At 72.5% G+C, this 103,663-nt stretch carries 95 protein-coding genes, 2 tRNA genes and 1 pseudogene; 49 read left to right on the top strand and 49 right to left on the bottom strand.

The features are described 5' to 3' along the window. The first annotated feature begins 119 nt into the window (after nt 1-119). On the top strand, nt 120-1,607 hold the full coding sequence (locus AB9M23_RS17515; protein WP_372425867.1) for an FAD-binding oxidoreductase: 1,488 nt from the start codon (nt 120-122) through the stop codon (nt 1,605-1,607). Nucleotides 1,608-1,622: 15 nt separating this feature from the next. On the opposite strand, the gene AB9M23_RS17510 is transcribed toward AB9M23_RS17515, so the two are convergent. The 7 genes from AB9M23_RS17510 to AB9M23_RS17480 form a co-directional block, all read right to left on the bottom strand. Continuing rightward, complete coding sequence (locus tag AB9M23_RS17510) at nt 1,623-2,081, bottom strand: hypothetical protein (protein ID WP_372425866.1); 459 nt, start codon at nt 2,079-2,081, stop codon at nt 1,623-1,625. A gap of 49 nt (nt 2,082-2,130) precedes the next feature. Next, nucleotides 2,131-3,111: a hypothetical protein gene (locus AB9M23_RS17505; RefSeq protein WP_372425865.1), complete on the bottom strand. Its 981-nt coding sequence runs from the start codon at nt 3,109-3,111 to the stop codon at nt 2,131-2,133. 152 nt (nt 3,112-3,263) lie between these two features. Next, nucleotides 3,264-5,525 (bottom strand): ATP-binding cassette domain-containing protein, encoded by a 2,262-nt coding sequence (locus AB9M23_RS17500; RefSeq protein WP_372425864.1) that lies wholly within the window; start codon nt 5,523-5,525, stop codon nt 3,264-3,266. Continuing rightward, a complete protein-coding gene (locus AB9M23_RS17495; protein WP_372425863.1) occupies nt 5,522-7,663 on the bottom strand; it encodes a cysteine peptidase family C39 domain-containing protein in 2,142 nt (713 codons plus the stop codon). Before AB9M23_RS17495 ends, AB9M23_RS17500 begins: the two co-directional genes overlap by 4 nt. Then, nucleotides 7,660-8,949, bottom strand: a complete 1,290-nt coding sequence (locus AB9M23_RS17490) for an NHLP bacteriocin system secretion protein (RefSeq protein WP_372425862.1) — start codon at nt 8,947-8,949, stop codon at nt 7,660-7,662. Before AB9M23_RS17490 ends, AB9M23_RS17495 begins: the two co-directional genes overlap by 4 nt. A gap of 140 nt (nt 8,950-9,089) precedes the next feature. Further along, nucleotides 9,090-9,845: a histidine utilization transcriptional repressor HutC gene (gene hutC, locus AB9M23_RS17485; RefSeq protein ID WP_372425861.1), complete on the bottom strand. Its 756-nt coding sequence runs from the start codon at nt 9,843-9,845 to the stop codon at nt 9,090-9,092. Nucleotides 9,846-9,848: 3 nt separating this feature from the next. Further along, nucleotides 9,849-11,213, bottom strand: a complete 1,365-nt coding sequence (locus AB9M23_RS17480; RefSeq protein ID WP_372425860.1) for a formimidoylglutamate deiminase — start codon at nt 11,211-11,213, stop codon at nt 9,849-9,851. Nucleotides 11,214-11,405: 192 nt separating this feature from the next. Between AB9M23_RS17480 and AB9M23_RS17475 the strand changes: the two genes are divergently transcribed. From AB9M23_RS17475 to AB9M23_RS17460, 4 genes are all read left to right on the top strand, one after another. Continuing rightward, nucleotides 11,406-12,509: a TRAP transporter substrate-binding protein gene (locus AB9M23_RS17475; RefSeq protein WP_372425859.1), complete on the top strand. Its 1,104-nt coding sequence runs from the start codon at nt 11,406-11,408 to the stop codon at nt 12,507-12,509. 75 nt (nt 12,510-12,584) lie between these two features. After that, nucleotides 12,585-13,151: a TRAP transporter small permease subunit gene (locus AB9M23_RS17470; protein WP_372425858.1), complete on the top strand. Its 567-nt coding sequence runs from the start codon at nt 12,585-12,587 to the stop codon at nt 13,149-13,151. A 23-nt stretch (nt 13,152-13,174) separates the two neighbouring features. After that, nucleotides 13,175-14,710 carry a TRAP transporter large permease gene (locus tag AB9M23_RS17465; RefSeq protein ID WP_372425868.1) on the top strand — a complete coding sequence of 512 codons (1,536 nt, stop codon included), beginning with the start codon at nt 13,175-13,177 and terminating at the stop codon, nt 14,708-14,710. 147 nt (nt 14,711-14,857) lie between these two features. Beyond that, a complete protein-coding gene (locus AB9M23_RS17460) occupies nt 14,858-16,447 on the top strand; it encodes an MBL fold metallo-hydrolase RNA specificity domain-containing protein (RefSeq protein WP_372425857.1) in 1,590 nt (529 codons plus the stop codon). A gap of 52 nt (nt 16,448-16,499) precedes the next feature. On the opposite strand, the gene AB9M23_RS17455 is transcribed toward AB9M23_RS17460, so the two are convergent. Then, nucleotides 16,500-16,655 carry a hypothetical protein gene (locus AB9M23_RS17455; protein ID WP_372425856.1) on the bottom strand — a complete coding sequence of 52 codons (156 nt, stop codon included), beginning with the start codon at nt 16,653-16,655 and terminating at the stop codon, nt 16,500-16,502. Nucleotides 16,656-16,828: 173 nt separating this feature from the next. On the opposite strand from AB9M23_RS17455, the gene AB9M23_RS17450 reads away from it, so the two are divergent. The 4 genes from AB9M23_RS17450 to AB9M23_RS17435 all read left to right on the top strand — a co-directional run bounded on the left by AB9M23_RS17450 (nt 16,829) and on the right by AB9M23_RS17435 (nt 21,632). After that, the gene (locus AB9M23_RS17450; RefSeq protein ID WP_372425855.1) at nt 16,829-17,440 is read left to right on the top strand and encodes a hypothetical protein; all 612 of its coding nucleotides are present in this window, start codon (nt 16,829-16,831) and stop codon (nt 17,438-17,440) included. After that, nucleotides 17,437-18,729, top strand: coding sequence for an AAA family ATPase (locus AB9M23_RS17445; protein ID WP_372425854.1), 1,293 nt, complete (start codon nt 17,437-17,439; stop codon nt 18,727-18,729). Before AB9M23_RS17450 ends, AB9M23_RS17445 begins: the two co-directional genes overlap by 4 nt. A 486-nt stretch (nt 18,730-19,215) precedes the next feature. Continuing rightward, a complete protein-coding gene (locus AB9M23_RS17440) occupies nt 19,216-19,713 on the top strand; it encodes a hypothetical protein (protein ID WP_372425853.1) in 498 nt (165 codons plus the stop codon). After that, complete coding sequence (locus AB9M23_RS17435) at nt 19,710-21,632, top strand: phage terminase large subunit family protein (protein ID WP_372425852.1); 1,923 nt, start codon at nt 19,710-19,712, stop codon at nt 21,630-21,632. Before AB9M23_RS17440 ends, AB9M23_RS17435 begins: the two co-directional genes overlap by 4 nt. Nucleotides 21,633-21,653: 21 nt before the next feature. On the opposite strand, the gene AB9M23_RS17430 is transcribed toward AB9M23_RS17435, so the two are convergent. Next, complete coding sequence (locus AB9M23_RS17430) at nt 21,654-21,959, bottom strand: hypothetical protein (RefSeq protein WP_372425851.1); 306 nt, start codon at nt 21,957-21,959, stop codon at nt 21,654-21,656. A 29-nt stretch (nt 21,960-21,988) separates the two neighbouring features. Beyond that, entirely contained in the window at nt 21,989-22,186 is a 198-nt protein-coding gene (locus tag AB9M23_RS17425) for a YodC family protein (RefSeq protein WP_372425850.1), read from the bottom strand. Between the two features lie 314 nt (nt 22,187-22,500). Between AB9M23_RS17425 and AB9M23_RS17420 the strand changes: the two genes are divergently transcribed. The 11 genes and pseudogenes from AB9M23_RS17420 to AB9M23_RS17370 form a co-directional block, all read left to right on the top strand. Next, nucleotides 22,501-22,968, top strand: a complete 468-nt coding sequence (locus AB9M23_RS17420) for a hypothetical protein (RefSeq protein ID WP_372425849.1) — start codon at nt 22,501-22,503, stop codon at nt 22,966-22,968. Nucleotides 22,969-23,131: 163 nt separating this feature from the next. Beyond that, entirely contained in the window at nt 23,132-23,737 is a 606-nt protein-coding gene (locus AB9M23_RS17415; RefSeq protein ID WP_372425848.1) for a hypothetical protein, read from the top strand. Nucleotides 23,738-24,024: 287 nt separating this feature from the next. Beyond that, entirely contained in the window at nt 24,025-25,467 is a 1,443-nt protein-coding gene (locus AB9M23_RS17410) for a phage portal protein (RefSeq protein ID WP_372425847.1), read from the top strand. Next, a complete protein-coding gene (locus tag AB9M23_RS17405) occupies nt 25,464-25,739 on the top strand; it encodes a hypothetical protein (RefSeq protein WP_372425846.1) in 276 nt (91 codons plus the stop codon). Before AB9M23_RS17410 ends, AB9M23_RS17405 begins: the two co-directional genes overlap by 4 nt. Further along, on the top strand, nt 25,736-27,631 hold the full coding sequence (locus AB9M23_RS17400) for a prohead protease/major capsid protein fusion protein (RefSeq protein WP_372425845.1): 1,896 nt from the start codon (nt 25,736-25,738) through the stop codon (nt 27,629-27,631). The genes AB9M23_RS17405 and AB9M23_RS17400 overlap by 4 nt, the downstream gene beginning before the upstream one ends. Before the next feature lie 2 nt (nt 27,632-27,633). Further along, on the top strand, nt 27,634-27,846 hold the full coding sequence (locus AB9M23_RS17395) for a phage head-tail joining protein (protein ID WP_372425844.1): 213 nt from the start codon (nt 27,634-27,636) through the stop codon (nt 27,844-27,846). 2 nt (nt 27,847-27,848) lie between these two features. Then, a complete protein-coding gene (locus AB9M23_RS17390) occupies nt 27,849-28,247 on the top strand; it encodes a DUF2190 family protein (protein WP_372425843.1) in 399 nt (132 codons plus the stop codon). Between the two features lie 126 nt (nt 28,248-28,373). Further along, the gene (locus AB9M23_RS17385; RefSeq protein WP_372425842.1) at nt 28,374-30,854 is read left to right on the top strand and encodes a phage tail tape measure protein; all 2,481 of its coding nucleotides are present in this window, start codon (nt 28,374-28,376) and stop codon (nt 30,852-30,854) included. Further along, the gene (locus AB9M23_RS17380; RefSeq protein WP_372425841.1) at nt 30,854-31,228 is read left to right on the top strand and encodes a hypothetical protein; all 375 of its coding nucleotides are present in this window, start codon (nt 30,854-30,856) and stop codon (nt 31,226-31,228) included. The genes AB9M23_RS17385 and AB9M23_RS17380 overlap by 1 nt, the downstream gene beginning before the upstream one ends. A 2-nt stretch (nt 31,229-31,230) precedes the next feature. Beyond that, a complete protein-coding gene (locus AB9M23_RS17375) occupies nt 31,231-31,431 on the top strand; it encodes a hypothetical protein (protein ID WP_372425840.1) in 201 nt (66 codons plus the stop codon). A 328-nt stretch (nt 31,432-31,759) separates the two neighbouring features. Next, a pseudogene (locus tag AB9M23_RS17370) lies at nt 31,760-32,278 on the top strand (tyrosine-type recombinase/integrase); the annotation flags it as partial. 241 nt (nt 32,279-32,519) lie between these two features. Here AB9M23_RS17370 and AB9M23_RS17365 read toward each other — a convergent pair. From AB9M23_RS17365 to AB9M23_RS17355, 3 genes are all read right to left on the bottom strand, one after another. After that, nucleotides 32,520-32,593, bottom strand: a tRNA-Gln gene (locus AB9M23_RS17365). Between the two features lie 146 nt (nt 32,594-32,739). After that, the gene (locus AB9M23_RS17360; RefSeq protein WP_372425839.1) at nt 32,740-33,579 is read right to left on the bottom strand and encodes an aldo/keto reductase; all 840 of its coding nucleotides are present in this window, start codon (nt 33,577-33,579) and stop codon (nt 32,740-32,742) included. A 94-nt stretch (nt 33,580-33,673) separates the two neighbouring features. Further along, nucleotides 33,674-34,069, bottom strand: a complete 396-nt coding sequence (locus AB9M23_RS17355; RefSeq protein WP_372425838.1) for a hypothetical protein — start codon at nt 34,067-34,069, stop codon at nt 33,674-33,676. 315 nt (nt 34,070-34,384) lie between these two features. Here AB9M23_RS17355 and AB9M23_RS17350 point away from each other — a divergent pair, with 315 nt between their 5' ends. Then, complete coding sequence (locus tag AB9M23_RS17350; RefSeq protein WP_372425837.1) at nt 34,385-36,280, top strand: AsmA family protein; 1,896 nt, start codon at nt 34,385-34,387, stop codon at nt 36,278-36,280. Nucleotides 36,281-36,473: 193 nt separating this feature from the next. Here AB9M23_RS17350 and AB9M23_RS17345 read toward each other — a convergent pair whose 3' ends face one another. From AB9M23_RS17345 to AB9M23_RS17300, 10 genes are all read right to left on the bottom strand, one after another. Continuing rightward, the gene (locus AB9M23_RS17345; protein ID WP_372425836.1) at nt 36,474-38,213 is read right to left on the bottom strand and encodes an ABC transporter permease; all 1,740 of its coding nucleotides are present in this window, start codon (nt 38,211-38,213) and stop codon (nt 36,474-36,476) included. Further along, nucleotides 38,213-39,256: an extracellular solute-binding protein gene (locus AB9M23_RS17340; RefSeq protein WP_372425835.1), complete on the bottom strand. Its 1,044-nt coding sequence runs from the start codon at nt 39,254-39,256 to the stop codon at nt 38,213-38,215. The genes AB9M23_RS17345 and AB9M23_RS17340 overlap by 1 nt, the downstream gene beginning before the upstream one ends. 273 nt (nt 39,257-39,529) lie before the next feature. Further along, entirely contained in the window at nt 39,530-40,768 is a 1,239-nt protein-coding gene (locus tag AB9M23_RS17335; protein ID WP_372425834.1) for an NAD(P)/FAD-dependent oxidoreductase, read from the bottom strand. Nucleotides 40,769-40,866: 98 nt separating this feature from the next. Further along, complete coding sequence (locus AB9M23_RS17330) at nt 40,867-41,316, bottom strand: RidA family protein (protein ID WP_372425833.1); 450 nt, start codon at nt 41,314-41,316, stop codon at nt 40,867-40,869. Beyond that, nucleotides 41,313-41,774: an acyl-CoA thioesterase gene (locus AB9M23_RS17325; RefSeq protein WP_372425832.1), complete on the bottom strand. Its 462-nt coding sequence runs from the start codon at nt 41,772-41,774 to the stop codon at nt 41,313-41,315. Before AB9M23_RS17325 ends, AB9M23_RS17330 begins: the two co-directional genes overlap by 4 nt. Then, a complete protein-coding gene (locus AB9M23_RS17320; RefSeq protein ID WP_372425831.1) occupies nt 41,771-43,402 on the bottom strand; it encodes a benzoate-CoA ligase family protein in 1,632 nt (543 codons plus the stop codon). The genes AB9M23_RS17325 and AB9M23_RS17320 overlap by 4 nt, the downstream gene beginning before the upstream one ends. Before the next feature lie 310 nt (nt 43,403-43,712). Continuing rightward, entirely contained in the window at nt 43,713-44,873 is a 1,161-nt protein-coding gene (locus AB9M23_RS17315) for an acyl-CoA dehydrogenase family protein (protein WP_372425830.1), read from the bottom strand. Between the two features lie 13 nt (nt 44,874-44,886). Beyond that, nucleotides 44,887-45,717 (bottom strand): enoyl-CoA hydratase family protein, encoded by an 831-nt coding sequence (locus AB9M23_RS17310; RefSeq protein ID WP_372425829.1) that lies wholly within the window; start codon nt 45,715-45,717, stop codon nt 44,887-44,889. Continuing rightward, on the bottom strand, nt 45,714-46,304 hold the full coding sequence (locus AB9M23_RS17305; RefSeq protein WP_372425827.1) for a MarR family winged helix-turn-helix transcriptional regulator: 591 nt from the start codon (nt 46,302-46,304) through the stop codon (nt 45,714-45,716). Before AB9M23_RS17305 ends, AB9M23_RS17310 begins: the two co-directional genes overlap by 4 nt. Beyond that, nucleotides 46,304-47,098 (bottom strand): SDR family NAD(P)-dependent oxidoreductase, encoded by a 795-nt coding sequence (locus tag AB9M23_RS17300; RefSeq protein WP_372425826.1) that lies wholly within the window; start codon nt 47,096-47,098, stop codon nt 46,304-46,306. Before AB9M23_RS17300 ends, AB9M23_RS17305 begins: the two co-directional genes overlap by 1 nt. 362 nt (nt 47,099-47,460) lie before the next feature. On the opposite strand from AB9M23_RS17300, the gene AB9M23_RS17295 reads away from it, so the two are divergent. The 6 genes from AB9M23_RS17295 to AB9M23_RS17270 all read left to right on the top strand — a co-directional run bounded on the left by AB9M23_RS17295 (nt 47,461) and on the right by AB9M23_RS17270 (nt 52,891). Beyond that, on the top strand, nt 47,461-48,642 hold the full coding sequence (locus AB9M23_RS17295) for an ABC transporter substrate-binding protein (RefSeq protein WP_372425825.1): 1,182 nt from the start codon (nt 47,461-47,463) through the stop codon (nt 48,640-48,642). Between the two features lie 352 nt (nt 48,643-48,994). Next, on the top strand, nt 48,995-49,915 hold the full coding sequence (locus AB9M23_RS17290; RefSeq protein ID WP_372425823.1) for a branched-chain amino acid ABC transporter permease: 921 nt from the start codon (nt 48,995-48,997) through the stop codon (nt 49,913-49,915). A gap of 14 nt (nt 49,916-49,929) precedes the next feature. Beyond that, nucleotides 49,930-50,952: a branched-chain amino acid ABC transporter permease gene (locus AB9M23_RS17285; RefSeq protein ID WP_372425822.1), complete on the top strand. Its 1,023-nt coding sequence runs from the start codon at nt 49,930-49,932 to the stop codon at nt 50,950-50,952. Continuing rightward, nucleotides 50,949-51,698, top strand: coding sequence for an ABC transporter ATP-binding protein (locus AB9M23_RS17280; protein ID WP_372425821.1), 750 nt, complete (start codon nt 50,949-50,951; stop codon nt 51,696-51,698). The genes AB9M23_RS17285 and AB9M23_RS17280 overlap by 4 nt, the downstream gene beginning before the upstream one ends. Next, nucleotides 51,698-52,396, top strand: a complete 699-nt coding sequence (locus tag AB9M23_RS17275; RefSeq protein ID WP_372425820.1) for an ABC transporter ATP-binding protein — start codon at nt 51,698-51,700, stop codon at nt 52,394-52,396. Before AB9M23_RS17280 ends, AB9M23_RS17275 begins: the two co-directional genes overlap by 1 nt. A gap of 36 nt (nt 52,397-52,432) precedes the next feature. After that, nucleotides 52,433-52,891 carry a cupin domain-containing protein gene (locus tag AB9M23_RS17270; protein ID WP_372425819.1) on the top strand — a complete coding sequence of 153 codons (459 nt, stop codon included), beginning with the start codon at nt 52,433-52,435 and terminating at the stop codon, nt 52,889-52,891. 141 nt (nt 52,892-53,032) lie between these two features. On the opposite strand, the gene AB9M23_RS17265 is transcribed toward AB9M23_RS17270, so the two are convergent. After that, nucleotides 53,033-53,108, bottom strand: a tRNA-Ile gene (locus AB9M23_RS17265). A gap of 387 nt (nt 53,109-53,495) precedes the next feature. Here AB9M23_RS17265 and AB9M23_RS17260 point away from each other — a divergent pair. From AB9M23_RS17260 to AB9M23_RS17210, 11 genes are all read left to right on the top strand, one after another. Beyond that, complete coding sequence (locus AB9M23_RS17260) at nt 53,496-54,467, top strand: SGNH/GDSL hydrolase family protein (protein ID WP_372425818.1); 972 nt, start codon at nt 53,496-53,498, stop codon at nt 54,465-54,467. A gap of 250 nt (nt 54,468-54,717) precedes the next feature. Further along, nucleotides 54,718-56,940, top strand: a complete 2,223-nt coding sequence (locus tag AB9M23_RS17255; RefSeq protein WP_372425817.1) for an iron-containing redox enzyme family protein — start codon at nt 54,718-54,720, stop codon at nt 56,938-56,940. Further along, nucleotides 56,933-58,771, top strand: coding sequence for a carbamoyltransferase family protein (locus AB9M23_RS17250; protein ID WP_372425816.1), 1,839 nt, complete (start codon nt 56,933-56,935; stop codon nt 58,769-58,771). The genes AB9M23_RS17255 and AB9M23_RS17250 overlap by 8 nt, the downstream gene beginning before the upstream one ends. Nucleotides 58,772-58,812: 41 nt before the next feature. Then, nucleotides 58,813-58,992, top strand: coding sequence for a hypothetical protein (locus tag AB9M23_RS17245; RefSeq protein ID WP_372425815.1), 180 nt, complete (start codon nt 58,813-58,815; stop codon nt 58,990-58,992). 3 nt (nt 58,993-58,995) lie between these two features. Beyond that, nucleotides 58,996-60,381: an aspartate aminotransferase family protein gene (locus AB9M23_RS17240; RefSeq protein ID WP_372425814.1), complete on the top strand. Its 1,386-nt coding sequence runs from the start codon at nt 58,996-58,998 to the stop codon at nt 60,379-60,381. Between the two features lie 150 nt (nt 60,382-60,531). Continuing rightward, nucleotides 60,532-61,647 carry a hypothetical protein gene (locus AB9M23_RS17235; RefSeq protein WP_372425813.1) on the top strand — a complete coding sequence of 372 codons (1,116 nt, stop codon included), beginning with the start codon at nt 60,532-60,534 and terminating at the stop codon, nt 61,645-61,647. Nucleotides 61,648-61,693: 46 nt separating this feature from the next. Further along, a complete protein-coding gene (locus AB9M23_RS17230; RefSeq protein WP_372425812.1) occupies nt 61,694-62,314 on the top strand; it encodes a LysE family translocator in 621 nt (206 codons plus the stop codon). Between the two features lie 139 nt (nt 62,315-62,453). After that, complete coding sequence (locus AB9M23_RS17225) at nt 62,454-63,074, top strand: formyltransferase family protein (protein WP_372425811.1); 621 nt, start codon at nt 62,454-62,456, stop codon at nt 63,072-63,074. 75 nt (nt 63,075-63,149) lie between these two features. After that, complete coding sequence (locus AB9M23_RS17220) at nt 63,150-63,779, top strand: LysE family translocator (RefSeq protein WP_372425810.1); 630 nt, start codon at nt 63,150-63,152, stop codon at nt 63,777-63,779. A 51-nt stretch (nt 63,780-63,830) separates the two neighbouring features. Continuing rightward, the gene (locus AB9M23_RS17215) at nt 63,831-64,580 is read left to right on the top strand and encodes an AzlC family ABC transporter permease (RefSeq protein ID WP_372425809.1); all 750 of its coding nucleotides are present in this window, start codon (nt 63,831-63,833) and stop codon (nt 64,578-64,580) included. Beyond that, nucleotides 64,570-64,908 carry a branched-chain amino acid transporter permease gene (locus AB9M23_RS17210; protein ID WP_372425808.1) on the top strand — a complete coding sequence of 113 codons (339 nt, stop codon included), beginning with the start codon at nt 64,570-64,572 and terminating at the stop codon, nt 64,906-64,908. Before AB9M23_RS17215 ends, AB9M23_RS17210 begins: the two co-directional genes overlap by 11 nt. Before the next feature lie 31 nt (nt 64,909-64,939). Here the strand turns inward: AB9M23_RS17210 and AB9M23_RS17205 are convergent, their stop codons facing one another. Genes AB9M23_RS17205 through AB9M23_RS17195 form a run of 3 tightly spaced genes read right to left on the bottom strand, consistent with a single transcriptional unit; the run spans nt 64,940 to nt 66,814 of the window. Then, nucleotides 64,940-65,497 (bottom strand): biotin transporter BioY, encoded by a 558-nt coding sequence (locus AB9M23_RS17205; protein WP_372425807.1) that lies wholly within the window; start codon nt 65,495-65,497, stop codon nt 64,940-64,942. Then, nucleotides 65,484-66,140 carry an energy-coupling factor transporter transmembrane component T family protein gene (locus AB9M23_RS17200; RefSeq protein WP_372425806.1) on the bottom strand — a complete coding sequence of 219 codons (657 nt, stop codon included), beginning with the start codon at nt 66,138-66,140 and terminating at the stop codon, nt 65,484-65,486. Before AB9M23_RS17200 ends, AB9M23_RS17205 begins: the two co-directional genes overlap by 14 nt. Further along, the gene (locus AB9M23_RS17195) at nt 66,137-66,814 is read right to left on the bottom strand and encodes an energy-coupling factor ABC transporter ATP-binding protein (RefSeq protein ID WP_372425805.1); all 678 of its coding nucleotides are present in this window, start codon (nt 66,812-66,814) and stop codon (nt 66,137-66,139) included. The genes AB9M23_RS17200 and AB9M23_RS17195 overlap by 4 nt, the downstream gene beginning before the upstream one ends. Before the next feature lie 169 nt (nt 66,815-66,983). On the opposite strand from AB9M23_RS17195, the gene AB9M23_RS17190 reads away from it, so the two are divergent. After that, entirely contained in the window at nt 66,984-67,895 is a 912-nt protein-coding gene (locus tag AB9M23_RS17190; RefSeq protein WP_372425804.1) for an HAD-IIA family hydrolase, read from the top strand. 6 nt (nt 67,896-67,901) lie between these two features. Here AB9M23_RS17190 and AB9M23_RS17185 read toward each other — a convergent pair whose 3' ends face one another. The 5 genes from AB9M23_RS17185 to AB9M23_RS17165 all read right to left on the bottom strand — a co-directional run bounded on the left by AB9M23_RS17185 (nt 67,902) and on the right by AB9M23_RS17165 (nt 73,595). Next, nucleotides 67,902-68,405 (bottom strand): GNAT family N-acetyltransferase, encoded by a 504-nt coding sequence (locus AB9M23_RS17185; RefSeq protein ID WP_372425803.1) that lies wholly within the window; start codon nt 68,403-68,405, stop codon nt 67,902-67,904. 247 nt (nt 68,406-68,652) lie between these two features. Next, nucleotides 68,653-69,135: an NUDIX domain-containing protein gene (locus AB9M23_RS17180; protein ID WP_372425802.1), complete on the bottom strand. Its 483-nt coding sequence runs from the start codon at nt 69,133-69,135 to the stop codon at nt 68,653-68,655. 43 nt (nt 69,136-69,178) lie between these two features. Further along, nucleotides 69,179-71,857, bottom strand: a complete 2,679-nt coding sequence (locus AB9M23_RS17175; protein WP_372425801.1) for a glycogen/starch/alpha-glucan phosphorylase — start codon at nt 71,855-71,857, stop codon at nt 69,179-69,181. Nucleotides 71,858-72,163: 306 nt separating this feature from the next. Beyond that, nucleotides 72,164-72,880: a glutathione S-transferase family protein gene (locus AB9M23_RS17170; protein ID WP_372425800.1), complete on the bottom strand. Its 717-nt coding sequence runs from the start codon at nt 72,878-72,880 to the stop codon at nt 72,164-72,166. 10 nt (nt 72,881-72,890) lie between these two features. Continuing rightward, complete coding sequence (locus tag AB9M23_RS17165) at nt 72,891-73,595, bottom strand: glutathione binding-like protein (protein ID WP_372425799.1); 705 nt, start codon at nt 73,593-73,595, stop codon at nt 72,891-72,893. A 264-nt stretch (nt 73,596-73,859) separates the two neighbouring features. Between AB9M23_RS17165 and AB9M23_RS17160 the strand changes: the two genes are divergently transcribed. Together AB9M23_RS17160 and AB9M23_RS17155 are read left to right on the top strand one after the other, a co-directional pair. Next, nucleotides 73,860-74,339 (top strand): hypothetical protein, encoded by a 480-nt coding sequence (locus tag AB9M23_RS17160; RefSeq protein WP_372425798.1) that lies wholly within the window; start codon nt 73,860-73,862, stop codon nt 74,337-74,339. Further along, nucleotides 74,336-75,091 (top strand): hypothetical protein, encoded by a 756-nt coding sequence (locus tag AB9M23_RS17155; protein ID WP_372425797.1) that lies wholly within the window; start codon nt 74,336-74,338, stop codon nt 75,089-75,091. The genes AB9M23_RS17160 and AB9M23_RS17155 overlap by 4 nt, the downstream gene beginning before the upstream one ends. A gap of 7 nt (nt 75,092-75,098) precedes the next feature. Here the strand turns inward: AB9M23_RS17155 and glgA are convergent, their stop codons facing one another. Then, a complete protein-coding gene (glgA, locus tag AB9M23_RS17150; protein ID WP_372425796.1) occupies nt 75,099-76,613 on the bottom strand; it encodes a glycogen synthase GlgA in 1,515 nt (504 codons plus the stop codon). Nucleotides 76,614-76,924: 311 nt separating this feature from the next. On the opposite strand from glgA, the gene AB9M23_RS17145 reads away from it, so the two are divergent. Further along, complete coding sequence (locus tag AB9M23_RS17145) at nt 76,925-77,143, top strand: hypothetical protein (protein ID WP_372425795.1); 219 nt, start codon at nt 76,925-76,927, stop codon at nt 77,141-77,143. Here the strand turns inward: AB9M23_RS17145 and AB9M23_RS17140 are convergent. The 9 genes from AB9M23_RS17140 to AB9M23_RS17100 all read right to left on the bottom strand — a co-directional run bounded on the left by AB9M23_RS17140 (nt 77,106) and on the right by AB9M23_RS17100 (nt 86,319). After that, complete coding sequence (locus AB9M23_RS17140) at nt 77,106-78,194, bottom strand: phosphotransferase family protein (RefSeq protein ID WP_372425794.1); 1,089 nt, start codon at nt 78,192-78,194, stop codon at nt 77,106-77,108. The genes AB9M23_RS17145 and AB9M23_RS17140 overlap by 38 nt on opposite strands. Before the next feature lie 15 nt (nt 78,195-78,209). After that, a complete protein-coding gene (locus AB9M23_RS17135) occupies nt 78,210-80,180 on the bottom strand; it encodes a heavy metal translocating P-type ATPase (protein WP_372425793.1) in 1,971 nt (656 codons plus the stop codon). A gap of 97 nt (nt 80,181-80,277) precedes the next feature. Further along, nucleotides 80,278-81,858 (bottom strand): DegQ family serine endoprotease, encoded by a 1,581-nt coding sequence (locus AB9M23_RS17130; protein ID WP_372425792.1) that lies wholly within the window; start codon nt 81,856-81,858, stop codon nt 80,278-80,280. 161 nt (nt 81,859-82,019) lie between these two features. Further along, nucleotides 82,020-82,205: a DUF2065 domain-containing protein gene (locus AB9M23_RS17125; RefSeq protein WP_372425791.1), complete on the bottom strand. Its 186-nt coding sequence runs from the start codon at nt 82,203-82,205 to the stop codon at nt 82,020-82,022. Between the two features lie 62 nt (nt 82,206-82,267). Next, entirely contained in the window at nt 82,268-83,359 is a 1,092-nt protein-coding gene (gene hflC, locus AB9M23_RS17120) for a protease modulator HflC (RefSeq protein WP_372425790.1), read from the bottom strand. After that, nucleotides 83,356-84,495, bottom strand: coding sequence for an FtsH protease activity modulator HflK (gene hflK, locus AB9M23_RS17115; RefSeq protein WP_372425789.1), 1,140 nt, complete (start codon nt 84,493-84,495; stop codon nt 83,356-83,358). The genes hflC and hflK overlap by 4 nt, the downstream gene beginning before the upstream one ends. Nucleotides 84,496-84,653: 158 nt before the next feature. Then, complete coding sequence (locus tag AB9M23_RS17110; protein WP_372425788.1) at nt 84,654-85,178, bottom strand: dihydrofolate reductase; 525 nt, start codon at nt 85,176-85,178, stop codon at nt 84,654-84,656. Beyond that, nucleotides 85,175-85,675: a GNAT family N-acetyltransferase gene (locus tag AB9M23_RS17105; RefSeq protein WP_372425787.1), complete on the bottom strand. Its 501-nt coding sequence runs from the start codon at nt 85,673-85,675 to the stop codon at nt 85,175-85,177. The genes AB9M23_RS17110 and AB9M23_RS17105 overlap by 4 nt, the downstream gene beginning before the upstream one ends. Then, complete coding sequence (locus tag AB9M23_RS17100; RefSeq protein ID WP_372425786.1) at nt 85,672-86,319, bottom strand: NAD(P)-dependent oxidoreductase; 648 nt, start codon at nt 86,317-86,319, stop codon at nt 85,672-85,674. The genes AB9M23_RS17105 and AB9M23_RS17100 overlap by 4 nt, the downstream gene beginning before the upstream one ends. Nucleotides 86,320-86,532: 213 nt before the next feature. On the opposite strand from AB9M23_RS17100, the gene AB9M23_RS17095 reads away from it, so the two are divergent. Further along, nucleotides 86,533-88,062: an FAD-dependent oxidoreductase gene (locus tag AB9M23_RS17095; protein ID WP_372425785.1), complete on the top strand. Its 1,530-nt coding sequence runs from the start codon at nt 86,533-86,535 to the stop codon at nt 88,060-88,062. Nucleotides 88,063-88,082: 20 nt separating this feature from the next. Here AB9M23_RS17095 and AB9M23_RS17090 read toward each other — a convergent pair whose 3' ends face one another. The 3 genes from AB9M23_RS17090 to AB9M23_RS17080 all read right to left on the bottom strand — a co-directional run bounded on the left by AB9M23_RS17090 (nt 88,083) and on the right by AB9M23_RS17080 (nt 91,299). Next, nucleotides 88,083-89,027, bottom strand: a complete 945-nt coding sequence (locus tag AB9M23_RS17090) for a DUF6456 domain-containing protein (RefSeq protein WP_372425784.1) — start codon at nt 89,025-89,027, stop codon at nt 88,083-88,085. 221 nt (nt 89,028-89,248) lie between these two features. Beyond that, nucleotides 89,249-89,677, bottom strand: a complete 429-nt coding sequence (locus AB9M23_RS17085) for a Ros/MucR family transcriptional regulator (RefSeq protein WP_372425783.1) — start codon at nt 89,675-89,677, stop codon at nt 89,249-89,251. A gap of 311 nt (nt 89,678-89,988) precedes the next feature. Beyond that, entirely contained in the window at nt 89,989-91,299 is a 1,311-nt protein-coding gene (locus tag AB9M23_RS17080) for a Coenzyme F420 hydrogenase/dehydrogenase, beta subunit C-terminal domain (RefSeq protein ID WP_372425782.1), read from the bottom strand. A 481-nt stretch (nt 91,300-91,780) separates the two neighbouring features. Between AB9M23_RS17080 and AB9M23_RS17075 the strand changes: the two genes are divergently transcribed. The 6 genes from AB9M23_RS17075 (at nt 91,781) to AB9M23_RS17050 (ending at nt 98,135) form a co-directional block, all read left to right on the top strand. After that, on the top strand, nt 91,781-92,485 hold the full coding sequence (locus tag AB9M23_RS17075) for a Crp/Fnr family transcriptional regulator (protein WP_372425781.1): 705 nt from the start codon (nt 91,781-91,783) through the stop codon (nt 92,483-92,485). Nucleotides 92,486-92,737: 252 nt separating this feature from the next. Then, complete coding sequence (locus tag AB9M23_RS17070) at nt 92,738-93,172, top strand: BLUF domain-containing protein (RefSeq protein ID WP_372425780.1); 435 nt, start codon at nt 92,738-92,740, stop codon at nt 93,170-93,172. A 366-nt stretch (nt 93,173-93,538) separates the two neighbouring features. Further along, complete coding sequence (locus tag AB9M23_RS17065; protein ID WP_372425779.1) at nt 93,539-93,739, top strand: YgaP family membrane protein; 201 nt, start codon at nt 93,539-93,541, stop codon at nt 93,737-93,739. 171 nt (nt 93,740-93,910) lie between these two features. Next, nucleotides 93,911-96,253, top strand: a complete 2,343-nt coding sequence (locus AB9M23_RS17060; RefSeq protein ID WP_372425778.1) for a TIGR01459 family HAD-type hydrolase — start codon at nt 93,911-93,913, stop codon at nt 96,251-96,253. Further along, the gene (locus AB9M23_RS17055; RefSeq protein ID WP_372425777.1) at nt 96,247-97,389 is read left to right on the top strand and encodes a saccharopine dehydrogenase NADP-binding domain-containing protein; all 1,143 of its coding nucleotides are present in this window, start codon (nt 96,247-96,249) and stop codon (nt 97,387-97,389) included. The genes AB9M23_RS17060 and AB9M23_RS17055 overlap by 7 nt, the downstream gene beginning before the upstream one ends. Next, nucleotides 97,386-98,135 carry a class I SAM-dependent methyltransferase gene (locus AB9M23_RS17050; RefSeq protein WP_372425776.1) on the top strand — a complete coding sequence of 250 codons (750 nt, stop codon included), beginning with the start codon at nt 97,386-97,388 and terminating at the stop codon, nt 98,133-98,135. The genes AB9M23_RS17055 and AB9M23_RS17050 overlap by 4 nt, the downstream gene beginning before the upstream one ends. Nucleotides 98,136-98,919: 784 nt before the next feature. Here the strand turns inward: AB9M23_RS17050 and argS are convergent. The 4 genes from argS to AB9M23_RS17030 form a co-directional block, all read right to left on the bottom strand. After that, nucleotides 98,920-100,575: an arginine--tRNA ligase domain-containing protein gene (argS, locus tag AB9M23_RS17045; protein WP_372425775.1), complete on the bottom strand. Its 1,656-nt coding sequence runs from the start codon at nt 100,573-100,575 to the stop codon at nt 98,920-98,922. Nucleotides 100,576-100,621: 46 nt separating this feature from the next. Beyond that, nucleotides 100,622-101,518: a nucleotidyltransferase domain-containing protein gene (locus AB9M23_RS17040; protein WP_372425774.1), complete on the bottom strand. Its 897-nt coding sequence runs from the start codon at nt 101,516-101,518 to the stop codon at nt 100,622-100,624. Nucleotides 101,519-101,630: 112 nt separating this feature from the next. Beyond that, nucleotides 101,631-102,905, bottom strand: coding sequence for a transglutaminase domain-containing protein (locus AB9M23_RS17035; protein ID WP_372425773.1), 1,275 nt, complete (start codon nt 102,903-102,905; stop codon nt 101,631-101,633). Further along, complete coding sequence (locus AB9M23_RS17030) at nt 102,902-103,393, bottom strand: ArsR/SmtB family transcription factor (RefSeq protein WP_372425772.1); 492 nt, start codon at nt 103,391-103,393, stop codon at nt 102,902-102,904. The genes AB9M23_RS17035 and AB9M23_RS17030 overlap by 4 nt, the downstream gene beginning before the upstream one ends. Between the last annotated feature and the right edge of the window lie 270 nt (nt 103,394-103,663).

Raw genomic sequence — 103,663 nt, 5'->3', positions numbered from 1 at the left:
TCCGGGAGGCTCCACGCCGCTCACTCACACGGAAACCGGGCGCGGGGCAAGCGCGGCCGCTGGCGCCACCCGCGCTGCTCTGGCAGGCTGCGGGCGACGTGGCGGGCGGAGACGGGCGGATGGACGGCGACCTCGCGAGCTTCCTGGCGGCGGCGCGGGACCTGTGCGGTGCCGATCGCGTCCGCGGCGGCGAGGCGATCGCGGCCTCCTCGCAGCGCGCGACCTTTCCGTGGGCGGCCCGCGCGCGCGCGATCCTGCACGCCCCGGACACCGCGGTCGTCCCCGAGTTGCTCGCCGCGGCGACACGATCGCGCGTCCCGCTCCATCCGGTGAGTCGCGGGCGCTCCTGGGGGCTCGGCTCGCGGCTGCCGCCGCGGGACGCCGTCGTTCTCGACCTCGGGGACTGCGATCGCATCCTCGACCTCGACATGCGCCGTGGCACCGCACGGATCGAGCCCGGAGTGACCTTCGCGGCGCTGCAGGCGCGGCTGAAGCGCGAGGGCCTCGCCTTCCACGTCCCCAGTTTCGGTGGGCCGCCTGACGCGAGCGTGCTCGCCAACGCGCTGGAGCGCGGCGAGGGGGCGGGTGCGCAGGGGGATCGCTTCGGCGCACTCTGGGACCTCGACGTCGCGCTGGCGACGGGCGAGCGTATCGCCACCGGCGGCGATCGGCACGGTGACGCCGCGGCGATCCACGCCCGTCCGGCGGGTCCGCTGCTCGAGGGCCTCTTCTCGCAATCGGGCTTCGGCGTGGTGCTGTCGGGCCGCATCGCGCTCCAGCCGACGCTGCCCTGGGCCGCGAGCCTCGTCGCCGAGATCGGGCCGGCGGACGCGCTCGGACCCGCGCTCGCCACGCTCTGCCGCCTGATCGACGCGGGCCTCGTCGCACCGAGCGCGGCGGCCCTGTGGAACGGCGCCAAGCGCCGCGCCTCGCTGCCCGGTCGCCACGGTGCCGACGCCGCCGCGATCGCCCCCGACGACTGGGCGCTCTCGCTGATCCTGAGCGCGCCCCATCCCGAGCTGATGCGGCTCGCGCTCGCGCTCGTCGAGGGCGAACTCACGCCGGTGACGCGCGCGCGCAGCATGCAGTCGGACCGCGACGCGGCCGGCCGCCGGCTGGAGACGCCGCTCACCGGCTTCTCGGACGGGCGCAACGTGATCTCGGCCTATGCCGGCATGGCGAGCCCGCCCGATCTCCCGGGCGATCCGGACGCGGACGGCTGCGGCTTCCTCTGGCTGTGCCCGGTCGTGCCCCTCGACGGGCCGGCGGTCGCGACGCTCGAGGCGGACGTCGCGACGCTCGCCGCCGATCCCGCGCTCGCGCCGGCGATCGGCTTCCAGGCGGTGTCGGCGCGGGCGCTTCACGCCTACGTCTCCCTCGCCTGGGACCGCGACCGCCCCGGTGCCGACGACGCGGCGATGGCCGCGCACGATGCACTCCTCGCGCGCTTCCTCGAGCACGGCTTCCCGCCCTACCGCCTGGCGCTGCCCACCGGCGCTGCGCTCTCGGCGGCGCGAGGCGATACGCCCGCCGTGATCGCGCGCCTGCGAGCGGCGCTCGATCCGGCGGGCGTCCTGTCGCCCGGGAAGGTCCCGGGGATCGGCTGAACGCCCTCGGGGTCGTCAGTTCGTAGACGCGCTCGAAAGCCGCGCGGTGGCGGCGGCGGAGACATACGCGCTGGCGAGCGCCGCGTGCGGGGCGAGCCCGCCCTTCAGCGCGTCCGCGAAGGCCTGCTCGGCGGCGGCGAGCGCCTCGTCGGCGCCGGGCACGCCGGCGGTCGCCGCGCGCTTGATGCCCATCACGGCCGCGAAGGCGAGGCCGACGTCCCGCGTCTCGTCCAGCGTGCGGGAGAACACGTCGAGCATCAGCACGAGTTCGGCCTCGCCGATGGCGGAGGCGAGCGCGGTGCCCGTGTCCTCGCCGAGCGCGATGCGGGCCGACGCGCTCTCCTCGGCCTTCACGCCGAGGAGGGCGGCCTGGCCGTCGTCCCAACCGGAGACCATCGCGCCGGAGGCGGCGAGGCCCACCAGGGTGTCCTTGACTTTCGCCATCGTCGCGATGGCGGCATTACGATCGGTCATCATTCACTCCAGGTACGCATGAGCAACGGGCTGCGCGGGTCGGCGCGGCTCACCAATGGTGGAAGAAGTGCTTCACGGCGTGGCCGACCTTGTGGGCCTCGTGGGAGATGGCGTGGCCGATGTGCTGCGCCTCGTGGCCGATCGCGTGGCCGATGTGGTGCGCCTCGTGGGAAATGGCGTGCCCGATGTGGCTCGCCTCGTGGGCGATCGCCGGGCCGACGTGGTGGCTCATGAAGCTCCAGGCGTGCTCGAAGGGCCGGGTGTCGATGGAGGCGTGGAAGTCGAAGTGGATGCCGAGCCCGAGCGCGACGTCGCCGCCCAGCCCGAAATTCAGGTGGTGGTGGGCGTAGCCGGCATGCGCCTCGCCGCCGATGCCCACCTCGCCGACGTCGCCGCCGGCCTGACCGCCGGCCGAGCCGACGCCCTTGATCCCGGCCTCGCCGCCCGCATGGCCCTCGGCGCCCGCGCCCGCCATCGCCCCGTACTCGCCGCCCGCGCCGTAGGCGCCGTGGCCGTGCTGGACCGAGGCGTCGCCTTCGGCATGAGCGCCCGCCGTGGCGGAGCCGCCGGCGCTGTCGCCGACATGGGTGCCGTTCGCGTCGCCGATCGTGGAATGGACCTCGCCCGACGCGCCGACCGTGGCACCTGCGCTGACGCCGGCCGAGGTCTCGTTGTGATCGGAATGAACCGAGCCGGACGCGCCCGCGGCCGCCGAGACCGTGCCCTCGGCGCTCGCGTTGCCGATCGGCGAGTTCACGTGCGCCTCGCCGTGGGCGCTCGCCTCGACGCCCGCCGCGCCCGACGCGCCATTGTGGTCGACGTGGCCGGACACGCCGTCGCCGACATGGACCGAGCCGGAGGCGCCCGCCGTGTCGTTGCCGACGGAGCCCGAGGCCCCGGCATGGACGCCGGCGTCGGGATCGGTCCAGCCGCCGTCGCCGTCGGAGAACACCTTCACGCCACCCGCGACGCCCTTCAGGTCGTCGAGGCTGACCGCGCCGTCCAGATTGTCCAGTGAGATCTTGTTCATTCCGCTGCCCCTCTGTGCCAGGTCGAGCATGCGGAAAGCCTAGGAATTCCGACTTACCCCGAGATTAAGCCGGCGGGTCGTCTTGTCGAAAGTTCCCGCCGACCCTCGATATACTCGGGCTTTGAGAGAGCATGCTTAACGGAGAACCAAGCTCACCCCTCCAGCATCGCCCGCAGGCGCTGCTGGTCGGCGTGGACCCGGTTCCGGGGTACGCCCGCCTCCGCGGCGATCAACCGGGCGAACAGGCCGCCGGCACGCGCGAGGCCGGCCCAGTCCCCGCTCTCGACGATGCGCCCCTCGTCCATGACGAGGATGCGCCGGAACCGCCGCAGCGTGTCGAGACGGTGGGCGATGGCGATCACGCTCGCGCCCATGGCGTCGACGGCGGCGGCGACGTGCGCCTGCACGGCGGGATCGAGCGCGCTCGTCGCCTCGTCGAGGACGAGGAGGCGCGGGCGCCCGACGAAGGCACGGGCGAGGAGGATGCGTTGCACCTGCCCGCCGGAGAAGGCCGCGCCGGCGTCGCCGATCGGCGTGGCGAGGCCGAGCGGCAGCGCGGCGAGCGTCTCCCCGAGGCCCGCCTGCTCCAGCGCCCCCGCCGCGTCCCGCGGCGAGACGTCGAGGCCGGCGGCGACGTTGTCGAGGAGCGTGCCGGGGAAGAGCCTGCCGCTCTGGCCGACGATGCCGATCGTGCGGCGCAGCGCCTGCGCGTCGAGGCTCGCGAGATCGACGCCGTCGTAGAGCACGGCGCCCGCTTCGATCGGGATCAGGCCGAGCATCGCCTTCACCAGCGTCGACTTGCCGGAGCCGGACGGGCCGACGATGCCGACGTGCTCGCCCGGCGCGATCTCGAAGGAGACGTCCTCCAGCACGAGCGGCGCCGCGGGCGCGGGGCGTGCCGCGAGACCGCGTACCTCGATGCGCCCGCTCGGCTCGGGGAGAACCGCGCCCGCGCGCCGCGGCGGGGGCACCGCCTCCAGGAGCGGCGCGATCATCCGGCGCTGGAGCCCCAGCATAGTCGCCTCGCCGAAGGACCCGATCACCGCCGAGCCCGCCCCCGCGACGGCGCCCGCGGCGACGACGAAGGCGGCCGTCGTCGCCCCGTCGGCGAGGGCGCCGGCGATCGCGAGCGCGACGATGGCAGCGAGCACGATCGCGCCCTCGAAGGCGCTCTCGAGCGCGGTCGAGCCGACGCCGACCCGGTCGGCGCGCAGGAAGCGGTGGCGGAGCGACAGGAACCCGTCGGTCCAGCGCGCGAACACGCGCCCCTCGGCCGCGCCGGCGCGGACCGTGTCGACCTGGGCGAGCGCCTCGTAGGCGGTCGCCATCCAGCTCTGCGGGGCGACGAGCCCGTGCATGAGCGCCCGCGCGCGCCGGCGCGCGAGCCAGGCGCCGAGCGCGAGCCCGGCGGCGAAGACCAGCGCGACGAGCCCCGCGCCCGCTGGCGTCGCCTTCGCCAGGACGACGAGACTCGGCGTCGCGACCAGGATCGCGCTCGCCAGCGCGAGCACGAGACCCCAGACCCCACGGTGGAAGCTCTCCAGCGAGCGCGTCGAGAGCGCCGCGATCGGCGCCGGCGGGCGCGGGCGCCCGGCGAAAGCGTCCGCATCGGCGACGCGGGTGGCGCGGTCGATCGCTGCGATGCGCAGCATCAGCCCGACGCGCCCGTCGATGCGCAGCTTCGCGATCGCCGCGGCATAGCGCGTGCCGAGGCTCGCGACGAAGACGACCACCAGGAAGAGCCCGATCTGCGCGAGCAGCCCGTGCTCGCGCTCGGGAACCACGACCTCGATCAGCGGCCCCGTCACCAACGGCAGGAGCGCGGCGACCGCGCCGGCGGCGAGCGTCGCGCCGGCGAAGCCGAGGAGATCGCCGCGGGCCTGGGGAAGCCCGAAGCGCAGGAGGTCACGCACCCGAAGGCGCGCGTCCGGCAGCGCGGGGGTGAGGACGAAGGCCTCGCTCTCGTAGGCCGCGAGCGCCTGCGGGTTACAGGGGCGCGGGCGAAACCGGCTCTGCGCGTCCGCCAGCGTCGTGCGCCCTCCCCTGCGCTGGATGAGCGCCGGGGTGCCCTCGCCCACGCCCGCGCCTTCCCGCGGGAGCGCGAGGAGCGGCGCCACCGCCTCGCCCGCCGCGGCGTCCGCCAGCGGGACGGGACGCGCGACGAGTCCGCAGGTCGCGGCGATGCGGGCGATCGCCTCGCGGGGCACCTCGCCGGGGGCGGGCTTCGCGTGCGGCGGCAAGGTCACGCCGACGGCGCGGGCGGCGGCGGCGAGTGCCTCGCCGAGCGCGTCCGGGACGGTGGAGAGACGCACGGCGCCGGAGCCGAGCAGGGCCTCGATGCGGCCGGCGCTCGACGCGACGGCGTCGCCCGCCTCGTCGTCTGCCGGCACGCGGGCGGCGGAGAGAGCGGTCATGCGCTGGCCCTCGTCGGTTCGGGTGCGGCCGCGGCGGGGACGGCGGCCCGCTCGAAGACCTCGGAGAGGCCGCCGCGCCCGTCGAGCGCGATCACGCGGTCGCAGCGGGCGCGGGTGCCGGGGCGGTGGGTGACGCACAGGACGCAGGCGCCGGTCTCGCGCAGCGCGTCGAGCACCTCGCCTTCGCGAACCGGGTCGAGCGCGCTCGTGGTCTCGTCGAGAACGAGGATCTCGGGGCGTCGCACCAGGGCGCGTGCCAGCGCGAGGCGCTGCACCTCTCCCCCGCTGAGCGGCGGCGCCTCGGCGAAGAGCGGCGCCCGCAGGCCGCCCGCGCGGGCGATCAGCCGATCGACGCCGGCGATCTCGAGCGCGCGCACGATCGCCTCGTCCGCGATCGCGGGATCGAAGAGCGCGACGTTCTCGGCCAGCGTGCCCGTGAAGACGGCGCTCGTCTGGGGCACGTAGGCGAGACGCCGGCGCAGGTCCGCGCGGGGCACGTCCGCGAGGGGCACGCCCGCGATCAGCACGCGTCCCGCATGCGGTGCGACGAGCCCGGCTGCGATGCGCGCGAGCGTCGACTTGCCGGAGCCGGACGGACCGGTGAGCGCGACGAGGGTGCCCGGCGCGATGTCGAAGCGAATGCCCGCGAAGACGGGAGCGTGCGCGCCGTAGGCGAAGCCGACCCCCTCCAACGCCAGCGCGGGCGCTCCGGAGACGATCGCCGGGCGCGCCGGCGCGTCGGCCGCCATCAGCGGATCCGCGGGATGGCGTTCCAGATCCTCCAGCCGCACGAGGGCACCGGCGGCCTCCTGCAGGTCGCACAGGTCCCTGGCGAGGCCGGCGAGCGGCGCGGCGACGAGGCCCGCCAGCACCTGCAGCGCGAGGAGCGCGCCCAGCGTCATGTCGCCGGCCATCACCCGGTCCGCCCCGAGAACGAGGACGACGATCGCGAGGAGGAGCGGCGTCGCGGCCGGTCCGAGCGCGGCGATCGCCCGGACACGGCCGAGCCGCTGCTCGGCGTCGAGCGCCTCCTCCTCCGCCGCCATCCAGCGCCGCGCGAACAGCGCCTCGCGACCGGTCAGGCGGAAGGCCTCGAAGGCGGCGAACCCGCTCGCTCCGATGCCGCCGGCACGGGCGTCGAGCACGTGCTGCGCCCGGTTCGCCTCGGCGATGCGCTGGGCGAGCGTGGTGAGTACGGCGAGGCACGCCGCCGCGACACCGGCGACGACGAGGCCGACGACGACGTCGTGGAGCGCCACCAGGGCGAGGAGCCCAAGGAGCGTGAGGACGTTGGGCACCAGGCTCGCGAGCGGCCCCGCCACGGTGCCGCCGATCTCCGAGCCGATCCGCAGCCGGGCGACCAGCTCGCCCGCGTTGCGCTGGCCGAAGAAGGCGAGCGGCAGGGTCAGCATGCGCCGGAAGCCCTGCGCCGCCACCACCGTGCCGATCTTGGCCTTCAGGTTCGCCACGCTCCAGGCGCGCAGCGCGCCGAGGCCGGCCTGCGCCAGCGCGGCGACGAGGAGCGCGGCGAGCACGGCGGCCGTCCAGGCGACCCTCCCCTCCCCCACCACGTGATCGGTGAAGACCTGGATCGCGCCCGCGAGCGCGATCGCAGGCACGAGTCCGAGCAGGCCGCAGGCGAGCACGATCCACAGCCCGTCCCCCGAGCCGCGGGCGTGGCCGGCGAGCGTCGCGAGCAGCGAGGGCCGCGCGCCGCCCGTCTCGAAGCGTTCGCCCGGCGCGAGCGCGAGGACGAGCCCCGTGAAGGAGCGGTCCATCTCCGCGCGATCGACGACGCGACGCCCCAGCGCCGGGTCGAGCAGGACGTAGCCCGCGCGGGTCACCCGCTCGAGGACGACGAAATGGTTGAAGCGCCAGTGCAGGATCGCGGGCAGCGGCAGCTCGGCGAGCGTCTCCGGCTCGCGGGCGAGCGGCTTGACGTCGAGCCCGTAGACGCCGGCCGCGGCGACGAGCGCCGTGACGTCGACGCCGTCGCGGGACGTGCCGCAGGCCTCGCGCGCCTCCTCGAGGCCGACCACGCGCCCGTGCGCCTCCAGCACCATGGCGAGGCAGGCGGCCCCGCATTCGGCGGCCTCCATCTGGAGGATCGGGCGCATCCGGCTCGCGAGACGGCTCACGACGGCGCCCCCGACCAGGCGTCAGGCTTCATGCCGAGGAGCTTCTTCACCGCCGGGAGCGCCAGGGCGAGGAGCGGCGTGCGCTCGACGGTGACGTCGGCGGAGAGCGGCGTGCCCGGCCCGAGCGGCGCGGGGTCGACCCCCGCCGACGTCCAGGCATAGCCCCCGTCCGGCCGCGTCTCCAGCGCCACCGTGACCGCGAAGGGCGGGCCGGCGGCCCCGGCGGCAGCCGCGAGATCGGCGTCGCCGAGGAGCCGCTCCAGCGTCTCGCGCGCCACCGGCGTCTCGGAGACGCGGACGACCCGCGCGACGAGCCGGTCGCGGCTCGCCTCCGGCAGGGAGGACGGCGCGATCAGCGTGCGGTCGCCCGGCGCGAGCCGCTTGCCGTCGGCCATCGCGACGAAGACGAGCGCCTCCAGCGGCGCGTCGGCGGCGGCGGCGTCCAGGATCTCGACGAGGCGCGCGCCGGGAGAGACGAGCGCCCCGGGCGCGGCGTCGAGCGCCGACACACGGCCGAAGACGGGCGCGACGAGCGTCGCGTAGCGGTCGCGCTCGGCCTCGCGGGCGGCGAGATCGTCGCGGGCGCGCTCCACGGCGAGGCGATCGGCGAGCGCGTCCCGGGCCCGGCGCGACTGCGCCTCCTCGCGCTCCGTGTCGAGGGCGGTACGCGCCGCGCGGGCGTCGAGCAGCGCCTCCGCCGCCTCCTCCCGCGCGATGCGCGCCTCGATCAGCGACTGCCGGGTAGCGAAGCCCCGGCCCTCGAGCGCCGCGAGATCCTCGACGCGCGTCGTCAGCCAGGCGAGCTTCTCCTCGAGGCCGGCGATGCGCTCCTGCGCGCTCTCGGCACGACGCACCTGCGCGCGCGCCTCGGCCTCGTCGTCGAGGGCGCGCAGGCGCGCGTTCTCCCGCTCCTGGCGCTCGGCCTCGCCGAGGGCGCGGCGCGCGCTCTCGATGGCGATCTCCCGGTCGGGCATGGCGAGCGTCGCGAGCGGATCGCCCACGGCCACCGTGTCGCCGACGCCGACGTGGATGCGTGCGACGTAGCCGGCGGCGGGCGCCAGCACGGGCGAGACGAGGGCGCCCGTGGCGTCGACGAGGACGCCGTGACCCTTCACGCGGATCGGCACCTCCACGTGCGCACTCGCCACGACCCCGCCGACGAGGAGCACCGCGAGGCCGGCCGCCCCGAGGCGGACCACCGATCCCGTCACGCGCATCGTGCGCGGCAGGGCGTCGAGGCGATCCGCGGCGGCGACGGCCTGCGGCCGGAAGAAGCTCTTGGGCATGACGGCTCCCACGGGTGCGGAGCCGCATCCTTTCCCATCCCCGCTGACGGGCGGGTTAAGCGCGATCGCCGCCGCCGCCGCCGGATGCACACATGGTGAACGCGCGACGAACGGCGCCGGACGCCGGACGCCGCGGGCGCTCAACCGCTGCGCGGGCCGCTCGGCCCGAAGCGCGCCACGACCCGCTGGCGGGAGCCGAGGTGCCAGGTCCGCACGCTCGTGAGCGTGCGCCCGGCACGCCAGGTGCGTCGCTCGACCACGAGGAGCGCCTCGCCCTCGGGGACGTCGAGGCGCGCGGCGAGGCGCGCGTCGGCGGCCTCCGCATAGACGACGTTCTGCGCCTCCTGCCAGGGCACGCGCTGGAGCAGCCAGGTGCCCGGCGGCTCGCGGGCGAAATCCGCCGCCTCCGCCTCGGGAACCGCGTCGAGCGGGATGAGGCGCTCCTCGTAGGCGATCGGCACGCCGTCCGCGAAGTGCCGGGCGGCGAGCCGCAGCACGCGGGCGGCGGCGGGGAGCGCGAGATCCGCCCGCTCCGCCGCGGTCGCGCGCCCGACGACGCGCTCCATCAGCTCGAGCCCGTAGGCCTCGCCGCCGGCACGCACCTGCGCCGCGATGTCGGGGATCTCGAGCGCGCCCGAGCGCAGCGGCGTGCGGCGCACGAAGCTGCCGGCCCGGCGCCGGCGCTCGATGAAGCCCGCCTCGACGAGCGCCGCGAGCGCGCCGTTCACGGTCATGCGGGCGCAGCCGTACTGGACCGTCAGCTCCCGCTCGGTCGGCAGGCGATACCCCGGCGGCCATTCCCCCGAGAGGATCCGACGCTCGATGTCGGCGCGGATTCGCGCCTTGAGCGAGGCCGGCGAGGGCGAAGGGGTCGAAGGGGTCGACGGCGCGTCCACGCGTCAGGCCAGGGCGGCGAGGCGGGCGACGCGCGCGGCGTAGCGCGAAGCGACCCGCGCGCGGGCGCCGTGGCGTCCGTTCTCGACGACGCGCTCGCCGCCGACGAGCACGTCGCGCACGGCCGCGCGGCCCAGGCAGAACACCGCGGTGTCGAGCGTGCGGTCGCCCACGGGGCCGCCGAGGTCGGGATGGTCGAGGTCGAGCGTCACGACGTCCGCCCGCAGCCCCGGCGCCAGCGCACCGACGGGCAGCCCGAGCGCCTGCGCGCCGCCGGCGAGCGCGCCCTCCCACAGCCGCCGCCCGGTCGAGCGGCCGGCCTCCCCGGCGAGCACGTTGCGCGCCCTCCTCGTGAGACGCTGGCCGTACTCGAGCTGGCGCAGCTCGCCGAAGGCGGAGATCTCGACGTTCGAATCCGTGCCGACCCCGAAGCGCCCGCCCGCGCCGAGCACCTCGGCGGCGGGAAAGACGCCGTCCCCGAGATTGGCCTCGGTGATCGGGCACAGGCCCGCCACCGCGCCGCAGGCCGCGAGCCGCGCCTGCTCGGCGGCGTCGAGATGGGTCGCGTGGATCAGGCACCAGCGCGCGTCGACGGGGGCGTTGTCGAGGAGCCAGGCGAGCGGGCGCGCGCCCGACCAGGCGAGGCAGTCCTCGACCTCCTTCACCTGCTCGGCGACATGGATGTGGACCGGCCCCTCCGGGTTGGCGGAAAGCAGCGCCGCGAGGCTCTCGGGCGTGGTCGCGCGCAGCGAATGGGGCGCGATGCCGAGCCGCGCGTTCGGCAGGGCCGCGAGCGCGGGGCGCACGCCCTCGACGATGCGCATCAGCCCCTCGACGTCGTCGACGAAGCGGCGCTGCCCGTGCTCCGGCGGCGCCGCGCCGAAGCCGCCCTGGGCGTAGTGCACCGGCAGGAGCGTGAGCCCGATCCCCACCTCGGCCGCGGCGGCCACGACGCGCTGCGCGAGCTCGGAGCGCTCCGCGTACGGCCGCCCCTGCGGATCGTGGTGGAGATAGTGGAACTCCGCGACCGCCGTGAAGCCGCTCTCCAGCATCTCGAGGAAGGCGAAGGCCGCGATCGCCTCGACGTCGTCCGGGTCGAGGCCGCCGAGGAAGGCGTACATCACCTTCCGCCAGGTCCAGAAGCTGTCGTCCGTCGGCCCGCGCGTCTCCGACAGCCCCGCCATCGCGCGCTGGAAGGTATGCGAATGCAGGTTCGGCATGCCCGGCAGCGCGACGCCCCGGACGCGCTCGCGCCCGCCCGAATCGGCGCCGGGCGCGACGGCGCGGATCGTGCCGCCCTCGACGTCGACACCGACGTCGCGCGCCCATCCATCGGGCGTGAGGGCGTAGTCGAAGACGAGCGCACGCATGGATCGGTTCTCCCTGTCGCGCGCCGCCGGCCCGCTGGACAGGCGCGAACGGCGCTGCTTATGTATAGACATTACGGGCCTGCGGGTCGAGCGCGACGGGCAGCCGCGCGCGCGCCGCGAGACGCGAAGACTGCCGGGACACGGCAGCGGGAACGACGCCGATCAGCCGACGAGACAACGGGAGACGGAACGATGAAGAGACGCGATTTCCTCAGGAACGCCGGCCTCGCGGCCGCCGCGGGCACGGCCGCCGCCGGCCTCGCCGCCCCAGCGATCGCCCAGGGCGTGCGCCAGTGGAACATGGTCACGGCCTGGCCGAAGAACCTGCCCGGCCCCGGCGTCGCCGCGCAGATGCTGGCGGACCGCATCGAGGCGCTCTCGGGCGGGCGCATCGCGGTGCGGCTCTACGCGGCGGGCGAACTCGTGCCGGGCCGCGGCGTGTTCGACGCGGTCTCCGAGGGCACGGCGCAGCTCTACCACGCGGTGCCGGCCTACTGGGGCTCGAAGTCCCGCGGCATCGAGCTGTTCGGCTCCCAGCCCTTCGGTCTGACGGCGGACGAGCAGATCGGCTGGATGGTCCACGGTGGTGGCCAGGCGCTCTATGACGAGATGTACGCCCGCTTCGGCCTGAAGCCCTTCCTGTGCGGCAATTCCGGGCCGCAATTCGCGGGCTGGTTCCGCAGCGAGATCAACTCGGTCGACGACCTCCGTGGCCTGCGCTACCGCACCACCGGCATCGCCTCGGCGATGGCGTCGCGCATCGGCATGGCGGTGCAGGCGATGAGCGGGCCGGAGATGTTCCAGGCGATGCAGGCCGGCACGCTCGACGCCGGCGAGTTCATCGGCCCCTGGTCCGATTCCGCGCTGGGCATGTACCAGGTCGCCAAGAACTACTACTGGCCCGGCGTCGGCGAGCCCTCCTCCGCGGAGGAATGCGGCATCAACGCCGCCGCCTACGAGGAGCTGCCGGACGACCTGAAGCAGGCCGTCGCCTACGCCTGCGAGTCGCTCTACAACCCTGTGCTGACCGAGTACACGACCAAGCACGCCATGGCTCTGAAGGAGCTCGTCGAGACGCAGGACGTCGTCGTGCGCCAACTGCCGCAGGACGTGATGGTCGCCATGGGCAACGCCGCCGGCGAGGTGATCTCGGAGCTGCGCGAGGACGACGACGAGCTCGTGCGCCGCATCGTCGAGAGCTTCCTCGGCTACCGGAACCTGATGGCCGAGTACAAGACCTACTCCGACAACGGGCAGATGAACGCCCGCGCGCTGGAGTACTCCTATCCGAGCTGACGGCCCATCCGCGCCGCCTCCCCGTCGCCGGCGCGGGAGGTGGCGCCCCCTGCCCTTCTCGCCCCGGAGCGCTCGATGAGCCACGTCGCGCCGCGCCGCTCTCGTCTCGCCGCGCTCGTCCACGGCCTCGAGCGGATCAATGCCGCGCTCGGCCGGGCGGTCGGCATGCTCGTCCTGGCGATGGTGCTCCTGCAGTTCACCGTCGTCCTGCTGCGCTACCTGTTCGGCTTCAGCCACATGATGCTGCAGGAAGGCGTGCTCTACATGCACGCGGTCCTGTTCATGCTCGCCGCCGGCTACACGCTGCTGATCGACGGCCACGTCCGGGTCGACGTGTTCTACGGCCGCCTCCGCCCCCGCGGGAAGGCGTGGGTGGATCTTCTCGGCGGCCTCGTCCTGCTGATGCCCCCGCTCGTCGTGCTGGCCTACTATTCGTGGCCCAGCGTGCGCAACTCCTGGGCGGTTCTCGAAGGGGCGATCTCGGTCGGCGGCATTCCGGCCTCCTTCCTGCTGAAGACGCTGGTGCCCGCCTTCTGCGTCGTCGTCGGCCTCCAGGGCGTGGCGATGATCCTGCGCGCCGGCCATCTCGCGCTCACCGGCACCCCCCTGCCCGACCGCAGTGCCGCCGGAGCAGCCCGGTGATCGCGGACAACCTCGACCTCGTCATGTTCGCCGCCCTGTGCGGCGCGATCCTGATCGGCTTCCCGGTGGCCTTCACGCTGGCCGGGGTCGCGATCCTGTTCGCCTATCTCGGCCATGCGCTCGGCGCCTTCGACCTCGGGCTGCTGCGGGCGCTCGCCCAGCGCATCTTCGGGATCATCACCAACCAGACCCTCATCGCCATCCCGCTGTTCGTCGCGATGGGCGTGATCCTGGAGAAGTCGAAGCTCGCGGAGGACCTGCTCGTCGAGATGGGCCGGCTGTTCGGGGGCCTGCGCGGCGGGCTCGGCGTCTCCGTGATGGCGGTGGGGGCGCTCCTCGCGGCCTCGACCGGCATCGTCGGCGCGACCGTCGTCGCCATGGCGATGATCGCGCTTCCGGCGATGCTCGCCAACGGCTACGACCGCGCCTTCTCGGCCGGCACCGTCTGCACCGCCGGCACGCTCGGGCAGATCATCCCGCCCTCGACGATGCTGATCATCCTCTCGGAGGTGATGTCGTCGGCCTACCAGCAGGCGCAGTTCCGGATGGGCAAGTTCTCGGTCGAGACGATCAGCGTCGGCGAGACCTTCGCCGCCGCGCTCCTGCCGGGGCTGATGCTGTTCGTCCTCTATCTCGGCTACATCCTCCTGCGCGCGCAGTTCCAGCCGCGGATCGCCCCGGCCATGCCGCGCGCCACCGACCAGCCCTTCGATCTCGCGCGCTTCGCCACCGTGCTGCTGATGCCGATCGCACTCATCGTCGCCGTGCTCGGCTCGATCCTCGGCGGCGTCGCGACGCCGACGGAGGCCGCCGCGGTCGGCGCGGTGGGCGCGCTGCTGCTCGCCGCCATCCGCCTCTCGAAGCCCGGCGAGCGCGCGCCCTACCACGCGGCGATCGCCGCGATCGTCGCCATCGTGGTGCTCGCCTCGACGACGACGATCCGCCCCCAGCGCTCCGACGCGACCGCCCTCGATCTCGCGCTCGCCGGCGTCGCCGTCGTCCTGTGTCTCGTCGCGCTCGGCGGGATCGCGTCGGCGGTACGCCGCCTCGCCCGTGCCGGCGTGACGCGCGACATCGCCATGGGCGCGACCTCCGTCACGGCGATGATCTTCGCCACCCTCGTCGGCGCGACGATCTTCACCCTCGTCTTCCGCGGCCTCGGCGGGGACCTGCGCGTCGAGGGGCTGCTCGAGGCGATGCCCGGGGGGCCGACCGCCGCGCTGCTGTTCACGATGGCCGTGATCTTCCTGCTCGGCTTCTTCCTCGACTTCGTCGAGATTTCGGTGATCATCCTGCCGATCGTGGCGCCGGCGCTCCTGGTGATGGGCTTCGACCCGATCTGGCTCTCGGTCCTGATCGCCATCAACCTGCAGACCTCGTTCCTCACCCCGCCGTTCGGCTTCTCGCTGTTCTACCTGCGCGGGGCGGCGCCGCCCGAGATCCGGACGGGCGACATCTATCGCGGCGTCGCGCCCTACATCGGCCTCCAGGCACTGGGCGTCGCCCTCGTCTGGCTGTTCCCACAGGTCGCGACGACGCTGCCCGACCTGCTGTTCTGAGCGCGCCGGCGACGCGCGCAGGCATCACGCGCCCCGCATTCGGGCGAGAGCGTCACGCGATCGGTCCGGCGGGCGACGCCGGGCGCCCACACTTGACCGGCGTCGAATCCCGGCCGTCAATGTCGACGAACGTCACGGGAGCCCACCTTGCCCATCAGCGTCACCTTCCACGGCGCCGCCGGCGCCGTGACCGGCTCCTGCTTCCGGCTCGAGACGAGCCGCGCGCGCATCCTCGTCGATTGCGGGCTCTTCCAGGGCTCGAAGACGGAGAAGGAGCTGAACTACCGCGACTTCCCGTTCGAGCCGGCGCGGATCGACGCGCTCGTGCTCACGCACGCCCACATCGACCATTCGGGCCTCGTGCCCAAGCTCGTGAAGGCGGGGTTCTCCGGCCGCGTCCACGCGACGGAGGAGACGGCGGACCTCGCCTCGATCATGCTGCCGGATTCGGGCGCGATCCAGGAATCGGAGGTCGCCCGTCTCAACCGCCGCAACGCGCAGCGCGGACGCCCCGCGGTGACGCCGATCTACACGGCCGACGATGCCGCGCGTGCGCTCGCCCAGTTCACCGCGCAGGATTACGGCGATCTCGTCGAGATCGCACCGGGCATCCACCTGCGGTTCTGGAACGCGGGGCACCTCCTCGGCTCGGCGTCCGCTGAGATCCTGGTCGAGGACGGCGACGAGCGCCTCGCGCTCCTGTTCTCGGGAGACATCGGCCCGGACGACAAGCTCCTCCAGGCCGACCCGGACGGGCCGCGGGGGCTCGACTACGTCGTCTGCGAATCGACCTACGGCGACACGTCTCGTCCGCCGCTCGACCCCGCGCGACGCCGCGCCCGGCTCGTGGACGAGGTGCGCGAGGCGGTTCGCCCCGCCGGAGTGCTCCTGATCCCCTCCTTCGCCGTCGAGCGCACGCAGGAACTCCTCGTCGATCTCGTCGCCGCCATGGACGAGGGCGCGATCCCGCGCGCGCCGATCTTCATCGATTCCCCGCTCGCGACTCGCGCCAGCGCCGTGTTCGGCCGCCATGCGCAATCCATGCCCGAAGGCGCGGCGCTGGTCCGGGCGCTCGGGGCGCCGATGGTGCGCTTCACGCCGGGCGTGGAGGAGAGCAAGGCCATCGCCCGTATCGGCAGCTTCCACATCGTGCTCGCCGGCAGCGGCATGTGCGATGCCGGCCGCATCCGGCATCACCTGAAGGCGCGGCTGTGGCGCGACGACACGACCGTGCTGCTCCCGGGCTTCCAGGCGCAGGGCACGCTCGGGCGCATCCTCGCCGACGGGGCGACGCGGGTGCGGATCATGGGCGAGGAGGTGCGCGTGCGGGCGCGCATCCGCACGCTCGACGTCTATTCCGGCCACGCCGATGCCGACGGCCTCGCCGCCTGGCTCGCGGCGCGCGCGCCGATCCGCGAGGGTCTGTTCCTCGTGCACGGCGAGGAGGCCGCGCTCGCGGCACTCGCCCAGCGGGCGCGGACGCTCCTGCCGGGCACGCCGGTGCACGTGCCCGCGCTCGACGAGGATTTCGTGCTCACGCTGGAGGGCGCGGTCTCACGCCAGGAGGCGCCCGCGCCGCGCCTGCCGCGCGAGCGGCTCGGCCGCCTCGACTGGCACAACGATCTCGCACGATTGACCCTCGACATCTCGGCCGCGATGGAGGCGCGGGCGGACGAGCGCTCCCGGGCGGCACTCGTCCGGCGGCTGCGTCGCGCGCTGGAGGAGGATGGCGGCTGACCGGAGGCGCGACGCGGCGGCGGCGGCGGCGGCCTCGCCCTCGTGCGCCGCCTCACGTCCGCAGCACCACGCGCCCCTCGATCTCGCCGCGCTCCACCGCCGTGACGCCCGCGCCCACCGCGGCGACGACCCCCACACCCTCGTGGCCGGGGCCGGCCGCTCGGGCGTCGCCCCTCGCCGCCGAGCCGTGCGCTCGTGCCGCGGGCACGCCCGCGCGTCAGCCGAAACGCGGCGACGACGTCGCAGAGAACGTCGGTCCATCGGGCTTGGGGAAGAGATTGGCTGGGGGACCTGGATTCGAACCAGGACTAGCGGAGTCAGAGGCCCCTTTGAAGCCTTGATCTAATTGCGTTTTTTCGCCAACTCAGGGGAAAAACGGCCGTGAGTTTTCAAGGGGTTACGAGTGGTTTTCCAACCGCGCGACCCGGCCTCGCGACGCTTGTCCAGGAGGCGCGCGCCGAGCTGATCATGCGCGAAAGCGCGCATCTCTATGGCGCACGCTACGCGCGAGCGCACGGCCTCGACTGGCAGGCGATCGGGAATGAGGCCGGCATGCTCGCCGTGCTCCCGGCGCGCTACTACCCCCCGGGCCGGTTCGATCTCGACGACGACGGCGACCTGAGCGCGATCGTCGAGACCTTCGATCGTGACGGCGCGACCGTCTGCGATCTCGTCGCATGGCGGGTCGCCGATCCCGGCCGCCCCGCGTCCATGTTCGGCCGCGCTGCGCTTCTCGGCGCCTGGCACGCCTTCAACCCCGCGACCTACTACCGAGGCGGCCGGCTGACGATCTTCGCCTCGCCGCTCGCGTGGCTGCGCGCCGGCGGGCGCGGCGTCGCAATCATCCACCCCGAGGCGGCCGCCCGCACCTTGCTGGAGGCCCCCGGCGGATTCCTCGCGGACGAACCCCTTGCGACCGATCTCGCGCGCCTCATCGCCAGCGCAGCGCGCGAGGAACGGGACTGGCAACCCGAACAGAGGCATGCGTCATGAGCGACGACGATCTCTCGCGCGATCCCTCGGCAACCGAACCCGAGTGGGCGCGCCGCGCGCCCGACGCAATCGACGCATCGGCCGCCGAGGACGATGCGGAGGCGAGCCCGCGGCGGCTCCGGCTCGTCGTAGGCGGGCGCGCCGAGGGTGACCCGTCCCCCTTCGAGCGGCTGCGCGGACGGGCCCGGCGCGGCGGGAGCGCACCGCGCGCCGAGTTCGATCCGAACCCGCCGCCGTTCAGGCTCGAGCTGTTCCGAGACATCGATCCCGCCCCGCGCAAGGATTGGATGGTCGACGATCTTCTCGGCGCTGGCGAACTTTCGGTGTGGTTCGGCGCGCCGGGATGCGGGAAGTCCGCCGTCATCGGCGACGCGGCGTGCCACGTCGCCGCCGGCCTGGACTGGTTCGGGCGAAGGGTCCGCCGCTGCGGCGTACTCTACATCGCCGCCGAGCGTGCGAGCCTCGTCAAGCGCCGCATGGCCGCTTGGCGCAAGCATCACGGCCTCGACGATCTTCCCCTCGCCGTCGTGTCCGGGATGATCGATCTCGTCTCGGATCATCTCGACGCCGAGCGCATCGCCCTCGCCGCTCGCCAGCTCACCGCCGAGACGGGCATCCCGACCGGCTGGATCATCGTCGACACCAAGGCGCAGGTGATGGGCGGCGGCGACGAGAACTCGCCTCAGGACATGATGGGGCTCGTTCACGCGCTCGCCGCCATCCAGGCCGCGACAGGCGCGCACGTGACCGTCATCGATCACGTCCCGCACTACGACCCGAACCGCATGCGCGGACATGGTGCCTTGCTCGGCGCGGCGGACGCGACGTTCAAGGTTTCGAAGGATGGGGATCTCCGGTTCATCCAGGCGGACAAGTCGAACGACGGGCCGGACAACGTCCGCCTTTCGTTCTCCTTCGAAAGCATAGTCCTCTCGGTCGACGACGAGACCGGGAAGGAGACGACCGCCCCTGTCGTCGTGCCATCCGAGCGCCAGCCGGACACCGGACAGAGACCCGGACATGTCCGGCTGTCCGACTCCGAAGAGATCGCGTTGAGGCATCTCAAGGATGCACTCGCCGAGGCCGGCGAGAAGCCGCCGCCTACCGACCACATCCCGCGTAGCGTGACCGTCGTGAGGGTCGAGACATGGCGAAACCGTTGTTACAAAGGACAGATTTCCGGGAGCGACAAGCCGGAAGCGCGACAGAAGGCATTCAAGCGCGCCGCCGATGCGCTGCAACGCAAGGGTCGCATGGCGACGTGGGGGGAATGGGCATGGATCATCTGATGCGCCGAGCCGGACATGCCGGACATACCCCGGACATGTCCGTTTGTCCGGGTGACCGGACAGGGGGCCATCCTGACCGGACATCCCGGACATGTCCGGCGGGGGTTTCCCCCTTTAGGGGGAACCCCGCCATGTCCGGGCTGTCCGGGAGGCCGGACAGCCTCGACGCCCTCGCCCTTCGGGTGGAGAGGTTGAGCCCGTCGCACCGCGACCCCGAGCGGTTCTTCGAAGAGCGTTCCGAGATCGCCGAGGCCCTGCGCCGCGCCGCGGCGGCACAGCCGGGCTCGCCTCTGGCCTCGGCAGGCGAGGCGCCGCGCCCGCCTCGCGGGTCCCTCCCCCGGCGAGGCCACACGGGCGCGCTGCTCGCGAGATCTGGTTAGGCGGAGTGGATTTAATCGCTAAAGTACCCGCTTTAGATGGGCTCAACCAATGCAGCAAACGCATAGTCTCTTTGGAGAATCCGGTAATCAGAACGGCGCAGAGACCTTGTCCAAGAAAGGTTTCGCCGAGCTGATCGGCGTCTCTCAGGGCCGCGTTTCTCAGATGGTCAAGGCGGGCCTCCCCGTTCTTCCGAACGGGCGCATCAACGTCGCCGCCGGGCGCGCCTGGTGCGAGGAAAACACCGATCCGAACCGCCGCCGGGCGAACCTCGCCGGCGCGCCCGGACAGCCGGACATGTCCGGCCTTGTCCGGCTCCCCGCGGGCTCCGCTCGAGCGGCGCGCGACGCCGCCGAGGCGGACATCGCCCGCATGAAGGCCGAGCGGATGCGGGGCCGGCTCCTGGACCGTCGCACGACGCTGCGGACCGTCGAGAGCTACGCCCGCGCCGAGCGCGATTCCTGGCTCGGCTTCGTGCACCGCGTCGCCCCGCTCCTCGCCGCCGAGACCGGCGCCGAGATCTCGGCGGTCGCGGCGATCCTCGATCGCGAGATCCGCGACCACCTCGCGAACCTCGCCGCCAACCCGGTGGAGCTGCCGTCGTGACCGCGCGCCCTGCCCTCGCCGAGGCCGTCGCCGCCGGCGCGGACGACTCGTTCGGTCTCGCCGCCGAGACCGCGCAGCTCGTCGCCGCGGCGTGGCGCCGGGGCCTCACGCCCGAACGCCAGCTCACCGTCTCGGAATGGGCGGACGCGAACCGGCTGATGCCCTCGACGACCGCCGAGCCCGGCCCGTGGCGGACCGGGCGCGTCCCCTACCTGCGCGAGATCATGGACGCCCTGTCGACGTCGTCACCCGTCGACGAGGTGGTGTTCATGAAGGGAACGCAGGTCGGCGGCACCGAGTGCGCCCTCAACGCGGTCGGGTATTGGGTCGACCACTCGCCGGGCGTGATCCTGCTCGTCTGGCCATCGCTCGACATGGTGCGCAAGAACAGCCGCATCCGCATCGATCCGTTGCTCGAGGGCACGCCGGCGATCCGCAAGAAGATCGTCCCCGCCCGCGCGAAGGATCCGGGGAACACCGTCTCGCAGAAGGATTTCGACGGCGGGTCGCTCGTCATGACCGGCGCGAACTCGGCGACGGGCCTCCGGTCGCTCCCCGCGCGCTTCCTCGTCTGCGACGAGGTGGACGCCTTCCCGGCCGATGCGGACGGCGAGGGCGACCCCGTGACGCTCGCGAAGAAGCGCACCTCGACGTTCCGCGGCCGGCGCAAGGTCCTCCTGATCTCGACGCCGACCGAGAAGGGCGCCTCGCGCATCGAAGACGCCTACGACGCGAGCGACCGCCGGCGCTACTTCGTCCCGTGCCCCCACTGCGGCGAGATGCAGCCCCTCACCTGGGATGGCCTGCGCTGGCCGGAGGGCGAGCCCTCACGGGCGTTCTACGTCTGCCAGGCGTCCGCGTGCGGCGGGATCATGGAGGAGGGCCACAAGCCCGCCATGCTCGCCGGCGGCGAGTGGCGCGCGCTCGCGCCGGGCCGCGGAAAGGCGGCGGGTTTCCACCTCTCGGCGCTCTACTCGCCTTTCGAGAGCTGGGGCGAGTGCGTCAAGCAGCACCTCGAGGCGGGAAACGACGGCTTCAAGCGCAAGGTGTTCACCAACACCGTGCTCGCCGAGACTTACGAGGATCGCGCCGACGAGCCGCTCGAGGCCGCGGCCTTCATCGACCGCCTGGAGGACTTCGGCGAGCGCCTTCCCGAAGGTGTCGCGGTGCTCGTCGCGGGCGTCGACGTCCAGGGCGACCGACTCGCCCTCGAAATCGTCGGATGGGGGCGCGGCGAGGAGTCGTGGTCGGTGGAGTACACCGAGCTGTGGGGCGACCCGGCGCGGCCGGACGTCTGGCGGGATCTCGACCACGAGCTCGCGCGCACCTTCGATCATCCGCGCTACGGGCCGATGCCGATTCGCGCCGCGTGCGTCGACAGCGGCGGGCACCACACGCAGACCGTCTATGCCTTCAGCCGCGAGCGCCTGGAGCGCTCCGTATGGGCGATCAAGGGCCGCGGCGGGCCGGGCGTGCCCGTGTGGCCTACGCGGCCTCCCAAGCGCCGCGACGGCAAGTTCCGGCCGTTCATCATCGGCGTCGATGCGGCCAAGGAACTGATCATCGGCCGCTTGCGCCTCGAGGTGCCGGGCGCCGGCTTCTCGCACTTCCCAGCGGGTCGCGACCTGGAGTTCTTCCGCATGCTCACCGCCGAGAAGGTGACGAAGCGCTACCATCGCGGCTCGCCGATCCGGGAGTGGACGAAGGAGAAGAGCGCGCGCAACGAGGCGCTCGACTGCCGCGTCTACGCCTATGCGGCCCTGTGCGGCCTCACGGCCCGCGGCTTCCGCCTCGACGACGAGGCGCGCCGGATCGCCGGCATGCCGCTGCGCGAGCCCGCGGGGACATCGGCGCCGATCGCGGCGCCCGCGCGGCCGCGGGTGTCGCGATCGGCGTTCATGCAGCGCGGGCGGCGATGAGGGCGAGCCGTCGTTTCGGCTCTACAGCGGCTTGACGCGGGGCGGCAGCGGCTTGACGCGCGACGGGAGCTGCTTGAGACGGGTGCGCCGCGGCTCCGGAGGCTTCCGCCGGTCCAGCGCTTCGCGGCCGGCGGGGGTGATTCGGAGCTTGCGCCCGAGCGACAGCGGCCCGGTCACGTCCTCCGCCCATCCCTTGGCGATGATGCTCGCGCGCGTCCGCTCGCCGGCGCCGACGAGCCGTGCGGCGTCTTCCACGCCGCCCATGCCGTCCGCGAGGATGCGGAGCGCCTTGCGCTCCCATGCGGTGGGAATGCTCGCGTCGCTCATCGCTCCCCCAATCGTAGCCCGCGCGCTCCTCACGCTGATCGCCGGCGCCCCGCCACGGCCCCGATCGCACGCCTCTGGTAGGGCGTTAAAGTCTCCGGCACGAACTCGGCGTGGTTCCGCTTCATTCCTTCGAACCAGACGCACACGATCTTGGCGCCGACACTCTCAACGGTCATTCCAGGACCACCGGATTTCAGCTGAACTCTGTCTCCCACAGCGAACGTCATAACTTTTCTCCCCTGCAATGCCTTAGGCGTCGCTCAACGCTCGCCCTTTAAGCCCGCCTCGACAAGCCGGCGGATCGCTTCCGAGCGTGAGGGCGTGTCGGGCTGCGCAGCTGCCCATGCATCGACGCGCGCAGTGAGATCGGGCGATGCCCGGAAGCTCACCAGCGGATCACGTCCCGTGGCGGGACGCCCTCGTTTTTTTGGTCCGACCTGAATTGACTTCGACATAAATTGGTCGTACCACAATTGCGCGCCGGCGGGAAGTTCCAGCTTCCCACCGGCGCTGACCACAACCGATCGCATGGAGATCGTTCATGGCTTCCCAGACCGCTATCACAGCGGAGACCAACGCGCACGCGTGGCTCCGCGACTTCCTCGCCGGCCGCTCGCTTTACGAGGTCGAGCGCGTGAAGGAGTTCGCCGAGCGCGAGTTCCCGCGCCCGCTCGCCGAGACGACCCCGCTCGAGCGGATGACGGCTTTCGTCCGCAAGCTCGAATCGGCATCGCTGGCGCTCGAGGCGCAAGCCGCAGTCGTCAACGCGCTCCTCGAGGAAGCGCTCTCCAGCGAGGACTGGCAGGCCTTCACGATTCGCGACGCCCTCCCGGACGTCGTCGAGGGCGTCAACGTCCATGTGCTTGTGCCGAGCCTGGAGGACGCGCTCCGTTACGCCGTCCAGCACATGAACGAACTCGCCGCGGCGATGCAGAGCGGCTTCGACGACCATTTCGACGGCGAGCCGCCGCAGCCGCGGGCGGCCTCGACCGAGCCGCGGTCCGGCTGACGCCAGCGTGCCCCCGAAGTGAAGCGGAAGAGCGGCGGAAGCGTGACGTCTGGCGGTAAGCTGCCGACGCGACACAAAAAGATTGACTTCGTCGCTGACAATATGTCACCTTCCGCTTGACTCAACGCGCCGGCTCGCCCGGCCTCACAGCGGAGCCCCGATCATGGCGATCTCGCGAGCCGACTTCTTCGCCCTCACCGGCCTGAACACCGACACGCACACGGCCCTCAAGCGCCGCGGCCTCATCCCCGTCGAGAACCAGGCGGATCGTACCTACACTGCGTTCGAGGCGCTCGCCTTCAACCTGTCCGACCGGCTCGCCGCCGGGCCGGACGGGCACAACATGGGCCGCGGGATGGCGTGCGGCATCGTGCGGGACTGCGCGAAGCTGCTCATCGAGCGCGCCGACGATATCGATGCTACGGCGGCCCCCTTCATCGGGGGCGCCGCGCTGGAGGGTGGCGCCGAGAAGATCCTCGCGGGGCGGCTGATCCTCGGCGGGATGAAGGGTCATCGGCCGTTCGTCGGAACGCCTGCCGAGCTGGCCACCGAGTTCGCGTGCGAGTGGATCGTCGACGTCATGCTGACCGACGTGACCACGGCGCGCCTGGTGCTCCAGCGGCGGGCGGAGGGCGCGGGGGTAGATCTCGCGAGCCTGTGGCCCAATGCGGCGTCGGTGCCGAGCTTCGAAGAGATCGCCGCCGAGCGCCGGAAGTCCTGGGCCGAGGCGATGGAACGGGTGAACGCGCGCCGCCGCGGCGACGCGTGACCCCACACGCGCCGCCGGCGACGCGCCCGGCGGACTGCGGATGGAAGCGCGTTTTCGAGAAAGGCAGACGATCATGAAGACGAATTTCAAGTACTTGCGCGATGCGAGTCGCTTTTGCCACTTCTCGCGCGAAGTGCTCGGCGTTCAGCTGCCGAAGCTTTCCAAGTAAGAGCTGATGCGCCCCGGGCCCGACGATGACGACGATTATCGCGAGGGCCCGAACCCGCCGGCGCCTCCGATGCCCGATGCGCCGCGCGATCGCGTCCGCGAGCCCCAGGCCTGACGCCATGTCCCTCGTCGCCCGCCTCCTCTCCCTCTTCCCGGTCCGCGAGGTCCCCGCCCCGGCTCCGGCCGCGCCCGTCATCGTGCGGCGCGCGCCGGGCGGCGACGGCTTCGTGCGGTCGTTCGAGGGTGCGGCCGGCGGGCGGCGGTGGGACGGCTTCACCGAGATGCACTCGGCGCCGGCGGCGATCCTCGCCGCCCGGCCGATCCTCGCGCGCCGCGCCCGCGGCCTCGTCGCGAACAGCCCGCACGGCGCCGCGGGCGTCGAGGCCTGGGAAAGCGCGCTCGTCGGGACGGGCATCAAGTGCGTCTCCCCCGTCGCCGGCCTCGGCGAGGCTTTCGAGGCCTGGACCGACGATGCCGACGCGGACGGGTTGACGGACTTCTACGGGCTCCAGAAGCTCGTCTCGCGGTCCGTGGCGACCAACGGCGAGGCGCTCGTCGTCATCCTCCCCGGCATGCGCCTGCGCGTCCTGGACCCCGAGCAGCTCGACACGGCGGTGCTCGTCGGCCCCGGCGCCAACCGCGTCGTGCACGGCGTCGAGTTCGACGCCGCCGGCCGGCGCGTCGCCTATCACGTGCGCCTCGAGCCGCCGGGCTCCTGGTTCGCTCGCGTCGAGACCGTCCGCCTCCCCGCCGAGGACGTGCTGCACGTCTTCCGGCCGATCGTCCCCGGACAGGTCCGCGGCCTCACCTGGTTCGCCGCGGCGCTCCTGCGCTTCGCCGATTACGACCGAGCGACCGACGCGCAGCTGCAACGCCAGCTCGTCGCCGCGCTTCTCGCCGGCTTCATCGTGAGCCCCGACGGCGCCGGGGAAGAGCTTGCCGGGCGCGCCTCCGTCGAAGGCGGTCCGCCGTCCCTCGAGCCGGGGACGATGACGGTCCTCGACCCGGGACAGGACGTGCGTTTCAGCGAGGCCGCGCCGATCGGCGCCGAAGCGATCGAATTCCTTCGGATCACCGCGCGCGAGATCGCCGCGGCGATCGGCGTCCCCGCGCACGTCCTCACGGGCGACCTGACACAGGCGAACTATTCGAGCCTGCGCGCCGGCCTCGTCGAGTGGCGTCGCCGCGTCGAGGCGCTCCAGCACAGCATGATGGTCTTCCAGTTCTGCCGGCCCGTGTGGCGTCGGTGGGTGACCTGGAAGGCCCTCGCGGGTGATCCGCGCTTCGCCGGGTTCTTCCGGGACCCGGAAGCCTTCCTCGCCGCCCGGTGGATGACGCCGCGCTTCGATTGGGTCGACCCGAAGAAGGACGTCGAGGCCGAGCTGCTGGAGATCGGCGCCGGGCTCAAGTCCCGTCGCCAGGCGGTCGCCGCCCGTGGCTACGACGTCGAGGCGCTCGACGCCGAGATTGCCGCCGATCGCGAGCGCGAGGGCCGCATGGGGCTCGCCTTCGTCGCGGCGCCCTTGGCCGCGCCCGCGGCTCCCGAAGGGGGGGCGGAATGACCCATCCCCCGAACATCGGCCACATGCTCGACGAGGTGTTCGCCCGGCCGCACGACGCGACCCGCGGCGACGACGAGGCCGCGGCGATCGAAGCGCGCGACGTCCTCTCGCCGGCCTTCTGCGACTTCCGCGACGTCGTCTTGCGCCGCCGCGGGCGCGCCTCTCTCGAGGAGCTGCGCCGCGTCCGCACCGCCGTCCGGTGCCTCGACAAGCTCCTCGGCGACACGATCGCCGAGCGCGAGAACGCCCCTCCCCGGAGCCGAACCCGATGAACGCACCCGCCACCCTCTCTCGCGCGGGCGATCCCGACGCGATCGTCACGCGCCTGGCACCCGCCGAGGCGGGCTCGACCTGGAACGCCGAGACGCGACAGGTAGAGGCCGTGATCGCGACGAACGGTGCGGGCGTCCGGCGCTGGGACGAGCGCGGGACCTACGTCGAGCTTCTCGACCCCGCCGGCATGGAGGCGATCGACAGCGTCGTGCTGCTCGACGCGCACCGGCGCGAGAGCATGGCGCACGTGATCGGCCGGGCCGATCGGCTTCGCCCCACGCGCAGCGACGTGCGCGCCCGTCTCACGCTCTCCCCCCACAACACGACCGCGCAGACGCTGGCGAGCGAGCTCGGCGACGGCGCCCGGTTCGGCGTGTCCATCGGCTACGTCGTGCTCGCCTGGGCCGAGCAGACCGACCCGAAGACGGGCGCCCGGACGAAGACGGCGACCCGCTGGCAGCTGCGCGAAGTCTCCATCGTCCCCGTCCCCGCAGACCCGAAGGCCTCAACCAGGAGCGATCCCATGCCGCCCGAAGTCGACACCCCCGCCAACCCCGCACCGACGCCGCCGCCTCCCCCGCCGGCGACGCCTTCCGTCGAGCGCTCGGCGCCGCCGGCCCCGGCCGTCGTCGACCGCGCCGCGGTCAACCGCGAGATCCGTTCCATCGCCACCCTGTCCGGCCTCGGCCGCGATTGGGCGGATGCGCAGATCGATGCGGGCGCCGACGTCGAGGGCACCCGCGCCGCCGCCTTCGCCGAGATGCAGCGCCGCGGCGGCCCGGCCGAGTCCGTTCGCTCGGCGCCCCGCGTCGAGATGGGCACCGACTGGACGGACCCGGCGCACCGCGTGCGCGCCGCCGGCGAGGCCGTGTTCGCGCGCTACACGCCCGGCCACGCGCCGAGCGAGCCCGCCCGCCGCTTCATGGGGATGACGACACTGGATCTCGCGCGCGAGTGCCTCACGGCGCGCGGCACGCCGGTCTCGGGCCTCTCGGCGGCGACCATCGTCGAGCGCGCCTTGCACTCGACGTCGGACTTCCCCGCCATCCTCGGCGAGGGGATTGGGCGCACGATGCGCGAGGCCTACCGCGCCGCGCCGTCCGGCCTCAAGCAGACCGGCCGGCGCACCACCGCCCGCGACTTCAAGGCCAAGCACAGCCTCCAGCTGGACGGGCCGGCGCAGCTGGAGAAGGTCAACGAGCACGGCGAGTTCAAGTCCGGGACGCTGCGCGAGAGCGTGTCGTCGTACGCGCTGGAGACGCGGGGCCTGATCATCGGCGTGACCCGCCAGGCGATCGTCAACGACGACCTCGGCGCCTTCGCCGACATGGGCCGGCGCTTCGGCGTGACCGCGGCGGCGACCGAGGCCAAGATCCTGGTGCAACTGATCCTCGCCAACGCCGGCGCCGGCCCCACCATGTCGGACGGGAGTCCGCTGTTCCACGCCTCGCACGCCAACGTGTCGGCCGGCGCGGCGCTCGCCGTCGAGGCGCTCGGCGAGGCGCGCAAGGCCATGCGCAAGCAGACCGGCCTCGCCGGCGACCTCATCGACGTCGCCCCGCGCTTCCTCCTGGTTCCGCCGGACCTGGAGACCACGGGCGAGAAGGTCCTCACCCAGCTCGCGCCGACCCGTCCCGACGACGTCAACCCCTTCGCCGGCAAGCTCGTGCTCGTCGTCGAGCCCCGCTTCACCGACGCGGGGCGCTGGTACGTCGCCGCCGACCCGGCGACCGTCGACGGCCTGGAGTACGCGTACCTGGAGGGCGAGGAAGGCGTCGTCGTCGAGACGAAGGCCGGCTTCGAGGTGGACGGCGTCCAGATCAAGGGCCGCCTCGACTTCGGTGCGGGCTTCGTCGACTGGCGTTCCTGGCACATGAACCCCGGTGCCTGATCATGAGCGACGCCGCCGCCATCGCCGCCCGCCTGGAGACGCTGCGCGCCGCCCGCGCGAGCGCCGAGAAGCGGGTGCGCTTCTCCGACGAGGAAGTCGAGTACCGCTCGGATAGCGAGATGGCCGCGGCGATTTCCGACCTCGAGCGACAGCTCGCCAACGCCACCGGCCGGCGCGTGCGCGCCGTCCGCTTTTCCTACAGCAAGGGATTGTGACCATGCGCAACCACGTGCAGCCCGGCAACCTGATCACCGTCACGGCCCCGGCCGGCGGCGTCACGAGCGGCGCGGGCGTTCTCGTCGGCTCGCTCTTCGGCGTCGCGGCCACGACCGCGGCCGCCGGCGCGCCCGTCGAGATCGCCACGACGGGCGTCTACGACCTGCCCAAGGCGGGCGCCACGACCTTCACAGCCGGCGCGCCGGTCTACTGGAACGCCGCCGCCGGCGAGGCCGCCGCGCTCGCCGCCGGGCGTCCGCTCGTCGGCGTCGCGACCGAGGCCGCGGCGGACGGCGCCACGACGGCCCGCGTGCGCCTCAACGGCGTGTTCGGCGCCGCGCCGAGCGAGACCACCGCCGACCTCGAGAGCCGCCTCGCGGCCCTCGAGGCGGCCCCGTAAAACCGGGATCGGCGGGGACCTTCTCGACGGGCCGGGCGGCCCGGACAAGGCGCGGGAGGCCCCGCCGGGCTCGTCACCTCCCGCGCCACGCCCACCCTTTCAACGCCCGCGCACTGAGGCACTGGCATGGCGACCCTCGAATCCAATCTCGTCATCCGGCTGATGGACCGGCTCACCGGGCCGGCGCGCGGGGTGTCGGGCGCGATGGATCGGCTCCAGCGGGGCGCAGCGGGGCTGAACCGGGCGCTGATGCTGCCCAGCTTCGGCATGTTCTCCGGCGGGCTGATGGCGCAGGCGGCGGCGCTCGGCGGCGCATACGGGCTCGGGCGCGCCTTCATGGGCGCATCCAGGACGGCGGCGGATTTCGAGCAGGCGATGAACAAGGTGGGCGTCGTGACCGGCGCCACGTTCGAGCAGCTTCAATCCATGGAGGCCCAGGCGAAGGAACTCGGCCGCACGACGCAGTTCACCGCGTCGCAGGCCGCCGACGCCATGGGCTTCCTCGGCATGGCAGGGTTCAAGACCGACGAAATCCTCGCGGCAATGCCGGGAACACTGCAGCTCGCGGCCGCCGCGCAGATGGATCTCGGTTCCGCCGCCGACATCGTGTCGAACGTCCTGTCCGGCTACAATATGGAGGTGGACCAGCTCGGGCGCGCGAACGACGTGTTGGTGAAGGCGTTCACGTCGGCGAATACCGACCTGTCGCAGCTCGGCGAGGCGTTCAAATATGCCGGTCCGACCGCCACGGCGGCCGGCGTGCGGTTCGAGGAGGCCGCGGCGGCGCTCGGACTGATGGGCAACGCCGGCATCCAGGGCTCGATGGCCGGCACGTCGTTGCGCGGTGCGATCTCGAACATCCTCTCGCCCACCGCCGGGATGACCCGCGTGATGCGACGCGCGGGCCTCAACTTCACCAACGCGCAGGGCCGCCTGCTGCCGCTGGTAGACATCGTCCGCCAGCTCGAGCCCCATGCGGAGGACGCGGGCCTCTTCATGGAGCTGTTCGGCCAGCGTGCCGGCCCGGCCATGGCGGCGCTCGTCACGCAGGGAGCCGATGCGCTCCACGGGCTCGATCGCGATCTTCAGAATTCGGCAGGCACGGCCGACCGGGTCGCGGCCGCGCAGATGGAAGGCTTCAACGGCGCCATGCGCGGGCTCTCTTCGGCCGCCGAGGGCGTCGCGATCGCATTCGGGGAGATGGTCAACCCGAGCATCGAGCGCTTCATGGAGCGCATGACGGAACACCTCCAGTCGCTCACCGGCTTCCTGGAGAGTCTGGCGGGCCGCGTGACGATCTTCGATCGCATCAGCACCGCCTACCAGGCGCTGATGGTCGGGCTCGGCGACGGGCAGGGCGGTATCCTTGATGGGCTGCGCGAGCTGGGCGGTTGGCTCAACGAGGGCCTGTTCGGCAGCGCCGAGGCGTTCGAGAGCGACGCCATGCGCCTTGCGGAGACCTCGAACCTGTTTCGGCAGATCGGCCGGGACTTCCGCGCCTTCGGCGACGACCTGCTCGGTGGGAACTTCGGGGATGCGTTCGACCATCTCAACGACGCGTTCGCGAAGATGAGCGGCTGGGGCGCCGTCCTCACGATGTACGGCATGGCGGCCGGCACAAGCCTGCTCGCCGGGGCGATTACCGCGCTCGTCACGAGCAAGTTCTTCAAGGTCGCGGCCGTGGCGACGGCGATCGCGAAGCTCATCGAGATCTCGCGCGAGGCCGAAAGTCTCGGCGATGTGACGCGAATGATGTCCGATCTGTCGGCAGTGGAACTCGGCGCGCTCGCCGTAACCGTGGGCCTGCTCGCCGGCAACCTGTACAAGTTGTTCCGGGCGCTGCGCAGCGCGCCGCCGGTTCCGCCCGGGGGAGCGCCGCCCGGGGGCGGCCCTGGCGGCCCGCCCGGCCCCGGTGGCGGCGGCATGGCCGGGATGATGCGGACGCTCGCGGGAGGCGTGGTGCGTGGCGCGGCCGCCTGGTTCGCGCTGAAAGCCGGTGAATACGCGATCGAGGAACACGCCATGCCGGCCCTCGATCGGGCTCTCGGCCTCGATCAGAACCAGCGTTTCCTCGATCGCCGGGCAGCTTATGACCAGTACCTCGCCGAGACGGGAGGCGGCCCCGGGGTCTTCGGTGGCGGAGTGCTGGGGAGCCTCAACCGCCTCTGGGGCGGCGAGGAAGCGCGCGCGGCGCAGGCGCGCCTCGAGGCTCGCCTCGCCGAAATCGATGCGGCGACCGCGGCAGCCCCAGGCTATTCGGGTCGCGACTTCACCCTCGGCGGCTTCGGCGGCTTCCGCCCGGACAACCGAGCGCCGATGGCGGGCGGTTTCCGCGGCACGCCCTTCGACGCCCGCTCCGTCTCGCAGCTTCCGAGCGCGAACGATCCCGAGGTGACGATCGCGAACATGTCGCTGTCGCAGTTGCTCCAGCGCGGCGAGCAAGTCGACGTGAACGTGACCAACCCGCCTCAGCGGCCAAATGTCACCGTTACCAACACGAATACGTTCCACATCCACGGTGCCGAGGATGTAGAGGCAATGGCACGGAGAATAGGTCAGGCAACAGCTGCAGCGGTTGAAGGAACATTCAGTGATGGTGGATTGTGATGCTGTATCATAATTCCATTGTGCAAGATATCGCCCTCACGACGGGCGCCAATCACACGATCAAGTTTGACGTAGACGTGTCGAACATTGGAGCGGAATGGCTAATGTGCGGCGTCGAGGAGATCGAATTTCGGTACGGGTGGCCGCCGGCCGCCGAGAACTTCGCCTTTTGGCCGGGCAATATCGAAGTGACCGCCTCCCCCGACCTTCCCGACGCGATCCGCTTGACGGTGCACCTGCGCGCCGAGCACGTGCAGGCGATCCCCGCAGGTGACGGCGCGTCCTACGCTCTGACGCTCGTGCATGCCGAAGGCGCCCGCGAAACCATCGCTCGCGGGCGCCTCGGTCGCAATGCGCCGAAGGCGAGTGCCTGATCATGCCGCGCCGCCCCGCCCCGTTCACGCAAGCCGACGTCGCCCGCGCTGTGAAGGGCGCGGCGAGCGCAGGCTTGCGCGTGGGGCGTGTCGAGATCGCGCCGGACGGGCGAATCATCGTCGTCTCTGCGGAGGCGGCCGCGCCGCGCGAGCCGTCCGACCCGTTCGACGCGTGGAAGGAGTCGCGCCGTGGTGCGGGTTAGGCTCAAGGGGATCAACCGGGTGTCCAAGGTGCTCGCCGGCGGCGAGCGCGTCACCTACTGGTACGCATGGAAGGGCGGCCCGCGCCTCGACGGCGCGCCCGGCTCGCCGGAGTTCGTCGCCTCCTATCAGCGCGCCCACGCCGCGCGCTCGCTCGCCGCGCCGGGCACCCTGCAGGAGATACTCGACGCGTATCAGCGCTCCGGCGAGTTCACCGGGCTCGCCGCGCGCACACGGGCGGACTACGTCAAGCAGCTGCACCGCATCGAAGCGGCTTTCGCCGACTTCCCGCTCGCCGCTCTCGCCGATCGCCGCGCTCGCGGCGAGTTCATGTCGTGGCGCGACGGGCTCGCCGCTCGCTCACGCCGCCAGGCGGACTATGCCTGGACGGTGCTCGCCCGGTCGCTGTCCTGGGCGAAGGATCGCGGGCTCGTGGTCGCGAACCCGTGCGAGCGCGGCGGGCGGCTCTACAAGGCCAGCCGGTCGGACAAGGTGTGGAGCCTCGACGACGAGGCGGCGTTCCTCGCCGCCGCGCCGCCGCATCTGCGCCTGCCGCTGCTGCTCGCCGTCTGGACCGGGCAGCGGCAAGGCGACCTGCTGCGCCTGCCGTGGAGCGCGTACGACGGAGCCGCAATTCGGATACGCCAGTCGAAGACCGGCCGGCGCGTGATCATCCCTGTCGGCGCGCCTCTCAAGACCGCGCTCGAGGCGACGCCACGCCGCTCGCCGATCATCCTCGTCAACACGCGAGCGCATCCCTGGACGGAGAGCGGCTTCCGGGCGTCGTGGGGCAAGGCCAAGGGCCGCGCCGGGCTCGCGGGGCTCACCTTCCACGACCTTCGCGGGACGTCGGTGACCCGGCTCGCCCTCGCAGGCGCGACCGAGCCGGAGATCGCCACGTTCACCGGCCTGTCTCTCGCGGACGTGCGCGCCATCCTCGACGCCCATTACCTGCATCGTGATCCGGTGCTCGCCCGGAGCGCCGTCGCGAAGCTGGAGGCGGCGGCGCTCGCCGCAATCCTCCCAACCGCGCGCCCAACCGAGCCGGTCGCGTCGTCTGTCGAAATCCGAAAAGCGCAAGGAAATCAAGTGGCTGGGGGACCTGGATTCGAACCAGGACTAGCGGAGTCAGAGTCCGCGGTTCTACCGTTAAACTATCCCCCAGCAGGGGTGGCGTCGCCGCCATCGCCCTGGCAACGCGCGGGCGATGGCCCGGTTCCCGTCGGCGATGGCGGCTAGATAGCGGGGGTGCCGGCGCTTGTCCAGCCCCTTTCGTGACGCCGAGACGACGCCCCCGACGCCGCGCCGGCTCAGAGCATCGCCAGCGGCGTGGGTGCGCGCGGCGGCGGGAAGAGCCGGTCGAGCTCGGCATGGTCCTCGTCGTCGAGCACGAGGTCGAGCGCCGCGCGGTCGTCGCGCAGGTGCGCCTCGGTCGCGGCCTTGGGGATCGCGATCGTGCCGGGGCGCGAGAGCACGAAGGCGAGCGCGACGCGATACGCGCTCGCGCCGTGCTTCTCGGCGATGCCGGCGAGCGCGCGCTCGGGCAGGCCGCCCTGCCCCACCGGGCTGTAGGCCATCAGCGGCACGCCGCGCGCCCGGAGCGCGGGCACGAGGTCCCATTCCGGACCGCGCTCGGTGACGTTGTAGAGCACCTGGTTCGTCGCGCACGCCTCGCCGCCGGGCAGGCCCCACAGCTCCTCCATGTCGTCCGTGTCGAAGTTGCTGACGCCGAACCGCGCGATGCGCCCCGCGTCGAGGAGATCGCGAAAGCCCGCGAGCGTCTCCGCCAGGGGCACGTTCCCGCGCCAATGCAGCAGGTAGAGATCGAGCCGCTCGACCCCGAGCCGGGAGAGGGAGCGCGCGCAGGCCTCGCGCACCCCCGCGCGGTCGGCGTCGTGCGGGTAGAGCTTCGAGACGAGGAACACCTCCTCGCGCCGCCCGTCGATGGCCTCGCCGACGACCTCCTCGGCGCCGCCGGAGCCGTACATCTCGGCGGTGTCGACGAGGGTCATGCCGAGGTCGAGGCCGAGCCGCAGCGCACGGACCTCGTCGGCGCGCCGGGAGCGGTCCTCGCCCATCCGCCACGTCCCCTGCCCCAGCGCGGGGACGGACGTGCCGTCGGGCAGGGCGACGGTCGGGATCGCGGGCATCGGCGGCTCCTTTCGCGAGCGCGTGGGCGACGCCGAGCGGCTTGCGGCGCTTGGCGCCGGCGTCGGTCGATCGGCGTCGGTCGATCGGCGCGGGTCAGTCGGCGTTGATCACCGAGACGACCCGGAACGTGTGCATCTCGTCCATGTCGTCCCTGATCGAGATGTACTCGCCGATCTGGAGGACGTGGTCGCCGAGTCGGAAGGCGGCCTCGTCGTCGTCGTCCCGGTCCGGGTCGTAGTCGAAGATCCAGGTATGGCCGCCCTTGCCGCCGGCGCGGTGGACGAGACGGCCGACCTGGTCCGCCTCGCCGCTCCAGAACCGGCGCACGCGGCAGACGTCCCGGCGCGACCGCCAGGCCTCGGGGTCGATGCGACCATCGGCGTCGAGCGGCGCCACGATGTCGTAGCCGTGTCGCGCGGATCCGTTGGGATGATCGTGGCTGCGGGCGAGATGCAGGATGATTCGCTTGAAGTTGTGAGGGAGACTCATGACGCGCGTTCCCGTCTGTCGGTCGAGATGGACGCACAGACGAGCACGCGTGCGCACGCGCCGCCTTGATCGGGCGCAAACGGGCGAGCGCCGTGGGACGTTCCATCCCCCGCGTCGTCCTCCGCGGTTCCGGGGGGCGCGGGCTCTGCCGTACGATCGCCGCGTTTTGGGGCGAGCAAGTCGCACGCGGGGCTTTCGGAACACCGCCTCGACTGGTTAAAGAAGCGTGGCGCGTCCGTCGCGCGATCGTTCACGGGGTCGCCTCGGCCGAGGGGGCCCGTCGCCACGAGACCCGCCTGCGAGACCCCGTTCGGCATGCGCCACACATCCTCCCTGCGCGAGAGACCGTCCCTGAAGGCGAGGCTGATCGTCGGCGCCGTCGGGATCCTCGTTCTCGCCGGGCTCGTGCTGGCGGTCGCGCCGTGGACCGTCTCCTCGGACGCGCTGCGCGCGGCAGTCGAGCGCCAGATCGAGCGCGAGCTCGGCCTCGCCTTCCCGGTCGCCGGCCGCACCACGATCGCCTTCCTGCCCTCCCCGCGGGTGAAGTTCGAGGACGTTCGGCTCGCCGACGCGGCCGGCACGCCGCTGATCGAGGGCGGCGCGCTGCGCGGCCAGCTCGCCTGGGGTCCGCTCGTGCTCGGCCGCATCCGGCTCACGGAGGCCTCGCTCGCCCAGTCGCGGATCGTGGTGGCGATCGACGCGAACGGCCGCTCGCCCTGGGACGTCGCCCTCGCGCGGCTGTCGGAGCGGGTCGGCGAGCCGCGGGGCGCCCTCGTCGGCGCGATCGGCCTCCTCGACACGACGATCGTCTACACCGATGCCGGCGCGAGCCGCCGGGAGGTGATCCGCGACGCCGACCTCAGGCTCTCCTGGCCGGACGGGCGCGGTCCCGTCTCGCTCTCCGGCTCGGCCGCCGTGCGCGGCGAGGCGATCTCGATCGCGCTCTCCCAGCTCGATCCTTCCGCGCTCGCGAAGGGCGCGCGCAGCCCGATCGACCTGCGCCTGTCGGGTCGCCTCGGCCGCCTCTCCGTCGCCGGGAGCATCGCCGCCGGCCGCGACAGCCCCTGGCTGGCGGGCACCGTCTCCTTCGAGACCCGCGCCGCCCGCGAGGTCCTGGCCTGGACCGGCGCGCGGCTGCCGCTCGGCCCGCTCGTCGGGCCGCTCTCGCTCCAGGGGCACGCGAACGGCGTGGGGCGTACGCTCTCCTTCTCGGCGCTCGAGCTCGGGCTCGGCGGCGCACCGCTCGAGGGCGCGATCACCGCGCGGCTCGCGGACGGCCGCCTCGGCATCAGCGGGACGCTCGCGGCCACGACCCTCGACCTGAGCCGCTTCGCCGCGCCCGTGCTCGAGGCGAGCAACCCGGCCTCGCCGCTGCGCCGGGTTCCGCTGACGCTCTCCCAGCACACGGCCGCCGACCTCGACCTGCGCCTCTCGGCGAGCGAGGCGCGCATCGGCGCGGTGCGGCTCGGCGAGGTGGCGATGAGCGTGCTCGTCAATGCCGGGCGGATCGAGACGACGGTCTCCCGCGCCGGCCTCGCCGGCGGCGAGATCCGCGGGCGCTTCGCCCTCGCCGACGCACCCGCGGGCGTCGAGATGCGGCTGGAGGCGGAGGGGTCGCGCGTCGACCTCGGCGCGCTCGGCCGCGCGCTCGGATCGGCGTGGGTCGCCGGCGCCGCGACGAGCGACATCGCGCTGATCGGCACCGGCGTGGACGCGGACGCGCTGCTGGGGGCGCTCCAGGGCGCGATCGTGGTGGAGGTGGGCGCGGGCGAGTTCGCAGGCGTCGACCTCGCCGAGGCGCTGCGCCGCTTCGAGCGTCAGCCGCTGACCGCCACGCGCACCCTGCGCAGCGGGCGCACGCCCTTCTCCAGCGCGATCGCGCGCCTCGAGGTGGAGGACGGCGTCGGCCGCATCGTCGACGCCGGCTTCGAGAGCCCCCAGCTCTCGGGCATGCTGGAGGGCACGATCTCCCTCGCCGCGCGGCGCATCGACGCCAAGGCGGCGGTGGAGAGCGTCACGCCGGTGGGCGACGACAACCTGATCTCCGCGCTGACCTTCGGCTTCCGCGGCCCCCTCACCGACGTCGCGCTGGTGCCCGACGCCAAGGCGCTGATCCAGCGCTCGGGCGCCGCGCGGCTCCTCCTGGGCACGCCCGAGCCGGTCCAGCCGGACGCGACGATCCCCGCCTTCGCGCCGGCGGCGCAGCAATAGAGGTCGTGGACCGCCTCCAGCCCCCTCGGGGCGGGGAAGGCGAGCCGAGCGAGCCGGGGGCGGAGTCCCGTCATGCCGCGGGCGTGGACGGCTTCGGCGGGCGTCGGACGCACCTTCGGCGCGCGCCCTCCGTCTCGTCGGCCTGCGGCGCCGATCCCCCTCCCACGATTGGGGAGGTTCGCGGCCGCTCGGCTCACCGTGCGCTCTCCCCCTTCGCCATCACGCGCATCAGCAGCAGCACCGGCAGGATGCCCACCGCGACGATCGCCAGCGCGCCCGTGGCCGCCTGGGCCAGGCGCTCGTCGGAGGCGAGCTGGTAGACGCGCACGGCCAGCGTGTCGAAGTTGAACGGCCGCACGATCAGGGTCGCCGGCAGCTCCTTGAGCACGTCCACGAAGACGATCAGTGCGGCGGTGACGAGCGAGCCGCGCAGGAGCGGCGCGTGCACGCGCGCGACGACGCCGCCGGGCTTCTCGCCCAGCATCCGCGCCGCGTCGTCCATCGTCCTCGAAATCTTCAGGAAACCCGATTCGACCGAGCCGTATGCGATGGCGAGGAAGCGCACCAGGTAGGCGAACAGCACGGCCACGACCGTGCCCGACAGGATGAGCCCCGTCGAGATGCCGAACGTCTCCCGGAAGAAGCCGTCGACCGCGTTGTCGAAGGCGCCGAGCGGGGCGAGGACGCCCACCGCGACGACGGTTCCGGGCACGGCGTAGCCGATGGTGGAGACCCGCACGAGAACCCGAAGGGACCGCGCCTGCGAAAGGCGCGTGGCGTAGGCGAGGAGCACCGCCACCGCGACGAGCAGCACCGCCGCCATCGCGGCGAGCGTCAGCGAGTTCGCGGCATAGCGCCAGAAGCGCTCGCTCATGAACGGGTCGCCGCCGATCAGGTGCAGGCGCAGCAGGATCAGAACCGGGGCGACGAAGCCCGCGACCACCGGCAGCGCGCAGGCGACGATGGCGAGGGCCGCACGCCAGCCGCGCAGTCGGAAGGCGGGCGCCTTGCGCGCGCCGCGGCCCACCTGGGTGTAGCGCTGCGCGCCCCGTGCATGGAGCTCGAGCGCGATCAGCACGAGCACGAAGACCAGGAGCCCGGTGGCCAGCTGCGCGGCCGCCGTCTGGTCGCCCATGCCGAACCAGGTGCGGTAGATCGCCGTGGTGAACGTGCGTACGCCGTAATATTGCATCGTGCCGAAATCGGCGAGCGCCTCCATCAGCGCGAGCGCGACGCCCGCCGCGATCGCCGGGCGCGCCAGCGGCAGCGCGACGCGGAAGAAGGCGCTCCAGGGCCCGTGCCCGAGCGCGCGCGACGCGTCGAACGCGTTCGCCGTCTGCTCCAGGAAGGCGGCGCGGGCGAGCAGGTAGACGTAGGGGTAGAGGACGCAGGTGAGCATCCCGCTCACGCCCCAGACATTGTATACGTCCGGGAACCAGTAGTCGCGCGGGCTCGTCCAGCCGAACAGCTCCCGAAGGCCCGTCTGCACCGGGCCGGCGAAGGCGAGGAAGTCGGCGTAGGCGTAGCCGATGATGTAGCCGGGGATCGCGAGCGGCAGCAGCAGCAGCCAGACGAAGGCGCGCGAGAACGGGAAGCGGCACTGGGTCACGAGCCAGGCGCTGACCACGCCGATCGAGATCGTGCCGAGCCCGACGACCAGCACCAGGATGCCGGTGTTCACGAGCAGGTCCGGCAGGATCGTCGAGGCGAGGTGCGCCATCACCTCCGTGCGCGGCGAGACCATGCTCGAGGCGACCGACAGGATCGGCAGCAGCACGAGCGCCGCCACGAGCGCCGTCGCGACGACGAGCGCGCGCGGGGCACGCGAACGGGCTCGCCCCCGCCGGGTCCCGGCGAGGGCGATGCCTTCCTTCATCAGGCCGGTGGCGGCGGCCGAGGTCGCCCCCGCCGCCGCCGGCTCCGTCCCGCGCATCACTTCCAGCCGGCCCGATCCATGATCATCAGGGCCTCGGCGTTGTTCTGCGCGAAGATCTCGGCGGAGAGGTCGTCCTCCTGGAACTCGCCCAGCGTCTGGATCCACTCGGGCGCCGCGACGCCCTGGACCACCGGGTACTCGCTGTTGCCCTCGGCGAAGTAGCGCTGCGCCGAATCGGAGGCGAGGTACTCGAGGAAGAGCTTGGCCGCCTCGGGGTTCGGCGCGTTCGCCGCGACGCCGCCGCCGGAGATGTTCACGTGCGTGCCGCGGCCGTCCTGGTTCGGGAACACGACGCAGATCTGCTCGGCCACCGCGCGGTCGTCGGGGTTCTCCGAGCGCATCAGGTTGCCGAGGTAGTAGGTGTTGGAGATCGCGAGATCGCCCTCGCCGGCCGCGACCGCGCGGATCTGGTCGGTGTCGCCGCCGCGGGGCTCGCGGGCGAAGTTCTCGGAGAGCCCGCCGGCCCACTCCTCGGTCGCCTCGGGGCCGAGCGCGGCGAGCACGGAGCCCGTCAGCGACTGGCTGTAGATGTTGGTCGAGGAGCGGCTGAGCACACGGCCCTCCCACTCGTCGTCGGCGAGCGCCTCGTAGGTCTGCGGCGGGTTCTCGACGCGATCGCAGGCGTACATGATCACGCGGGCGCGCTTGGAGAAGCCGAACCAGAAGTTCTCGGGATCGCGCAGGTATTCGGGCACGCGCTCCTGCAGCACCTCGGACTCGACCGCCTGGAACAGGCCCGCCTGCTGCGCACGCTCGAGACGCCCGGCGTCGACCGTCACCAGGATGTCGGCCGGCGAGTTGGCGCCCTCCGAGATCATGCGCTCGATGAGTTCGTCGGCCCCCGCCTCGATACGGTTGATGGTGATGCCGGTCTGCGCGGTGAAGTCCGCATAGAGCGCCTCGTCGGTGTCGTAGTGGCGCGACGAGTAGAGGTTCAGCTCGCCGCTCTGCGCGACGGCCAGCGCGGGCAGGCCGACGAGGCCGGCGGCGAGGGCCGTGCCGAGGAGAAGGGTGCGGCGTGCGGGCAGGAAGTGGGTCATGGCGATCGTCTCTCTCCCGTGGCCGAGCGGTCGATGCGCCCGGATGTCGATCTGGCGAGCCGCCTCGGCGCGCGCTGCGCCGCGGCGGCGACGGGCGGCATGAATAACGATCGCGACCAAGTCGTCAAGCGCTCGAGCAAAGCTTAGAATTGCTGAAAAGAAGGAATATCCAGTTGAGAATGGCTCTAAAGTATAGAAATAAGACGCATCACCCTGTATTCACCAAGCATCGAAGTCCGCGCACGACGAGCATCGACCGGTCGATCGCCGCTGCTACCGTGCGAAACGGGAGATTCCATAGGGCTCCATGTCGATGCCTCCCGTGTCCCCGGACAGCAGCCCTGCGACGAGACGTCCCGTCGTCGCGGCCTGGGTGAGGCCGAGATGGCCGTGGCCGAAGGCGTAGATCACGCGCCCCTTGCCGGGCGACCAGCCGATCACCGGCAGGCCGTCGGGCGTCGAGGGGCGCTGGCCCATCCAGCGCGTGGCGCCCCGCGTGTCGAGGTCCGGCAGGTAGATCCGCGCGAGGCGCGCGAGCGCGTCCGCCCGGGCGAGACGGGCCGGCGCGTCGAGCCCGGCGAACTCCGCCGCGCCGCCGATCCGCAGGCCGATCGCCAGCGGCGTCGCGACGAACTTGCGCTCGGCGAAGACGAGCTGGCGCGAGAGCGTGACGGTGGGCTGCGGGATCGTGACGTTGTAGCCGCGCTCGGATTCGAGCAGCACGGGGTCCCCCACGCTCGCGGCGAGCCGCGACGACCATGCGCCCGCCGCGACGACGACGAGATCCGCGTCCCCCGCCGTCCCGTCGCCCAGCGTGATGGTGACCCGGTCGAGCTTCGGCTCGAGCGCGAGGGCCTCGGCCTCGTGGAAGGCGACGTCGCGGGCGCGCAGCCAGGCTTCGAGGCCGTCGACGATCCGGCGCGGGTCGGCGACGACGCCCCAGGCGGGATCGAACACCGCGCGCGCGATCCGCGGGGAGAGCGCCGGCTCCATGGCGCGGGCCTCGTCCCTGCTCAGGACCTCGTACGGGAACCCGTGCGACGCCCGTCGCTCCCAGTCCGCCCGCTCGGCCTCGAAGCCGGCCCCGCTCTCGTAGACCGTCAGCGCGCCCTCGCGGCGCAGGTCGCGCGAGAGGCCGATGTCGCCGAGGAGCGGGACGAGGTCGTCGTAGACGCACCGCATCAGCGCCGCGTTCGCCGCGCTGATGCGCGCGATCTCGGCGGGCGTTCCGCTCGCCAGGAAGCGCCGCAACCACGGCAGCAGCCGAAGCGCATGGCCCGGGCGTATCGACAGCGGCCCCAGCGGATCGACGAGCCAGCGCGGGACGCGTTTCCAGATCCCGGGCGATGCGGCCGGGGCGATCTCGCTCACCGCGAGGCCGCCGGCATTGCCCGACGAGGCGCGATCCCCGGCGAGCGCGCGCTCGACGACCCGCACCGCGTGCCCGTCCCGGACGAGCGCGCGGGCGCAAGCCAGGCCGACGACGCCGGCGCCGATGACGACGATACGCACGTGACGATCCTCGGGCGCGCCTACGGGGGGATGCGCGCGATCCGGGAGGGAGCGTGAGCCCCGCGGACGCGCCTGTCAAATGCCGCCGCGGCTCCCGATCAGGCGGGAACGACGGCGGTCGCCTCGATCTCCACGAGGGCGGCGGGCTCGACGAGGCGGACCACCTGCACGAGCGCCATGGCCGGATAGTGCGCGCCGACCACCTCGCGATAGGCACGCCCGAGGTCGCGCTGGCAGGCGAGATAGGCGTCGACGTCGGTGACGTACCAGGTCAGCCGAACGAGGTCGCGCGGCGCGGCGCCGCCCTCGGCGAGAATCGCGACGATGCTCTCGAGGGCGAGCCGCGTCTGCGCCACGAAGCCCTCCGGGAAGCGGCCCTCGGCGTCCCAGCCGACGACGCCGCCCGTGACGACGAGGGTGCCCCGCGCCGCCATGCCGTTGGAATAGCCCTTGGGCGCCGGCCAGCCCGGCGGCTGGAGGACGCGCGCGCGTCCATCCTGGCCGCCCTCGTCACCCTCGCCCATCAGGCGCTCGCGCAGGCCGGTCATCGGCATCTCTCCTCGTAGGCGGCGAGCGCCGCGCGCAGGTCGTCGGGCAGGCGTATCGCCTCGTGGGCGTTCAGGTCCGTCGTCACGATGACGAGCCGCGCCGCGATCACCGGCTCGTCCCCGCGGTAGCCGGGAACCATCAGCCCCAGCGACGCGCCGCCGATCCGCTCGACGAGCACGGCGAAGTCGACGACGTCGCCCATCATGCCCGGCTTCAGGTAGTCCGCGTGCGCCTGCCCGTAGCCGAGGCCGAGCCTCCGGTCGCGAATGAGGGCGTGGTAGTCGAGCCCCAGGGCGGCGCCGAAGAAGTCCTCGATCACGCCGTTGATCATGTCGAACCAGCGGGCGAAGTACACGATTCCCGCCGGGTCGCAATGGGCGAAGCGGATCTTCACCGGCGCGACGTGGACGCCGGCGCCGAGGCGCGCGCGGTCGGGAGGCGTGATGCGGGCGCTCATCGAACGGCCTCCTCGCTCGCCTGCCGGCGCAGGGCGAAGCGCTGGAGCTTGCCGGTCTGCGTCTTCGGCAGAGCCTCGACGAACACGATCGAGCGCGGGTACTTGTAGGGCGCGATCTCGGACTTCACGTGCTCCTGCAGCAGCTTGCCCGTAGCGGCATCGGCGCTCTCGCCCTCGCGCAGCACGACGTAGGCGCGCACGATCATGCCGCGCTCCTCGTCCGGCACGCCGACGACGCCGCATTCGGCGACCGCGGGATGGGTGAGGAGCGCCGCCTCGACCTCGGGACCGGCGATGTTGTAGCCCGAGGAGACGATCATGTCGTCCGAGCGCGCCTGGTACCAGAAGTAGCCGTCCTCGTCCATCAGGTAGGTGTCGCCGGTGACGTTCCAGCCGTTCTCGACGTACTTCGCCTGCCGCGGATCGGCGAGGTAGCGGCAGCCGGTCGGCCCACGCACCGCGAGGCGCCCGACGCTGCCGGGCGGGAGGTCGTTCCCCTCCGGGTCGAGGATCTTGGCCTCGTAGCCGGGCACCGGCCGCCCCGTGGCACCGGGGCGGATCTCCTCCTCGGGCGAGGCGATGAAGATGTGCAGCATCTCGGTGGCACCGATGCCGTCCATCAGCTTCAGGCCCGTCGCCTCGTGCCAGGCGTCGAAGGTCGCCTTGGGCAGCGGCTCGCCGGCGGAGACGCATCTGCGCAGGCACGAGACGTCGAACTCGGAAAGCCGCGGCAGCATCGCGCGGTAGGCGGTGGGCGCGGTGAAGACGACGCTGACCCGATGCTCGGCGATGGCCGGAAGCAGCTCGTTCGGCCCGGCCTTCTCGAGCAGCACGGTGGAGGCGCCGATCGCCAACGGGAACAGCACGATGCCGCCGAGCCCGAAGGTGAAGGCGAGCGGCGGCGAGCCGATGAAGCGGTCGTCCGGCTCGGCGCGCAGCACGTTCCTGCCGTAGGCGTCGCAGATCGCGAGCAGGTCGCGGTGGAAGTGCATGGTCCCCTTGGGCTCGCCCGTCGTGCCCGAGGTGAAGCCGAAGAGGCAGACGTCGTCGGCGGCGGTGTCCACCGCCTCGAACTCCGGCGAGGCGTCCTCGATCAGCGCCTCCAGCCCGGACGCGTCGTGCGTGCCCCAGTAGACCACCCGCTGCAGGCAATCGCACAGCGGCTCGGCCCTGCGCATCTCCTCGGCGAGGCCCGCGTCGCACAGAGCGAGGGCGATCTTCGCCTTCTCGATCGGATAGGCGATCTCGCGGGCGCGCAGCAGCGGCATGGTCGCGACGACGACGCCGCCCGCCTTGAGCACCGCGAGATAGCAGGCGACCATCATCGGGTTGTTGGCCGAGCGCAGCAGCACGCGCCCGCCGGGCACGAGGCCGAGTTGCTTCGTCAACACGTTGGCGATTCGGTTCACCCGGTCCTGGAGCTGCGCATAGCTCAGGCTCTCGCCCGGCGCGACGATGCAGGAGCGATCCCCCCGCCCCTCGCGCACGTGCACGTCCAGGAATGCGTCGACGCAGTTGAGCCGCTCGGGGTAACACAGCTCCGGGCGCGAGAAGACGAAGTCCGGCCACGTCTCCCGCGGCGGGAGGTTGTCGCGCGCGTACGTGTCCTGGTGGGCGCTGGGGGTCATGCGCGTCTCCGGGCTGGCAGGTCGGACAATGGGGCGCGTTTCGCGTCACCCCGGAGGCCGAAGGCGATGAGGGCTCCGAACCCTTCTCCTTCCCTGTAGGGGAAGGAGGATCGGCGAAGCCGAGACGGATGGGGCGCGGCGAGCAGCGACGCGTTCCGCGAAGCGGAAACCGTGGTGTCCGGTGCGCGCGGGGCATTTCGGCTGCGCCGAACGCGCGTCCCGCGCGCCCCATCCGTCACGCCGCCTGCGGCGGCGCGCCACCTTCCCCTACAGGGAAGGAGAGAGCCGGCATGCGCGTCGAGGACGCGTCTCATCCCCCCGCCCCCTTCAGCGTCTCGCGGGCGATGACGATCTTCTGGACCTCGGTGGCGCCCTCGTAGATTCGCAGCGCCCGGATCTCGCGGTAGAGCGCCTCGACGGGGACGCCCTTCGTCACGCCCAGCCCGCCGAAGATCTGCACGGCCTTGTCGATCACGGATTGCGCACTCTCGGTGGCGACCATCTTCGCCATCGCCGCCTCCCGGGTGACGCGCGGGGCGCCCATGTCCTTGGTCCAGGCGGCGCGGTAGACGAGGAGCGCGGACGTGTCGACGTCGGTCGCCATCTCGGCGAGCGCGGCCTGCGTGAGCGGCAGCTCGCCCATCGGCGCGCCGAAGAGATGGCGCGTGCGCGCCCGCTCCAGCGCCTCGTCGAGCGCGCGGCGGGCGAAGCCCAGCGCGGCCGCTCCCACCGTCGAGCGGAAGACGTCGAGGGTCGCCATCGCCACCTTGAAGCCCGCGCCGGGCGCGCCGATGCGATGCGCGAGCGGCACGCGGCAGCCCTCGAAGCGCAGGCGCGCCAGCGGGTGGGGCGCGATCACGTCGATGCGCTCCGCGACCGTGAGCCCCGGATTGTCCGCCTCGACGAGGAAGGCCGAGAGGCCCCGCGCGCCGGGCGCCTCGCCGGTGCGGGCGAAGACGACGTAGTGGTCGGCGATGCCGCCGTTCGAGATCCAGGTCTTCTCCCCGTCGAGGATCGCCTCGCCGCCCTCGATCCGCGCCGCGGTGGCGAGCGCCGCGACGTCCGACCCGGCCTCCGGCTCGGAGAGCGCGAAGGCCGCGATGCGCTCGCCGCGCACCACGCCGGGCAGGATGCGGCGCTTGAGGTCGTCCGATCCGAACAGGGTCACGGGGCCGGTGCCGAGCCCCTGCATGGCGAAGGCGAAATCGGCGAGCCCGTCCCGGTAGGCCAGCGTCTCGCGGGCGAGGCACAGCGTGCGGACGTCGTAGGTGTCGCCCTGCCCGCCATGGGCCTCGGGCGCCACGGCGCGCAGCCAGCCGGCTTCGCCGAGTCGGCGCACCAGGGTGCGGCAGGCCGCGTCGACATCGTCGTGCGAAACGCGAAGATCGGCCGCGAAGTCCCTCAGCCGGCTCGCGAAGTCGCGGTGCCGATCCTCGAAGAACGGCCAGTGGAGAAAGCTCCCGTCGGGCATCGCCGCCGCCTCCTCAATCGCCGCCGAAGACGGGTTTCGCCTTCTGCGCGAAAGCTTCGAAAGCCCGACGGAAGTCGTTGGTCGTCATGCACAAAGCCTGCGCGACGGCCTCGGCCTCGATCGCCTCCTCCACCGACATCGCCCATTCCATGGCGAGCATCCGCTTCGTCATCGTGTTGGCGTAGGTCGGCCCCGCGACGATCTCGGCCGCGAGCGCGCGGGCCTCCTCGAGCACCGGCCCCTCGCAGACGCGCGAGAAGAACCCCCAGCGCTCGCCTTCCTCGGCGCGCATGAAGCGGCCGGTGTAGAGCAGCTCGGAGGCGCGGCCCTGGCCGACGAGGCGGGGCAGGATCGCGCACGCGCCCATGTCGCAGCCGGCGAGCCCGACCTTGTTGAACAGGAAGGCGACCTTCGCGGAGGGGGCCGCGAGGCGGATGTCGCTCGCCATGGCGACGATGGCGCCGGCCCCGGCGCAGATCCCCTCCACCGCCGCGATCACCGGCTGCGGGCAGGCGCGCATCTCGCGCACGAGCTCGCCGGTCATCCGGGTGAAGGCGGTCAGGTCCTTCGTCCCCATCTCGGTGAGCGGCTCGATGATCTCGAACACGTCGCCGCCCGAGGAGAAGTTGCCGCCCGCCCCGGCGATCACCACCGCGTGGACGGTCTCGTCCTTCTTGAGCGCGGCGAAGAGATCGGTCAGCTCCCGGTAGCTCTCGAAGGTGAGCGGGTTCTTCTTGTGCGGCCGGTTCAGCGTCACGGTGGCGACGCCGTCCGACACGTCGAGCAGGAAATGCGCCGGCGCGTAGGACGCGACCGGGATCGTGACCGCATTGGCGGGGTTCATCGCGGGCCTCCCGTGCCGGCGTTGCTGTTCGTGCGCGCCTCCTCCGTGCGCGCTCGTGCATTCGCGTCGATGGCCGTGCGCGTCGAGGCCTTCACCTTGCCGAGCAGGCCCATCAGCGCTTCGCTCTCGCCCGCGTCGAGGCCGCCGAGCATCTCGGCGATCCAGGCCTCGTGCTCCACCGCCATGGCGCGGAAGGCGGCGCGGCCCTCCTCCGTGAGGCGGATCACCTGCGCGCGCCGGTCGGTCTGCGAGACGCGCCGGTCGACGTGGCCGCTCTCGACGAGCCGCTCGACGAGGCCCGTGACGTTGCCGTTCGAGACCATCATGCGCTTGGAGACGTCCGACAGCGTCATTCCGTCGGGCGCGCGGACGAGCTGCGCCATCAGGTCGAAGCGCGGCAGCGTCACGTCGAAGCGCTCGCGCAGGCGCCGACGCACCTCGCCCTCGATCATGGTCGAGAGCGTGAGCAGGCGCAGCCACAGCCGCAGTTCGGCCGCGTGCTCGGCGGGCGCCTCGAGCGCCTTGGCCTCGTGGTCCAGCGGCACCGGCTCCGGCGCAGTCTCGTCGACGGATACGCGATCGTGCATCACACCTCGCCCCCCGCGACCGCGATCGCCTGGCCGGTGACCGAGGCGGCGGCCTCGCCGCACAGCCAGGAGACCGCGTCGGCGACTTCCTCGGGGCGGACGAGCCGCCCCTGCGGGTTGTGCTTCGTCAGCTCGCCCATCGCCTCTTCCGGCGTGCGGCCGGTCTTTGCGACGATCCGCTCGACGCTGTGCGCCACGATGTCCGTGTCGGTGAAGCCGGGGCAGACGGCGTTGACCGTCACGCCCTTGCGCGCCGTCTCCAGCGCCAGCGCGCGCACCAGGCCGAGCGTCGCGTGCTTCGCCGCGACGTAGGCCGAGACGTAGGGGTAGCCCTTCAGCGACGCGGTGGAGGCCACCGCCACGATGCGCCCGAAGCCGCGCTCGACCATCGCCGGCAGCACGGCGCGGGCGGCGTAGACGACGCTCGTGAAGTTCATGTCCAGCATGCGCCGGAGCATCTCGTTCGAGGTCGCCTGGAAGGGCGCCGTCTCGGCGGCGCCGGCGTTGCAGATCATCAAGTCGATCGGCCCCGCGCGCTCCGCCGCCTCGCCGAGCGCGTGCACGACCGCCTCCTCGATCGTCACGTCCGCCGTCACCGCATGGCGCGCGGCGCGGGCGGCGATCGTGCGCTCGAGCGCGGCCATGTCGCGCCCGAGCACGGTGACCTCGGCGCCGGCCTCGGACAGCGCCCGAGCGATCGCGAGGCCGATCCCGCGCCCGCCGCCGGTGACGAGCGCGTGGCGACCGGCGAGCCGTCCCTTCTGCGCGCTGCGGTGGCGCGGTGCGGTGTCCATGGCGCTCCCTCCTCGTCCCGCCCCCCGCGAAGATGCGTCCGGGCTCTTGTGGTTTGCGCGCGGCTTGTTTTAAGCTTCAAATATCAGGCCGGAACGAGGGCCGCGTCAAGCGGGGTTCGGGAGGGTCTGGCGACGGGCGTTGCGGGGGGCCGGAAAAGGCGCTTTGCGGACGCGTCCCGTCGCGTACAGTGCCCGGGAGCATCGTCCCACCAAGTGGAATCCGGTTGGTGGACAGGACGATGCTCCAAAGAGGAACAGCTGGAGCGGCCGACCCGATCTCATCGGGTCGCAAGACGCTCCGGCGGCATCAACGAGCGCGGCAAAACGCGCGGGGAACAGCCAGAAACGGGAGTACAGCTTTCATGACGCGCATTTCCAAGCATCTCGGCCTCGCGGCGCTCGGGCTCCTCGCCACGACCGCGCTCACGCATGCGCAGGGCGCCGACCCGGTGAAGGTCGGCATCATCGTCACGCTCTCGGGCCCCGCCGCCTCGCTCGGCGAGCAGGCCCGAGACGGCTTCCAGCTCGCGGTCGAGCAGCTCGGCGGCGAGCTCGGCGGCGTGCCGGTCGAGGTCGTCGTGGTCGACGACGAGCAGAAGCCGGACGTCGCGCTCACCCGCGTCAACGGGCTGATCGAGCGCGAGAACGTCGACGTCGTCGTCGGGCCGATCTTCTCCAACATTCTCCAGGCGATCCACAAGCCGGTGATGGACGCGGACAGGATCCTGATCAGCCCCAACGCCGGGCCGTCGTCCTACGCGGGCGCCGAGTGCCACCCGAACTTCTTCGTCACCTCCTACCAGAACGACCAGGTCCACGAGGTGATGGGCCGCGTCGCGCAGGACCGCGGCTACGAGCGCGTCTTCATCTTGGTGCCGAACTACCAGGCCGGGCGCGATTCGGCGGCGGGCTTCAAGCGCCATTTCGAGGGCGAGATCGTCGACGAGGTCTACACCCAGCTCGGCCAGCTCGACTTCTCCGCCGAGCTCGCCCGCATCGCGGCGATGCAGCCCGACGCTGTGTTCACCTTCATGCCCGGCGGCATGGGCGTGAACCTGGTGCGCCAGTACAACCAGGCCGGCATGAAGGACCGCATCCCCTTCCTCTCGGCCTTCACGGTGGACGAGTCGACGCTGCCCGCGCAGCAGGACGCGGCGCTCGGCATGTTCGGCGCGATGACCTGGGCGCCGGACATGGACACCCCCGGCAACGCCGAGTTCGTCGACGCCTACATCGCGAAGTTCGGCAGCGTCCCGGGCTCCTACGCCATGCAGGCCTTCGACACCGCGATGCTGCTCGATTCGGCCATCGAGGCCGCCGGCGGCACCGGCGACCAGGATGCGCTGCTCGCGGCGATCAAGGCGGCGGACTTCCAGTCGCTGCGCGGCGACTTCGCCTTCAACAACAACCAGTACCCGATCCAGGACTTCTACCTCGTGGAGGTCGCCCAGCGCGAGGACGGCATGTTCCAGACGCAGATCATCGAGCAGGTCTTCGACGACTACGGCGACGTCTACGCCTCCGAGTGCCAGATGGGCGGCTGAGGCGGCCGTCGTCACCATCGTCGCGGTTCCTCGGACGCCGGCAGGCTTTCGACGGAACCGCGACGGAGTTCCCCTCTCCCAAGGTCTTCAGTCTCTTGGAGAGGGGCTAGGGGTGTGGGGCGTCGGGTGAAGAGCGATCGGCCGCCGCCGGCGCCACCGATCGGCATCTACGATCGCGCCCTATCCTGCACGCCCCACACCCCCGGCCCCTCTCCACGAGGGAGAGGGGAGAGCCGGCATCGGCGTCTCGCATGCCGTTGCCAGGGATCGCGGGTGGACCCCACCCCTCGCTCGCTTCGCGAGCATTCCCCTCCCCCGCACGGAGGGACAGACGCGAGGGCGAAATCGCGCCATGTACACCACGCTCATCCTGGTCCAGACCCTCAACGGCCTGCAGTTCGGGATCATCCTGTTCCTGATCGCGGCGGGGCTCACGCTCGTCTTCGGGGTGATGGACTTCATCAACCTCGCCCACGGCGTGCAGTACATGATCGGGGCGTACTTCGCCTTCGCCTTCACGACCTGGACAGGCAATTTCGGGCTGGGCCTGCTGCTCGCCCTGCCCGCCGCGCTCGTCTTCGGTCTCCTGCTCGAGGCCGTGGTCTTCCGGCACCTCTACGACAAGGATCACCTCGAGCAGGTGCTCGCCACCTTCGGCATCATCCTGTTCCTGAACCAGGGTGTGAAGGTGATCTGGGGCTCCTCGCCTCTCTTCGTGCCGGTGCCGGAGTTCCTGCAGGGCTCGATCCAGCTCATGGACGGCTTCTTCTACCCGGTCTACCGCCTCGCCATCATCGGCGCGGGCCTCGCGGTCGCGGCGCTCCTCTACGTGCTCGTGAACTACACCCGCGCCGGGATGCTGGTGCGCGCCGGTGCGACCAACGCCAAGATGGTCGCGGCGCTCGGCGTCGACATCCGCCGGCTGTTCATGATCGTGTTCGGCTTCGGCGCGATGCTCGCGGGCTTCGCCGGGGCGATGGTGGCGCCGATCCTCTCGGTCGAGCCGGGCATGGGCGACAACCTGCTCATCCTCGCCTTCGTCGTCATCGTCATCGGCGGCATCGGCTCGGTGCGCGGCGCGTTCCTGGCCGCGCTGATCATCGGCCTCGTCGACACGCTGGGGCGCACCTTCGCCGGCGACGTGCTGCGGCTGTTCCTCGACCCGGGCGCGGCCTCGACGGTCGGCCGGGCGGTGGCGCCGATGCTGATCTACATCCTCATGGCCGCGGTCCTGTTCTTCCGCCCCGCCGGCCTCTTCCCGGTCAAGCGCTGAAGGGGCCCGCGCCGATGCTCGACACCGCCTCCCCCGCCGCGACTGCGCCCGCGACGCCCCCGCCGGCGGCGGGCGGGTCCGCCGCCTCCGCCGCCCCGCGCCCGCGGCTCTGGCGCCGCGAGGCGCTGGCGCTCGCGCTGTTCGCCTTCTTCGCCCTCGCCCCCGCCCTCGCGCAGGTCGGCGCGGAGGGCTACCTCCTGTCCCTCGTCATCCGCGCGATGATCTTCGCCATCGCCGCGCTCTCGCTCGACCTGATTCTCGGCTACGGCGCGCTGGTCTCCTTCGGCCACGCCGCCTTCGTGGGGATCGGCTGCTACGCGGTCGGCATCCTGATGGCGCACGCGGTGCCGGATCTCTTCGTCCAGCTCCTCGTGACGCTTCTGGCGAGCGCGCTCTTCGCCTTCGTCACGGGGGCGATCTCGCTGCGCACGAAGGGCGTCTACTTCATCATGATCACGCTCGCCTTCGGGCAGATGGTCTACTTCCTCACGACCTCGCTCGCGCCCTACGGCGGCGACGACGGCCTCACCCTCCCCTCGCGCAGCACGGTGCTGGGCACCGACGTGCTCGAGAACGACACGGTGTTCTACTACCTCGTGCTCGCTTGCCTCGTCGGCGTCTACGCGCTCTTGCGCGCCATCGTCGGCTCGCGCTTCGGGCGCGTGCTGCGCGGCACGAAGGAGAACCCCGTGCGCATGCAGGCGATCGGCTACGACCCCTACCGCTACCAGCTCGTCGCCTACGTCATCGCCGGCATGATCGCGGGCCTCTCGGGCTTCCTGCTGGCGAACCAGCTCGAGTTCGTCTCACCCGCCTTCATCTCCTGGCAGCGCTCGGGCGAGCTCATCATCATGGTCGTGCTCGGCGGCATGGGCACGCTGGTGGGGCCGATCGTCGGCGCGATGTCCTTCCTCTTCCTCGAGGAGATCCTCGCGCGCATCACGCAGGACTGGAAGCTGATCTTCGGCCCGCTCCTCGTCCTCGTCGCGCTGTTCGCGCGCGGCGGCATCCTCGGCTTCTTCAGGAGGGCGAAATGAGCGCGATCCTGGAGCTGAAGAACCTGCGCAAGAACTACGGCGCGCTCGCCGTCACCGACGACGTCTCGCTCGCGGTCGAGACCGGCGAGCTGCACGCGATCATCGGCCCCAACGGCGCCGGCAAGACCACCCTCATCCATCAGATCTCCGGCCTCGCCCCCTCCGATTCGGGCGCGATCCTGTTCGACGGGCGCGACGTCACCCGCGCGCCGATGCACGAGCGGGTGCGCGCCGGCCTCGCGCGCTCGTTCCAGATCACCTCGATCCTGCCGGGCTTCACCGCCCGCGAGAACGTCGCCACCGCCGTGCAGGCGCGCTCGGGCTCCTCGTTCCGCTTCTTCGGGGACCCCTCGCGCGAGCGCGTGCTCGACGACGAGGCGATGGACGCGCTCGCCACGGTGGGTCTGGCGGACCGCGCCGACATGGTCGCCGGGCAGATGTCGCACGGCGAGAAGCGCCAGCTCGAGCTCGCGATCGCGCTCGCCACGCGCCCCAAGCTGCTGCTGCTCGACGAGCCGCTCGCCGGCACCGGCCGCGAGGAGAGCGAGCGCGTCGTCGAGACGCTGCTGGGGCTGAAGTCCCGCTACACGATCGTGCTGATCGAGCACGACATGGAGGCCGTTTTCGCGCTGGCCGACCGTGTGAGCGTGCTCGTCTACGGTCGCGTCATCGCCACCGGCGCGCCCGATGCGGTGCGCGCCGACCCCGCGGTGCGCGAGGCCTATCTCGGCGAGGAGGCCGCCTGATGCTGTCCGTGCGCCATCTCGAATCGAGCTACGGCCCGGCCCAGGTCCTGTTCGACATCTCCTTCGACGTCGGCGAGGGCGAGGTCGTGACGCTGCTCGGCCGCAACGGCATGGGCAAGACCACCACGGTCAATTCCATCCTCGGCCTCGTGCGCCCCAAGGGCGGCGAGATCGCCTTCGAGGGCCGCCCGATCCGGGGGCTGCCCTCCTACGAGGTCGCGCAGTGCGGCATCGGCCTCGTGCCCGAGGGCCGGCAGATCTTCCCGACGCTCACCGTCGAGGAGAACCTCGTCGCCACCGCCGCGACGCGCTTCGGCACCCCGCGCTGGACGCTCGCGCGCGTCTACGCGCTCTTCCCGCGGCTCCAGGAGCGGCGCCGCAACCTCGGCTCACAGCTCTCGGGTGGCGAGCAGCAGATGCTCGCCATCGGGCGTGCCTTGATGACGAACCCCAAGCTCGTCATCCTCGACGAGGCGACCGAGGGGCTCGCGCCCCTCATCCGCACGGAGATCTGGGACTGCCTCGCCCGCCTCAAGGCGGAGGGTCAGGCCATCCTCGTCATCGACAAGAACGTCGACGCGCTGATCCCGCTCGCGGACCGGCACGTCGTCGTCGAGAAGGGCCGCGTCGCCTGGATGGGCACGAGCGCGGACCTGAAGGCGGATGCCAGCGTGAAGGACCGCTTCCTCCACGTCTGACGGACGACGACGAACAACCGAAGGGGAGCCGTCACCATGCGTACCGAAGAGATCGCCGGGATCACGCCCGGCGGAGAAGGCTTCGAGGGCGTTCGCCTGAACATCCTCGGCCAGGTCTACGTGCCCAAGAGCGTCACCGAGCAGTGCTTCTCCTGGCACGCGACGTTCCCCGTCGGCACGTTCGTCCCGCCGCACATCCACCCGACGCAGGACGAGTACATCTACATGCTCGAGGGCCGCTTCGACCTGATGCTCGGCGAGGAGGAGGTGGTGGCGCACGCGGGCGACCTGATCCGCATGCCCAAGGGCATGCCCCACGGCATCTTCAACAAGACCGACCAGCCGGTGAAGTGCCTGTTCTGGGTGACGCCCACCCGCAAGCTCTACGACCTGTTCTGGGGCATCCACTCCATGGCCGAGCAGGAGCCCGGCGCGGTCGTCGCCCTCTCCGCCCGCCACGAGGTCGAGTTCCTCCCCCCGCCTCCCGGCGCCTGAGGGGCGGCGGCCCGGCGGCGCGGCGGCGATGCCGTCGCGCCCCACGCCCCGCGACCGATCCCGCCGGAGGCCATCTGCGCTCGCGGTGATGGCACGGACACCGATGCCTCCCGTGGGCCGCCTGCGACTGCCGAGGCGGGATGGTGGGCCCGGCAGGACTCGAACCTGCAACTAGACCGTTATGAGCGGCCGGCTCTAACCATTGAGCTACGGGCCCCCGATGGGGGGATGCGCCCGAGATGTACTGCACGCGCCGCGCTCCGTCACCCCCTTCCCGCGCCGGATCGAAGCCGCCGCCACCGGCTGCGGCGCGTCGCCACGCCTCGGCGGTGACGGTGCGGAAATGCCAATCGAGCCGTGCAATCCGCCTCCGCCCGACCCGGATTTGCGGGTGGGGCGGCCCCAGGCGGCGGGCGAAAGCCGATCAGCGCCCGGTTCTGCACGGCCGGGTTGAAACACGTATAAACAAAAGCGTGCAGGAGATAACGAAAACATCTCTTGATTACAACGATCGCCGGTGGTATGGAACCCGCCCCGCCGATGCAGCGGGTTGAACAACGCGGTGGGGAGGACGATGTCGGCGATCGCGGACCTTACGCCACAAATGGCTGACTACGCTGGAGATTTTGCCGATTCCGGCAACATCAACTGGCTTCCCTACGTGATGTACTTCCATCCGTTCGGGTATCGCTCGGACACGGTCTCCACCGACGGCAGCGGCTTCCGCTACACCGAGGCGCGCAACCGGCGCTATTCGGTCGCGGACCTCGGCGGGATGGACGCCGTGCGCGTGATCGCGGGCTCCTCGACCGTGTTCGGCATCGGCGCGAGCCGCGACCGGCACACCCTGGCGGCCCGTCTCACCGAGAACGACCCGCGCCCCGAGGCGTGGGTCAACTTCGGCGGGCGCAGCTTCAACTCGACGCAGGAGCTGGTGCTGTTCACGCTGAACAAGCACCGCCTGCCGAAGGTCGAGGAGATCGTGCTGCTCTCGGGCTTCAACGACCTGGGCCTCGCGCGGCTGCCGGCGCGCATGCGCGGCGAGCACGGCGCCTTCTTCATGTGCCGCGACTTCTTCGACGCCATGTCGAAGAAGACGCCCTCGACCTTCACCTCCTGGCTGCGCGGGCGCGGCGAGCAGGAGGAGGACGAGGCGCCGCCGACCATGGCCGCGCAGATCGACTACGCGGCCGGCCTGACGCTGCGCCATCTCGACGCCTGGCGCGCGCTCGCCGCCGACATGGGCGCGCGGCTCACCTACGTGCTCCAGCCGCTGGCGAACTGGGTGCGCACGACGGGCTCGCGCGAGGAGGAGGCGCTCTTCGCCGAGCTCGAGCGGCGCGGCTCCTTCACGGAGACGTACGGCGACATCCTCGCCGCCGACACCCACCGAACCTACGCGGAGCGCCTGCGCGCCGGTGCCGAAGGCATGGGCGTGCGCTTCGTGGATCTCGCGCCGGTGATCGCCGCAGAAGCGGCACCGGACCGCTGGCTGTTCGTCGACCGCATCCACTTCACGGACGACGGACACGATTTCGTCGCGAAGCTGATGCTTCGCACGCTCAACGGAGGATAACGACCATGAAGACCATTCTCTCCTTCTTCGCCCGTCTCTTCGGCCGCAAGCAGGCCAAGAAGAAGGACGCGTCGATCTACCCGATGTTCTGAGCGCCGATGTTCCGAGCGCCGATGTCCTGAGCGCAGCGCGCTCGGCACCGTCCCTCACCGCAGGACGAGAGATCCCGCGCGCCATGACGCGCGCGGGAGACGGCCCCGCACGCCCGGCGTGCGGGCGCATCCACCGATCATGCTGGAGCGAGAGCGCGATGTGGCGTCACGTCTACCGTTGGGCGATCAACCCGGAAGTCTTCCTCGACGCGGCCAACCTGCGCGACCTCGTGCGCCAGGCGGGCCTCGCCGGCCCCGAGGGCGAGGCGGCCTTCGCCACGCCCTCGGCGGGCGACCTCGACGCCGCGCGCGCGCGGCTCGACGAGGCCGTCGAGGGGGCGCGCGCCTCGCTCGCGGGGCTCGTCGGTTCGGCGCGCTCGCAGGAGGCCGGTGCGCAGGTGGCCGGCGCGCAGGACGCCGGGCGGCGCGTCGAGGAGACGCTGATCGGGCAGTCCGCCCCCTTCGCGTCGGCGCTCGGCGCCTGGCTCCAGGGGCTCTCGGCGCCCGGCGTCTTCGAGGACGAGACGCACCTCGAGATCCTGGCGCTGCTCGCCGACGACGTCGGCGTCGGCCGCCCGGAGGCGTCGCGCGCCGACGCCTTCCGTCTCCTCGCGCGGCGCGCCGGCCTGCCGGACGTCGCGGGCGGCCCGCGCGACCTCGTCGCCGTGCGCGAGATCCAGGACGTGGCCTTCCGCTTTCCCGCGGTGCTGTTCGCGCTCTCGCGGCGCTCGGACGCCTTCGCGCCGGAGCTCGCGGGCATCGACCTCGCCCTACGCACGATGGGCGTCGCGCCGGCCTTCCAGGCGCTCGCCGCCCTGCGCGAAATGCCCGAGCTGCCGCAGCTCGATCTCGCGCGCGCGCTCACGGACGAGGCGCTGCCGAAGGGCCTGACGCCGCTCTCGCTCTCGCTCCGCATCGCCGCGCGCTACGACGATCTCGAGGCCGCACGACGGGTGGCCGAGGGCTTCGCCTGGGGCGCGCGCGGCATCCTCGGCGCGGCGCGCGAGATCGAGGAGCTCGCCGCGACCGCCGTCGATCCGCGGCTCGCCATGGCGCTGCTCGTGCGGGAGCGCGCCCGCGAGGCCGCGGTCTACCATCAGACCTACAAGCTCGAGGGCAAGACGCTCGACGCCTGGTTCAAGGAGGCCGAGGGCGACCCGCTGCCTCTCGTGGACGCGCTCGCCCGCTCGAAGCTCGTGCGACCGAGCGACCCGGATCGCTCGGCGCTGATCGGCACGCTGATCCGCCCGAACGGCCCGATGTTCCGCATCTTCCGCGCCGAGGACGTGGCGGTGATCCGCCGCTGGATCGCGAGCCTCGCCGAGCCGCGTGCCGCGGACGCGGCCGAGGCGCCGGCGCGGCTGCCGCTCGACGTGCTCGCGCCGCGGCGCGGGCCGATCTCGGCGGGCGATGCCGCGCTCGGCGCGGTCCCGGCGACGATCCGCGACGCCTACCACCTGCTCCAGGGCCGTGCGCTCGCCCCGCGCACCCGCGCGTTCGCGCTGGACTACGCCCGGTTCTGGCTCGACGCCGCGCGCCGCTCGATCGACGCGACGGAGCGCTCGCTGCCGGCGGACTGGTCGCCGGGGCGCGTGCGCGCCTGGCTCCTCGACTCGCACGACAAGAACGCGAGCAATTTCGAGCAGCACCGCGAGGACACGATGCCGACCCGCGAGGACGTGATCCGGGAGACGCTCCAGCTCGCGCCGCTGACGCTGATCGACGGCGCATGGCTGCAGGGCTTCACCGAGACCTCGCTCGCCGCGACCCGCGTCGGCTTCCCGCTGTTCGAGACCTACTGGGACGAGCTCGGCAACGGCGACTGGGAGATCAACCACCCCAAGATCTACCGCGAGGTGCTCGCGGCGATGGACATCCGCCTGCCGCCGACCGGCTCCCGGGCCTTCGCGGACAGCCCGCTGCTGGAGGACGCGTCGTTCCGGCTGCCGGTCTACTGGCTGTGCCTCGGCAAGTTCCCGACGACGCTGCGGCCCGAGATCCTCGGCATGAACCTCGCCATGGAGCTCTCGGGCGTGGGTGGGGCCTACCGCTCGGCGCGGCGCTTCCTGAAGCACTACGGCTTCCCGACGCTGTTCGTCGACCTTCACAACACGATCGACAACGTCTCGACCGGGCACTCCGCCTGGGCGGCCGACGCGATCGACGCCTACATGCTCGCGGTCGGCGAGATGGACGACCCCGAGCCCCATTGGGAGCGCGTGCGCGCCGGCTACGAGTCTCTCGCGCCGATCGTCAAGCGTCCCGCCGAGCTCGACTACTTCCGCAAGGGCGCGCCGGCCGCCGCCGGCACGCCGAGCGCCTTCGAGCTCCTGCACCACGCGCCCGTCCGGGCGCCCGCCCGCGAGGCCGAACATGCGTGACCAAGGCAAGCACTCGGGCTATCACCTCGGCATCTCCGCCTACTACCACGACAGCGCCGCCGCCCTCGTGCGCGACGGCGTGCCCGTCGCCGCGGCGCAGGAGGAGCGCTTCACCCGGCGCCGCCACGATTCGAGCTTCCCCGCGAACGCGGTACGCTTCTGCCTGACGGAGGCGGGAATCTCCCTGTCGGATCTCGCCTCGGTGACCTATTACGAGCGCCCCGACATCAAGTTCCGCCGCACGCTGTCCTCCTTCGCGAGCGCGGGCCCGCGTGCGATCGGCGCCTTCGGGCGCATCGCGCCGGACTGGTTCGGCTGGAAGCGCGACGCGCTCTCCGTGGTCGACGGCGAGCTGGGCAAGCTCGGGCTCGGCGCCGCGCCGAAGGCGCGCGCCGTCGAGCACCACCGCTCGCACGCGGCCTCCGCCTTCTACCCCTCCCCCTTCGAGAGCGCGGCCGTGCTGTGCATCGACGGCGTCGGCGAGTGGCACACGACGACGATCTGGCACGGCAAGGGGAGCGCGCTCGAGCTCGTCAACTCGGTCGCCTACCCGCACTCGCTCGGGCTGCTCTACTCGGCCTTCACCTCCTTCTGCGGCTTCAAGGTCGATTCCGGCGAGTACAAGCTCATGGGCCTCGCGCCCTACGGCGAGCCGCGCTACGCCGACCTGATCCGCCGCGAGATCATCGACCTGCGCGCGGACGGCTCCTTCACGCTGGACCTCGACAAGTTCGAGTTCCTGCGCGGCGAGCGGATGATCGGCGAGGCCTTCGCGAGGGTGTTCGGCGGCCCCGCGCGCGATCCCGAGAGCAAGCTCACGCAGCGCGAGTGCGACATCGCCGCCTCGATCCAGGCCGTCACCGACGAGGCCGTGCTCGGGCTCGCCCGCGCCGCGAAGGAGATGACCGGCGAGGACGCGCTGTGCATGGCCGGCGGCGTCGCGCTCAATTGCGTCTCGAACGGGCACGTCTCGCGCTCGGGCCTGTTCTCGCGGCTGTGGGTCCAGCCCGCGGCGGGCGACGCCGGCTGCGCGCTCGGCGCCGCGCTCGACACGGCGATCACCGGCACCGGCCGGCGCGTGCCCGCGCAGCCCGATGCGATGAAGGGCGCCTATCTCGGGCCGGACTTCTCCGACGAGGAGATCGTCGCCTATCTCGAGGAGGCGGGGCACGCCCACCAGCGGATGCCGGAGCAGGACCTGCTCGACGCCGTCTCCCGGCACCTGGAGCAGGGCGCGGTCGTCGGCTGGTTCCAGGGCCGCATGGAGTTCGGCCCGCGTGCGCTCGGCGCCCGCTCGATCCTGGGCGATCCGCGCAACACCGAGATGCAGCGCACGATGAACCTCAAGATCAAGTACCGCGAGAGCTTCCGCCCCTTCGCGCCCTCCGTGCTGGAGGAGGACGCGGCGGAGTACTTCGAGGTGCGCGAGGAGAGCCCCTACATGCTCGTCGTCTCGCCGGTGGCGGAGGCGATCCGCGTCGGGCCGACGCCGCGGCGCTCGCTCGGCGCCATCAACGAGGTGCGCTCGACGCTCCCGTCGATCACCCACGTCGACCTCTCGGCGCGGGTGCAGACGGTGACGGAGGCGCGCTCGCCCCGCTACGCGCGGCTGCTGCGCCGCTTCAAAGCGCTCACCGGTTGCCCGGTTCTCGTCAACACGTCCTTCAACGTGCGCGGCGAGCCGATCGTCTGCACGCCGCAGGAGGCGTACCGCTGCTTCATGCGCACCGAGATGGACGTGCTCGTGCTCGGCTCGTGCCTCCTCGTGAAGGCCGAGCAGGCGCCGCTCGCCGAGGACGTCGACTGGCGCGCGGAGATCCCGCTCGACTGAGCCGGCCGACGCCACACACCCTCCAACCGGGGCCGAACACCATGCGCCAGGCGCTGTGCATCCTCCTCTACGTCTTCGTGCTCCTCCCGATCTGGGCGGTGCGCCGGATCACCGGCGGCTCGCGGTTCGGGCGGCGCTTCCACGCCGCGCCGTCGGCCTGGGATCGTCCGGTCGTGCGGGTCGCGACCGTGCCGGCCTCCCCCCGCGCGAAGGGGCGCTGAGCCATGTCGTCGACGATCTACAAGACGCTCGCCTCGACCCCGATCGAGGTCGTCGGCGGCGAGGGCGCCTGGCTCCACGGGGCGGGCGGAGAGCGCATCCTCGACACCTGCGGGGGCGTGTGCGTCTCGAGCCTCGGCCATCGCCACCCCGGCATGATCGAGGCGATGCGCGCCGGCGCCGGGGAGGTCGCCTGGGCGCATGCGGGCAGCTTCACCTGCGCCGCCGCGGAGGAGCTCGCCGACTTCCTCGTCGCGCGCTCCGGCGGGCTCGCCAAGGTGCAGTTCCTCTCCGGCGGATCTGAGGCGATGGAACTCGCGCTCAAGGTCGCCTACCAGTACCATTGCGAGCGCGGCGAGCCGGAGCGCAGCGTCTTCGTCGCGCGCCGGCAGGGCTATCACGGCTCGACGCTCGGCACGCTCGCGATCTCCGGCAACCGGGACCGACGCTCGGTCTTCGAGCCGCTGCTGATGCGCACGGAATTCGTCTCGCCCTGCTACGCCTATCGCGGCAAGGCGCCGGGCGAGAGCGACGCGGATTACGCCGCCCGCCTCGCCGACGAGCTCGACGAAGCCATGCGCGCCATCGGCCCGGGCCGCGTCGCCGGCTTCCTGGCGGAGCCGGTCGTCGGCTCCACCAACGGCGCGGTGCCCGCCGTGCCGGGCTACTTCGAGGCGGTGCGGCGGGTCTGCGACCGGCACGGCGCTCTGCTGATCCTCGACGACGTGATGTCCGGCATGGGCCGCTCGGGCCCGCTCTACTCGCATCTCGAGGACGGGATCGTCCCGGACATCGTGGCGGTCGGCAAGGGCCTCGCCGCCGGCTACCAGCCGATCTCCGGCTACCTCCTCGCGCAGCACGTCTTCGACGCGATCCGCGACGGCTCGGGCGTGCTGCGCAACGGGCAGACGCACGTCAACCACCCCTTCGCCTGCGCGGTCGCGCTCGCGGCGCAGCGGATCATCGAGGAGGAGGACCTCCTCCCGATCGCCGCCGCGCACGGCCGCCGGATGCGCGCGCTGCTGGAGGAGACCTTCGCGAACCACCCCTTCGTCGGCGACGTGCGCGGGCGCGGGCTCTTCCTCGGCGTCGAGCTCGTGGCGGACCGGGAGACGCGCGAGCCGCTGGACGGCGGCGGCGCGCTCGTCGCCGAGCTCAAGCGCCGGGCACTCGCCCGCGAGCTGCTGATCTACCCGGGTTCCGGCACGGCGGACGGGGTGCGGGGCAACCACGTGCTCTTCGCCCCGCCCTTCGTCGCGACCCCCGACGAGATTTCGGAGATGGTCTCCCGTTTCGCCGAGGTGCTCGCCGACGCGCGCCCCGCGCTCGAGGCCGCCGCCCGCGCACCCGCGCACGCTCGAGGGCGCGCACCACGGGGCGGGACGCCGTAGACCGTCATGGACCCGACGGAGCCGACATGCTATCGAAAACTGCATCACGCCGATGACGCCCCTCTCACCGTGCGGTAGCGGATCGAAGTGACCCGGCACCACCGAGAGGCGAAGGGGCGCCCGAGACGCAGAGAAAACGAGGAAACGTCCATGTCGACCGTGTCCGACCTCGCCGCCGCGCACTCCGCGGTGGCCCCTTCGCCGGCGCCGTCCTCCGCCCGCGGGCCGCTCGTCCAGGTCCACAACGAGTGGGACCCGCTCGAGGAGATGATCGTCGGCATCGCCGACGGCGCGCGCGTGCCCCGGGCCGATCCCGGCCTCTACGCCGTCGACTACGCCGAACGCCACGCCGACGCCTCGGAGATCCCGTCGGGCCCCTACGAGGACCGGGTGATCGCCGAGGCGAACGAGGACCTCGCGCGCTTCGCCGAGACCCTCGAAGCCCACGGCGTCGTCGTGCGCCGGCCGCAGCCGACCGACCACGCCGCCGGCTTCGGCGCGCCCGGGTGGACGACGGACGGCGAATACAACTATTGCCCTCGCGACGTGCTGCTGCCGATCGGGGACATGATCATCGAGGCGCCGATGATCCTGCGCTCGCGCTACTTCGAGCCCTTCGCCTACCGCCACCTGCTGGCGGAGTACGTCGAGAGCGGCGCGCGCTGGATCTCGGCGCCCAAGCCGCAGTTGCCCGACGGGACCTGGACCGCGCGCCCCGGCGAAGGCCCGATCATCGCCGAGTTCGAGCCGCTCTTCGACGCGGCCAACGTCCTGCGGGTGGGGCGCGACATCCTCTTCCAGATCTCCCGCAGCGGCAATCGCCTCGGGCTCGCCTGGCTGCGCGCCGTGCTCGGGCCGCGGTACCGCGTGCACGCGGTCGAGGGCGTCTACGACGGCACCCACATCGACACCTCGATCACCCTGGTGCGCCCCGGCCTCGTGGCGCTCAGCGCGGAGCGCGTGAGCCCGGACGAGGTGCCGGCTATCTTCGCGCGATGGGACAAGATCTGGGTCGAGGACATGGTGGACACCGGCTACGCCTGGTCCTACCCCCGCGCCTCGATCTGGCAGGGCATGAACTTCGTGATGATCAACCCCGGGCTCGCGGTCGTGAACGAGCTCCAGCGCCCGCTCATCGGCCAGCTCGAGGCGCACGGCGTCGGCGTCGTGCCGCTGCCGATGCGTCAGGCGCGCACGCTCTCGGGGGGCTTCCACTGCGTCTCGGTGGACATCCGTCGACGCGGCACGCTCGAGGACTACACCTGACCCGTGGCGCCAGGCATGGTCATGCGCCACGCATCCGGAGGCACCCATGGGAACCGGTCTCGGCCTCGAGTACCTGTCGCTGATCCTGTTCACGGTCTCGACGTGCATCACGCCCGGACCGAACAACACCCTGCTCCTCGCCTCGGGCGTGAACTACGGCGTGCGCTCCAGCGTGCCGCTGATCGTCGGCATCAACGTCGGCTTCCCCCTGATGGTGATCGCGGTCGGGCTCGGGGTCGGCGGGGTCTTCCAGGCGTGGCCGGTCCTGCACGACGTGCTGCGGATCGTCGGCTCGGCCTACCTCCTCTGGCTCGCCTGGCGCATCGCTACGGCGGGCCGCAGCGAGGACGCGGACGCGCACGCGCGTCCCCTGACCTTCACGCAGGCGGCCCTGTTCCAGCTCGTCAACCCGAAGGCGTGGATCATGGCGGTCGGCGCGGTGAGCGTCTACTCGATCGCGTCCGACACCTACGCCTTTCAGGTCCTCGCCATCGCGCTGATCTTCTTCGTCTTCGGCACGCCGTGCTCGGCGGTGTGGCTGCTCGGCGGCTCGGCGATGCGGCGGGTGCTCGCCGACCCGCGCCGGCTGCGGGCCTTCAACGTGACCATGGCCGCCCTCCTCGTGCTCTCGCTCTGGCCGGTGCTGTCGATCTACCTGAGGCCCTGATCGAGCGCTCCGACACCCATCTGCGGTCTTGAAACCCGCCGCGACGACAGCGTACAACTCTCAATTAGGATCGGACCCGGTCGGCGCCGGCGCCCCGCCGGGTCCGCACGCCCGCGACCATCCATGCCAGGAGACAGGAATGATTAAGATACCCCGCGCCCCGGATCCGATCCTCAACCACGACAAGGTCCTCCTGTCGGTCTGTACGATGGATTGGTGCGATTTCGGCGTGGCCTTCTCCAAGCGCGTCTTCACCGACATGGACGTGCTGCTCTGGGACCCGGGCGATCCGTACCCGACCATGATCGACGACTGGGAGGGTGACTGGATCATCTCCTATCGCGGCGACTTCATCTTTCCCGAGCGGGTCTATTCCCGCGCGCGCAAGGGGGCGATCAACTTCCACCCGGCGCCGCCGCGCTACCGTGGGCTGGGCAGCCAGCATTACGCCATCTACGCCGGCGACAAGACCTACGGCTCGACCTGCCACCACCTGGCGCGCTCGGTCGACACGGGAGACATCATCGACGTCGAGGAGTTCGACGTCGCACCCGGCTCCACCGCCTCGACGCTGCGCATCCACGTCGGCGCGGCCTGCCTGCAGCAGTACCTGCGGCTGCTCACGCGCTACATCCTGCCGGGCAACCCGCTGCCGCGCTCGGAGCGGCGCTGGGGCGACCGGCTCTACCGGCAGGCGGAGATCGACGCCTGGCTCGCCCACATGCGCGAGACGGAGCCGAACCACCTTTGCCTGCTTTGATGCTTGCGGAACGACCGCGGGCGGCGTATGAGGACGCCCGCGACTTCGCGAACGCTGCGTGAGGCGGTGCGGCCCATGGACATCCTCCCCTACCTGCTCGTCGCCTACGGGACCTACGTGGTCGGCACGGCGAGCCCGGGTCCGGCGAACCTCGCCATCATGGCGACCTCGATGGAGGCCGGCCGGACCGCGGGTGTCGCCACGGCCTTCGGGGTCGTCTCCGGCTCGGTGATGTGGGGCACCGTCGCCGCGCTCGGACTCGGCGCGCTGCTCGAGGCCTCCGCCACGGCGCTCGTCGTCATGAAGATCCTGGGCGGGCTCTACCTGCTCTGGCTCGCCTGGCGCGCCGCGCGCGGCGCGCTGTCGAAGACGCCGATCGAGGTGCCGTCCGGCCCCCCGAAGGGCGCGTCCCTGACGCTGCGCGCGCACTACCTGCGCGGCCTCGGCATCCACCTCGTGAACCCGAAGGCCGTGTTCGTCTGGATGGCGATCATCACGCTCGGGCTGCCGGTCGGCGCGCCACCGGTGCTCGCGGCGCTCATCGTCTGCGGATGCGCCGTGCTCGGCGTCCTCATCTTCGTCACCTACGCGCTCGTCTTCTCGAGCGAGCCGGTCGTGCGCGTCTACGCGGGACTGCGGCGCTGGATCAGCGCCGTGATCGCGCTGTTCTTCGGCGCCGCCGGCACGCGCCTGCTTCTCTCCTGAACCCGGACGTCCCACCGCCTCCCGACCGTCCGCCGCGCCGGAGCCCGGACCATGCCCCCCGAACCCTCGACCGACCACCTCCACGACGACGGGCCGCGCGCGCGCTTCGCCCGCGTGCTGCGCCTGACGGTCCCCGTCGCCATGGCCTACCTGCCGCTCGGCGTCGCCTTCGGGGTCTATCTCGTCTCGAGCGGCATCGCCTGGTACTGGGCGCCGCTCTCGGCGATGATCATCTTCGCGGGCTCGATCGAGTTCCTGGCCGTGAGCTTCATCGTCGCCGGGCTGCCGCTCGCGGTGGTGGCCTGGACGACCTTCGTCGTGAACTTCCGCCACATCTTCTACGGGCTCTCCTTCCCCATCGGCCGCCTGCGCACGCTGCCGCAGAAGATCTACGGCGTCTACGCGCTCACCGACGAGACCTACGGCATCACGGCGGCCGGCGACGGGCGCCGGCTCGACGGGCCGGGGATCACGCTCCTCCAGCTGGTGAGCCATTTCTGGTGGATCCTCGGCGCGGGGCTCGGCGCCGGGCTCGGCGCGATCATCCCGCCGCACATCCGCGGCTTCGAGTTCGCGCTCACCGCCATGTTCCTGATCCTCGCCGTCGACGCCGTGCGCCACAGCCGCGACGGGCGCCTCGTCGTCTACGCCGCCGCCGCCTGCGCGGCGGGCTTCGCCGCCGAGCGGCTCGTGGCCGACAACGCGTTCCTGATCGCGGGGCTCGTCGTCTATCTCGGCCTCGTGAGCGCCGACTGGGTCCGCTCGCCCCGGGTTCGCGAGGAGGGACGTCATGCCGGTTGAGACGATTTCCGACGGCCATGTGCTCGCCGTCATCCTCGTCGTCGCGGCGGTCACGGTGGCGCTGCGGGCGATGCCCTACGTCGCGATGGACGCGCTCTCGCGCAACGGCTACCTGCTGCATCTCGGCCGCAAGATGCCGGTGGGCGTCATGGTCCTGCTCGTGGCCTACACGCTCCAGGACGTCGACCTCGCCACCTACCCCCACGGCCTGCCGATCCTCGGCTCGGCCGCGGTGGCGCTCGCGCTCTACTGGTTCACGCGCAACGCCCTCGTCGGCATCGGGGCCGGGCTCGCCTGCCACCTCGTGGCGGTGAACGGCCTCGTCTGAGCGAGGCCGTCGCCGGCGAGGCCGCTCCTCCTCAGCGCAGCGCGATCGGGTAGGCCCGCTGCACCCCGCGCGCGACCATCACGGCGACGACGACCTTGATCGCGTCGCCGGGCAGGAACACGACCATGCTCGCCGCCGCCGGGCCGAGGCCCATGCCCGTCACCATCGCGAGCCAGGGTACGCCGAGCGCGTAGACCGCGCCGATGCCGCCGACGACGCAGGCGAGCGCGGCGCCCGCGAGGTCCGGGGCACGCCGGGCACCCGCGCGCCCGAGGCGTGCCGCCAGCGCTCCGACGACGATCGCCCCGACGACCCAGCCGACGATGAACCCGCCGGTCGGCCCGAGCAGGACGCCGAAGCCGCCACGCCCGCCGGCGAGCACCGGCAGGCCGAGCGCCACCAGCAGCACGAAGAGCGCGAGCGCGAGGCCGCCGCGCCTCGGCCCGAGCATCAGGCCCGCCAGCATCGGCCCGAGCGATTGCAGCGTGATCGGCACGGGCAGGAAGCCCACCGTGATCGGCGGGACGAGCCCGAGCGCCGCGGTGAGGGCGGCGAACAGGGCGACGAGGACGAGGTCACGCGTTGTCATGGTCGGCACTCCCGGGGCCGTGTCTCGAGGAATCCGTCTCGGCGGGTGGATAGGCGCGCGCATCGATCGCCTCGGCGATCGCGTCCGCGCTGCGCAGGACGCGCACGATCATCGGCACGACGAGCGCGACCGGCCCGACCCGCAGGCCGCGCGCCGCCCGCGCCTCGCGGATGTCGTCGGCCTGCTTCATCAGTTCGGGCACGAAGCGCAGCACCAGCGCCACCGCGAGCGCGACCTTGCCGGCGTCGGCGAGGCCGATCCGCTCGAGCGGCGCGAGCAGCCGCTCGAGCGTGGCGAGCAGGTCCGACATGCGCGTCGTCAGCGTGAGCGCGTAGCCCAGCAGCACGAGCGCGACGATACGCGCGCCCGAGGCCGCCGCCTCGCGCCAGCCGACGAGCCAGGCGTTGGCGGCGACCACGATCGCGACGACGATCGCGATCCCGGCGAGCGCGCCGCGCATGCGGGCGAGCCGCACGCCCGTCGCCGCGACCACGCCCGCCGCCGCGAGCGCCGCCGCGCCGAGCACGATCGGCGAGGAGACCAGGAACAGTGCGATGCCGAGCCCCGCCAGCGCCGCGAGCTTCGCGCCCGCGGGCAGGCGGTGCAGGGGCCCGTCGCCCGGAACGTAGAGCGAGGGGCTCACGCGCGGTTCTCCCGATACCAGCGCAGCGCCGGCTCGGGCGCGTCGTCGGCGACGATGCGGCCCTCGTCGACGACGAGGACGCGCTCGAAGCCGCTCACGAGCTCGAGGTCGTGGGTGACGACGATCGCCGTCTGCGCGAGCCCGGCGATCGCGTCGCGGATGCGGTTGCGGTTGCGCAGGTCGAGCGCCGTCGTCGGTTCGTCGAGGACGACGATCCGCGGCTCCATCACGAGCACCGAGACGAGGGCGAGCATCTGCTTCTCGCCGCCGCTGAGCGTGTGCGCGGGCCGATCCGCGAGCCCGTCCAGCCCGTGCTCCGCCAGCGCCGCGAGCGCCCGCGCCTGCGCGTCCCTCTTCGAGAACCCGATGTTGCGCAGGCCGAAGGCGACGTCCTCGCCGACGATGGGGAAGACGATCTGGTTCTCCGGGTTCTGGAACACGAAGCCGACCGCGCGGCGGACCGCCCGCGTCTCCGCGCGGGTGTCGAGCCCCTCGACGCGCACCGTGCCTTCGTCGGGCAGGACGAGGCCGTTGAGGAGGCGCGCCAGCGTGCTCTTGCCCGAGCCGTTGAGGCCGACGATTCCGATGCGCCGCTCCCCGAGCACGAGGTCGATCCCGCGCAGCACGGGGCGCTCCTGCAACGTGACGCTGACGTGATTGAGGACGATGGACATGCGCTCGGGGGCTCGGGGGCTCGCGGCACGGCCCTTAGCACCGCCCGCGCCGATGGGATAGGGTCGCGGGCACGATGCTCGCGCCGTGCGGTGCGTCGACAGCTGGACATCGACGTGGCGGGATGGTCGAAGAGGCGCGCCTCATCGTCCCCGAGACCGCTGCGCCCGCATGACCGCCCTCCCAGCGACCGACGTCGAGACCGCCTTCGCCCGCTACGAGGCGATCCGGGATCGCCTGCCGCGAGCGCGGTTCCCCGCGCGGAGCCGGGAGGCGGCGACGCTGGCCGACGTCGCCGACGCCTACGACGTCTTCGTCCTCGACGCCTTCGGTGTCCTGAACGTGGGCGAACGGCCGATCCCCGGCGCGGTGGCGCGGGTGGCGGAGCTGCGCGCCCGGGGCAAGCGGCTCGTGGTGCTCACCAACGGCGCCACGCACCGGCGCATCGACGCGCTCGTCAAGTATGGTGCGCTCGGCTTCGACTTCGCACCCCGGGAGGTGGTGTCGAGCCGCGACGTCGCGGCGGCCGCGCTCGCGGCAGGGCCGGAGGGCATGCTCTGGGCCGCCGCCGCGGGTCCCGGCGCGCGCTTCGACGATCTCGGCGCGCGGGTGGCGGATCTCGCAGACGACGCCGATCTGCCCGAGCGTGCCGACGGTTTCCTCCTGCTTTCGAGCGCGCGCTGGGACGCGGGTGCGCAGGAGCGTCTCGTCGCGGCCCTGCGCGCTCGGCCGCGTCCGGTCGTCGTCGCCAACCCGGATCTCGTCGCCCCGCGGGAGGACGGGCTGAGCCTCGAGCCCGGCTGGTGGGCGCACGATCTCGCCGACCGCACCGGCATCGCGCCGGCCTTCCACGGCAAGCCCTACCCGGACGCCTTCCGCGCCGTGCGGGCGCTGCATCCCGACATTCCGCCGGAGCGCTTCGCCATGGTCGGCGACACGCTGCACACCGACGTGCTCGGCGGGCGCGCCGCCGGCTACGGGACGGTGCTGATCACCGGCCACGGCCTCTTCGCGGGACACGATGCGCGCGGCTTCGTGGCGCGCTGCGGCATCGTGCCGGACGTGATCTGCGAGACGACCTGAGGCGCTTCAGGTCCGCCGGGCGGTGACGGGTCCGCGCGCCTGGGCGAGCGTCCCCGCGACGAGTTCCAGAGCGAGGAAGCGCGCGGGGTCGACGGGTCCGGGCATCGCGAGCCGCCCGCGCGGGACGGCCGCGAAGCCGAAGCGGCGATAATAGGGCTCGTCGCCCACCAGAAGCACGAGCCCGTGCCCGGCGGCGCGTGCGGCCGCGAGCGAGCGGGTCATCAGCGCCGCGCCGATGCCGCGGTTCTCGAAGGCCGGCTCCACGGTCAGCGGGCCGAGGATCAGCGCCGGCACGCGCCCCGCCCAGATCGGCGACAGCCGCACCGAGCCGACGAGGAGCGTCCCGACGTTGGCCGTGAACGACAGGCCGGGATCGTGCGCCGCCCCCTCGCGCAGGCGGTAGGCCGAGCGGGCGAAACGCCCTGGCCCGAAGGCGCGCTCGTGCAGCCGCTCGATCGCGTCGGCGTCACCGGAGACTTCCGGCCGGATGGTGAGGGAGAGCTCGGTCATGGGCTCGGATCGCGGGATCGGATCGCGGGACGGGCGCGCGGTCGGGTGGCGGGGAGCGGGACGGATGGCGCAGACGCATGCGGGGGCGCGGCCGCCGCCGCGCCGTCAGCGCACTCGTCGTCGCTCGGCGCCCATCCTCAGCCGAACCTCCTCGATGCACGCGCCGCGCAGCGCGCGTCGCCGCGCGCGATCGCTGTACCAGCCCGTCGGGCGCGCGTCTACGCCGGCCGCCCGACGGGCGTTCGCCTCACCAGCGCGCACCGATCTCCGCACCGTCGGCCAGCTCCGCGAGCCGCCGCCTGGTGCCGGGCGTCACGTCGTCGGGAAGCGCCCGCAGGTCGAAGAAGAGCGCCTGCGCGATCTCCCTCGCCCGGCGACGGGAATCGTCGCGGGTGAAGTCCTCGACGAGATAGACCAGCACGTGGTCGCGATTGGAGACCGCGCTGTTGAAGTAGGCGCCGTGCAGCCGAGCGGGGCCGGTGAGCGCCACGCCGGCCTCCTCGTCCAGCTCCCGCATCAACGCCTCGAGCGCCGTCTCGCCGGGCTCGATGCCGCCACCCGGGAGGTGCCAGCCCGGCGTGTAGGTGTGGCGCACGAGGAGAACCCGCTCGTCGGCGTCCAGCACGATCGCGCGCACGCCCATCGTCATGCCGCGGGTCACGCGCCACAGGAAATGGAGCAGCATGCGCGGGAGGCGTGGCAGCATCCGGTCGATGTCGCGCTCGGCCATCGTCACCTGAAGCCCCGGCGCACTCGCGGGAGGCCGCGGCCGCTCAGAGCGGCTGCGCGCCCCAGATTTCCGCAGCATATTCGGAGATCGTCCGGTCCGAGGAGAACCAGCCGATGCGCGCCGTGTTGAGGATCGCCATGCGCCACCAGGTCGGCTGGTCGGCCCATAGGTCGTCGACCTCGCGCTGGGCGTCCCAGTAGGCGTCGAAGTCCGGGGCGACGAGGAAGTGGTCGTTGCGGTTGAGCGCCTCGACGATCGGGTCGAACCGCGTCGGGTCCTCCGGCGAGAACACGCCGGTCTCGATCTCGTAGAGCACGCGGGCGAGCCGGGCCGAGCGCTCGTCGGGCGAGATGCCGGCCTTACGCTTGGCCGTGACCTCGGCCGCCGTGAGGCCGAAGATCACGATGTTCTCCTCGCCCACGTGCTCGCGGATCTCGACGTTGGCGCCGTCGAGCGTCCCGATGGTGAGCGCGCCGTTGAGCGCGAGCTTCATGTTGCCGGTGCCCGAGGCCTCCATGCCCGCCGTCGAGATCTGCTCGGAGAGGTCGGCTGCGGGGATGATCGCCTCGGCGAGCGAGACGTTGTAGTTCGGCAAGAAGATCAGCTTGAGCCGGTCGCCGACCACCGGATCGGTGTTGACGACGCGCGCGACGTCGTGGGCGAGCTTGATGATGAGCTTCGCCTGCGTGTAGCTGGCCGCCGCCTTGCCGGCGAAGATCTTCACGCGCTTGGGCCAGGGCCGCTCCGGGTTGGCCTTGATGGCGTGGTAGAGCGCCACTGTCTCCAGCACGTTGAGCAGCTGGCGCTTGTACTCGTGGATGCGCTTGATCTGCACGTCGAACATGGCGGTCGGATCGACCCGCCAGCCGGTGCGCTGCGCGATGATGGCCGCGAGCGCCTCCTTGTTGGCCCGCTTCACGGCGGCGTAGCGCGCCTGGAAGGCCGGATCGTCCGCATGCGCCTCGAGCCCGCGCAGCACGCCGGGATCGTCGAGCACGCGCTCGCCCAGCGTCTCGACGAGGAGATTCGTCAGCGCCGGGTTGCACTGCTGCAGCCAGCGCCGGAAGGTGACGCCGTTCGTCTTCGAGACGATGCGGTCCGGGAAGAGCGCGTGCAGGTCGGCGAACACCGTCTCGCGCATGAGCTCGGTATGCAGCGCCGAGACGCCGTTGACCTTGTTCGAGCCCAGGAACGCGAGATGGCCCATGCGCACGCGCCGGCCGTTGGCTTCGTCGATGAGCGAGACCGAACGGATCAGGTCCTGGCCCTGCGTGGCGCTGCGCGAGACCTCCTCCAGGTGGTGCCAGTTGATCCGGTAGATGATCTCCATGTGGCGCGGCAGGAGCCGCTCCATGAGCTGCACGGACCACGTCTCCAGCGCCTCGGGCAGAAGGGTGTGGTTGGTGTAGTTCAGCGTCGCGCGGGTGAGCCGCCAGGCGTGGTCGTAGGCGAAGTCGTGGACGTCGACGAGCAGCCGCATCAGCTCCGCCACCGCGATCGCCGGGTGGGTGTCGTTGAGCTGGATCGCGGCCTTGTCGCCGAGGTTCTCCAGCGTTCCGAAGGCCTGGAGGTGGCGGCGCACGAGATCTTGCAGTGAAGCGGCGGTGAAGAAGTACTCCTGGCGCAGGCGCAGTTCGTAGCCCGCCGGCGTGGCGTCGGAGGGGTAGAGCACCCGCGAGATCGCCTCGATGCGGGCGCGCTGCGCCATCGCGCCGACGTAGTCGCCGTGGTTGAAAGCCTCGAGCGCGATCGGGTGCGGCGCCTTCGCCGCCCACAGGCGGAGCGTGTTGACGTGCCCGCCGCGCCAGCCGACGACGGGCGTGTCGTAGGCGGCGGCGAGCACCTTCTCGCCCGGATGCCAGACCCGGCGCACGGAGCCGTCTTCGCGCGGCTCGTCGACGACGTGGCCGCCGAAGCCGACCGCGTATGCGACCTCAGGCCGCTCGAACTCCCAAGGGTTGCCGAACGACAGCCAATCCTCGGGTATCTCCCGCTGCCAGCCGTCCGACACCGCCTGCTTGAACAGCCCGTAATCGTAGCGGATACCGTAGCCGTAGGCCGGGAGCTTGAGGCTCGACAGGCTCTCGATGAAGCAGGCGGCGAGGCGCCCGAGGCCGCCGTTGCCCAGCGCCGCGTCGGGCTCCGCCTGGCGCAGGCGGTCGAGATCGACGCCGAGCGGCGCGAGCGCCTCGCGGGCGGTCTCGATGAGGCCGAGATTGCCGAGCGCGTCGAAGAGCATGCGCCCGATCAGGAACTCGAGCGAGAGGTAGTAGACCCGCTTCTTGCCGCTCGCGTAGGTCCGCCGCGTCGAATCGATCCAGCGGTCGACGATGCCGTCGCGCAGGGCGAGGATCGTCGCGACGAGCCAGTCGTGCTCGCTCGCGCGCGTCGCGTCCTTGCCCACGCCGTAGAGCAGCTTCCTGAGGATCGCCTCGCGGAACACCGCCGGATCGACGATGCCGTCGATCGCCGGCGCGCCGGCCGGCAGCGGCCCGAGGCCTGCGGGCGCACCCGCGTGCCCGCCCGCGGACTTCGCCGCGGCGGCGGCGGCCGCCGAGGCGGAGCCGGTCGTCGCCTTCCTCTGCTCGCGGACCCGCTTCGTCTCGTGGGACGGGGACTCGGCGCGGGAGACGGTCGCCACCGCGGCCTCGGTCTCGACGCCGGTCGCGCCGTCGGGCTTGCGCGTGGGGGAGCGCTTCAGGTTCTGATCGACCACAGACATCGTCCTCTTGCAGGCTCGTGCCGCGCGCCTGCGGGCGCGGATGCGGCTACGGATGCCGCCCTCGAACGCCGCCGCGATGGCGGAATCGGGGCGTGGGGGCGACACGCATCGTCGCATCGAGCCCGGCTCCGCGCCGGCCCTCCCCCCGTGGTCGCGGAGTGGAACAGCGGCGCGCCCCGTTGTCAAACCCGTGCGGGCCGTCCGCGCGGCCTTTTGCGGCGCGGTGTTGCGGGAATGTCGAACGCGGCCTTGAATCGATTCGTGAAATTCCGGCCAAGCGGGTAACCATCCGGGATGATCCGGAGGTCAGCCCGCGTCCCCCGACGCCGACGCCCGCACGGCGCGCGGCGCCTTCGCCATCAGCCCGTCGTGGAGCGCGCGCATGCGTTCGCGCCAGCCATGGACGGGGTCGTCCGCGGCGAGCGGGTCGAAGGCGCTGATCGCGTGCGCCCACTGGAAGCTCCCCGCGATGGCGTAGTCCGCGTAGGCCGGGCGCTCGCCGGCGAGGAAGGGCGCCTCGCCGAGCGCGGCGCGCAAGGGAGCGAGGCTCGCCCGAAAGGCGCCGAGCCGCTCCTCGCGGCCGGCCTGGACGTCCTCGAGCCGCGCGCCGAAGCGCGCCTCGCGGCTCTCGCGGAAATAGGCGGCGTCCTCCCCGTCGAGCGCGGCCCAGATGTCGGCGACGACCATGCGCGCGAGGCCGGCGTTGAGCACGCCGTCGGCCCAGCCCGCGACGAACCGCGCGACAGCGACGCCGCCCGGGAACAGCGTCGGCGCGTCCGGGTAGGTCTCCTCCAGGTAGCGGGCGATGGCGAAGCTGTCCGTCACGACCCGCTCGCCGTCGACGAGCACCGGCACCTTGCCCTGCCCCGAGAAGCCCAGCGCCTCGCGCTCGGTGAAGCGCCAGGGCCGCGCCTCGCAGGCGAGGCCCTTGTGGGCGAGCGCGAGCTTCACGCGCCAGCAATAGGGGCTGAGCCGCACGGCGGGGTCCGCCGTGCACAGGTCGAAGAGGACGCGCGCCGCCATGCCCGCCGCCTCAGCGCTTGAGGGAGGCGGCCGTCTGGCCGAAGAGGATCTTCTTGTCCTCCTCCGACATCGGCTGGCCGGAGGGGCGGACCTCCTCGCCCTTGGCGTAGGCGCGGATCGTCGCCGGCCGCTCCTTGATGGCGTGGAACCAGCGCTTGAGGTTCGGGAAGTCGTCGAGGTCCTGGCCCTGGCGCTCGTAGGGAACGATCCAGGGATAGGAGGCCATGTCGGCGATCGTGTACACGTCGCCCGCCATGAATTCCCGGTCGGCGAGGCGCCCGTCGAGCACGCCGTAGAGCCGGTTCGTCTCCTTGACATAGCGGTCGATGGCGTAGGGGATCTTCTCGGGCGCGTACTGCTTGAAGTGGTGGTTCTGCCCGAGCATCGGCCCGAGCCCGCCCATCTGCCAGAACAGCCATTGCAGCGTCTCGGCCCGCCCGCGCAGGTCGGCCGGCAGGAACGTGCCCTCCTTCTCGGCGAGGTAGACCAGGATCGCGCCCGATTCGAACACCGACACCGGCGCCCCGCCGCCCGACGGCGCGTGGTCGACGATCGCCGGCATGCGGTTGTTGGGGGCGATCTTCAGGAAGTCCGGCGCGAACTGCGCGCCCTTGCCGATGTCGATCGGCACGATGGTGTAGGCGAGGCCGGTCTCCTCGAGAAACATCGTGATCTTGTGGCCGTTGGGGGTCGGCCAATAGTACAGGTCGATCATGGGGTATCCTCGGGCGTGGGGAGCGCCGGCGGGGATTGCCGCGCGGCGGGTTCGTGGGCCGGAGATTGGCGGAGGATGCGGGGCGGGGCAAGGGTGGAGGGGCGCACGATCGGGTGAGCGACTGCCCCGCGCATCGTGCGTCCCGCGCGCAGACACGCATGGAAGCGGAGGCGCCGGCGCGAGATTGACGAATGGTGTATTTGCTGCATTTCTACAGCCATGGCAGGCGGCTCAGCGAAACTCGTCCGGCAGGTAGACGCGCTGATGGCGGCGTCGAAGCGCATTGCCGGTCGCGCCGACTGGCAGGATGTTGGGCTCGGAGGCGTCCGGCGCTGGCTCGCACCGCTCGCCGTCGAGGGCACCGTGACTGGCATGGATCTCGTCGTCGACGCATTTCCCAACGAGCCGGATCTACGCTTCACCGTACTGCTGCTATACTCACGGTGCGTGATGCGCCTGGAATACGCAGTACACGTTCGGCACCGAAACCATCCGGTGCGGGGTGCTTTCGTGCCTGCCGGTGTTCCGCTCGGCTGGGTCGTAGGTCCCCATTGTCATCGATGGACCGACAATCGCGCCCTCGGGCGAGGCGACGCGCTGCCGGAGGTCCTGGAGTTCGCGATACCGCTGCCGCCCGCGGTACGTGGCTTCGACAATGCATCCCGTTGGTTCTGTGGGGAGGCTGAGATAACCTGCACGTCCGAGGAGCTACCTCGCCTTTTGCCGCGGGAGACGCTGCTGTGACGACGCTGTCAATCGTCAAGGATGCCGTCGCCGAACTCACCGCCGCCTATCAGGTCGGCAATCGCGTCATCGTGCCCGTTCTGGTGACCTACCCCGGCGGCACCATGGTGCAGCTCTTGGTGGAAGGAGGTGCGGATACCTTCGTGGTCTCGGACGGCGGAGGGGCGCTCCGATGCTATCTCGCCCAAGGGGGGCAAGGCGCGCGCGCACTGCGCCTGCTCCAGGAGGCGGCGCGTCGGCACGGCGTCGCCTGCAATGACGACGGATGGATCTTCGAGTCTGCGGTCGATGCCGGCAGGCTTCCGAGCGCACTCTCCGCCGTAGCGGACGCCTCGGTCCGTGGCGCGGGGACGCTGCTCTCGCACCTTCGCCCGCGGAACGTCGCCGACTTTCGTCCGGTCCTGGACCGGATGATCCGCAGCACGTTCGAGGGGCGGGTGAAGCGAGATGCGATCGTCCTCGGCGCCAGCAACAAGGAACACCGCTTCGACTATGCGCTGCGCGTCGACGACCGGCGTACGGTGCTGATTGATGCCGTCCTTCCGGACCCAAGCTCCATCAACGCTGCGATCGTGGCGCATCTCGACGTGCGCATTATGCATGTCGAGGATACCACCCGAGCCATCGTCCAGAAGATCATCTACGATGATCGGCTGGAGTGGTCGTCCGCGGATCTCGCGCTGATACGCCAGGGGGCGACCCCGATCGCGTATTCCAGCATCGCGAACGACCCGTCACAGATCATCGCCTGAACCCGCCTCACCCCACCCCCACCCGCCGATAAACCCCCTCGTACCCCCGCACCGACCCGTCCCACCCCATCGGCCGGGTCATCGCCGCGCGGCGCATGGACATCAGGCGGGAGCGGGCGCGGAAGGCGTCGAGGGCGCGGCGGATGGCGTCGAGGAAGGCCGGCAGGCTCGGGCGGTCGAACAGGAAGCCGGTGACGCCGTCGTCGATCGTGTCGGCGAGGCCGCCGGTGCGGGTCGCGATCGGCAGCGAGGCGAAGGCCTGGGCGTACATCTGCGAGAGACCGCAGGGCTCGAAGCGCGAGGGCATCAGCAGGAAGTCCGAGCCGGCGTACATGCGCCGCGCGCGGACCTCCTCGTAGCCGATGTCGACGCCGACCATGCCCGGGTGGCGGCGGGCGAGCGCGCGCAGCTCGCTCTCGAAGCGCCCCTCCCCGCGGCCCGTTACCACGATCTGCCCGCCGTCGGCGACGATCGCCTCCGCCGCGTCGATGGAGAGGTCGACGCCCTTCTGGTGGACGAGCCGCGAGATCACCGCGAAGAGCGGCCCGCCGGTCTCGGAGAGGCCGAAGGCGCGGCGCACGGCGGCGGCGTTCGCGGCCTTGCCGTCCCAGGCGTTGAGCGCGAAGGGGCTCTCGAGGTGGGGGTCGGTCGCCGGGTCCCAGCTCGCGTCGATGCCGTTGACGATGCCGGTGAGCCGGCCCTGCTCGGCGCGCAGGCGAAGCAGCCCGTCGAGCCCGCAGCCGAGCTCGGGCGTCGTGATCTCGTGCGCGTAGGTGGCCGACACGGTGGTCACGTGGTCGGCATAGGAGAGCCCCGCCTTGAGGAAGGAGAGCTTGCCGTGGAACTCGACGCCGTCGAGCCCGAAGGCGTCCTTGGGCACGCCGAGCCGCTCCATCCGGGCGGGCGAGAACAGGCCCTGGTAGGCGAGGTTGTGGATCGTGATCACGGAGGGGACGCGCACGCCCTCCCAATGCGCGTAGGCCGCGGCGAAGCCGGTGGGCCAGTCGTTGAGGTGCATCAGGTCGGGGCGCCAGCCCGGCGCGCCGGCGCCGCGGGCGATCTCCACCGCCGCGAGGCCGAGCCGGGCGAAGCGGATGTCGTTGTCGCGCCAGTCGACGCCCTCGGCGTCTCCGTAGGGCGTGCCCTCCCGGTCGAAGAGGTCGGGCGCGAGCACGACGTAGACCACGAGCCCGTCGGGCGTGACGAGCTCGCCGAGCGCGCAGGCCGGCACGCCGCGATGGGCGGGCAAGCGCGCGACCACGCGGATCTCGGGGTGGGCGGCGACGATCTCGCGGTAGCCGGGGATGAGCACGCGCGCGTCGATGACGCCGCACATCGCCCGCGGCAGAGCGGCGGAGACCTCGCCTAGACCGCCGGCCTTGACGAAGCCCGTCATCTCCGGCGTGACGAACAGCACTCGCGTCTGGCGTCGGGGACGGGCTTCGCCGCGTGCGCGCGCCGCCGCGGCGCCCCGCGGTTCGTTCGACCGGTCGGCCGCCATCCGCGCGGGTGCGGTGCTCATCGGTTCACCCCTCGATCTCCGGACGTCGCATGAGACGTTAGTGCAACGCGCGAAGCGGCGCCATGGCCTTCGTGCCGCCCCATGCAAAGAACGTGCGCAGGTGCACGGCCCATATCTGTATCTCTCCCGAGTGTGGATAACGAGCATAACCGGGAGAGGCGCGTGCCCGCCGCCTCCGACGTGGGCACGCGCGCTATGCTCGGTGCCGGTTCTGCGTTCCGCCGAAGTGGCGTTCCCCGGAAGTGGCGTTCCGAAGAAGGATCGCGAGGACGTGCGCGTCGCACGCGCTCGCCCGGCAGAGGATGACGATCGTGCTCGACAGGGAGATGACGCTGCGCGCAGCGGAGGAGCGGCGTGCGCCGCGCACAGCGGTCGACCGCCGGGTACGCCCCGCGCGCCCGGCGCCGCAGCTCGCGGAGAGCCCGGACCCGGCTCCCCGCCGGCACGAGGTCGTCGTCCAGGGCATGCGCATCACGCTGCCGGGCTTGCGCTTCATGGAGATCCCGCCGCCCGGGTCGCCGCGTCGCTAGCGGCGATCGCCTCCGCGGCGAGCCGCTCCAGCTCCGGGATGCTCTCCCCCATCGCCAGCCCCCGTGCGCGGTTGGGCGCGTTGCCGTCGCGCGCGCGCCGGTAGACGCCCTGGAGGATCGCGGCCAGGCGAAACAGCGAGAACACGACGGCCCAGCGCCAGTGCGGCAGCGCCGAGAGGCCGCGCCGGCGCATGTAGGCCTCGAGATAGGCCGCGTCCTCCGGCAGGCCGAGCGCGGCGCGGTCCACCCCGCCGAGCCCGGCGAACACCGCCCCCTCGGCCGGCAGCCGCCATTGCGCCACCTGGTAGGCGAGGTCCGCCAGCGGGTGGCCGAGCGTCGAGAGCTCCCAGTCGATCAGTGCGACGACCCGCGGCGCGTCCGTGGCGAGGATCATGTTGTCGAGCCGGAAGTCGCCGTGCACGAGCGCGGCGGGGCCGTCGTCGGGCGCGGGCTCGGCCTCGAGCCAAGCGATCGTCTCGTCCAGGAGCGGGCGCGGCCCGGTCTCGCTCGCGCGGTAGTTCTCGATCCAGCGCTTCGTCTGCCGGGCGAAGTAGCCGCTCGGCCGCCCGAAATCCGAGAGCCCCAGCGCCTGCGGGTCGACACCGTGCAGGGCGGCGAGGGTCGCGTTCATGGCGTCGTAGACGCGTCCGCGCTCCTGCGGCGAGAAGCCGGGCAGGCGGGGATCGTGCACGACCCGGCCCTCGACGTGGTCCATGACGTAGAACATCGTGCCGGCGACGTCCGGGTCCCTGCAAAGACAGCGCACCCGCGGCACGGGGACGGGGCTCCCGGCGAGGGCGGCCATGACGCGATGCTCGCGGTCGACGGCGTGCGCGCCCTTGAGCAGCACGCCGGGAGGCTGGCGGCGCAGCACGAAGCGCCCGCCGTCGGCCTCGATCAGGAAGGTCGGGTTCGACTGCCCGCCCGCGAGCGGCGCGATGCGCCGCAGCCGACCGAAGCCGGGGATCGCCGCGACGAGCCACGGCTCGATCCGCCCGGCGTCGAGGGCGAGCGGCGCGCCGGTCCCCTCCCCGTCCCGCAAGTCGTCCACGCGCCCGCCCCGCTCCTACGAGGCCCCGCCGGCCTCTGGCGCGGGCGAGGATAGAGCGGCTTTCCCGCCGGCGCCAACCCGCACGCCGCCCCTCGGGCCGGGTGCGAGCGCACGCAGGGCGTTGAGGATCGCCGCCACGTCGATCGCCTCCTGCAGGAGCGCGCCCTCGACCGGCGTGAGCCAGCCGAGCGCGGCGGCGATCATGCCCGCGATCGACAGGCCGATGCCGAGCGCCACGCTCTGGCGCGCGATTCGCCGCGTGCGTTGCGCGATGGCGCGCGCCTCGGCGACGGGCTCCAGCCGATCGACGAGCACCACCGCGTCCGCCGCCTGCGCGGAGGCGGCGGCGCCGCGGGCGCCCATGGCGATCCCGACGTCGGCGGCGGCGAGGGCCGGCGCGTCGTTCACGCCGTCGCCCAGCATGACGACGGGGCCGAACGCGCGCTCGCGGCCGACGACGGCGACCTTGTCGCCGGGTGCGCACTCGGCGTCGACCGCGTCGATCGCAAGGCCGGCGACGAGGGCGCGCGCGACGGCCTCGCGGTCTCCCGTCGCCAGGACGACACGCGCGAAGCCGCCGGGCCCACGCAGCCGCAGCAGCAGGTCTTCGACGCCCGGTCGCAGGCGATCGGCGAGGACGAGTTCGGCCGCTACCACGCCGTCGAGCGCGATGCGCGCGCGCACGGCACCGGGCGGGTCGCCCGCCCGCGCCGGCGCACCGGCGACGGCGACGAGCCGGCCCTCGACACGCCCGGCGAGCCCGTCTCCCGCCTGCTCGACGACGTCCGTCGGCGTGGCGAGCGCGAGGCCGCGCCCGCGCGCGGCGGCGACGAGGGCGCGCGCGGCGACGTGGCTCGAGGCCTGCTCGAGCGAGGCGGCGAGCCGCAGGATCTCGTCCTCGCCGAGGGCGCCGTCCCCGGCACCCTCGGCGAGGACGATCCGCTGGAGCTCCGGCGTTCCGGCGGTGAGCGTGCCGGTCTTGTCGAGCACGAGCACCCGTGCCGCCGCGAGCCGCTCCAGCGCGCCGCCGCCCTTGATCAGCACCCCGGCCTCGGCCGCGCGGGAGAGGCCCGAGACGATCGCGACGGGCACCGCCAGGATCAGCGGGCACGGCGTCGCGACGACGAGGACGGCGAGCGCGCGCACCGGGTCCCCGCTGGCGAGCCAGGCGACGCCGGCGATGACGAGCGTCAGCCCGAGGAACAGCATCGCCCAGCGGTCGGCGAGGCGCGCCATCGGCGCCTTCTCCGCGCGCGCCGCCTCGACGAGCCGCACGATGCCGGCGTAGGTGCTCTCGCCCGCCTCGCGCTCGGCCAGGAGATCGAACGCCTCGCCGAGATTCGTCGCGCCGCTGAGGGCGCCTTCGCCGGCCGCGAGGCGGACCGGGAGCGGTTCGCCGGTCAGGGCGGAGACGTCGACGAGGGCGCTCGCGCCGGCCGCGATCCGCCCGTCCACGGGCAGCGTGTCGCCCTTGCGCACGAGGAGCCTGTCACCGGGGCGCACCGCGTCGAGGGGGATCTCGGCGAGACCGTCGGGGCCGTGGCGCAGGGCCGAGCGCGGGGCGCGGGCGAGGAGCGCGGTCATGCGCCGCCCCGCCCGCCCCTCGGCGTAGGCCTCCAGGAACTGCCCGCCGGCGTACATCACCGCGACGACGGCGCCGGCGAGCGGCTCGCCCAGCGCCAGCGCCCCGCCCATGGCCAGGGCCGCGACGATGTCGAGGCCGACGTCGCCGCGGCGCAGGCCGCCGGCTTTCTCGACGAGGAGCGCGGCGAGGACCGGCAGCGTCGCCCCGTAGAGGGCCGCGCCCCCGAGGCGCGCAGACGCGCCGAGCGCCGGCGCGATCAGCCCCGCCGCGAGCCCCCCCGCCGCGATCGCGAGCAGGGCGAGCCGCAGACGCCCGCGCCGCCCCGCGAGGATGTCGCGCAGCGGCGACGGCGCGCCGTCGGCGCCCGCGGTTGCCGGCTCGGCGGTGATGGGGGATGGCATGGTCCGCGACCGCTCGGAGAATGTCCAGTTCGGAGCGGTTCTAGCCTACCCGCAGGGCCGGCGTCTCGCGAGACGTCGCGTGCCGGCCCGGAACCCCTCATCGGGCGCCGTCGCCGTCCTCGTTCATGGAGAGCGCGACGAAGCGCACCTCGCCGGCGGCGTTCGACACGAGGAGCAGCGCCGAGCGGCGGCCCTCCGCGCGCAGGCCCTCGATGCGCTCGGCCACCTCCTGGGGCGTCGACACCGGCTCCTGGCCGACCTCGAGGATGACGTCTCCCACGCGAATCTGCCGCTCGGCGGCGGCGGTGAGCGGCTCCACCTCGGTGACGACCACGCCCTCGACGTCGTCGGCGATGGAGTAGCGCGCGCGCAGCTCGTCGGTGATTTCCGACAGCTCCATGCCGAGCGCCTGGCGCACCGCGGCGGGCGCGTTCTCCGTCGTGGGCGCGGACGGGGCGCTCGCCTCCGCGACGCCCTCCTCCCGGAGCCGCGCGATCGTCACGTCGAGCGTGAGGGGCGCGCCGTCGCGGATCACCTCGACGGCCACCTCCTTGCCCACCGGCGTGTTGGCGACGATGCGCGGCAGGTCCCGCGAGCTGCCGACCGCCGTCCCGTCGAAGCGGACGATGACGTCGCCCATCTCGATGCCGGCCGCCTGGGCCGGGCCGTCGGGATCGACGCCGGCGACGAGGGCGCCGCGCGCCTCGTCGAGGCCGAGCGCGTCCGCCGTCGTCTCGTCGATGCTCTGGATGCGCACGCCGAGCCAGCCGCGACGGGTCTCGCCGAATTCCCGCAGCTGTTCGATCACCGGCAGCGCCGTCGAGGTCGGGATCGAGAAGCCGATGCCGACGGATCCGCCCGTCGGCGAGAGGATCGCGGTGTTGATGCCGACCACCTCGCCGCGCATGTTGAACAGCGGCCCGCCGGAATTGCCGCGGTTGATCGCGGCGTCCGTCTGGATGTAGTTGTCGTAGGGCCCGCTCGCGATGTCGCGGGCGCGCGCCGAGACGATGCCGGCGGAGACCGAACCGCCCAGCCCGAACGGGTTGCCGATCGCCACGACCCAGTCGCCGATGCGCATCTCCTCCGAATCGCCGAAGGGCACGAAGGGCAGGTCGACGTCGGCCTCGATCTTGAGGACCGCGAGGTCGATCGCCGAATCGGTGCCGAGCACCTGCGCCTCGTAGGTCGTGCCGTCCGGGAAGACGACCTCGATCTCGTCGGCGTCGCCGACGACGTGGTTGTTGGTGACGATGATGCCCGAGGCGTCGATGACGAAGCCCGAGCCGAGCGAGTTCGAGCGCCGCGGCATGCGCGGGGCGTTCTCGCCGCGGCGGTTGAAGAACTCCTCGAACAGGTCCTCGAAGGGCGTGCCCGGGGGGAGCTGCGGCATGAAGCGCTCCTCCACCTCCGCCGTCGTCGCCGCCTGGATGTTCACCACGGCGGGCATCACGCGATCGACGAGATTCGCGAAGCTCTCCGGCGCGTCCGGGAACGGGCGGGGCGCGATCTGCTGGGCGGGTGCGACCTGCGCCGTCTGCGCGAGCGGCGCCGAGAGCGGCGTCGCGGCGAGCGCGGCGGCCGCGGCGGCGAGCACGAGCGTGCGCGCGAGGCTCCGCTCGCCGGATCCGAACGACCTGCCCGCACGGGCGGCGAGCCGAGAGACGGCCTCGTACATGAGAAGAACCTCGCTTCGTGGCGTCGACGATCGGCGACGGTGGGCGCCGATCCCGGCGGGAACGTGACGCGAGCCGGCTCGCGCGACGACGTGATTGGAAGATCGGCCGCGGTGGAGCGCGGGTCAAGCCGGCGCGCGGCGGCGCTTCCGGCCCGCAGGCGTCACCCCCGGACCAGCCAGACGATCGCGACCCCCGCCACCGCCGAGGCGATGCCGACGAGGCGCATGCGATCGGCCGGCGTCTCCGCCGCGGCGATCATCGCGCGCTTGACGCCCTCGGGGAATGCCGCGAACAGGAGGCCCTCGACCGCGAGGACGAGGCCGAGGGCGACGACGAGATCCGTCATGAGGCTGCGATCACCATCGCGATCATGGGCGGCCGATCAGCTCGGGGTTCGAGACGCGCCCCTCACTGCGCGAGCGCCGGCGCGGGCGCCGCCGCCGTCGCCGGGGCGACATCGGACGCATCCTCCTCCGACACCTGGGCCGGGAGCTCGAGCGGCGCGGGCACGGAGCCCGTGCCGTCGGCCGCGGCGCCCGGCGCGGCGGGCACCGCGCTCACCGGCCCGGGAGCCGCGCCGGCGCCGGCGGGAGGCGGCAGCGCGCCTTCCGCACCCCCGCGCCGGCCCGACGGGTCCGCGAAGAAGCGGAAGAACTCCGAGTCCGGCGAGAGGACGATGCGCGTTTCCGCGTTCTCGTTGCGCATCAGCGCCTGCTCGTAGGCGAGCATCGAGCGGTAGAAGGCGAAGAATTCCGGATCGACGCTGTAGGAGCCGGCGAGGATGCGGTTGCGCTCCGCGTCGCCCGCGCCGCGCAGTTCCTCGGCCGTGCGGTTGGCCTCGGCCACGATCACGGTGACGTCGCGATCCGCGCGGGCGCGGATCGAGGCGGCGCGCTGGGCGCCCTGGGCGCGCAGGTCCGCGGCCTCGCGCTCGCGCTCCGTCTGCATGCGGCGGAACACCGCCTCGGAGTTGGCGGGCGGGAGGTCGACGCGGGTGAGCCGAACGTCGATCACCTCGACGCCGAGCTGGTCCGCCTGCCGATCCACGATCTCCTGGATGCGCTGCATGAGCTCGACGCGGTTGGTCCGGATGATCTCCGGAAACGACGCGTTCGCCAGGACGTTACGCATCGCGGAGTTGATGAAGGACTGCAGCCTCGCATTGGCGTTCGTGATGTTGTTCACGGACTGGTAGAAGCGCAGGGGGTCGATGATCCGGTACCGCGAGAACGCGTCGACCTCGAGGTTCTGCCGATCCGCCGAGAGCACGGTCTGCGCCGGAAGGTCGAGCGACAGAACGCGCTTCTCGATCGGCAGGACGACGTCGATGAAGGGCGCCTTCACGTAGAGGCCGGGCTCGGTGATCACGTTGCGCACGGCACCGAACCGGAGCACGACCGCCTGCTCGGTCTCGCGGACCGTGTAGAGGGATGCCCAGGCGACGACGATCGCGACGATCAGGACGATGATCGCGCCGAGACGGATGACCGGATTTCTCATCGCGTGGCTCCCTCAGTCTGCATGCGGCGCTGGATCTCCGGCAGCGGCAGGTACGGCACGACGCCGCTCCCGCCACCGTTCTGGTCGATGAGCACCTTGTCCGTCTGGCCGAAGACGCGCTCCATCGTCTCGAGGAACAGACGGTCGCGGGTGATCTGCGGCGCGTTGGCGTACTCCGCGTAGATCTGGTTGAAGCGCGAGGCCTGGCCCTCGGCCGCGTTGACCACCTGCTCGCGATAGGCCTCGGCCTGCTGGACGATGCGCGCCGCCTCGCCTCGCGCCTCCGGCACGACGCGGCTGGCGTAGGTCTCGGCCTCGTTCTGGATGCGCACGAGATCCTGCTGGGCGGCGTTGACGTCGAAGAACGCCTCGCGGACCTGCGCGGGCGGAACCGCAGCCTGGAGCTGGACGACGCGGATGAGGACGCCCGCCCCGTACTGCTCGAGCGAGGCCTGCATGAGCTGCTGGACCTCGGCGGTGATCTCCGCCTGCTCCACGGTGAGGATCGCCTGGATGTCGCGGCGCCCGATCACCTCGCGCATGGACGATTGGGCGATCGACCCGATGGTCCCTTCCGGATCGGCGATGTTGAAGACGAAGTTCTCGGCGTTGGCGGGATCGACCTGCCACTGCACGTCGAAATCGATGTCGACGATGTTCTCGTCGCCCGTCAGCATCAGCGATTCCTCGAGGACGTCGCGCTGCTGGCCCTGGCCGACGGACCGGTACCCGATCTCGGTGCGGTTCACCTGGGTGACGTTCGGCTTGACGACCTCCCCGATCGGATAGGGGAAGTTGTAGTTGAGGCCCGGTGCCGTCTGGCCGACGAAGCGGCCGAAGACGAGATTCAGGCCGACCTCGGTCGGGCGCACCGTGTAGAAGCCGGTGAGCAGCCAGACGGCCGCGACCGCGACCAGAATCAGCGCGATCCCCTTGCCGCCGAGCCCGCCGCCCCCGCCGGGGACGATGTTGCGCAGCCGGTCCTGACTGCGACGCAGGATCTCCTCGAGATCCGGCTGGCCGCCGCCGCCCGTGGGGCCGCCGCCTCCGCCGCCGCCCCAGGGGCCTCCCGACCCGCCGCCGCGCTGGCCCCAAGGTCCTCCCGACCCGCCGCCGCTCTGGTTGCTCCAAGGCATGATGCGCCTTTCCCTCTCGTCAGCAACGATGAATAACAGGTTCGACGTGTAAATCCGGTTCCGAGCCCCCGTCGGGGACCCGATCCGCAGCCCCTTCCGGGACTTTGCGAACGCCAAGCCTCGTACCCCGCCTCACGTGGGTTCTCGCGGCCGCGAAGTCAACCGGAAACGAGCGCCGCACGGCGTTCTAAATCAATGAAAGCGAAGGCATGTTCGTCCTCCGGGCCGGCGGGGTGGGCCTCGTGTCGCACCTCCCGGAAGGCCTCGGCGTCGTATCCGGGGAAGACGGCGTCGCCCTCGGGCTCCGCCTCGACCCGCGTCAGATACAATTTCGTCGCGTAGGGCAGCGCGAGCGCGTAGACCTCGGCGCCGCCGGCGACCACGATCTCGCTCGCGCCCACGCGCGAGGCGATCGTGTCGGCCATGGCCATCGCCGTGTCGAAGCTCTGCGCCGTGTGCACGCCGGGATGGGCGAAGCCGCGGTCGCGGGTGAGCACCACCGTCTCGCGGCCCGGCAGCGGCTCGCCGATCGACAAGAAGGTCTTGCGGCCCATGATCAGCGGCTTGCCCATGGTGAGCGCGCGGAAGCGCCGCAGGTCGCTGCGCAGGCGCCAGGCGAGCTGGTTCTCCCGGCCGATCACGCCGTTGCGTGCGACGGCGGCGACGAGGACGATCGGCCTCACGACGCCGCCTCCCCCGACGTGACGCGCGCCAGCGCCTCGAGCGCGTCGCCCGTCACCCGCATCACGGTCCATTCGTCCATCGGCACCGCGCCGAGCGACCGGTAGAAGGCGATCGACGGGGCGTTCCAGTCGAGCACCCACCATTCGAGCCGCGTCAAGCCCTCCGCGCGGCAGCGGGCGGCGAGGCGCGCGAGCAGCGCCTTGCCGATGCCGCGCCCGCGGGCGCTCTCGCGCACGAAGAGGTCCTCGAGGTAGATCCCGTGGCGGCCGCGGAAGGTGGAGAAGTTGTAGAACCACAGCGCGAAGCCGACGGGCTCCCCGTCCCATTCCGCGATGTCGCAGAACACGCGCGGGCGCTCGCCGAACAGGGCGTCGTCGAGCATGGCCTCGGTGGCGTCCATCTCGTGCTCCAGCCGCTCGTAGAGCGCGAGTTCGCGGACGAAGGCGTGGACGAGCCGCGCCTCCCCCGGGCGCGCGGGCCGGATGGCGAGACTCATGCCGCGTCGCCTCCGACGATCGCCACCGCGCGGCGCGACCAGCGGTGCTCCGTGAGGGCCTTCAGGAGGCAGTCGGCGCAATCGGCACGGCTCACCGTGCCGCCACGCAGCTCGGCGAGGTCCTCGATCACGCGATACGTGCCCGTGTAGGGTCCGTGCGTGAGCACGACCGGGCGGATGATCGTCCAGTCCCGGTCGCCCGCGCGCAGCATTTCCTCCTGGCGGGTCTTGTCCGCGTAGATCGCGCCGAGCGCCAGCGGCATCGCGACCTTGTCGTAGAGGAGACCGCCCCGCCCGCGGCTGTCCCCCGAGCCGACGCCGGTGATCACGCCGATGCGCATCACGCCCGTGGCGCGCATGGCGTCGAGCAGCCGCCGCGTCGTCCGCGAGAAGATGTCGACCGGCTTTCCCACGTCCGGCCCGTAGCTGCCGGCGCCCAGGCAATACGCGACCGCGTCCGCCCGCTCGAGCGCCTCCTCGGCCACCCCGTCGTCGAGGATCGAGCCGCGCACGTGCGTGAGGTTCGCGCTCGCGGCGGGGCCGAGCGAGCGCCCGACCGCCACCACGTGGTGCCCCGCGGCGCGGGCCTGCTCCGAGAGCGCCTTGCCGATGCCCCGCGTCGCGCCGATGATCGCCAGTCGCATGATCCTCCTGCGGCGGGCGACCCCGCCGATGTCTCGCGGAAGCGCCCCCGAGTCGACGCCCCGCCATGATGCCGGAACGCTACGCCGGGCGCACCGGCGTCGCAAGCGCGGCACGGTCGACGCGGCTCCTTTCCGCCGCCCGGCGCGTTGAGACGGGGACGCTCCCCCGCCCGGGCTCCGCGCCCGGGCCCTCGAAGCAGCAGGAGAAGACGCATGACGGACAGCCACGGCACCCGACCGCGCGCGGTCGACCTCGAGGCCGGCGTGCCGCTCGCCGACATTCCCGACGGCGCCGCACTCGTCGGCGAGGTCCGGGGCGAGCGCGTGCTGCTGGCGCGGCGCGGATCCGAGTTCCTCGCCGTCGGGGCGCGCTGCACGCATCTCGGCGGTCCCCTCGGCGAGGGGCTCGTCGTGGACGACACGGTGCGATGTCCCTGGCACCACGCCTGCTTTTCGCTGCGCACCGGACGCGCCCTCGAGGCGCCCGCCTTCGACGCGTTGCCACGCTTCGAGACGCGGATCGAGGCGCAACGCGTCCTCGTCGGCGCGCGGATCGCGCCCGACCCCGGCAAGGGGCTCGCCACCGACCCCGCGGACGGCACCGCCGCCGAGCGGATCGTCATCGTCGGCGGCGGCGCGGCCGGGTTCGCCGCCGCGGATCTGCTGCGCCGCGAGGGCTTTCGGGGGAGCGTGACGATGCTCTGCGACGATGCCCACCCTCCCTACGATCGCACCATGCTTTCCAAGGCCTTCCTGCAGGGTGCGAAGAACGAGGACGAGCTCGGCATCTCCGGTGAGGACGGGCTCGACGGCGTTGCCGTACGCCTCTCGACGCGGGTCGCTTCGATCGACCGCGACGCACGGGAGGTGCGCCTCGCCGACGGCGGCGCGGTGCCCTACGACAAGCTGCTGCTGGCCACCGGCGGCGAGCCGACGGTGCCGGACATGCCCGGCGCGGACCACGAGGCGGTGCGGGTGCTGCGCTCCCTCGACGACGCGCGCGCCATCGTCGCGCGGCTTCGCGACGGCGCGCGCGTCGTGGTGACGGGGGCGAGCTTCATCGGCATGGAAGCGGCGGCGGCGTTGGCGACGCGCGGCTGCGCCGTCACGGTGGTGGCGCCGCAGGAGAAGCCGATGGCGTCGGTGTTCGGCGAGGCCTTCTCCGACATGCTGCGCGCGCTCCACGAGGAGAACGGCGTCGCCTTCCGGCTCGGGCGCACGCTCGCGGCCTTCGCGGACGGCGAGGCCGTGCTCGACGACGGGACGCGGCTGCCGGCCGATCTCGTCCTCGTGGGGATCGGCGTCTCCCCGCGGACCGGCCTCGCCGAGGACGCCGGCCTCGAGGTCGCCGACGGCGTGCGGGTCGACGCGGCGATGTGCACGAGCGACCCCTCGATCTGGGCCGCGGGCGACATCGCCCGCTTCCCCGATCCCCAGGGCGCCGCGCCGATCCGCGTCGAGCACTGGGTCGTCGCCCAGCGACAGGGCCGGACGGCGGCGCTCGCCATGATGGGCCGCGTCGCCGCCTACGACGACCCGCCCTTCTTCTGGACGAAGCAGTACGACCTCTCCGTGCGCTACGTCGGCCACGCCGGCGCCCCCGACGAGGTCCGCGTCGAGGGAGACCCCGCGGCGCGGGACGCCACGGCGCGCCTCGTCGAGGACGGCGAGGTGCGCGCCGTCGCCACCGCGGGCCGCGACGCGGACGCGCTCGAGGCGAACGAGGCGTTCCGCCGCGGCTGATCCCGGGCCCGCGAGGCCGCTCACGCCCGCCACACGCCGATGCCGGCGGCGCGCGCCGGCCCGCGGGCCTCCGCCGCGAGCCCGTAGTGCCGCGCCAGGCGATCGAGCGCGCGGGCGACGAGCATCTTCGCGGAGCGCGCGGGCCAGCCGCGCTCGCGCTCGATCGTCGCGAGCCCCTTGAGGAACCCGCACACGTCGACGAGCAGGTCGAGGTCCTCGCCCCCGAGCGCGTCCGCGGCCCCGGCGAGGCGCTGGCGGGCGGCGACGAGGGCCTCCGTCATCGTCTGGCGCTCGCCGGGCGCGCGCCCCCTGCCCGAACCGCCGCCGCCGAAGCGCGACCAGTCCACCGTCACGCCCGGCATGATGCCGGCCATGGTGATGTCGCGCCGCAGCCGCTCCCCGGCCTCCACCGCCTGCGGCGAGAGGAAGGGCGTGCCGTCGCGGTTGCGACGGCTCGCCAGCCAGGCGAGCGGGCTCTCGGCATTGTTGATCGCGACGCGCCGGGGCGTGCCGTCCGAGGGATCGGGCCGCGCGGCGACCGCGCCGGCGCGATGCTGCGCGGCGAACGGCTGGGCCGGATCCGCCTCGCGCCGCAGCCGGGCGCGGCCGGCCTCCGTCGCCTGGAGCCGATGCGCCCGGCCGGCACGCGACCAGCGCGCGAGGTCGGCGGCGACGAGGCGATCGGCGTCGGCGCGCGCGAACGCGCCGGCGCTCAGAGACACACCACGCCGATCGGCGGCGCCGCGCACCAGGACGCGGGCCCCGTCGATCGGGTCGGGAAGGCCGCTCGCCTCCGGCGCGGCGAGGGCCTCGAGCAACCGAACCGCCCCGCGCGCGAGCCGCGTCGATCCCGCCCCCGCCTCCCGCTGCGCCGCGGTCGCGCGCGCCCGGCGCGCCGTGGACGATCCGGACGCGCCGGGCTCCGTCTTGTTCGTGTTTCGTTCCATCACAGATCGCCGATCCATCGGTCACCGCTCCTCGCTCTCGCAGCGAGCCAAGGGTGCATTTTTCGGTGGAGATGTCAACGAGGTTGCTGGAACGAGAAGGGAACAAAATTCACGATCACCCGACTCGAGATCGCGCGCCGCGCGGCGATGGCGCGCTCGCGCTCGCGGTGGCGGGACGTCGGGGATCCCCGCGGCACGCCCCCAGCGGCACGCCCCCCGCGCCACCCCCCCCGCGCCCCTCAGCGCGGCGGCGGACGCCGGCGACGGCGCTGCTGGCCGAGCCCCATCTCCTTGGCGAGATCGGAGCGCGCGCGGGCGTAGTTCGGTGCCACCATCGGATAATCGTCCGGCAGCCCCCACTTCTCGCGGTACTCGTCCGGCGTCAGGCCGTAGCGGGTGCGCAGGTGCCGCTTGAGCGACTTGAACGTCTTGCCGTCCTCGAGGCAGACGATGAAGTCCGGCGTCACCGACCGGCGGATCGGGACCGCGGGCCTGAGCGGCTCGCCGCGCGCGGCCTCGCGCGGGCGTCCGAGCCCGGCCACGGCGGCGTGCACCTGCTCGATGAGGCCCGGCAGATCGTGTGCCGGGAGGGAATTGTTGGCCACGTAGGACGCCACCACCTCGGCCGTCACCGCCACGTAGTCGACGGTCGTGCTGTCTTCGCTCATGTCCGCACCGCTCCTGAACCCCGACGTCGCGCCACCGCCGCTCGGCCTCGGGGCCATCGACGAACAGGCGTATCGCCCCCGAGTTGCGGCCGCCTCGTTCGAGTCGCACCGGCAACCTTTCTTGACTCAATCGATATTGCATCGCTTTCGATTGAGCAACCGGACGTCCGAGCATTCTCTCGACGCGCTCTAGACGGGAAGAAAGCTGCCGCTACCGGCGCTCCTCTGGGCGGATGCGCGGGCCCCGGACGGCGACGGATTCCACTTTCGGATGCTCGAAAGTACCTTGTCAAACAAGCACGACGTGCACCTTACCCGCGGGCGTCGTCGCGGACGCGGTCCCCCACGCAGGCCTGCGCATCCTCCGGAGCGCCCTCCCGCGCCCCCTCGCCGGGCTCCGGCGCGAGGCCGTAGGGCGCGACGAGGCGCCAGACGTGAGCCGGGATCATCGTGCGCATGCGCCGCGGGCGGGCGCGGCGCAGGTGGAGGACGGTCTCGGCAGCCTTCATCTCGACGCGGGCACGGGCGAACTCCAGGCCGCGCGGCCCGATGCGCGGCTGCAGCCAGGCCACGATCGGGCGCGCCCAATCCGGCATGGCGCGCAGCGGCAGACCGCCCGCGGCGCGCGCGACGTTGGCGACGAAGCCCTTCACCGCACCCGCGCGCGCGCCCTTCGTGCCGCAGGCCTCGAGCACGACCTCCTCGCCGAGCAGCGCGACCAGTTCCTCTCCACGCACGTTGCGGACGATCAGCCATTGCCGCCCCTCGCCGCCCATGTACCCGACGGTGAGGTCCGCGAGCACGTTCGTGTAGTCGACGCAGGTGCGGCAGGTGAGCGGGAAGAAGTCCGCCGGCAGCTTGGAGATCGGCAGCTTCAGGAACGGCACCGTGCGCACGCGCCCGTCGTCGTGACGGATCTCGACGCGGTAGTCCGCCCGGAACTCGAGATAAGAGATGGTCTGCGGCGCCTCGTCGAGGAGCGCGAGGAACTCGTGGAAGCGCTCGGTCGTGGTGTTGTCCGAGCAGGGCGTGCCGACGACGAAGATCCGCTCGAACCCGAGCTCGGCCTCGAGCGCGCGCAGGGCGTAGACCTGGCATGGGATGCCGATCACGGCGAGGCGCGAGATGCCGCGCTCCCGCGCCGGCTCGAGCAGCGAGAGCAGCGGCGCGTAGCCCATGCGCATGCCGCGGCAGCCCGCGAGATCGGCGGCGTTCGTGACGAGCACCGGCACCGGGCGCCAGCGGTCGTCGGGATCCGGCGCCATGGTGAGGACGGCCTCGACCGCGCCGGTCTCGAGCAGACGCTCGGCGATGCGGGTCGTGATCCCGGTCCACTGAGCGCCGTCGCGCGGCGCGCGCAGGGCGGCGCGCAGCATGCGGCGGAAGGGGCCGAAATGCAGTTCGTCCGGGCGCCCGGGGTCGCGGGCACGCCCGTGCACGCGCGCCTCCAGCCGCTCGTAGTCGGGGGCGATGAACTGGCAGGCACGCCCGCACCGCTTCGGGTCCGAGCTTCGCGAGATCCCGCAATCGGTGCACAGGTCGCGCCGCGGCGGCCCGCCCGCGTCCGCGCACGGCGGCCGCGCCGCCGGACGTCCCGCCGCGCCCGTGCCGCCGTCGTCCAAGGCCGCTCCTCCCCTGCCGTGCGTGGTGCCGTACCGTGCGTGCCGTGCCTTGCGTGCCGTGCCTTGCGTGCCGAGCAAGGAACGACGAGCCTCTCCGGCCCATCGCGTCGACGATTCGCAGGTTAGCGACGTCCGTCGGCGGCGTCGGCTCCGCAGGATTGCGGATGAGCATTATATTTAGCCGGCTCTACACGTGGCTCCTGGTTTAAATCTGCGATTGGTTGCAGCGTCTCGAACGCCGCTCTACGGTGTCGAGGATTCGACCGTCCTTCGCGCCCACCGGCAAGCGTGCTCCTATGTTGGGAACCCGACGCGAAACCGCGCGGAATCACGCACCCTGCCTTACCTTGAGTAAGTCGCGTAGAACGCCGAACCGATTTGCGTCGCGCCGAGCTAACGTCTATCACGGCACGACACAACGGCTCGAAAACGAGTGAAGGCGGGAGCGGACATGGCGCGGAGAACTTACAAGAATCGTTGCTTGGCTTTCCTTCCGGACGCCGACCTCCAGCGCCTCGAGCGCCGCCTCACACCCGTCTCGTTCGAGATCGGCGACGTCCTCATGGAGGTGGACGCACCAATTTCCCGGATCGTTTTCCTAGAATCAGGATTGGTGTCTTACGTCACCGTGATGGAGGACGGCGCCTCGATCGAGAGCCTCACCATCGGTCCGGACAGCGCGGTGGGCCTCATGGGCGGGGTCGGTGCGCCGCGCTCGCTGCGCCAGGCGATCATGCACGTCGAGGGCGACGGCTTCGCCATCCCGACATCGGACCTGCTCGCCGCCTGCGAGGAGAGCGCCGCGATCCGCGACATGGCGGTGCGGGCGAACATGGTGACCACGAGCAAGCTCCTCCAGAGCGTCGCCTGCAACGCCAAGCACGGCCTCGAGCAGCGCTTCGCCCGCCGGCTCCTCGCCTGCTCGGATGCGAGCAGCGCGAAGCGTTTCGCGCTGACGCAGGAGCAGATCGCCGACACGCTGGGCGTTCGCCGGACCAGTGTGACCGCGGCCGCGCGCACGCTCAAGAACGAGGGCCTGATCGCCTATCGTCACGGGCGCATCTGGGTGGAGGACGCCGCCGGCCTCGAGGCGCGTGCCTGCGAGTGCCGCGCCGCGATCCGTGCGGAACTCGACACGCTCCTGCCCCGGCGCGAGTCCTCGGAGAGCCGCGCCAAGGCGGGATGATCGGGCGTTAAGCGGCGCTTAGGAGGGCGGCCGTTACAACGGCTCTACCTTCCGCAGGGTAATTCAAATAGATGAATACCGAGCACCGCACTCCGCCGCCCCGTCATGCGCAGTCCGCGCGTGTTCGGAAGGCCGGGCCGGCGCGCTCGCACCCTCACGACGATCTTCGTCGAAGGATGACGGACTTGCTCTTCGGTTGCCGAATGCCGCCGCCTCCGGCCCGGCGAACGTCGTTCCCCTGACGGCGCGCTCATGATCGAGAGCGGCCTCACGCGTCTTCTCTATCACAGCCGCATGGCGGCCGGCGTCGATGCGGATGCGCGCGCGCGCCTCGTGGCGACGAGCCGACGCCACAACGAGGCGCGCGGCCTGCGCGGCGGGCTCGTGCTCTACCGCGGTGTCTTCATGCAGGCGCTCGAAGGCGAATCCGAGGCGGTGGGGGAGCTCCTTCGCCGCCTGCTCGTCGATCCGCGCCACCACGCGGTGACCCTCGTCGCATTGGGTCCCGTCGAGGCCCACGCGCTGCCGCCGGTGCGCCTCGCCATGCTCGAGGACGAGGACGAGATCGAGGAGCTTCTCGCCCGCCGCACCACCCGCCCGCCCTTCGACCCGGGCACGCTCGACGCGGCCGCGATGACGGCGCTCGTGCGCGACGCCTGCCTCGCGAGGACGTTCTTCCTCGACTGACCCCGGCCGGCGGCTCCTGGCGCTGCACGCGGCGCGCACCATATCTCGGATATCGATCTCCAGAGGATCGAGACCCCGACTCGACGGCGCGGCCTCGCGAGAGGTCGCGCCGCTTTTTCTTCGGCGGGCCCCGGTCGGGCGTGCGGCGGCTCGCGCGCTCACGGCGGCCGCGCGTGCGCGCGTGTTCCCGGGCGGTCCGCGACACGCCTGCCGCCGAGCATGGGCGCGCCGAAGCGGAGAAAGCCGAGGAGCCGCGTCGGCGCCGCCGCCGGCTCGCGCCGCATCGGGGATCGCACGGAGCCTCGCGGGGCTTGCAGTCCCCATAAGTTAGTCTATACTAATTTTCTCATCTATGGGAGACCCGCCATGACCCTCGACCGCGCCGTCCTCGCCTTCGCCGGCTTCCTGATCCTCGTCTCGCTCGTGCTCACAGCGACGGTGTCGCCGCACTTCGTCTGGCTCACGGCCTTCGTCGGCGCGAACCTGATCCAGTCGGCCTTCACCGGCTTCTGCCCGGCGGCCATCGTCATGCGTCGCCTCGGGATGCGCCCCGGGCCGGCGTTCTGATCTTCGGCCGGCGCCGGCGACCGCCTGCTCGCGCATCGTCCGCGTCGGTCGCGTCGGCACACGCGGGAGTGGAACAGCGTTTTTCGAGCGTTGCATTTTCCACTTGTGTATTTCGTGTTTCTCCGTTGTTATGGGTGCCGTCCCAGCGGCTCTGTTCAGCGGAGGCGATCCATGGCAGAGCAACGGGTCGAGGCAGGACGGCTTCGAACGCCCCGCGCGAGCGAAGCGTACTTCGCGTTGCAGCGCGCGCGTCGGGCCCTGCTCGGCGACGACGACCCCGGGTCGCGTCCGCGCTCCACCATGTTCGACGCCGACGTCGTCTCCTTCGCACATGGCGAGGGCGTGCGACGCGCCTATCCGGAAGCGCTCGCTGCGATCGCACGGGCCCTGCACGACCCCGACGCGGCGCCGCTCGAGAACTACATGTTCCTGCGCCGCTTCCCCGCGCTGGAAGCGGCGATCGGCGACGAGATGGTTTCCGCCGGCGTCCCGAGAACGGCGGCGGCGAACGTCGTCGTCGACGCCGGCACCACACGCCTCATCATCGCCGCGCTGGACCTGATGACGGAGCCGGGCGACACCGTCGTCACGTTCTCCGGCTTCTATCACCCGCTCGCGGCGTGGTGCGCGTACCGCAACCTCGACTTCCGGGTGGTTCCCACCTCCGCGGAGGAGGGCCATCGCCCGAGCGCCGCGCGTCTCGAGGCGGCGCTCGCGGCGCGCCCGTGCCGGCGCCCACCGGTGCTCCTCCTGTTCAATCCGACCATGACCGGCGCCCTGTGCGGGCGCGAGGAGATCGAGGCGATCGCCGCGGTCGTGGCGCGCCGCGGGATGTGGGCCATAGAGGATGCGCTCTTCGCCAATTGCGAGTTCGACGAGTCCGCCCGCTCGGCACGGCTCGCGGCGACCGCTGCGGGAGAGCGGGTGCTGACCGTCGCCGGCGCGAGCAAGCTGCACGGGCTCGCGAACATGCGCATCGGCTGGGGCTGCGGCGCGCAGGAGCTGATCGGCCCCCTGCGCGACTTCGTCACCGCCGGCTCGGCCACGATCCCGCACCTCGCGAAGGTGGCCGCGCTCGAGGCGCTGCGGGCGCCCGCGGACTATACGCGCCGGAACGTGCAGGAGGTGCGCGAACGGCTCGACCTGATCGCCGAGACGATCGTCGATCTCGACGCGCGGCTGCGCGCGGAGACCGGGCGCAATGCGCCGCTCGTGCGCGTCGCGCACCGGCCGCAGGCGGGCCATTCGCTCCTGCTCGACTTCGGCGGCTTCGCCGAGGCGGCGCGCGCCGGCGGCCTCGCCTTCGCCGACAGCGCCGACCTGACGCGCTGGTTCCTCGACGAGAGCAAGGTCGCCTTCTCGCCCGCCCAGTCGCACGGCTTCGGCGGCTTCCACCTGCGGGTCAACGTGGCGTCGGTCGGGACCCGCCTCACCTATCCCGCCTCCGTCGCCGTCGAGGCCGCCTGGGACGGCCGATGGTCGCCGGCGCACGCGGCGGCCTACGAGGAGGGTTTCGCCGAGGGGCGAGCGATGATCGCGGAGGCCCTGACCCGACGCGTCGAGCCGGCGATGCGGCGCGCGCTCCACCGTGCGCCAGTGGCGTCGCAACGGACCGTTCGGCCGGACGGCGCGCACGTGGTGCGCGGCCTCGAGGAGGCCGTCTCGGGATGCGAGGCCGTGCTGATGGATGTCTGGGGCGTTCTCACCGACGGCACGCGCCCGTTCGAGCAGGCCGTCGCGGCGCTGGTGCGGCTCTCCGGCAGCGGGCGGCCGGTCGTCCTCGTCTCCAATACCTCCCGCCGCGGGCGCGACCTCGCCGTGACGCTGTCCGCGCTGGGGTTTCCGGACGACCTGTGGGCGAGCATCGTCACGGGCGGGGATCTCGCCTACGCCTGCGCGGGCGCGCGGCGCATCGGCGATCGCGTCTTCGGCGATCGCGTGCACGTCCTGGGCATGCAGCCCGGCGGGCATTGGGCGCGCGAGGCCGGGCTCGTCGTCGTGGACGACGTGGACGACGCCGACGTGCTCCTCGGCGTCGGGGTCCTCGAGGACGAGCGGGTTGCGGAGAGCGACCTCGCCACCCTGCGCCGGGCGGCGGCGCGCGGCCTTCCGTTCCTCGTCTCCAACGCGGATGCGCAGGTGCGCCTGGGTGATCGCCTGCACGCCGCGGTCGGGGCGCTCGCCCCGCACTACCACGTGCTCGGCGGGGAGGCGCACGTCTTCGGAAAGCCGCATCGGGCGATCTTCGCGAAGGCCGCCGCGCAGGCCGCGGCGGCGCTCGGCCGGCGTGCCCTCGATCCCGAGAAGGTCCTCGTCGTCGGGGATTCGCTCGCGACCGACGTCGCGGGAGCCGCCGCGCTCGGAGCGCGCACCCTCCTCGTCACCGCGACGGGGATCCACGGCGCCGAACTCCATCCCGAGATCGGCGGACCGGTCTGCGCCGACGCCCTCCGGCGCCTGTGCTCCCGTCACGACGTCCGCCCGGACATGGCGCTGGGAGGTCTCGCATGGTGAACCCGCCGCGCCGGAAGATCCTCGTACTGGGCGCCGGCGTCATCGGCGGCGCCGTGGCCGACCTGCTCACACGCATGGACGATCGGTTCGAGGTCGTGCTGGCGGCGCGCGACGGGGCGCGGCTGCGCGAGCGGGCGAACCTCGCGATCACGGTCGCGCTCAACCTCGGATTCGACCCGCGGCTCGAGCCGCGGGTCCTCGACGTCACCAATCTCGACGCGACGGCCGCCCTGATCGCCGAGACCGGTCCGGACCTGATCGTCAACGCCACCAGCCTGCAGACCTTCTGGGCGATCTCGATGCTGCCGAAGGAGGTGCATTCGCGCCTCGAGCGGGCGCGGATCGGGCCGTGGCTGCCCAACCACCTCGCGACTGCGCGCGCGGTGATGCGCGCGGTCGCGGCGGCTGGGACGCGCACGCCGGTGGTCAACGCCTCGTTCCCCGACGGCGTGAACCCCGCGCTCGCCACCGTCGGCCTCGCGCCGCTCGTCGGCGGCGGCAACGTCGCGAACCTCGTGCCGACGCTCCAGCGCTCCTGTGCGGCGATGCTCGGCGTCGCGCGCGAGAGCCTCGGCCTGCGCTTCGCCGCGCATCACGTGGCCTGCAACGCGATCTCGAGCGCCGGCTCGCCGGACCCCGCCCCCTATGCGCTCAGCGTCCTGCACAACGGTCGCGAGGTCTCCGGCGAGGTCGACCACGCGGCGCTGTTCGCGAGCGTCATCGGGCCGTACCGACGCGTGCGCGGAGTCACCGGGCAGATCGTAGCCGCGTCCGGTGTCGCGGCGGTGGCGGCGGCGCTCCTCGACGAGCGGGAGACGCGAGCGCTCCACGTCCCCGGTCCGCTCGGCCTCCCCGGGGGCTATCCCGCTCGGGTCGGTGCCGGCCGGGTCGTGCTCGATTGCGCCGGGGCCTTCGACGAGGAGACCGCGATCGCCGTCAATCGTGCGGGCGCGGTCGTCGAGGGCATCGAGGATATCCGCGCGGACGGGACGATCGTCTTCGCCGAACCGGAGATGGCGGTGATGACCGAGACCTTCGGCTACCATTGCCGGGAGATGCACGTCGACGAAGTCGACCTGGTGGCAGCGGATCTGCAGGCGCGCTACCGCGCGTTCGCCGCGGAGGTGGCGCGATGAGCGAGCCGGCGAGCACCGGGGCGGCGGCGGACGTCGATGCGGCGAGCGTGCCGACGCTCAACAGGCTCGGGCGCACGACGACGGCGCTCACGGAGATCAACGAGCGCTTCGTCGAGGTCGCACGCACCGCCACGCGACCGGTGCTCGACATCGGCTGCGCCATGGGCGTCGCCGCCCTGGCCGCGCTCGAGGCCGGGGCGGTCGTCCACGCCAACGACGTCGATCCGGAGCACCTGCGGATCGTGCTCGAGCGCGCGCCCGAGGCGGAGCGGGATCGGCTCGTGATCGTGGCCGGCCGCTTCCCCGACGCGCTGCCCTACGACCCCGGCACGTTCGACGCGATCCACGCCTCGAACCTCCTGAACTTCCTGACGGGGGAGGAGATCGAGCGCGGCTTCGCGGCGATCGCGTCGTGGCTCGCGCCGGGCGGCGTGTTCCTGTCGATGTCGGGCTCACCCTACGCCGGCAACATCCGCGGCTTCGTGCCCGCCTACGAGGCGGCCATCGCCGAGGGCGTACGCTGGCCCGGCGAATGCGCCGACTTGCGGGCGTATTCGGACGATCCGACGATGTCGGAACTGCCGCGATTCCTGCACCTCCTGGATCCCGACGTCCTCGTCCGGTCGGCGCGGGCCGTGGGCCTCGTCGTCGAGGAGGCGCGGTTCTTCCATCGCCGCGGCACGCCCGGCTACATCCGTCTCGACGGGCGCGAGAACGTCGTGCTCGTCGCCCGAAGACCCCTCTGACGACGAAGCGGAGGAACACGTTTGCATCTGTAGCTCAACCGGATGACGGCTGGAACGGAAAGCCTGGAAGGCGCGGCACGTGGAGCATGATTTCCCAGGGCATCGTCATGCGAAGACGGGCCGCGCGCGGAACGGGGGACCACTACGGCTCGAGAGCGCCAGCTTTGGGAGCTGGAAGGTGCGGGTTCGAATCCCGTCAGATGCGCCACACGCACGCCAGGATCGCCTCCGGCGCACGACGCCGTCGAGGCCACGAGCTATCCAACTCGGGATAGGGAAGGAGGTGATTATGCATGGCAAACGTTCCAGCTTTCGACAAGGCTCCAGCGGTTCGTGAGATCCGCGCATCGCTCGCTCGCACGAGCGCGCGTCTCTCCGTGACCGCGGCGCCAATGGCCGCCCGCGCGGTGCCAGCGGCTGGGCTTCCACTCGCGGCCCCCGCGAGTGCGGCTCCATCGCTCGGCGCTCCACGCCTCGGCGTGCCAGCGGTCGGTGCGCCACGCCTCGCGGCTCCACCGCGCATGGTGCCACTGAGCGAGCTCGACGACGTCGGTGTCCCAGCGGCCGTTCCACTCTCCGTGGATGCGGCTCCAATCGCGGACGCGGCTCCAGTCGTGTCTCGCGCGTTGGCGGGCCTCGACGCGGTTCCAGCGCGCTGAGCGCGGGAGTCGCCGAGGTCGGCCGACGGCCGAGCCTACCCCAAGTCCGATGCCCTGGACCTGATGCCCTGGACCGAAGATGCCCTGGATCGGCCGCGGAGGCTCGCCCTCCGCGGCTTTCCGCGTCACGCCTGCCAGCCGAGCGACGTCAGCCCGTCGCGCAGCAGCACCCGCAGGAGTGCGTCGCCGTCCCACGCATCCTCGCCGTCGCGCGCGAGGCGCTCGTCGGCGAGGCGCACCAGATGTCGGGCGACGAGCGCCGGTTCCGCCTTCGTCCCCGCGGTCTCGACCATGCGCGCGAGCCGCTCGCCCTGGAAGGCGAGGACGCGCGTACGCGGCGTCGGCCGCGCCTCGGCCTCGGCCGCGCGCGTCGCGGCGAGGGCGCGCGCGATGCGCAGGCCCGGATTTTCGCGCTCGTCGCACAGCGTGTCCAGCGTGACGTCGAGCGTCTCCTCCGGATCGACCACCAGCATCGGCGCGAGGACGCCGGTGCGCAGCATCGAGGCCGCCTCGTCCGGGTCACCGAAGTGGTGACGGGCGCGCAGGCGCGCGTCGAGGCGGTCGCACAGGTCGTCGAGCAGGATCGCGTTGCCCGCGCTCGACTTCATGTCCGAGCCGCCGACACGCACCATCCGGTGCGTCAGCATCCGGTAGCGTGCGGGGAAGCCGGTCTCGCGCAGGCGCTCCAGCACCTCCAGGCGGATCTCGGTGCTGGTGCGCCATTCCTGCCCCATCACGTGGAAGACCTCGTCCGTCCCGGCGAGCGCGTCGCGCAGACCGTCCCAGAGCACGAGGGCGCGCAGGTGCTCGGTCGCGAAGCCGTCCGAACGCGTCAGCGGGCAGCGCGCGTAGTCCGGTCGTCCGGTGTCGAGGACGACCGCGCCGTCCCCGTCGCGGAAGGCGAGGCCGCGCGCGACGAGGGCCTCCGCGAGGACCGACGCGCCGATGACGGCATCCGACTCGCGCACGATCCGGTCGAGCACGATACCGAGCCGGGCCAGGGTCGCGGCCTGCTCGTCGCGAACGCGCGCGATCGTCGCCCGCCAGAGCGCGACGATCTCCGGGTCGCTGGCGCGCCAGCGATCGAGGACGATGTCGGCGGCGTCGCCGTGCCGGGCGATCTCGCGGGCGATCGGTGCGTCCGCCGCGGCACCCGCCGCCACCGGCACCGCCGCCTCTCCGACATAGGCCGCGTAGAGCGCCCCGAGCCGCGGTGACAGCGGCTCGGGGGACGCGAGCACCGCCTCCGCCCCCGCCGCCCGCAGACCGGCGAGCGCCTCGGCGACGCTGCGGCCGATGTCGCACAGGACGCTCTGGGTGGTGACCTGCGCCCCGAGCGCGCGCCAGGACGCGGCCAAGGCCCCGCCGAGCGCCACGTTGCGCAGGTGCCCGACGTGCAGCGCCTTGTTGGCGTTGGGATCACAGAAATCGACGAGGATTCGGCGCCCGGCATGGCTTCCGCGTCCCGGGCCGCCCCCGCCGTGGCCCCGCGCCCGGCTTTCGACGAGCGCGGCGACGAAGGAATCCGTGAAGCGCAGCGACAGCTTCTGTTTCGCCAGCCGGACCGACTCGACGGCGGGGCAGGCCTGGAAGTCGGCGAGGAGCGCGGCGCCCACCTGCCGCTCGAGCCGCGCCTTGACGAGCACGCTCGCATCGGCAGCGCCCTCTTCGCCACGACGGAAGTCCGTCTGGAGCGCGACATCGCCGAGCCGCGACCGGACGCCGGCCTCGATGGCCTCGATGAGGGTCCCCTCCCCCGGCTCGATCCGGACCGTCGCCATCGATACACCCCCGCCCGGAGAGACATGCTCGAACGATCGCAGAATTCTACTTCGGGTGGAAGTCCCGGGACAGCGCCCCGGGCAGGCGGGTCTCGACCAGCGCCTCGATCCCGTCGGCGAGGCGGTGGGCGAGCTCCGGCCGATCGCCGGGCGAGGCCGCCAGGAACGCCTCGAGCGCCGCTTCCCAGCCGCCGGGCAACTCCAGACCCATGGCCCGAACGTGCGCCGCGAGCCGCTTCTCGCCGGGATGGAGCCTGAGATTGGCGGCGAAGAGCATGTCGAACCACGAGGCCAGGAACGCGGCGGCGCGGTGGTTGCTCGCCACCGCGTCTCCCCGGGCTCCCGCGAGCGTCAGCTGCTCCAGGAAGGAGCAGCGCGCGCCGCGCAGCATCGGCGCGTTGTGCGCGCAGATCGCCCGCGCCAGCGCCTCCGGATAGGGCGCGCACGCCCGCGCCCGGAGGTCCGCGAACCAGCCGTCGGGGTCCACCAGCGGCCGCGCGTGCGCGACGTTGTAGACGAGGCAGGTGGACCAGCCGAGGCTCGGCTCCGCCCGTTCCATCGCGGCGGCCACGCGGTCCTCGATCCAGGCGGGATCGCGGTACATGACGTCGAGGCCGATCCCCGCCCGATCGAGCCACTCGTCGCCGGGCTCGAAGTAGCGGTTGTCGATCTCCTCCGTACCCGCCACCGCGCGCTCGACCACGAGCGCGCGGCGGGCGGCGACGTCCGGGCGGGGGTCGGCGTAGACGTAGAGATCGAGATCGGAGAGCGCGTCCGCGAGCGACTCCCCCCGCCCCGACGCCCGCGAGCCGCCCAGCGCCACGGCGCGCACGCCGGGCTGGCGCGCGAGACGCTCGGCGACGGCGCGGGCGACCCCCTCGGCCTCCTCGGCGACGGCGAGGGGCCGCGGGGGCGGGTCGCGCGGCTCGGTGGGCTGGGACATGACGGGCTCCGGTTCGAGATGCGCCCTTCAGCTTGGTCGCCGTCGTCGCGCACGACAACCCCGGGGGTGGACCCGCGGGTCCGGGCGATCTCTCCGCCCGTCCCGAGGAGGCTCACGGATCCTCGCGCACACGCCCGGGATCTCGCGGTCGCGATGGTCGTCGCCGGGCCCGGAGCGCGGCCGCGACCCGCATCCACGTGGCCGACCGCAGGCGGACCAGGCGGAGCTGGCGCAGCGTCCCGATCAGGAGCAGGCCGAGCCAGAGCCAGATCGCGCCGCTCTCGAGCGGGGCCGGCGCCGGCGCGAGGTGGAGCGCCAGGGTCGCCGCCGCGGTGACCGCCATGCCCTTCGCCGGATGCAGGGCCACGAGGTCGGCCAGGGCGAGCGGATCGCGCGGCAGGCGGCGCGAGGGCCGCCGCACGGCGAAGCGCCACGGGCTCGCGCGGCGCGGCAGCGACCAGGCGCCGGCGGTCGCGGGGCGCCGGATCACGGTCCACGGCATCTGCAGGAAGGGCACGACGGGCCTGCCCCCCCAGCGTGGGGCCTCGTGCCAGAAGGTGACCCGCCCGAGACCGTCCAGCGCAGCGGTCGGCCCGCGCCCCGCTGTAGCGGCTACCCCCTCCCCATCCCCCGGCCATGGCAGGCCGGTATGGCGCGAGAGCACCAGGCGGTAGGGATCGAGCGCACCGACGTGGTCCTGCGCTCGCGTGCCGGTGTCGAGTATCGGGCCGAGATAGGCCCCCTCACGCACGAGGTTCGGGTCCACCGGCTGCCAGCCGACGCCGTCCCAGGCCTCCGCCCAGGCGTGCGGGGTGGCCATCCAGGGTGCGGTGATCAGCCCGAAGACGGGTCGTGCGGGGATCCCCAGGACGCGGCACAGGGCCACGAAGACGAAGGCGTACTCGCCGCAATCGCCCCAGCCTCGGTCCAGGGACAGCGCCGCCCCGCGTCCCTCGCGGGGGTAGCGGTAGCGCAGCGCCGCGGCCGCCGCGCGGGCGAGTTCGGCGATCCGCGCACCGGGTTCGTCCACGCCCGCCGTGCTCCGCGCGGCGAGCGTGCGCACGGCGTCGTCGGGCACGATCAGCGGCGCGGCATCGAGGTCGGCGGGACCGGGCGGCGGCAGGTCGAGATGGGCGCCCGCGACGATGCGCCGGGTCTCGATCCGCGCCGTGACGCTGGCGACGCGTCCGCGCTCCAGCCGGATCAGGCGCCGCCGGCCGTGCGCGTCCGCGATGTCGCGCCCGGGGGGCGCGTCCAGGTGCAGCACGCGCTGATACCCGTCGTCGGCGGGTAGCGGCAGCAATACGTCGAGCGCGTCGTCGGCCGCGAGACCCCACGGATCGAAGCGCAGCGTGACGGTGCAGGCGAAGCGATCCGGCGCGCTCATTCCTCGCGCCCGGTCGCCGGACCGCCCGCCGCCGCCACGGCCACGAGAAGGGGCACCACACGGTCGGGAGGCACCGCATAGCGCCCGCGGCGCTCGCTGCGCAACCAGCCGGTCGCCGTGAGTTCGCGCAGGTGATGATGCAGCTGCCCGGTCGTGCCCTCGCCGAGAGTCCGCGACAGCGTGGCCGTCTCGCACGTGCCGTCGAGAACCGCCCGCAGGAGGTGGAGCCGCACCGGATGGCCCAGCGCGGCCAGGGCGGGCGCGACGTCGGACCAGTCGGCCGCGAGCAGCCCGCGGGCGGGATGGCTCATCCGCCAGTCGACGCGCGAGGACCCCGGCAGGTCGACGCTCCCCTCGAACCGCACCGCGCCTCCCTCGGGCGACTCCTCGCGCAGAGCGGCGAGCGGCCCGTCGGATCCGCCGCGCAGGCGGGTGAAGGCGGCCTCCAGCGCGGCAACCCGCGCCGCGAGACCCTCGTCGTCCGGCATCGCTTCGACCCCGTCGATACGTTAGATCGTTCCAACGTATCAACGGCGTGCGAGCGGTGTCAACGCGCGCCTCACGGCGGAGGATCGCCGATCACGGGCCCTCGCACAGGAGCGCGGCAGGTGCGCGACAGATGCAGCGGACCCCCGGTGGTCGGTGGTCCGGCACGATCCCGCGTCGATCGTCACGCATTCCGCGGAGTCGAGATCCCGTTGCGGGGCGGATTAGCCCCGATCGGCGCGCCGCGAACGGGATCGTCGTCGATGTGAGGT

This window comes from Salinarimonas chemoclinalis (genome assembly GCF_041514305.1).
Classification (GTDB): domain Bacteria; phylum Pseudomonadota; class Alphaproteobacteria; order Rhizobiales; family Beijerinckiaceae; genus Salinarimonas; species Salinarimonas chemoclinalis.
This window is presented reverse-complemented; position numbering and strand designations above follow the sequence as displayed.

What these genes read in the sequence shown, in the direction of transcription:
- AB9M23_RS17050 (WP_372425776.1), top strand. Translation starts at nt 97,386, where the DNA reads ATGAGCGAGCCGGCGAGCACCGGGGCGGCGGCGGACGTCGATGCGGCG.
- AB9M23_RS17205 (WP_372425807.1), bottom strand. Translation starts at nt 65,497, where the DNA reads ATGACAACGCGTGACCTCGTCCTCGTCGCCCTGTTCGCCGCCCTCACC.
- AB9M23_RS17405 (WP_372425846.1), top strand. Translation starts at nt 25,464, where the DNA reads ATGACCCATCCCCCGAACATCGGCCACATGCTCGACGAGGTGTTCGCC.
- AB9M23_RS17105 (WP_372425787.1), bottom strand. Translation starts at nt 85,675, where the DNA reads ATGAGTCTCGCCATCCGGCCCGCGCGCCCGGGGGAGGCGCGGCTCGTC.
- AB9M23_RS17275 (WP_372425820.1), top strand. Translation starts at nt 51,698, where the DNA reads ATGCTGTCCGTGCGCCATCTCGAATCGAGCTACGGCCCGGCCCAGGTC.
- AB9M23_RS17130 (WP_372425792.1), bottom strand. Translation starts at nt 81,858, where the DNA reads ATGTACGAGGCCGTCTCTCGGCTCGCCGCCCGTGCGGGCAGGTCGTTC.
- AB9M23_RS17170 (WP_372425800.1), bottom strand. Translation starts at nt 72,880, where the DNA reads ATGGCGGCGCGCGTCCTCTTCGACCTGTGCACGGCGGACCCCGCCGTG.
- hflK (WP_372425789.1), bottom strand. Translation starts at nt 84,495, where the DNA reads ATGCCTTGGAGCAACCAGAGCGGCGGCGGGTCGGGAGGACCTTGGGGC.
- AB9M23_RS17515 (WP_372425867.1), top strand. Translation starts at nt 120, where the DNA reads ATGGACGGCGACCTCGCGAGCTTCCTGGCGGCGGCGCGGGACCTGTGC.
- AB9M23_RS17055 (WP_372425777.1), top strand. Translation starts at nt 96,247, where the DNA reads ATGGTGAACCCGCCGCGCCGGAAGATCCTCGTACTGGGCGCCGGCGTC.
- AB9M23_RS17235 (WP_372425813.1), top strand. Translation starts at nt 60,532, where the DNA reads ATGTCGACCGTGTCCGACCTCGCCGCCGCGCACTCCGCGGTGGCCCCT.
- AB9M23_RS17260 (WP_372425818.1), top strand. Translation starts at nt 53,496, where the DNA reads ATGGCTGACTACGCTGGAGATTTTGCCGATTCCGGCAACATCAACTGG.
- AB9M23_RS17480 (WP_372425860.1), bottom strand. Translation starts at nt 11,213, where the DNA reads ATGCGTGCGCTCGTCTTCGACTACGCCCTCACGCCCGATGGATGGGCG.
- AB9M23_RS17380 (WP_372425841.1), top strand. Translation starts at nt 30,854, where the DNA reads ATGCTGTATCATAATTCCATTGTGCAAGATATCGCCCTCACGACGGGC.
- AB9M23_RS17280 (WP_372425821.1), top strand. Translation starts at nt 50,949, where the DNA reads ATGAGCGCGATCCTGGAGCTGAAGAACCTGCGCAAGAACTACGGCGCG.
- hflC (WP_372425790.1), bottom strand. Translation starts at nt 83,359, where the DNA reads ATGAGAAATCCGGTCATCCGTCTCGGCGCGATCATCGTCCTGATCGTC.
- AB9M23_RS17320 (WP_372425831.1), bottom strand. Translation starts at nt 43,402, where the DNA reads ATGACCCCCAGCGCCCACCAGGACACGTACGCGCGCGACAACCTCCCG.
- AB9M23_RS17350 (WP_372425837.1), top strand. Translation starts at nt 34,385, where the DNA reads ATGCGCCACACATCCTCCCTGCGCGAGAGACCGTCCCTGAAGGCGAGG.
- AB9M23_RS17300 (WP_372425826.1), bottom strand. Translation starts at nt 47,098, where the DNA reads ATGGACACCGCACCGCGCCACCGCAGCGCGCAGAAGGGACGGCTCGCC.
- AB9M23_RS17330 (WP_372425833.1), bottom strand. Translation starts at nt 41,316, where the DNA reads ATGACCGGCCTGCGCGAGCGCCTGATGGGCGAGGGTGACGAGGGCGGC.
- AB9M23_RS17245 (WP_372425815.1), top strand. Translation starts at nt 58,813, where the DNA reads ATGCGCCAGGCGCTGTGCATCCTCCTCTACGTCTTCGTGCTCCTCCCG.
- AB9M23_RS17505 (WP_372425865.1), bottom strand. Translation starts at nt 3,111, where the DNA reads ATGAACAAGATCTCACTGGACAATCTGGACGGCGCGGTCAGCCTCGAC.
- AB9M23_RS17400 (WP_372425845.1), top strand. Translation starts at nt 25,736, where the DNA reads ATGAACGCACCCGCCACCCTCTCTCGCGCGGGCGATCCCGACGCGATC.
- AB9M23_RS17250 (WP_372425816.1), top strand. Translation starts at nt 56,933, where the DNA reads ATGCGTGACCAAGGCAAGCACTCGGGCTATCACCTCGGCATCTCCGCC.
- AB9M23_RS17465 (WP_372425868.1), top strand. Translation starts at nt 13,175, where the DNA reads ATGTTCGCCGCCCTGTGCGGCGCGATCCTGATCGGCTTCCCGGTGGCC.
- glgA (WP_372425796.1), bottom strand. Translation starts at nt 76,613, where the DNA reads ATGAGCACCGCACCCGCGCGGATGGCGGCCGACCGGTCGAACGAACCG.
- AB9M23_RS17195 (WP_372425805.1), bottom strand. Translation starts at nt 66,814, where the DNA reads ATGTCCATCGTCCTCAATCACGTCAGCGTCACGTTGCAGGAGCGCCCC.
- AB9M23_RS17290 (WP_372425823.1), top strand. Translation starts at nt 48,995, where the DNA reads ATGTACACCACGCTCATCCTGGTCCAGACCCTCAACGGCCTGCAGTTC.
- AB9M23_RS17340 (WP_372425835.1), bottom strand. Translation starts at nt 39,256, where the DNA reads ATGACCCACTTCCTGCCCGCACGCCGCACCCTTCTCCTCGGCACGGCC.
- AB9M23_RS17445 (WP_372425854.1), top strand. Translation starts at nt 17,437, where the DNA reads ATGAGCGACGACGATCTCTCGCGCGATCCCTCGGCAACCGAACCCGAG.
- AB9M23_RS17420 (WP_372425849.1), top strand. Translation starts at nt 22,501, where the DNA reads ATGGCTTCCCAGACCGCTATCACAGCGGAGACCAACGCGCACGCGTGG.
- AB9M23_RS17355 (WP_372425838.1), bottom strand. Translation starts at nt 34,069, where the DNA reads ATGAGTCTCCCTCACAACTTCAAGCGAATCATCCTGCATCTCGCCCGC.
- AB9M23_RS17175 (WP_372425801.1), bottom strand. Translation starts at nt 71,857, where the DNA reads ATGTCTGTGGTCGATCAGAACCTGAAGCGCTCCCCCACGCGCAAGCCC.
- AB9M23_RS17040 (WP_372425774.1), bottom strand. Translation starts at nt 101,518, where the DNA reads ATGTCCCAGCCCACCGAGCCGCGCGACCCGCCCCCGCGGCCCCTCGCC.
- AB9M23_RS17395 (WP_372425844.1), top strand. Translation starts at nt 27,634, where the DNA reads ATGAGCGACGCCGCCGCCATCGCCGCCCGCCTGGAGACGCTGCGCGCC.
- AB9M23_RS17270 (WP_372425819.1), top strand. Translation starts at nt 52,433, where the DNA reads ATGCGTACCGAAGAGATCGCCGGGATCACGCCCGGCGGAGAAGGCTTC.
- AB9M23_RS17230 (WP_372425812.1), top strand. Translation starts at nt 61,694, where the DNA reads ATGGGAACCGGTCTCGGCCTCGAGTACCTGTCGCTGATCCTGTTCACG.
- AB9M23_RS17030 (WP_372425772.1), bottom strand. Translation starts at nt 103,393, where the DNA reads ATGCCGGACGACGAGGGTCTCGCGGCGCGGGTTGCCGCGCTGGAGGCC.
- AB9M23_RS17475 (WP_372425859.1), top strand. Translation starts at nt 11,406, where the DNA reads ATGAAGAGACGCGATTTCCTCAGGAACGCCGGCCTCGCGGCCGCCGCG.
- AB9M23_RS17295 (WP_372425825.1), top strand. Translation starts at nt 47,461, where the DNA reads ATGACGCGCATTTCCAAGCATCTCGGCCTCGCGGCGCTCGGGCTCCTC.
- AB9M23_RS17065 (WP_372425779.1), top strand. Translation starts at nt 93,539, where the DNA reads ATGACCCTCGACCGCGCCGTCCTCGCCTTCGCCGGCTTCCTGATCCTC.
- AB9M23_RS17285 (WP_372425822.1), top strand. Translation starts at nt 49,930, where the DNA reads ATGCTCGACACCGCCTCCCCCGCCGCGACTGCGCCCGCGACGCCCCCG.
- AB9M23_RS17085 (WP_372425783.1), bottom strand. Translation starts at nt 89,677, where the DNA reads ATGAGCGAAGACAGCACGACCGTCGACTACGTGGCGGTGACGGCCGAG.
- AB9M23_RS17345 (WP_372425836.1), bottom strand. Translation starts at nt 38,213, where the DNA reads ATGCGCGGGACGGAGCCGGCGGCGGCGGGGGCGACCTCGGCCGCCGCC.
- AB9M23_RS17375 (WP_372425840.1), top strand. Translation starts at nt 31,231, where the DNA reads ATGCCGCGCCGCCCCGCCCCGTTCACGCAAGCCGACGTCGCCCGCGCT.
- AB9M23_RS17415 (WP_372425848.1), top strand. Translation starts at nt 23,132, where the DNA reads ATGGCGATCTCGCGAGCCGACTTCTTCGCCCTCACCGGCCTGAACACC.
- AB9M23_RS17240 (WP_372425814.1), top strand. Translation starts at nt 58,996, where the DNA reads ATGTCGTCGACGATCTACAAGACGCTCGCCTCGACCCCGATCGAGGTC.
- AB9M23_RS17095 (WP_372425785.1), top strand. Translation starts at nt 86,533, where the DNA reads ATGACGGACAGCCACGGCACCCGACCGCGCGCGGTCGACCTCGAGGCC.
- AB9M23_RS17325 (WP_372425832.1), bottom strand. Translation starts at nt 41,774, where the DNA reads ATGAGCGCCCGCATCACGCCTCCCGACCGCGCGCGCCTCGGCGCCGGC.
- AB9M23_RS17430 (WP_372425851.1), bottom strand. Translation starts at nt 21,959, where the DNA reads ATGAGCGACGCGAGCATTCCCACCGCATGGGAGCGCAAGGCGCTCCGC.
- AB9M23_RS17410 (WP_372425847.1), top strand. Translation starts at nt 24,025, where the DNA reads ATGTCCCTCGTCGCCCGCCTCCTCTCCCTCTTCCCGGTCCGCGAGGTC.
- AB9M23_RS17090 (WP_372425784.1), bottom strand. Translation starts at nt 89,027, where the DNA reads ATGGATCGGCGATCTGTGATGGAACGAAACACGAACAAGACGGAGCCC.
- AB9M23_RS17125 (WP_372425791.1), bottom strand. Translation starts at nt 82,205, where the DNA reads ATGACGGATCTCGTCGTCGCCCTCGGCCTCGTCCTCGCGGTCGAGGGC.
- AB9M23_RS17255 (WP_372425817.1), top strand. Translation starts at nt 54,718, where the DNA reads ATGTGGCGTCACGTCTACCGTTGGGCGATCAACCCGGAAGTCTTCCTC.
- AB9M23_RS17315 (WP_372425830.1), bottom strand. Translation starts at nt 44,873, where the DNA reads ATGCCCGACGGGAGCTTTCTCCACTGGCCGTTCTTCGAGGATCGGCAC.
- AB9M23_RS17185 (WP_372425803.1), bottom strand. Translation starts at nt 68,405, where the DNA reads ATGACCGAGCTCTCCCTCACCATCCGGCCGGAAGTCTCCGGTGACGCC.
- AB9M23_RS17220 (WP_372425810.1), top strand. Translation starts at nt 63,150, where the DNA reads ATGGACATCCTCCCCTACCTGCTCGTCGCCTACGGGACCTACGTGGTC.
- AB9M23_RS17510 (WP_372425866.1), bottom strand. Translation starts at nt 2,081, where the DNA reads ATGACCGATCGTAATGCCGCCATCGCGACGATGGCGAAAGTCAAGGAC.
- AB9M23_RS17100 (WP_372425786.1), bottom strand. Translation starts at nt 86,319, where the DNA reads ATGCGACTGGCGATCATCGGCGCGACGCGGGGCATCGGCAAGGCGCTC.
- AB9M23_RS17425 (WP_372425850.1), bottom strand. Translation starts at nt 22,186, where the DNA reads ATGACGTTCGCTGTGGGAGACAGAGTTCAGCTGAAATCCGGTGGTCCT.
- AB9M23_RS17165 (WP_372425799.1), bottom strand. Translation starts at nt 73,595, where the DNA reads ATGATCGACCTGTACTATTGGCCGACCCCCAACGGCCACAAGATCACG.
- AB9M23_RS17070 (WP_372425780.1), top strand. Translation starts at nt 92,738, where the DNA reads ATGATCGAGAGCGGCCTCACGCGTCTTCTCTATCACAGCCGCATGGCG.
- AB9M23_RS17385 (WP_372425842.1), top strand. Translation starts at nt 28,374, where the DNA reads ATGGCGACCCTCGAATCCAATCTCGTCATCCGGCTGATGGACCGGCTC.
- AB9M23_RS17225 (WP_372425811.1), top strand. Translation starts at nt 62,454, where the DNA reads ATGATTAAGATACCCCGCGCCCCGGATCCGATCCTCAACCACGACAAG.
- AB9M23_RS17500 (WP_372425864.1), bottom strand. Translation starts at nt 5,525, where the DNA reads ATGACCGCTCTCTCCGCCGCCCGCGTGCCGGCAGACGACGAGGCGGGC.
- AB9M23_RS17210 (WP_372425808.1), top strand. Translation starts at nt 64,570, where the DNA reads ATGCCGGTTGAGACGATTTCCGACGGCCATGTGCTCGCCGTCATCCTC.
- AB9M23_RS17490 (WP_372425862.1), bottom strand. Translation starts at nt 8,949, where the DNA reads ATGCCCAAGAGCTTCTTCCGGCCGCAGGCCGTCGCCGCCGCGGATCGC.
- AB9M23_RS17160 (WP_372425798.1), top strand. Translation starts at nt 73,860, where the DNA reads ATGGCGGCGTCGAAGCGCATTGCCGGTCGCGCCGACTGGCAGGATGTT.
- AB9M23_RS17035 (WP_372425773.1), bottom strand. Translation starts at nt 102,905, where the DNA reads ATGAGCGCGCCGGATCGCTTCGCCTGCACCGTCACGCTGCGCTTCGAT.
- AB9M23_RS17305 (WP_372425827.1), bottom strand. Translation starts at nt 46,304, where the DNA reads ATGCACGATCGCGTATCCGTCGACGAGACTGCGCCGGAGCCGGTGCCG.
- AB9M23_RS17060 (WP_372425778.1), top strand. Translation starts at nt 93,911, where the DNA reads ATGGCAGAGCAACGGGTCGAGGCAGGACGGCTTCGAACGCCCCGCGCG.
- AB9M23_RS17190 (WP_372425804.1), top strand. Translation starts at nt 66,984, where the DNA reads ATGACCGCCCTCCCAGCGACCGACGTCGAGACCGCCTTCGCCCGCTAC.
- AB9M23_RS17360 (WP_372425839.1), bottom strand. Translation starts at nt 33,579, where the DNA reads ATGCCCGCGATCCCGACCGTCGCCCTGCCCGACGGCACGTCCGTCCCC.
- AB9M23_RS17310 (WP_372425829.1), bottom strand. Translation starts at nt 45,717, where the DNA reads ATGAACCCCGCCAATGCGGTCACGATCCCGGTCGCGTCCTACGCGCCG.
- AB9M23_RS17470 (WP_372425858.1), top strand. Translation starts at nt 12,585, where the DNA reads ATGAGCCACGTCGCGCCGCGCCGCTCTCGTCTCGCCGCGCTCGTCCAC.
- AB9M23_RS17135 (WP_372425793.1), bottom strand. Translation starts at nt 80,180, where the DNA reads ATGCCATCCCCCATCACCGCCGAGCCGGCAACCGCGGGCGCCGACGGC.
- AB9M23_RS17180 (WP_372425802.1), bottom strand. Translation starts at nt 69,135, where the DNA reads ATGGCCGAGCGCGACATCGACCGGATGCTGCCACGCCTCCCGCGCATG.
- argS (WP_372425775.1), bottom strand. Translation starts at nt 100,575, where the DNA reads ATGGCGACGGTCCGGATCGAGCCGGGGGAGGGGACCCTCATCGAGGCC.
- AB9M23_RS17215 (WP_372425809.1), top strand. Translation starts at nt 63,831, where the DNA reads ATGCCCCCCGAACCCTCGACCGACCACCTCCACGACGACGGGCCGCGC.
- AB9M23_RS17390 (WP_372425843.1), top strand. Translation starts at nt 27,849, where the DNA reads ATGCGCAACCACGTGCAGCCCGGCAACCTGATCACCGTCACGGCCCCG.